Source organism: Streptomyces sp. NPDC048637 (assembly GCF_040650675.1).
GTDB lineage: Bacteria > Actinomycetota > Actinomycetes > Streptomycetales > Streptomycetaceae > Streptomyces.
On sequence record NZ_JBEZHQ010000005.1, the window covers coordinates 230,687 to 343,483 of the forward strand.

A 112,797-nucleotide genomic window follows, 5' to 3' on the forward strand; every position below is an offset into this window, starting at 1 on the left:
CCACACCTCGGGGTTGGAGGTGAGCGCGTCCAGTACCTGCGAGATGTACCAGGCGCCGTAGTTCGCAGGCCAGTTGGGGTGCTCGGAGAAGGCCTCGGGGGCGGCGATCCAGGAGACCTGGGGGAGCTTGTCGGCCTTCACATCGGCCTTGAGCAGGTCGAAGTAGCCGTCGCCCTGCTTGGCGTTGGTGCCGGTGCGGGCCTTGTCGTAGAGCGGGTCGCCGGGCTTGGCGTTGCGGTACTGGTTGAAGAAGAGCAGCGAGTTGTCGCCGTAGTTGCCGCGGTAGGCGTCCTCGATCCAGCCCCACTTGCCGTCCGCGTCCAGGCCGTCACCGATGTCCTGGTACATCTTCCAGGAGATCCCGGCCTTCTCCAGCCGCTCCGGATACGTCGTCCAGCTGTACCCCAGCTCCGCGTTGTCGAGGACCGGGCCGCCACCCGAGCCGTCGTTGCCGACGTGGCCCGAGTACATGTAGTAGCGGTTGGGGTCGGTGGCACCCATGAACGAGCAGTGGTACGAGTCGCAGACGGTGAACGCATCGGCGAGCGCGTAGTGGAACGGGATGTCCTTGCGCGTCAGGTGGGCCATCGTCCCGGCCGTCTTGGCGGGGATCCAGTTGTCGTACTTGCCGTTGTTCCAGGCCTTGTGGCCGCCCGCCCACTCGTGGTCGAGGCCCTCGATGAACTGCATGCCGAGGTCCTCGGCGTCCGGGTGGTACGGCAGCACCTCTTTGTCGCCGTCCGGCTGGTGCCAGACGGACTTACCGCTCTCAAGGGTGACCGGGCGCGGGTCACCGAAGCCGCGGACGCCCTTCATCGAGCCGAAGTAGTGGTCGAAGGAACGATTCTCCTGCATCAGGACGACGATGTGCTCGATGTCGTTGATGGATCCGGAGCGCCGCTTGGCGGGGATGGCTGCGGCACGGGCGATGCTGCTCGACAGGGCCGAGGCGCCCGCGGTGGCGCCGGCGATCTGAAGGAAACGCCGCCGATTCAATTCAGGCATGGGCTGGGGAACCTCTTCGGGGGTGGGGGAGTTGGCGAAATGAAGGGTACTGGTGTGCGGTTGTGTGAGGAGTGGTGCGGAACCACGGTCAGCAGAGTGTTCCAAGAGGAACGAGTGCCAGGGAAGGGGGGGTGTCGCAGATATGACACATCGGGGTACGTGCGCCGAACTCCCTGGTCGGGGATGTCGTACAGCCGCCCGCGGGGGCATTTCGCGCAAGGGGAAAAAATGGGGCAGGGTAACGATCAGGGCGTGGCCGGGGACGGCGGGACACCGGCGCCCGACGAGAGCGCGGCGGGCACCGCCGAACAGGCCGAGGCCTGGAACGAGGCCTGGAACGGGGACGACGGACAGTTCTGGGTCCAGCACCGGGAAAAGCAGGAGGCGAGGTACCGCCGGCTCACCCCGCGGTTAATGGCGGCGGCCGGGATCCAGGCGGACAGCCGGGTGTTGGACATCGGATGCGGCAGCGGCGGCACGAGCCTGGCGGCGGCGCGGGCCGCAGCCAGGGGATCGGTGCTCGGCGTCGATGTGTCGGCCCCGATGCTGGCCGAGGGCCGGAAGCAGGCCGCGGACTCCGGACTGCCGCAGGTCACCTTCGAGCGAGGGGACGCACAGGTCCATCGCTTCGAGGACGGCGCCTTCGACGTCGCGATCAGCCGCTTCGGGGTGATGTTCTTCGCCGACCCGGAGGCGGCGTTCACAAACATCGCCCGAGCGCTGCGTCCGGGCGGACAGCTGGCGTTCCTGTGCTGGCGGAGCGTGCGGGAAAATGCCTATCTGACCGTGCCGATGGGCGCTATCGCCCCGTATGTCCAGCTGCCGGAGCTTGAGGCGCCGGACGCCCCGGGCCCGTTCTCGCTCGCCGACGCCGACCGGATCAAGAAGCTGCTGGACGGCGCCGGATACGACGAGATCACGATCGGCCCCGTCGACGAGCCGATGTGGATGGGGACCGATCCGGACGACGTGGTGGCCTACCAGCTCGGTATGCCGGGGTCGCGCGCGATGCTCGCCGAGGCAAGTGCGGAAGCGCGGGCCAAGACAGCGACCGCATTGCGGGATGCGCTGGCCGAACACCAGGGCCCCGACGGTGTCACGCTCGGCAGCGCCGCGTGGCTGGTGACGGCTCACCGGCGATGACCGGCTCAGCAGGCCGGATCCGGTGGTAGGCCGGATCCGGTGGTTGCCGGACCCGGTGGGAGGCCGGACCCGGGCGGAGGCCGAACCTGGTGGTGGCCGGACCCCGGTGGTGGCCGGACCCAGTGGTAGCCGGGCCCGGTAGTAGCCGAACCCAGTGGCAAGCCGGGAGGTGGCCACCCCGCTCCTCGCGGACGGGGTGGCCACCGGCTCGCTCAGCCCATCGCCGCCGCCGGCCCGGCGGCCGGGGCCAGCCGGCCCGTGCGGTGCAGTCCGTAGAGGGCGGCACTGCAGGCCAGGCCCAGGGCCGGGAGCGCGACCCAGGGCAGGGCGGGCAGTCCGGCCGACCGGGAGGCGTCCAGTGCGGCGCCGGTGAGCAGATTGCCGAGGGTGATGCCGATACCGCAGATGGTGTTGTAGAGCCCATAGTGGGTCGCGACCAGGCGGTTACCGGACAGCCGGACGATGGTGTCCATCTCGAACGGGTAGGTGATCATCGTGCCGATGGCGAGCAGCAGCGCACAGAGCGCCGGCGGGACGGCCGCGAGGGCCCAGCGGCCGGGGCCCTCGGCGGGCACCGGCAGCGCGCTGGCGGCCAGCAGCGGGACGAAGGCCAGCCCCATGGTCAGCAGGCCCCGGGCGAGGGCGCGGCCCGCTGTCATCCGGGCCTTGCACCAGCGGGTCACCCTGGTCTGGCCCAGGATGGTGCTCAGCCCGGACACCGCGAACAGCCCGGCCACCGCCGCGGTGCCGAACTCCCCCTCGCCGCCCAGTCGCCGTACCTCCAGCGGCAGCGCCAGATAGACCTGGAACGACAGCACATAGGAGCCGATCATGGCTCCGGAGAACAGCAGGAACGGGCGATTGGCCAGCACGCCCCGCCACGGGGACGGCAGGCCCGCCCCCCGGCGGACGTCGTCGGCCGGTGCGTCCTCGTCACCGCGGGCCGGCAGCGCCCGGATCTGCACGATGCTCAGCAGCGCGAAGATCCCGGCCGCAACCAGGCAGGTGACCCGGAAGTTGACGCCGGTGAGCACCATCCCCACCAGCGGCCCGAGCAGGATGCCCGCCTGGTAGAAGACGTTGAACAGCGCAAACGCCTCCAGTCTCCGGTCGCCCGCCGCGGCGGCCAGATAGGCCCGGACCGCCGGGTTGAACAGCGCGCCGGCCAGTCCGGTGGCCGCGGACGCCCCCAGCAGCGCGGGCAGCGAGTCCACCAGCCCGAGCGTCGCGAAACCGAGCGTCCGCAGTACACAGCCGGCCACGATCAGCGGCTTGTAGCCGAACCGGTCGGCCAGCGCGCCACCGACCAGGAACATCCCCTGCTGGCTGAAGTTGCGGACGCCCAGGACCAGCCCGACCAGCCAGCCCGCCAGCCCGAGCGTCCCGGACAGATGCGCGGCCAGATACGGCATCAGCATGTAGAAGCCGAGGTTGATGGTGAACTGATTGACCATCAGCAGCCGGGCGCTGCGCTCATAGGAACGGAACTGGGTGAGCATGCCGGTCACCGGGCCTCCTCCGCACCCTGGGCGGACGCCTCGCCGGACCGCCCCGCCGCGCCGGACCGGCCGAGCGGGTCGGCGACCTGCGCGCACCGGCTCCAGACGGTGACCTCCCGCTCCCCCAGCCGGCTCAGGGTCTGCGGCCCGTCCGCCGGCGGGGCGTCGAGCAGGTGGTGGGCGGCGCAGTACTGGTCGTCGTACACCGTGCTCAGATAGCGCTGCGGTCCGTCGGGGAAGACGGCCGCGATACGGGTGCCGGCCGGCTCGGTCCGGCTCAGCCAGCCGGCGACCAGCGCGACCGCTCCGACGCTCCAGCCGCCGGTGGCGTAGTGCGAGGACGCCAGCGTGCGGCAGGCCCACACCGCTTCGGCGGGGGCGACCCAGTGCACCTCGCTGAACTGGTCGTAGGCGACATTGCGCGGGTAGATGCTCGATCCGAGCCCGCGCATCAGCCGGGGACGGGCGGGCTGGCCGAAGATGGTCGAGCCGATGGTGTCGACGCCGACGAGCCGCAGCTGCGGGTAGAGCTGGCGCAGCACCCGGGACACCCCGGCGGAGTGCCCGCCGGTGCCCACACTGCACACCAGGACATCGATATGGCCCAGCTGGGAGGCGAGTTCGAGAGCCAGCGGCAGATAGGCGGTGGTGTTGTCGGGGTTGTTGTACTGGTCCGGGCACCATGCGCCGGGGTGCGCCGCGAGCAGCCCGCGCACCCGGTCGCGGCGGGCCTGCTGCCAGCCGCCGCTGGGGTGCGGCTCGGGGACGATCTCGACCTGTGCGCCGTACGCGGTCAGCAGCCGGGTCATCGAGGACTCCAGGCCGGGGTCGGTGACCAGGCTGACGGGGTGGCCGTGGACCATCCCGGCGAGCGCCAGGCCGAGGCCGAGGGTGCCGCTGGTGGATTCGATGATCCGGGCACCGGGCTGCAACTCACCGCGGGCGCGGGCACGTTCGACCATGTGGAGTCCCGGACGGTCCTTGATGCCGCCCGGATTGCGGCCTTCGAGCTTGGCCCAGAAGCCGCGGCCGGGCGGGGTGAGCGGCTCGGAGATGTGCAGGACGGGGGTGTTGCCGACCAGGCCGGGGATGCCGGAGGCGTGGGCCGGGCCCGGCACCGGGGAGGCGGGGACAGCGGGAGAGGCGGAGCGGGCCGCCGTGGGGAGGGAGTGCATGATTCGCTCTCGTTCGGTGGGTGGGGATGCAGGGGCGCTCATCTCGCGCCGGCCGGGGTGGCCGGACACGACAGCGGGCTCCTATATCCGGCACCTGCAGAGGGCGGCGAGGGTGGACCGGCCGCTGCGTGCCGGTCTGCGGCGGGCGGCCCCGGTCCCCGCGGCCGGGCGCCGGCCGGCCGCGACATACACGGCCCCCGCGAGGAGGGCGGGCACCGCGGCCCCCTCCGCCCCGGTGGCCGTACGGCCCTGCGGGAGATGGCCGGCCGGGCCGGGCACACAGGCGGAGTCATGGTGCCCGGCGGTCGCCCCGGCGGTCGCCTGGGCGGGCGCGGCGGCCACGGGGGCGGACCGGCCCGACGAGACCGCCGCCGGAACGGCCACATCGTGGTGGCCGTCGGCACCGTCGGCACACGGGAGCACCACGGACAGCAGTCCGGCGACCAGAAGCAGCAGGACGGCCGGCCGGCGGTGGCGTAAGCGGGCGCGCCTCAGTGAGCGGGCAGCGCTCCGGAAGTGGGCAGCGCTCCGGAAGCGGGCGCCACTGCGGCAGCGGGCGCCACCAGGGAAGCGGGCGCCACTACGGATGAGAAAACGGAACGGAATGCACAGCGGGACGCGGAACGGCACGGGGCCTCCGTGAGACCGCCGCCGCGCCGGAGCGGAACACGCACACGGGCAGACGGCATCGGCAGGTGATCGGTCCGGAATCGGCCGGAATCTAGACCTGCTGCACGACGGAGCCCGTTGCGCTGCGCAACGGTGGAAGGGCGGTGCGGGCGCCCGCGGACGCCCCGGACCGGCCCGGTGCCGGCGGATGCCAGGAGGAGCCCGTCGAGGGCGTGGGGCAGGGCAGCGACACGGCGGTGCCCTGTTGGGGCTGGCCCGACACACACAGCTCGTCGGAGTGGTGCCCGGGGTGCTCCGGTTGCTGGGAGTGACCGCTGTGTTCGGGGGCGAGCCAGGCGCCGGAGTCCGCGGTGGCGGATGCCGCGACCGGCACGGCGTTCACCAGATGGCCCTCGGCGCTCTCCGCCCGCGCCCCGTGGGCGACCAGCACACTGATCAGCAACGCGGCCAGCCACAGCACACGAAACGGAACCGCTGAACCGCGGTTCCGCATCCTGCTGTTGACCGACCTGACCGTTGCCATACCGCGATCGTAACCGCGGCGGCCGCCCGTGGCCGGAATCCCCACGCCCGGCGGAACGGATATCAGCCGGTGGGCGAGGCGTGACGGGGTGGGCGAGGCGTGACGGGGTGGGCGTCAGCACCTCGCGCCTTCGTTGACGGGGTGTCAGACCAGCGACACGGCGGACGAGGCCGCCGGGGTGGCCTCGACGGCGGTCCCGGCGGCTTCCCGCACGGGCTCGACGAGCGGCTCGGCGGGTACGGCCGGAGGCACCGCCGGCTGCCCCTTCGCATCCGGCACGCTGCGCAACGGGGTGCGGCTGGTCAGCGGCGCCTTGCGGGCCGCCTCGACCCGGCGGGTGAACCAGATGACCTTGCCGTCCGCGGTGCCGCAGGTGCCCCAACTGTCGCTCAGTGCCGCCACTCTGGAGAGCCCGCCGCCGCCGGCGCTGAGCAGCTTCGGCAGGCGTGGCCCCTGGTCGGCGACGGAGGCCGTGAGGTGACGGCCGGTCCAGCGGAGTTCGACGACGCACGGGGCGTCCGGGCCGATATGGCGATGGACGTTGGTCAGGAGTTCCGCCACTCCCCGGCACACGGGCGGGATATGCAGCTCAAGATCCCAGTACCGCAGGTGCGCGGCCAGGATCCGCCGGATCTGCGGCACACGCTCCGCCGAAGCATGCAGTTCGACCGTGTAGTGCCGGTCGCCGGGAAGTGTCATGTCGTGGCTCCTCACCGCGAGGCTCACGCCCTTCACCTCGTTGGACCAACGAACCCCGAAACACGAAGAGTGAGCATTAATCACGTATGGGTCATTTGTCATGGTGACCCGGCGGGGCGGGTTCCGCAACAGATCTTGACTCAGTGGAGCCCGCCGGCACGGGCCTCCCCCGGCCGGTCCGGAAGCCGCTCCAGGACCTTGTCCGGGGTGAGCGGGAGGTCGCGCAGCCGGACTCCGGTGGCGTGCCGTACGGCGTTGGCGAGGGCCGCCGCGGTGCCGACGATGCCGATCTCCCCGATGCCCTTGCTGCCCATGGGGTTGAGGTGCGGGTCCTCCTCCTCCAGCCAGTGCGCCTCGATCAGCGGGACGTCGGCGCAGGCCGGAACGTGATTAGAGGCCAGATCGCACTCGGCGAAGTCGCCGAACGCGGGGTCCAGACCGCTGCCCTCCATGAGCGCCATCCCCAGGCCCATGGTCATACCGCCGATGAACTGGGAGCGTGCCGTACGGGAGTTGAGGATGCGGCCGGCCGCGTAGACACCCAGCAGCCGCCGCACCCGGACCTCTCCGGTGACGGTGTCGACCTGGACCTCGGCAAAGGTGGCGCCGAAGGAGTGCCGGGCGTACGGGGAGCGCACGGATGTCTCCTGCCGGGTGTCGGCGGCGGCCGTCAGCCCGTCGGCCGGGAGCGGTCCGACGTGGTCCCGCAGCCGGTGCCGCAGCTCCGTACAGGCCTTGTGGACGGCCCAGCCCCAGGACCCGGTGCCGGCGGAACCACCGGCCAGCATCGCGGGCGGCAGATCGCTGCTGCCGATATCGATGCGGATCTGCGCTTCCGGTACGGCCAGCACACCGGCGGCGAGCTGCGCGAGGACGGTGCGGGCGCCGGTGCCGATGTCGGTGGCGTTGATCCGGATGCGGTAGGTGCCGTCGGCGGCGGCGTGCGCCTCGGCGGCGGAGGCGACGATGAGGACGGGGTAGGTGGCGGCGGCGACGCCGGTGCCCAGCAGCAGATCGCCCTGGCGCCGGACCCCTGGCCGGGGGTCCCGGGGCAGCCAGCCGAAGCGCTCCGCGCCCTCCCGCAGACAGCCGACCAGATGCCGGCTGCTGAAGGCGCGGTCGCTGTCCGGCTCGGTGTCCGGCTCATTGCGCATCCGCAGGTCGACGGGGTCGATGTCCAGGAGGACGGCGAGTTCGTCGACGGCCGACTCCAGGGCGTACATCCCCGGGGCCTCGCCCGGTGCGCGCATCCAGGAGGGCGTCGGGACGTCGAGCGGGACCACGCGGTGCACGGTGCGGCTGTTCGGCGAGGTGTACATGACGCGCCCCGGGACCGCGGCCTGCTCGACGAACTCCGTGAGGGTGGAGGTGTGGGTGGCGACCTCGTGGGCGAGCGTGGTGAGGACACCGTCGTCGCCCGCGCCGAGGCGCACCCGCTGGACGGTGGGTGCACGATGGCCGACGACCGCCGGCATCTCCCGGCGCGGCAGGGACAGTTTGACCGGGCGCCCGGTGTGGCGGGCGGCCATCGCGGCCAGTACGACCTGGGGGCGGGGCGTCCCCTTGGAGCCGAAGCCGCCGCCGACATGTTCGGAGACGACGGTGATCTCGCTCCGGTCGAGCCGGAACAGCGCGGCGAGGTCCTCGCAGACCCTGGTGGCGCCCTGGCTGGAGTCGTGGACGGTCAGATGGCCGTCGCTCCACCGGGCGGTGGCGGCGTGCGGCTCCATCGGGTGGTTGTGCAGCGGGGGCACGGTGTAGGTGGCGTCGAGGGTGATGGGCGCGGCGGCGAACGCCCCCTCGAAATCGCCGCGTTCGCGGGTGCCCGGATGGCCGCCGTTGGCGGTCTCCGCGTCGTACAGCCGCGGATGCCCCGCGGTCAGCCGTACGTCGTGCAGGGCGGTTTCGTAGCTGACGCGGACCGCCCTGGCGGCGGCGCGGGCGGCTTCGAGGCTGTCGGCGACGGCGAGGGCGACATACCAGCCGCGGTGCGGCACCCGGTCGTCCTGCAGCACCGCCAGCGTCGGGTCGTCGGTGGCCGCGAGGCGGGGCGCGTTCTCATGTGTCAGCACCGCGTGCACCCCCGGCAGGGCGAGCGCCGCCGCGAGGTCCACGGCGGTGACCCGGCCGCGGGCGACGGCTGCGGGCACCGGCCAGGCGTAGGCGCAGCCCGGCGGGGTGTGTTCGGCCGCGTACCGGGCGGTGCCGGTGACCTTCTCCCGGCCTTCCCTGCGGACGAGCGGAGCGCCCAGGGGGTACGGGAGTGGGCCGAGCGGGAACGGGGCGGGGCTCATGGCGCGCGTCCTTGGATCGGGGGCTGGGGCCGGGGCCGGGTCGGCAGTGGCGTCCTGGTGGGTGCGGTGGGGTGGTGGGTGTAGTGGGTGGTGGGTGTCGTCAGCGGTCGTCGGCCGGGGCGGCCAGCCCGGCCAGCACGGCGACGGCCAGGTTGCGGGCGAGCGTGACCTTGAAGCCGTTGTCGCGCAGCGGCCGGGCGGCGGCGAGTTCGGCGTCGGCGGCGCGGGCGAAGGTGTCCTCGGTGGCGGGCGCGCCGTGCAGCACCTCTTCGGCCGCGCGGGCGCGCCACGGCCGGTGCGCGAGCCCGCCGAACGCGAGGGCCGCCCGCCGTACGGTGCCGTCCCGCACCTCCAGTACGGCAGCCACGGAGACCAGGGCGAACGCGAACGAGGCGCGGTCGCGGGCCTTGCGGTAGCGCGAGCGCGCGCCGGGGCCCGCCGGCGGCAGCTGGACGGCGGTGATCAGTTCGCCGGGCCGGATGACGGTGTCCCGCTCCGGGCTGTCGCCGGGCAGCCGGTGGAACTCGGCCACCGGCACGCTGCGCTCGCCGTCGGGGCCGTGCAGGTGAACCTCGGCGTCGAGGGCGGCCAGCGCCACCGACATGTCCGACGGCTGGGTGGCGACACAGTGAGCGGAGTGGCCCAGTACGGCGAGATCGCGGTGCACCCCCTCGCGGGCCGGGCAGCCGGTGCCGGGGGCGCGCTTGTTACAGGGCTTGGTGATGTCCTGGAAGTACAGGCAACGGGTGCGCTGCAGCAGATTGCCGCCGGTGGTCGCGATGTTCCGCAGCTGCCCCGAGGCACCGGCCAGCAGCGCCTGCGACAGGACCGGGTAGCGGTCGCGGACGGGGACCGCCGCGGCGAGATCGCTGTTGCGGACCGTCGCACCGATCCGCAGTCCGCCGTCCGGCAGCTCAACGATTCGGTCGAGCGGCAGCCGGGTGACGTCGATGAGCAGCCCCGGCGTCTCCACGCCCAGTTTCATCAGGTCGACGAGGTTGGTGCCCCCGCCGAGAAAGCGGGCGCCGGACTGCCCGGCCGCGGCCCGTACGGCCTCCTCGACGCTGGTCGCCCGCAGATACCCGAACGGCTTCATGACGCCGCGTCCCGGACCGCTTCGACGATCCGCGGATAGGCGCCGCAGCGGCACAGATTTCCGCTCATCCGCTCACGGATCTCGTCGTCGGTCAGCTCGACCGGGGCACCGGAGTCCGCGGTGGGCGGGGTGACATGGGACGGGAAGCCGTCCGCCGCCTCGGCCAGCACCCCGACGGCCGAACAGATCTGGCCGGGGGTGCAGTAGCCGCACTGCAGGGCGTCCCGCTCCAGGAAGGCCCGCTGCAGGGGGTGCAGCCGCTCCCCCTCGGCCAGGCCCTCGACCGTGGTGATCTGCCGCCCGTCCTGTGCCACGGCCGGCAGCAGACAGCTGTTGGCGCGCCGCCCGTCGACGAGCACGGTGCACGCGCCGCACTGGCCGTGGTCGCAGCCCTTCTTGGCCCCGGTCAGACCGAGGCGCTCGCGGAGCAGGTCCAGGACCGTGGTCCGGTGGTCCACGGTCAGCGTCTGCGCCACTCCGTTGATGTGCAGCACCAGCGAGGAACGCCGGCTGTCCGCCGACGGCGCACCGCCGGCGTCCGCCGGGTGATGGGTGGACTCCACTCGCTCATGCCTTTCCGATCCGGGCCGCGGGGGCGGCTGCCGTGCGCCGGGCCTTGTCTCGCGCCGTGGTCGTGGTGGCCCCGCCGCTTCAGGAGGGCGTGCCCGCTAGCGGGTCTCCAGCCGTAGCTCGACTTCCTTTTCCTGGTCACCGGCGGCCGTACCGAGGACGTGTACGGCGAACGCGGACTCCAGGCCCTTGCACAGCTGGTCGACCGCCCAGTAGCCGCCCTGGAGGCTGACCAGGACCGGCGCGGTCAGCCGACGGGGCTCGGCCGCGGCCTTGCGGTCACTCACGTCGAAGGTCGAGGTCCACACGGTCGAGCCCGCCCCGGCCACCTCTTCGGGCACATCGTCCGCCGCCCGGTCGGAGCTGAAGGAGGTGCGCAGCGCGCTGAAGACGGCGTGCGCGTCCTGCGTCGCACAGCTCTCCAGCTCCACCATCACCTCGGCCGATACATGTTCCGCGTGTGACGCCTGTTTCGCGCTGTTCACTGTGGGGCCTTTCCGCTGTGGGGCCTTCCTCCGGGGGCTGAACGCTTCCAGGCTCGCCCCGCGGCCCGGTGTGTGCGACCGGAGGCACGAACGAGTGGTTTGAACGGGCGGCAACCGCACGGCACCCGACCGGGATATTACGCTGTGTAGTCAGTGCGAGCGTTCTGTGATCGGAGTTGCCTCACGCCCAGCGCTCGGCCCTCGCAGCAGCCATCGTCGACCTCAGCCAGAGGAGCCCTCGTTGACCAGCGCCACGATCGACCAGAAAGCCACCGGCTACACCGTCCGCCATGCGCTCTGTATGGCACGCGCCTCCGAGCTCGCCTACAAGGACGAGCAGACCATCGAAGCCACGGCCCGGCAATGGGGCTTCGACCGGGTGCGCCATCACCACACCACCTTCCGCCCGCCGTTCCCGCTGGAGGACACCCAGGCGTACACCCTCGGCGGCCACAGCATGATCATCACCAGCTTCCGGGGGACGGAGCCGGTGAAACTGCGTGACTGGCTGTCCGACGCCACCACACCGCCGTGGCCCGGCCCCGGCGGCAGGGGGTATGTCCACTACGGCTTCGGCGAGGCGCTGGAGGCCGTCTGGCCGCAGGTCCGCGCCGCCATCGACGCCTTCCGCGACAACCGCCAGACGGTGTGGTTCACCGGCCACAGCCTCGGCGGGGCGCTGGCGATGCTGGCCGGTGCGCGGCTGCATTTCGAAGAGCCGCATGTGACGGCCAACGGCGTCTACACCTTCGGCCAGCCGCGCACCTGCGACCGGCAGCTGTCCAAGGAGTTCAACACGGCCTTCTCCGACCGCATGTACCGCTTCGTCAACAACAACGACATCGTGCCCCAGCTCCCCCCGGAGCCCGCCTTCCATCATGTCTCCGCGCTGCGCTACATCGACACCCAGGGCGCCATCCACCACACCATGCCGTTGATCAGCGGCCTGGTCGACCGTGCCCAGGGCTTCACCGCCGATGTGCTGGCGCCCGCCTCCGACGGTGTCCGGGACCACTTCATGGACGCGTACATCAACGCATTGGAGAAGAACCAGAACTGACCGTCCGGACCGGCCCGGACCGGACCGGCCCGGCGGGCACCGCGCCGGCCGGGACCGGTCGCCGCTTTGGCCGGAGCGGCCACCGTCCCATCCGGACCGCGCCACCGTCCCATCCGGACCGCGCCACCGTCCCGTCCGGAGCGGGCGCCGTCCCATCCGGAGGGGGCGTTGTGCCGGTCAGACCGGCTGGGTGAGGTTGACCGCGTTGCCGTCCGGGTCCTGGATATGGGCGACCCGCTGGCCCCAGGGCATGTCGTTGGCCGGGCCCAGCACCGTGCCGCCGAGCGACCCGACCCGGTCCAGGAGGGCATCGACGTCCTTGACGGCGATGCTGATCACGATCCGGGTCGGGGTGCCGGTCTCGACGTTCCGGTCCGCCACGATGCCCAGCTCCGAGCCGCCGACCCGCAGCCCGACGAAGAAGGCCGGGCCCTCCTCGGGCACCCGGGTGAACTCCTCGGCGCCGACGAGCGCACCGTAGAAGGCCTGCAGTCGGTCAAGGTCAGGGGTGACGATCAGCGGCTGGACGGCGGCAGGGGTGCGGGCAGCGGGTGAGGTGGCAGACATGACGTCCTCCGGGTGCGTGGCCTGTGTGGTCGGTGAGGTAGACCGCGCCCGCAGTGCCGATTCATCGCTCGGGGCGGGAAGAGTTCGCCGGCCGGGGTGGGAGAAGGCGCAATGATCGGGGCGGGAGCGGGTTCGCCTGTCGGGGTGGGAGATGGGTCACCGGTCGAGAGGGGAGCAGGCTCACCGGCCGGGTGGGAGAGGGATACCGGCCGAGAGGGGAGCAGGCTAACCGGCCGGGACGGGAGAAGGGGCACCGACCCAAAGGGGAGCAGGCTCACCGGCCGGGTCGGGCGGCGGTGAACGTGACCTCGGCGGCCTGGGCGACGATCTCGATCTCGTCGCCCAGGGCCCATTCCGCGGCCCGCGAGGACAGCGCCGCGGGCACCCGCTCGCTGATGCCGGGGGCCGCCGGGATGTCGTAGGTGGCGTGGGCGTCGTGCGGCAGGACGACACGGAAGTCGCGGGCCAGGGCCGTACGCGCGGTCGCGCTGACGCACATCTCGGAGAGCACTCCGCAGAGCGCCAGGGCCTCGACCCCGGCGTCGTCGAGCAGCGCACCGAGCGGGGTGTCCTCGAAGCCGTCGTCCTGGCTCTTGCGGATCACCGATTCGCGGGGCCCGGTCTCCACGGGCAGATGGAGCTCCCAGCCCGGGGTGTGGGGCTCATCGACGGTCCCGGGCTCACCGTCGTTCTGCAGATGGACGACCAGTGCCCCAGCGGCGCGGGCCCGGGTGAGCAGTTCACGGCTCCGGTCGAGCACCCGCGCCGCATCGGGCACCGCCTCGTCCCCCGCGACAAAGGCCGACTGGAGGTCGACGAGCAGCAGAGCCTCGACGGGGCGGAGCGGACTCCCGGCCCCGGCCGGCCGCGCGACCTCGCCATCGGTGGCCGCAGTCGTCGCGGCCGCCACGGCAGCCGCGTCCGTTCCGGTCGTCGCGGCCGTTCCAGTCTTCGCGGCCGTTCCGGTCATCGCGGTCGCCACGGCAGTCGCGGTCGCCCCGGTCGTCGCGGCCGTTTCGATCGTCGCAGTCGTCGCGGCAGTCCTGGTCGCCCCGGTCGCCCTGATCGTCGCGGCAGTCGTCATCGCCGCCGCCGTCGCCGCCGTCGTCACGCCCTCCGTCACCCGCACGTCCTCCCTGCCCCGCACGTCCTCCCTCACCCGCACGTCTTCCCTCACCTTCACGCCCGCCGTCGCCGTCACGCTCTCCATCAGCGTCATGAAGACCATGGTGCGGGCCGGACAGGCCTTTGATCGCGGGCCGCAGCGGAATCCAGCCATGCTCCCGCCCTCCCCGGCGCCCTCCCCGGCCGCCTCGGCCCACCCCTCCCCTGCACACCCCCCTCCCCAGCCACCTCGGCCCGCCCCTCCACTGCACAAGCCCCACTCCCCCTGCGCCTCCCCCACCCCTCCCGCACTCGGTCCCACTGGCCACCGGGCGTGCACGGCCCCGTCGCTGAGCTGTCGAAACGAGCCGGGCGCAGCATCCGGCGCGCTGCGAGGGCTCGCGGCCGAGGGCACACCGGGGCGACGGTGCGCCGATGCGCCGACGGCTGTCTCCGGACACGCCGCCGCTGAGCCGTCCGGCCGCACATGGTTGCCATGGGCATCGACCTGGACGGATCATCCGATACGCACGCCGTACGTGCGTACGGAGGAACGGGACGACCGCACCGGGACGACGCGAGGAGAGGCACCGTGGAGCCAGCCACCGTCAACGGCCACTGCGCACCGGGATTCACCGGCGTACGGGACGCGTTCGAGCGGAACTTCAACGAGCACGGTGACATCGGCGCGGCGGTCACGGTGACCGTGGACGGCGAGGCGGTGGTCGATCTGTGGGGCGGCCACGCGGACGCGGCCGGTACCCGCTCCTGGGAGCGCGACACCCTGGTCAATGTCTACTCGACGTCCAAGGGGATGACCGCACTGTGCGCCCATCTCCTCGTGGACCGGGGCGAGTTGGATCTCGATGCGCCGGTGACCCGGTACTGGCCGGAGTTCGGGCAGGCCGGCAAGCAGGACATACCCGTGCGCTGGCTGCTCAGCCACCGCGCCGGTCTGATCGCGCCCCGTGAGCCGCTGCCCGCAGGGCACGCCTATGACTGGGACCGGGTGTGCGCCGTGCTGGCGGCCACCCCGCCGTGGTGGGAGCCGGGCACCGCGCAGGGCTATCACGCGGTGACCTTCGGATACCTCGTGGGCGAGGTCGTACGGCGGATCACCGGGCAGTCCCTCGGCGCGTTCCTGCGCAGCGAGATCACCGGGCCGCTGGGCGCGCGGGCGTTCATCGGCACCCCTGCCGATGAGCACGCCCGCTGTGCCGACATGGTCGGGCAGCTGGACGAGGCGCGTCTCGCCGAGCAGTTCCCCGGCGTGCCGAAGCCGCCGTTCCGGTCGCTCGCCGATCATCCGCTGGCCATCGTGATGCTGGCGCTGACGTACATCCCCACCGGCGATGTCAACAGTGCCGCTTACCGGTCGGCCGAGATCCCGGCGGGCAATGCCCATGCCGGTGCCCATGGGCTGGCGACGGTGTACGGCGCGCTGGCGAGCGGCACGCTCGTGGGGCCCGGCACCCTGGAGGCGATGCGCCGGTCGCAGAGCCTGCCGGGCGAGCGCGATCTGACGATCGATGCGCTCGCCCCGGCCGGGTACGAACACCGCTGGGGCCTGGGCTACATGCTCAACCACCAGGGCCAGGCGGGACCCAATCCGCGGGCGTTCGGACACGGTGGCGCGGGCGGCTCCTTCGCCTTCGCCGACCCGGAGAACCGGCTGTCGTACGCGTACACCATGAACAAGTACGGCGGTGGCACGACGGGCCAGGATCCGCGCAATGCCGGGCTGGTCAGGGCGGTGTACCAGGCGTTGGCGCAGAGCCGGAGCTGATGCCGGGCCGCGCGGACAGTTCCTAGGAGGTGTCTCCCCCTAAGGCGCGGACGGCAATGCCGTTGCTTTTGAGGTTGTCGGCCGGTTGAGCCGGTGTGCTGATATCCCGTCTGGAGCGGCTGGGGCTAGGAGTCTTGACCCGGTCGTGCCCGCCAGAGCTGGTGGACCGGGTGGTCAAGGAGGCCGGCCGCTCGGAGAAGCGCCGGCGTCTGTTGTCCGCCCGATTCACGGTGTACTTCGTACTGGCGATGTGCTTGTTCCCGCAGGCCGACTACCTGGAGGTTCTGCGCCTGGTGAAGACCGGCGATCCGGGCCTTCGGCCCTGGACCGGGGTGAACAAGTCCTCGTTGACCAGGGCCCGGCAGCGGCTGGGGTGGACCGTGATGCGGGAATTGTTCCGGGCTGTGGCCCGGCCTTTGGGCAGGGAAGACGATCTCTTCCGCGGGCTGCGGGTGCTGGCCCTGGACGGGACGCTGCTGGCCGTGCCGGACTCGGCGGCGAACAACGATGCCTTCGGCAAGTCGGGATCACAGCGCAGTCCGATGGGGTATCCGCAGGCCCGCGTGGTCGCGGTGGCCGAGTGTTCCTCCCACGCCGTGCTCGACGCCGTGGTCGGCGGGTTCAAGGAGTCTGAGCGGATCGTCTCCGACGCCCTGGACGCCCACGTCGGAAGCGGGACGCTGTTGCTGGCTGACCGCGGGCTGTGGGGCCTGGCCCGCTGGCACCGGCTGCGGGACCGGGGCACTCACCTGCTGTGGCGGATCGAGCGGCGCAAAGCCCGGCGAGTCCAGGACGTGCTGTCCGACGGCAGTTACCTGGCCCGGATCGAGGCGAACAAGCACAGCAAGGCGGCCGGAACGGTCAAGGCCCCACCGGCCCTGGTCCGGGTCATCGAGTATCGCGTCGACGGCCAGCCGGACATCGTCCGGCTGATCACCAGCCTGACCGATCCCGAGGAGCACCCGGCCGCCGAGCTCGCCGCGCTCTACGCCCGGCGCTGGGAGATCGAGCTGGTCTTCGACGAGATCAAGACCCACCAGCGCGGTCGGCCGGTCCTCAGATCGCAGACCCCGGACGGGGTGCGGCAGGAGATTTATGCGCATCTGATCGTGCACCATGCCACCCGTGATCTGCTGGACGAAGCCGCCCGACTGCACCGCAGTACGGCAGAGCGGACCTCGTTCACCCGGGCCCTGCATGTCGTCCGCCGCACGGTGATCTCGCCGAGCGGCTTTTCCCCCCTCCGCCCGCAGACGGGACCGGCGCCTCGGGCTCGCCGAGATTGGCCGCAGTCTGTTACCTCGCCGCCGGCCCCGTGACTGCCCCCGCAAGATCCGCTCATGCATCACCGGCTACGCCAGCAAGGCCCCCGGAGAACCCGCCAGCCAGCGTCGTGCCCCAGTCGTCGTCACCCTGAACCACCGATGGCACGACCACTAAAGCAACGGCATTGGCGCGGACGGTTCGGGGGGCGGTGCCGGCCGCGGAGCCACGCGCGGCTCGTCCGCCGCGTCGGTGAGGGCGCGCAGCGCCTCGATGAGCCCGGCGCGCTGGGCGACCGGCAGCCGGGACACGAGCGTGGCGATCTCCGCGTGCCGGTCGGCGAGCACCTGCGCGACCAGGCCGCGGCCCGGGTCCGTCAGGCTCAGCACGACCTCGCGGCGGTTGCCGGGTTTGGCCTGCCGGGTGACGCTGCCGGCCGCCTCCAGCCGGTCGACCATCCGCAGCGCGGTGGAGGGATTGACGCCCAGCGCGTCGGCCAGCGTGGCGAGCTTGACCGGGCCCCGGCCGTCCAGCACCACCAGGGCCCGCAGCTGGGGCAGGGTGAGGGAGGGCGCGGTCCGGCCGAGTGCCCGGGCGGAGACCCCGACCAGCATCCGGGAGGCGGTCAGCACCGCGGCGATCACCTCTTCGACGTCCTGGTCGAGTTCGACGTCATGGTCGAGAGCGTCGCCGGCCCCTGCCGCCCCGGCCGGCCGCGGTACGCGGTGCGCGTCGTGCCCCATGGCGCCTTTATACCCGGTGCGGGCATCGTGCCTGGTGGCGAGCCCGGTAGCGGCGCCTCGGCGGTCCGGAAAACTGCCCCGGCCATCGCCGTTGCCGAGCGCAATAATGGGAGGTGCGGCATGCATCCGGACCTGGCGCGCGCGCCGTGGCCCGGGGAAAGGGCGTGATGATCATGGAACGGGACACCGAGACGGTTCACGAGGCGTATGCGTTCGTCTGTCTGCACTGCGGACACGGCTGGGAAGAGGAGTACGAGATCCGGCACACCACGGATCTGGCCGGCCACCGGCGCGCCGACTACTTCACCCGGGGCGTCCGTGTCGCCTCCCCGCTGACCCGCGCCGACTGCCCCTCCTGCAACCTCGGCCCGATCCGAATCCTGCGCCCCGGCCGGGTGAACTCGACCCGCCCCTACCTCGCCTGACCCCCTTCCCGGACAGACTCCTGAAGCACCGTCACTATCCGGTGTGTGGAGGGGGGTTGAGCAGTCGCGTGAGCATGCCTGGGCGGTCGGCCATGCCCGTCGCCGGGCGGTGGGCAGCAGAGCGCAGGCACCCCCTGGCAGTAGCGCTCGGCCAGCAGGCGGCTCCCCTCCCACCAGGAGAAACCGGCAAGTGTGCGTGAGCGTGGCCGGACAGGCTGCCGCGCCCTCTGGCGGGCCTGATCGCCCGCTGGATACGGTCCTTGCATGTCTGACTCCGCCGAGGTCACGAGCAAACGCAACGCCGAGGTCGTGCGACGCTACCTCCACGTCTTCGAGACACAGCAGGTCGCCGATCTCAAAGAACTCGTTGCTGAGGACGTGCTCGTGCACGGCGCCGGCCGGCACGGCCAGGGGCGGCACCACCCCGAGGGAGCGGCGCTGACTCCTGGCCTGTCCCACTGCCGCGTCCAGGTGGACGACCTCTTCGCGGCGGGTGACCGGGTCACCGTTGCCTTCAAGCTCACCTACACCCACGACCGCAGCGGCCGGGACCTCACCATGACGGGAATCAAGTCCTACCGTCTTCGCGACGGGCGGATCGTCGAGTTCTGGGGCGAGACCGATCTGTACGGCCTCCTCCGCCAAGCCGGACTCGTACCCGAGCAGATCCCGCCCCTCTGACCGGACCACACCAGAGCCGGTCGGCCTGATCCTCCGGCCAGGCAATCGCAGGGCAGGGCGGTTGGTTGGCCTGCCATTCGGGATGGTGGCTATGTCTGCTGACCCGGAGGCGGTCCGGCGACCGCCGGGTCCACATAGGCGGGGCCGGGCAGGCCTTTGCGGCGCATGGCGATCCCGGTCAGCGCCTCGAAGATGGCCCGGCGGGCATTCATCGTCGTGGTGTAACCGGGATCGAGGTGGGGTGCGACCTCGACGACTTCCATGCCCACGACTGGTGTCTCATGGCAGATCCGGCGGACTGCGGGGAGCAGTTCACGGTTCGTCAGGCCGGGCGGCTCCGGTGTGCCGGTGCCGGGTGCGAAGGCCGGGTCCAGCACGTCGATGTCCAGCGACAGGAACAGATACTCCGGCCCGTCCAGCGCCTCGTCGATGGCCTGTTGGAGGACCACGTCGAATCCGCGCCGGTCGATCTCAGCCATGAAGTGCGCGCGCAGTCCGTGCTCGCGCATCCAGTCGAACAGGGCGTCGTCGGGCGTGATCGCGCTGCGCAGACCGATCTGGATGAAGTTGCGCCCGGGGACGTGCTCGTCCTCGATCAACCGGCGGATCGGTGTGGCGTGCGAGGCGAGATGACCGAACAGGTCGTGGGAGCAGTCCGGATGCGCATCGAAGTGGATCACCCCGACCTTGCCGGCTCCATACACATCGGCCACCGCTGCGGCGTCCGGCCACAGGATCGAGTGGTCCCCGCCGAGCACGATCGGGATCGCGCCCGTTTCCGCGACCTCACGGACCAACGTGCGGATCGGTTCCATGGAGTTGTCGATGCTGAACGGGTCCACCGCGGCATCGCCGTAGTCGACCACCGTCAGCTCCTCGAAGGGCTTGATACGGGTGCTGGGATTGACGAGCATCTGCGGGGTGTTGGGCAGGATCCGCTCGTCGGCCCGGATCGCACGCGGCCCGTAGGCCGCCCCCCGGTGCCCGGTGGACATGTCCACCGGCGCGCCAAGGACTGCCACATCGACGTGGCCCGCACGGAGGTCGTCGGGGTTGAGGCACAGCGGCAGACCGAAGAATGTGGCGATCCCGGCGTAGGCCGGTACGAACGCGTTCCGCTGCAGGTTGATCGGTCCGGGCTCGCGCCTGGGGTCGGGCGTACGGTCGACTCCCCATTTCCAGGCATCCGGGGGTACACCTTCCACAAGCGGCTCCTTTCGGTCCCGTCCGGACAGCCGCCTGGTACGGATGGCGCCCGGCCCGCCACACAGCCGTCACTCAACCCGACCTGCGGTGCTTCGCCGGGCACCGCGTCGGGACAGGCCGCAACAGTCAGTCGTTCGGGCTGGTCGGCGGGGAGGGCGGCCCACTCTTCGGTGGGGGGACCGCCGGTGGCCGACGAGTTCGGCGGTGCGGGCGGGGAGGGCGTGCGGGCCACTGTCGGGCGGGCGAGGACGGCGTGCGGCCACTGCGGTGTGGGTGAGGAAGGCGAGGAAGCCACTGCGATTCGGTAACAGCGCGCATTCGAGGTATTTCGGTACGGCATATGTTGCATATGCTCAGGTCGGGGGCCAGGGGGCCGCTTTCGGACACTCCGACGGCCGACGGTCCTCTTGACCGATCCCTTCACCTGACACCGTCGGAGAACACCTTGGCCGTGGAGAACGAGGAGCAGCGCACCGGCTCCCGTGTGCTGGCCGTGCTCCCGTACGCGGTCATGGCCGTGGTCACCACGGTCGATCTCACCGCGGGTCCGGGGGTCGGGTTCCTGCCCCTGGTGTCGCTGGGGCCGGCGTTCGCGGGGCTGGTCGGCGGCTGGCGGCGGACGGCCGTGGTCGGACTGGCGGCGTCCATGCTCTGCGTCGGCCTGGGCTTCTACGACGGGCTGTTCGACAGCCGGCGCGGGCTGACCGCCCTGCTGTCGGTGGCCGGGGTGACCGCGGCCGGGGTGGTCGCCGCGGTGATGCGGCAGCGGCGGGAGGCGGAGCTGGCCAGTGTCCGCTCGATCGCCGAGGTCGCCCAGCGGGTGCTGCTGCGCCCGGTGCCACGCGGTGCGGGCCGGCTGCGGATCGCCGTCTCGTACACCTCGGCGGTGGCCGAGGCCCGGATAGGCGGTGATCTGTACGAGGTGGTGACCTCGCCCGCCGGGGTGCGGATCATCGTCGGCGATGTGCAGGGCAAGGGCCTGGAGGCCGTGGAGAGCGCGGCGGTGGTGCTGGGTGCGTTCCGGGAGGCGGCGCACGACGAACCGGATCTGCCGGCCGTCGGCGAGCGGGTCGAGCGGGCGCTGAACCGCCATCTGTCGGGCGAACGGTTCGTCACGGCGGTGCTCGCCGAGATCGGTGACGGTCCGCATGCCACCCTGCTCAACTTCGGCCATCCGGCGCCGCTGGTGGTGCGCCCCGACGGCACGGTCGGCTTCGCCGCACCGCCCGACCGCGCCCTGCCGCTCGGCCTCACCCTGCACGGCACCGCGGCCCCGGTCCCCCACCAGGTGCCGTTCACACCCGGCGACCAGCTGCTCTTCTACACCGACGGCGTCACCGAGGCCCGCGACGCGGCGGACCGCTTCTACCCCCTCGACGAACGCGCCGCGCTGCTCAAGGACCCCGACCCGGAGGCCGCGCTGCGCTCGGTGCGCGAGGACCTGGTCGAGCATGTCGAGGGGCCGCTGCACGATGACGCGGCGATGCTGCTGGTCCGCTATCGGCAGAGCCGCTGAACGGGTCTCACGTCAGCGGCGGCCCGTGCAGTCCTCCGTCGGCTCGGCGGCGGCGTGCGGCGAACCGGCGCTCCGGTCGACGGGGCGAACTGCAGGCGTGGCGGGGGTGCGTCACTGTGCCGGTCCTTCCGCGGGGTGCGGTGTCGGTGTACCGAGGCCGGGGGCCGCCGCCACGGGGCCGTCGTCCGGGTGTGCGGCGAGGTGGCGGAGGAGGGCGGCCAGCACCGGGGCGGGGCGTTCCACGTTGGCGAGATGGGCAGCGCCGGACAGTTCGAGCAGGTCGGCGTCCGCAATGCCGGCGGCGAGTTCGCGGGCGTGAGCGGGCGGGGTGGCCGGGTCGGCGAGGCCCGCGACGACGAGCGTGGGGGCGGTGATCCGGGCCAGGCCGGCGCGCAGATCGAAGGCGGCGAGGGCGTCGCAGCAGGCCGCATAGCCCGCGGGCGCCACCGAACGGCGCAGCGCCTCGATGAGCGCCGCGGCCTGCGGGGAGCCGGCGAAGGCCGGGGTGAACCAGCGGCTCACGGCGGCCTCGGCGATCGGGCCGATGCCCGCTTCCCGTACCAGCGCGGCCCGGTCCTGCCAGCCCGCCGGCTCGCCGAACCGTGCGGAGGAGCAGATCAGGGCGAGCGAGGCGATCCGCTCGGGGTGGTGGGCGGCGAGCCAGGACCCGACGGCGCCGCCGAGCGAGATCCCGGCGTAGGCGAACCGGTCGACACCGAGGGAGTCGGCGAGGGCGAGAACCAGCCGGGCCAGGCCGGGAACGGTGGTGGTGGGGGTGGGCCCGGCATCCAGTACCCCGGTGGGGGTGCCGCCATGGCCGGGGAGGTCCCAGCGGATGACGCGGTGGTGCTGTGCCAGGGAGGGGAGTTGGGGTTCCCAGACGGCGAGCGAGGCGCCGAGCGAGGGGCCCAGGAGGAGCGGCGGGGCGTCTTCGGGACCGTCCACGATGTAGTGCGGGAGCGGGATCGCGGGCGGGTGGGCCATGGGGACTCCTGTGGGTGGTGCTCGGTGCGTTTTTCCAGTGCGCGGTCCACGAGGGCGCCGGCGGAGTCCAAGTATCCGGTGGGGGGAGAGGAGTTGATGTCAGGCCCCACAGCTGGACGTTGCCGGCCTGGTCGGCCTGCTGCGCGTGGACGACCGTGACATCCGGAGGGAGAGGGAGAGCTATTCAGAGCCGTTCGCATAATGAACTTAAGTTCATTATGCTGCCCTCTTGAGTTTGGCCCGGCCCCCGGCCCTTGTCAACGGTCCGCCGGGTACGGTTCCGACGAGATCGACGCACCAGGGAGAGGCCATGACCCACCCCGCCGCCACCGCCCCGTCAGCGCCTCCGCCGCCACCGGAGGCGGTGGGTCCGCTGATGCGCAGCCTGTCCGTGCTGCGGGAGCTGGCGACCGGTGGCGGCCGGCGGTCCGTCGGCGATCTGGTGCGTGGCACCGGCCTCGCCCGCTCGACCGTGGACCGGGTGCTGAGCACCCTCGCGCGGCTCGGCTACGTACGGACCGAGGGCCGGGACGCGGTGCTCGCCCCGCGCCTGCTGGAGCTCGGCAACGCCTACCTCGCCGCCTCCGAACTCCCCGACCGGCTGGGCCCGCTCGCCGACCGGCTGGCCGATGAGCTGGACGAGTCGGTCTCGCTGGCGGTGCCGGACGGCGACGGGGTGCGCTTCGTCCACCAGGCGACCCGCCGCCGCGCCATGTCACTGGCCTTCCGCATCGGCGATCTGCTGCCGGCCGAGCGGGGCGCGCCGGGCGCGCTGTTCGCGGACCGGTGGGAGGAGGCGGACTGGCAGCGCTGGCGGGCGCGCCGGGCGGCCGACCCGGCGGACGCGGGCTTCCCGGCCGTACCGCCGCGGCGCGCCGAGGACACCTCGGCGGACGACTTCGCCTCCCGAGTGGCCGCCGCACGCACCGCCGGATGGTCGCTGGACGACCAGCTCCTCGAACCGGGGCTGGTGGCCGTGGCGATGCCCGTCCGGGACGCCGCCGGCCGCCCGGTCTGTGCGCTCAGCGTCGTCAGCCACACCAGCCGGCTGAGCGCGGACGCGCTGCCCGACGCGGTCCTGCCCCGCCTGCGCGAGACGGTCGCCGCCATGGAGGGCGCCCTGCGCGCGCCCCAGGCCGGCCCGCCCGCCGGCCCCGCCGCCGAAACGGCCGCGGGCCCGTCCCACGCCGGCTGGATGCGCGCGTCCAAGCGGGAACTGGGCCCGGAATTCGTCGAATCGATGGCCCGCGGGCTGATCACCCTCACCGCCTTCGGCGCCGGCCGCGCCGCACTCCCGCTCACCACCGTGGCGGAGGCCACCGGCCTGGCCCGCGCCACCGCCCGCCGGGCCCTGATCACCCTGGAGCACCTCGGCTACATCGCCACCGACGGCAAGCTCTTCCGCCCCACACCCAAGGTGCTGGAGCTGGGCTTCGCCCATCTCTCGGGCCTCACCCTGCCCGACATCGCCCAGCCCCACCTCGCCGCACTGGTCGAGCGGGTGCACGACTCCGCCTCGATGGCGGTCCTCTCCGGGGACGACATCCAGTACGTCGCCCGGGTCCCCACCGTGCGCATCATGAGCGTCAACATCACGCTGGGCACCCGTTTTCCGGCGTATGCGACCTCCATGGGCCGCGTGCTGCTCGCCGGTCTGCCCCCGGCCGAGCGCTCCGCGCGACTGGCCCAGGCGCGCCCGGAACCGCTCACCCGCCACACCGTGACCGACCCGGAACGGCTCCTCGCCCTCCTGGACGAGGTCCGCTCCACCGGTTACGCCCTGGTCGACGAGGAACTGGAAGAGGGCCTCCGCTCCCTCGCCGTCCCCGTCCACGACCGCACCGGCCGGGTCGTCGCCGCCGTCAACGTCTCCACCCACGCGGCCCGTTGCACCCCCGGCGAGGCCCGCGAGGCGCTCCTCCCCGCGCTGCGCACCGCCGCCGCCGGCATCGAGGCCGACCTGAGTGTGGCGGGGCGGTACGCACGGATTCCGGTGCGGTGACCGGGCGGACCACCCGAGGTCAGCCCAGGTCGTAGCGGAAGGTGTAGGGGAAGGACGATGCGCCGGGACGGGTGGTGAAACTGCCGGTTCCGCGCAGCCCGGTCAGCTCTCCGGTGCCGGTTCCGGGCACGACCTCGAAGGTGCAGTGCACGGTGCCGTCGGCGCCGAACGAACCGCGTTCCTCGACGACGAAGGCGCCGTCACGCCCGTCGAGCCGCCCGGCCAGCACCTCCATGCCGGTGAAGGTGCCGGTCTTCTCCGTGACGTAGACGATGCTGTATTCGCAGGTGGTGTCGGTGGCCTCGATGCCGCCGGAGTAGGTGTTGGTGACGGAGGCGTGGGCGAGCTTCGGGCTCTCTCCGCTCGAACCGACCGCGCGCTCCTCCCAGTTGGCGAAGGTGAAATGGCCGGTGGTCTGCACGGGCATGGCTGTCCTCTCGATCGGCCGCACGGGGTTCGGCGTGCGGTGTGTGACCAGTCTGAGGGCCGTACCTGACATCTCCTGTCAGGTACGCGGGACAATCTCCGTATGCGTGCCGACCGGCTTCTCTCCCTGCTTCTGCTGCTCCAGAACCGCGGGCGGATGACCGCTCCCGAACTCGCCGCCGAACTGGAGGTGTCGGTCCGTACCGTCCACCGGGACATCGAGGCGCTCCTCGCGTCGGGAGTCCCGGTCCGTGCCGACCGCGGGCCCGCCGGCGGCTACCGCCTGATGGACGGATACCGCACACGGCTGACCGGGCTCACCGACACCGAGGCCGCCGCGCTCTTCTTCGCCGGAGCTCCCGGACCGGCGCGGGAGCTGGGTCTGGGCGCGGTGCTGGCAACCGCACAGCTGAAGCTGCAGGCCGCGCTCCCGGCCGGACCGGCCGAGCGCACCCGCCGCGTTCAGGACCGGTTCCACCTGGATGTGCCGGCATGGTTCCGGGACGCCGACCCGGCGCCGTATCTGGCGGTGGTCGCGCAAGCGGTGTGGGAGCAGCGGAAGCTCCGTGTGCACTACCGCCGTTGGAGCGGTGAAATCCACCGGGAACTCCACCCGCTCGGCCTCGTCCTCAAAGGCGGCCTCTGGTACCTGGTGGCGCTCGCGGACGGGGCCGCACGGACCTATCGGATGGCGCGGTTCCTGGCCGTGGACCGCACGGAGGAGACCTTCGAGCGACCGGCCGGATTCGCCCTGGCCGCCTATTGGGAGGAGGCTTCCCGCCGTCTGGAGGCCACGCTCCGGCAGGGAACCGCGCAACTGCGGATCTCGCCCCTGGCACAGCGGCTGCTGCCGGTGCAGTTCGGTGCCGCGGGCGCACGAGCCCTGGAGGGCGCCGGGCCGCCGGACCACGAGGGCTGGGTGCAGGTCGAGATGGCGGTCGAGGCGCAGGCCGTGGCGGTCAGTGACCTGCTCAGGCTCGGCACGGAGGCCGAGGTGCTCGGCCCCTCCGCGCTGCGGCAAGCCGTCGCCCGGACCGTGGCCGTACTCGCCGACCGCTACGCGGCGGCACCCTGAACCCGGCCCGGGCGCTGCCCCCTTGGCCAGGTCAGCGGCCAAGGGGCAGCGCCCGGACCGAGGCCGCCCCACCGGCACGCGGATGTGGGCCCACCTGTCCGCTCACGGCTCCACACCGGCTGCCGCCTCCGGTGCCGGTGCCGAGGCAGCTGCGGAGGCAGATGCCGACCGGCGGCCGAAGCGCCGGGCGAGCGGCACCGAACCGATGGCGAGCGCGCCCAGCAGGCCGGCCAACGCGAAGGCGGTGAAGCCGAGTTGGTCGTTTCCGGTCGCGGCGAGGGTGCCGCCGAGCCAGGGTCCGGCCACCGCGCCCGTGCGGCCGATGCCGGTGACCCAGCCGATGCCGGTGGCCCGTTCGGCGGCCGGGTAGACACGGTTGGCCGCCGCGTACACCATCACCTGCGCGCTGAAGAGCCAGACACCGGTGACGGCGACGACCGCATAAGTGACGCCGAGCGGCAGCTGCGCCCCGAGGAGCAGGGCGCCGACGGCGGTCAGCAGGAACCAGAGGGCGGAGACCCTGACCGGGCCGTAACGGTCGGCGATGCGGCCCGCGAGCAGCATGCCGGCGATCCCGCCCGCGTTGATGATGAGCAGGAAGCTGACCGAGGACGTGAGGCCGTACCCGGAGGCGCGCATCATCTGCGGCAGCCAGGTGCTGACGCCGTAGACCAGGAGCAGTCCGCAGAACGAGGCGAGCCACAGCAGCGGGGTGGCCAGGCGGACGCCGGGGCGGAAGAGGGCGAGGACCGCGTCGAGCCGGCCCTTGGCCCCCTGGGCCGGTGCGTCGGCGGGGGCCGGACGGGCCATGCCGTAGCGGTCGGCGACCGCCTCGGCCTCGGTGGTGCGGCCCTTGGCGAGCAGCACACCGGGCGACTCGGGGAGCAGGCGCAGCAGCAGCGGGGCGGCCACGACCGCGGGCAGGACACCGGCCCAGAACACCCAGCGCCAGCCCAGCGCGGGGGCCAGTGTCAGGCCCAGGCCCGTCGCGAACATGCCGCCCGCGTGGTACGAGGTCATCAGCAGGCCGGTGGCGAGGGCGGCCCGGCGGGGCGGCGCGAACTCCATCACCATCGAGAGGCAGAGGGGCATCAGGCCGCCGAGTCCCAGACCGGCGAAGAAGCGTCCGGCGCCGAACGGTCCGGGCGAGCCGGCGAGCGCGCAGACCGCCGACCCGGCGGAGAACACCAGCACGCTGGCGACGAGGACGGGGCGGCGGCCGAGCCAGTCGGTGAGGGTGCCGGTGCCGAGCGCGCCGATCAGCATGCCGAACGTGGTCCAGCTGCCGATCGCACCGGCCACTCCGGGGGTGAGGCCGAGCCCGGGGTCGTCGAGCATGTGCGGCATGACGGCGCCGTAGACGTTGACGTCCATCCCGTCGAAGAAGACGGCGAGCCAGCACAGCGCCAGGACGGGCGCGACGGAACGGAAGGTGTGGCGGCGGCCGGTGGAGAGCGGAGGACCGGTGGGAGACATGCCGGTGGGAGACATGGGGACCTCGGATTCACGGATCACGGTGCACGGATCACGGTGCGCGGTGCGCGGTGCGCGGTGCGGCATCACTGGTGAGGTTCGCCTGGCGAAGCGCGACTGAGTTCGCCTGGTGAACTTTCGTTCGCGGAGCGATGGCAAGGATCATCTGCCCGGGTTCCATGGCTGTCAATGGCTCGTGCACGACTTCTCGTAGCGCCGCGCGCGGCGGTATCCGGGCCGTACGAGGCCGGACGGGGTGCGCCGCGCCGGCTCAGTCGTCGCGGGTGCCGTCGGTGCCGCGCCCCTCGCCCCGGCCCTCGCCGCCGTGGCCATCGCCGCCCCGGCCCTCGCCGCCCCGGCCCTCGTCACCGTGGTCATCGCCACCGCGGTTCTCGCCCTCCGCTGCGGCACCGCCTGCGTCGCCAGACTCCCACCCCGCCCCGGTCCGCGCGGCCGCCCGCCGGGCGATCTCCTCGCGTGCCGCGGCCGTGGCGACCGAGGGCCACACCCGGTCGAGTGAGGCGTTCATCGCGGCCCCGACCAGCACCGCGAAGGCGGACACCCCGATCCACAGCAGCACGGCGACCGGTGCGGCCAAGGAGCCGTAGATCGTGGGTCCCTCGACCGTCGAGGTGAGATACAGCCGCAGCAGGAAGCTGCCGAGCAGCCACATGCCGAGCGCGACCACCGCACCGGGAATGTCCTCCGGCCAGGGCGAACGGACCGGTACGGAGGCGTGGTACAGGGTGGTCAGGAAGGCGACCGACAGGAGCAGGACGACCGGCCAGTACAGCGCCCGGATGATGTGCTCGCTGGCCGGCAGCCAGCTCACGACGGTGTCGGGACCGGCGACCATCAGTGGCAGCGCGATGGCGCCGACCACGAGCGCGGCGAGGTACAGGGCGAACGCCAGCAGCCGGGTCTTGACGATGCCGCGCCGCCCGTCGAGCCCGTACATGATGGTGATGGTGTCGACAAAGACATTCATCGCCCGGGAGCCGGACCACAGGGCGATGGCGAAGCCGAAGGAGATGACATCCGGGCGGCGGCCGGTGAAGACATCGTGGAGCAGCGGCCGGGCGATCTCGTTCACGCCCTTGTCGGACAGCACGGTGCCGGCGCCGTCGAGGATGCGCTGCCGGACGCCCTCGATGGTGTCGTGGCCGATCCACGCGTCCGTATAGCCGAGCACACCCAGGAGCCCGAGGATCAGTGGCGGCAGCGACAGCAGACTCCAGAACGCGGCCTCGGCGGCCAGCCCGGTGACCCGGTACTTCATGCAGGAGTTGACGGTGTCCTTGAGCAGGAGCCAGGCCAGCCGGCGCTTGGAAACGTTGCGGTACAGCGCGCGGGCCTTGGTCAGACGGCCCGCGGGCCGCTCGGTTGGTTCGTTTGCCGGCTGCACCTCCTTACCGTATCTGGCATGGCAGCCACCACTCACACGGTCACGAACCAGCCTCCGCCGCTGGTCGGCTACGACGTCTTCGCGAACGACCCGGCCCTCACCGAGGGCGTCACCCGGTACATCGCCGCCGAGCGGCTCCACGCGGTGCGTGAAGAACTGGGCAGGCTGGGCAAGGCGGCCGGCTCCGCGCACGCCCAGCACTGGGGCGAACAGGCCAACACCCATCCACCGGTGCTGCGCACCCATGACCGCTACGGCCACCGCACCGACGAGGTGGAGTTCCACCCGGCGTGGCACCGGCTGCTCGGCCACGCCGTCACGGCCGGTCTGACCGACGCCTGGTCCCGGCCGGACGGCCATCTCCGCCGCACCGCCGGCTTCATCGTGTGGACACAGGCCGAGGCGGGGCACGGCTGCCCGCTGTCGATGACCCATGCGGCGGTGCCCGCGCTGCGCGCCGAGCCGGAGCTGGCGGCCGAGTGGGAGCCGCTGCTGACCTCACGGGTGTACGAGCGGGAGCTGCGGCCGGTCGCCGAGAAGGGCGGCGCGCTGGCCGGGATGGCCATGACGGAGAAGCAGGGCGGCAGCGACGTACGGGCCAACACCACCCGCGCCGAGCCGCTGGCCGCACCCGGCGAGTACGTCCTGACCGGACACAAGTGGTTCTGTTCGGCGCCGATGTCGGACGCCTTCCTGGTGCTGGCCCAGGCGCCCGGCGGGCTCACCTGCTTTCTGCTGCCACGGGTGCTGCCGGACGGCAGCCGTAACGCCTTCCGCATCCAGCGGCTCAAGGACAAGCTCGGCAACCGCTCCAACGCCTCGGCGGAGGTCGAGTTCGACGGGCGGACCTGGGCGCGCCGGGTCGGCGAGGAGGGGCGCGGGGTGGCGACGATCATCGAGATGGTCGCGGCGACCCGGCTGGACTGTGTCAGCGCGTCCGCGGCGGTGATGCGGCAGGCCGTGGCGCAGGCGCTGCACCACAGCGCCCACCGGGAGGCGTTCGGCGGCCGGCTGATCGACAAGCCGCTGATGCGCAATGTGCTGGCCGATCTGGCGCTGGAGTCGGAGGCGGCGACCACGCTGGCGCTGCGCCTGGCGGCGGCCTACGACGGCGGCACCGAGCAGGACCGGCACTTTCTGCGGCTGGCGGTCCCCACGGCGAAGTACTGGGTGACCAAGCGGTGCACGCCGATGGTGGCCGAGGCGCTGGAGTGCCTCGGCGGCAACGGCTACGTCGAGGATTCGGGACTGCCACGGCTGCTGCGCGAGGCGCCGCTCAACTCGATCTGGGAGGGCGCCGGCAATGTCCAGGCGCTGGACGTGCTGCGGGCCCTGCGGCGCGAACCCGAGGCACTCAACGCGTTCCTGACCGAGATCGGGGCGGCGCGGGGCGCGGACCACCGGCTGGACCGGGCGATCAAGGGGATGCTCACCGAACTCGCCGACCTGGAGGGCATCGAGGCGCGGGCCCGACGGCTGGTGGAGCGGATGGCGCTGGTGCTCCAGGGGTCGCTGCTGGTGCGCCATGCGCCGTCCGAGGTCGCGGATGCGTTCTGCGCCTCCCGGCTCGGCGGCGACGCGGGCGCGGCGTTCGGCACCCTGCCGCACACGCTGGATCTTGCGGCGGTGGTGGAGCGGGCGCGTCCGGTGGTCGACGGCTGAGACCCGGCAGCCCGGCCGGTGCACGACGCGGCAGCCCGGCCGGTGCGCGACCCGGCAGCCCGGCCGGTGTGCGACCCGGCGGCCCGGCCGGTGTGCGACGCGGCGGCGGCTCCCCGTCCCGCCGGCCGTTTCGCACGGAGGGACGGGGACAGGGGGTTACCGCCGCCGCGCCGGTCAGGGAGCGGTGCCGCGCCGACCCGGCACCGCTCCCCGGTCTCAGGGTCGGCCGGGGCGTTCCGGCGGGTCCGCGAGGCGACCGCGCAGCGCCGCATCGATGGCCACGACGATGTCGTCGTCCGGTGCGTCCGGAGGGAAGGCGAGCAGCACACCGCGCGCCTCGTAGTAGCGCAGCACGCGGCAGGCCTCGTCCGCGCCGCTCCGCTCCGCACCGTGCAGCAGGACGACGAGGTCCGCGAAGGCCAGCGCGGGCAGCAGACCGCCGGTGCCGGCCACCCGGTCGAGGAGCTGCGGGGCGCCGTCGACGACATAGCCGTCGGCGGGCAGCGGCTGACGCCTGGTCAGCAGGTCGACCGCGGGCAGCCGGGGAATCCCGTAGTGGCCCGCCAGCCGGGCGGCACGCGCGATACGTCCCCCCTCGTCCGCTCCGATCACCACGACGCGCGGGGCAGCGGCCATCATCGTGAGCCCCCTCCCCCGCACTGCCGACATCACACACGCGGCGGCCGATGGCATCCCCGGCGACAACCGGCGGGTTCCCCGACGGGTGACCGGCGAACCCGCGGTGGCGGGGCACCATCGGCCGCTCGGCCCAGATTCCCGGGAACGCGTCATAGGCCACAACGGTTGCAGTCCGTTGCAGTGCGCCGGGACGGACCTGGACAATGGCCTTTCCAGGACTGCCTGGTGACGGCACGAGGGGCCCGGGCCCAAGGACAGTGCACATCGGAGAGCAGCGTGAGCGACAGACCGATCGAGAGTGCCATCGGGTCGGCCCAGGACATCCGTGTGACCGCGCACCGCCTCGCCACGGTCCGGGAGGCCACGCTCGCGGGCGGGACACCGTCCGACGCCCCGTCGGATGCGCCCCGCCCGGTGATCGGCGAATCCTGGCGCCGGGTGCGGGTCTCGGGCGTGGACCCGGACCGGGACCAGCCGCAACACCCACTGTCTGTCGCGGAGTTGGAGCACCGGCGGCAGATGTCCCGGCTGTCCCCGGTGCTGCCGGTGCTCAACGAGGGGCTGCTGGCGGCGGCCGACGCGGCGCAGCAGATCATGGTCGTCACCGATGCCGAGGGGCGGGTGCTGTGGCGGGAGGGCAGCGCGCCGGTCCGCCGGATGGCCGACCGGCTGGGCTTCGACAAGGGTGCCGACTGGACGGAGGACGTCGTCGGCACCAACGCCATCGGCACCGCGCTGGTGGCCCGCCGCCCGGTGCTGGTGCACTCCGCGGAGCACTTCGTCCGCAGCCACCACCAGTGGACCTGTGCCGCGGCGCCGCTCCACGACCCGCGCGACGGGCGGCTGTTGGGCACGGTGAACGTCAGCGGTCCGGCACCCGGCTTCCACCCCACGACGCTCTCGCTGGTGTCCTCGGTCGCCCGGCTCGCCGAGGGCGAGCTGCGCACCCGCCATCACCTCTCCCTGGAGCGGCTGCGGTCGAGCGCGGCGCCGATGCTGGCGCGGATCGGCGGCCGGGCGCTGGTCGTCGACCCGAACGGCTGGGTCGTGGGGGTGACGGGCCTGACCCCGCCGGACCGGGTGGCGCTGCCCAAGTCGCCCGAGGCCGGGCCGCTGTGGCTGCCGCGCTACGGGATGTGCACCCTGGAACCGTTGCCCGGCGGCTGGCTGATCCGTATCGGGCAGCAGGAGCGGGACATCGGGCCGAGCCGGGTGGTGCTGGACGTCAGCGGCCGGGACGGCTCGACGGTCACCGTCAGCGGACCGGCCGGCAGTTGGTCGCACGAGCTGACCCCGCGCCATGCCGAGCTGCTGTTCGTGCTCGCCGCGCATCCGCAGGGGCGCAGCGCCGCCGAACTCGCCCGGGACCTCTTCGGTGACGACAGCCGTACGGTCACGGTGCGCGCGGAGCTGTCCCGGCTGCGCCGCCATCTCGCGAGTGTGCTGGCGCACCGGCCCTACCGCTTCGCAGACGGGGTGGAGGTGGAACTCCGGCTGCCGCCGCAGCCCGTGCATCTGCTGCCGCAGTCGCTGGCGCCCGCGGTGACGGCGGCACGCCGGGGCTGAGGGCGGGGCGGCGGGGCTGCGGTGCGGAGAGAGCGACCCGGCGGGCTGAGGGACGGGTCGGCGGGCCGAGGGACGAGCCGGCCGGGCCGGGGCGGAAAACCGGATGCGGTGCCTCGCTGCCGTCTCGTATGGTGGCGGCGCTCTGAATCAGCTCTCCAGAAGGCCGTCGCAGAACGGGAGCAGCCCGCGCGTACAGCACGCGCGGAGCCGAACGAGCGGGCGACACGACAATCCGTGATCACGCATGCCCGCATGCCCTTCTGGAGGACACCCACCATGTCCGTAGGCCTTGGCCTTCCCATCGGCGACCCCGCACAGCTGCTGAGCTGGGCCCGGCGCGCCGAAGCCACCCCGTTCAGCACCGTCGCCCTCCTCGACCGGCTGGTGTTCGGCAACCCCGAGCCCCTGATCACGCTGGCCACCCTGGCCGGCGCCACCTCCCGGATCCGGCTGCAGACCGAGGTGCTGCTCGCCCCGCTGCACCGCACGGCGCTGCTCGCCAAGCAGGCCGCCACGCTCGATGTGCTGTCCGGCTCCCGTTTCACCCTCGGCATCGGTATCGGCGGCCGCGACGACGACTACCTGGCCACCGGCGTCGACCTCCGCACCCGCGGCCGGCGGCTCGATACGCAGATGGCGGCCCTGCGGCGCCTCTGGTCCGGTGAGCCGCTCTCCGCGGACGTCGGCCCGATCGGCCCCGTCCCGGCGCGGCCCGGTGGACCCGAGGTGCTGTTCGGTGGGTTCGTGCCCGCCGCGCTGGAGCGGGTGGCCCGCTGGGGCGACGGATTTCTGGGCGCCGCACTGCCGCCAGGGCCGATGGACACACTGTTCCGTCAGGTCGAGGACGCCTGGGACCGGGCCGGGCGTACGGGCCGGCCGCGGCTGCTGGCCCAGGTCAATGCCGCGCTCGGCCCGCAGCCGACCCTCGACCGCGCCCGCGCGGAACTGCGCGCCTACTACGCACCGCACAGCTACACCGACCACGTGGTGAACGGTCTGCTCACCTCGGGGGACCAGATCCGCGAAGCCGTGGCCGCGTTCCGGGCGATCGGCGCGGACGAGGTGATGCTCTATTGCTGGTCCCCGGACCCGGACCAGGTCGAGCGGCTGGCCGGGGCGGTGTTCCACGGCGAGTAGCCGGCCGGGCGCCGCTCTTTCGACGAGCGGCGCCCTCCAGGGGACGGCCGCCCGGCGGCGGTACGGCGGAAACCGGGCGGGGGCACCCGGGCGGGGCGAGCGGGCGGACCCGGGCGGGGGCGAGTGAGCGGACCCGGGCACGAGTGATCGGGCGGGCGCCGCGGCCTCCGGCGCCCGCCACCCGTTCAGCCGGCTGCTGTCGCTGCCGGCGCGGGGCGCGCCTAGCGTGCCGACTGCGGACCGTGTGCCTCCGGGCGCGCGGCCACGGGAGGTGAGTGATGAGCCCGACAGGCCCGCCGGAAGCGGCGCCCGGGGAGCCGGCGGCCCCGCGTCGGCCCAGGTGGGGCGTGCTGGCCCTGCTCGGTCTCGTCGGCCTCGGCCTGGTGCGTCAGGGCCTGTCCGGTGAGGCGGACGGGCCGCCGCAGCCCGGCGCGGGTTCGGCGCTCTTCCCCGGCGACCTCCCGCCCGACGGCCCCGCACCGCCACCGCTGCCCCGCTCCGCCCCCGCCCTGGTGGCGATTCCGTCGATCGAGGTGTCGGCTCCGCTGATGCCGCTGGGCCTGGACCGGGACGGCGGGATCGCGGCCCCGCCGGCCGAGGACCCCGGACTGGCGGGCTGGTACGAGAACGCGCCGACCCCAGGGGAGAACGGCACCGCCGTCCTCGTCGGTCATGTCGACAGCCGCAGCGGACCAGCGGTCTTCTACGGGCTGGGTGCCCTGGAGAAGGGCCGGACGATCCGGGTGACCCGCGAGGACGGGCGGACCGCGGTCTTCGAGGTCTACGGCATCCAGGTCTTCGACAAGCGGAAGTTCCCCTCCCGGAAGGTCTACGGCACCACCGGACGCCCCGAACTGCGCGTCCTGACCTGCGGCGGCGACTACGCGGCGGGCTCCGGCTACGCGGGCAATGTGGTGGCCTTCGCCCGGATGACGGGATCCAGCCAGGGAGACCCGCCCAGCCGGTGACCCCGGGGCGGCCGAGAAGACCCAGGAGGGTCGGGAGGGTCGGGAGGCTCGGGAGAGCCGGGAGGGTCGGACGACCCGGAAGGGCCGGAAGAGCCGGAGACCCCACCACCAAGTGAACCGATGTCTCACGATTCGGGACGATGCACTGCCGCCCGTTCGGCGCCTGCCCCCTCTCCCGCATCGGGCCGCCCCTCCTCCCACATCGGAGTGCCCCCTCCTCCCTCGTCAGGCCGACCCCGCACCCCGGTCCCGCGCTGTGACGCGGCTCACCCCGTGACCCAGGTCCCGTTGTGATGTGCTGGCCACATGAGCCTCTCGGTCACCACCTGGCACCTGGAACAGACTTCGCCCGCCGACCTGTCCCCCGCCCAGGCGCCGCCGGCCGAACAGGGCGTCCGGATCGTCCGCTCCGAGGTGCCGTCGCCCGAGTTCAGCCGCTTCCTCTACACGGCGGTCGGCGGGGACGTCATCTGGACCGACCGGCTGACCTGGCCGTACGCGCAGTGGGCGGAGTTCCTCGGGCGGCCGGGGGTGGAGACGTGGGTGGCGTACGAGCGCGGTACGCCCGCCGGGTTCATCGAGCTGGCGGCGGAGGCGGACGGCTCCGCGGAGATCACCTACTTCGGGCTCATCCCGGCGTTCCGGGGACGCCGGATAGGCGGCCATCTGCTCGCGTACGGGATCGAGCGGGCCTGGGACCTGGCCGAACGGTGGCCGGGGCAGGCGCCGTCCAAGCGGGTGTGGCTGCACACCTGCAGCAAGGACGGCCCGCACGCGATGGCCAACTACCAGCGGCGCGGCTTCCGGCTGTACGACACCACGGTCGCCGAGGAGTCCGAGATACCGGCCCCCGGCCCCTGGCCCGGCGCGGGTCCGCTCACGGCCGGTAGCTCCTCCGGAGAGTGACCGAGAGCACACTGTCTCGCGATGCGGGACAGAGGTGTCCAAATCCTGGATAACGGTGGACTGGCCGGAGAACGGCGTGCCAGGCTTCCGTCATGTCTCGAGCTGGAATTGCCTTGGTGAGTCGGCGGCACGTCGACCTCGGCCGCATGTCCAGCGCCATTTGTCGGGCGGGCTGAGGCTGTATTCACCAGGGGCCTTCGGCCCCGGGCAGCACCCAGCAGCACCGCATTTCACGCCGTCCCCATCGTCGCGGACGCGCTGACACCCCTTGACCCGCAGACCTCCCCGACGCGTTGCCACGCGCCGCCTTTCGTTATGTCTGCGCAGGTCACCGTGGTGCCCGGCGCCGATTCCGGACCCCTTGAGCCCGCCCAGAAGGACGTACACCCATGGCCGCCTCCTCCGAAGTCCCCGCAGCTGCCACGCCTCGCCGCAAGGCCGGACGCCACCGCGGTGAGGGCCAATGGGCCGTTGGCCACTTCACGCCGCTCAACGGCAATGAGCAGTTCAAGAAGGATGACGACGGTCTCAATGTGCGGACACGCATTGAGACGATCTACTCCAAGGCCGGTTTCGACTCGATCGACCCCAACGACCTGCGCGGGCGGATGCGTTGGTGGGGCCTGTACACCCAGCGCAAGCCCGGGATCGACGGCGGCAAGACCGCGATCCTGGAGCCGGAGGAGCTGGACGACAAGTACTTCATGCTGCGGGTCCGCATCGACGGCGGACGGCTGACCACCGACCAGCTGCGGGTGATCGGCGAGATCTCGCAGGAGTTCGCCCGCGGCACCGCGGACATCACCGACCGGCAGAACGTCCAGTACCACTGGATCCGTATCGAGGACGTCCCGGAGATCTGGCAGCGGCTGGAGGCGGTCGGCCTGTCCACCACCGAGGCGTGCGGTGACACTCCGCGCGTGATCCTCGGCTCCCCGGTCGCCGGTATCGCCGAGAACGAGATCATCGACGGCACGCCGGTCATCGAGGAGATCCAGCGCCGGATCATCGGCAACCCGGAGTTCTCCAACCTGCCGCGCAAGTTCAAGTCCGCGGTCTCCGGTTCGCCCCTGCTCGACGTCGCGCACGAGATCAACGACATCTCCTTCGTCGGTGTCGAACACCCCGAGCACGGCCCCGGCTTCGACGTGTGGGTCGGCGGCGGGCTCTCCACCAACCCCAAGCTCGGCGTCCGGCTGGGCGCCTGGGTCCCCCGTGACGAGGCCGCCGACGTCTACGAAGGCGTCATCTCGATCTTCCGCGACTACGGCTACCGCAGGCTGCGCACCCGCGCCCGGCTGAAGTTCCTGGTCGCCGACTGGGGCCCGGAGAAGTTCCGTCAGGTGCTGGAGGACGAGTACCTCCACCGCAAGCTCACCGACGGCCCCGCGCCGGCCCAGCCCGACCAGCGGTGGCGCGACCACGTCGGCGTGCACAAGCAGAACGACGGCCGCTACTACGTGGGCTTCGCCCCGCGCGTGGGCCGGGTGGACGGCGCCACCCTCACCAAGATCGCCGAACTGGCGGCGGTGCACGGCTCGGGCCGGCTGCGCACCACGGCCGAGCAGAAAATGATCGTGCTGGACATCGACGAGTCGCAGGTGAACTCGCTGGTCTCCGGGCTGGAGGCGCTCGACCTCCGGGTCCAGCCGTCCCCGTTCCGGCGCGGCACGATGGCCTGCACCGGCATCGAGTTCTGCAAGCTGGCGATCGTCGAGACGAAGGGCCGCGGTGCCTCGCTGATCGACGAGCTGGAGCGCCGGCTGCCGGAGTTCGACGAGCCGGTCACCATCAACATCAATGGCTGCCCGAACGCCTGCGCCCGTATCCAGGTCGCGGACATCGGCCTCAAGGGCCAGCTGGTCCTGGACGACGACGGCAACCAGGTCGAGGGCTACCAGGTGCACCTGGGCGGCGCGCTGGGTCTGGAGGCCGGTTTCGGCCGCAAGGTCCGCGGTCTGAAGGTCACGGCCGATGAACTCCCGGACTACGTCGAGCGGGTGCTGCGCAACTTCGACGCCCAGCGCGAGGAGGGCGAGCGGTTCGCCACCTGGGCGGCGCGTGCGGAAGAGGGTGCGCTGAAGTGAGTGAGCGTGCGGCGCCGTTCTACTGCCCGTACTGCGGGGACGAGGACCTGCGGCCCTCTGAAGAGGGCCACGGTGCCTGGGAATGCCGGTCCTGCAGCCGGGCGTTCCGGCTGAAGTTCCTGGGCCTGCTGGCGCCGGGCAGCACCGGCCGGCCCCCTTCCGCTTCCGACGGAGGTACCTCGTGACCACCGCTACCGATCTTCCGCAACTGGCCGAGCAGGCGGGCCGCGACCTGGAGGACGCGCCCGCCCTGGAGATCCTCACGTGGGCCGCCGAGACCTTCGGCCCGCGCTTCTGCGTCACCTCCTCGATGGAGGACGCGGTCGTCGCGCATCTGGCCTCGCGGACGTTTCCCGGCGTGGACGTGGTCTTCCTGGACACCGGCTACCACTTCCCGGAGACCCTCGGGACCCGCGATGCGGTGGCCGAGGTGATGGACGTCAACGTCATCACCCTGACGCCCCGTCAAACCGTCGCCGAGCAGGACGCCGAGCACGGCCCGGAGCTGCACGACCGCAACCCCGACCTGTGCTGCGCGCTGCGGAAGGTCAAGCCCCTCGAAGAGGGCCTGGCCCGGTACGACGCCTGGGCGACGGGGCTGCGCCGGGACGAGTCGCCGACCCGGGCGAACACCCCGGTCGTCGGCTGGGACCCGAAGCGGCAGAAGGTGAAGGTCTCGCCGATCGCCCGCTGGACGCAGGCCGATGTGGACGCGTACGTGGACGGGCACGGGGTGCTCACCAACCCGCTGCTGATGGACGGCTACGCCTCCGTCGGCTGCGCGCCCTGCACCCGCCGGGTGCTGGAGGGCGAGGACGCCAGGGCCGGCCGCTGGGCCGGCAGCAACAAGACCGAGTGCGGGCTGCACGGATGACCGAGCATCAGGAGATATCCATGACGGGCGCCACGATCTGGCTGACCGGTCTGCCGAGCGCGGGCAAGACGACCCTCGCGCACGAGCTGGCCGGCCGGCTGCGCGGCGAGGGCCACCGGGTCGAGGTGCTCGACGGCGACGAGATCCGCGAGTTCCTGTCCGCGGGCCTGGGTTTCAGCCGCGAGGACCGGCACACCAACGTCCAGCGCATCGGCTTCGTGGCCGAACTGCTGGCGAGCAACGGCGTCAAGGCGCTGGTGCCGGTGATCGCGCCGTACGCGGACAGCCGCGAGACGGTGCGCAAGCGCCACCAGACCGAGGGCACCCCCTACCTGGAGGTGCATGTGGCCACGCCCGTCGAGGTGTGCTCCGAGCGGGATGTGAAGGGCCTGTACGCCAAGCAGGCGGCGGGCGAGATCTCCGGGCTCACCGGCGTGGACGACCCGTACGAGGCTCCCGAGTCGCCCGATCTGCGCCTGGAGTCGCACACCCAGACCGTGCAGGAGTCCGCGGCGGCGCTGCACACGCTGCTCACCGAGAGGGGACTGGCATGACCGCCACCGCTGCCGTGACCGAGGACCTCGACAACCCCTACGCGCTGTCGCACCTGGACGCCCTGGAGTCCGAGGCGGTGCACATCTTCCGTGAGGTGGCGGGCGAGTTCGAGCGGCCGGTGATCCTGTTCTCCGGTGGCAAGGACTCCATCGTCATGCTGCACCTCGCGCTGAAGGCGTTCGCCCCGGCCGCGGTGCCGTTCTCGCTGCTGCACGTCGACACCGGGCACAACTTCCCCGAGGTGCTCGACTACCGCGACCGCACAGTGGAGCGGCACGGTCTGCGGCTGCATGTCGCCTCCGTGCAGGACTTCATCGACCGTGGTGAGCTGCGCGAGCGCCCCGACGGGACCCGTAACCCCCTGCAGACCGTCCCGCTGCTGGACGCCATCGACAAGGGCCGCTTCGACGCGGTCTTCGGCGGCGGGCGCCGGGACGAGGAGAAGGCGCGCGCCAAGGAGCGGGTGTTCTCGCTGCGCGACGAGTTCGGCGGCTGGGACCCGCGCCGCCAGCGCCCCGAGCTGTGGCAGCTCTACAACGGCAAGCACTCCCCCGGTGAGCATGTCCGGGTCTTCCCGCTGTCCAACTGGACCGAGCTGGACGTGTGGCAGTACATAGCCCGCGAGAAGATCGAACTGCCCGCCATCTACTACGCCCACGAGCGCGAGGTCTTCGCCCGCAACGGCATGTGGCTGGCGCCCGGTGAGTGGGGCGGCCCCAAGGACGGCGAGAGCCTGGAGACCCGGCAGGTGCGCTACCGCACCGTCGGCGACATGTCCTGCACCGGCGCCGTCGACTCCGACGCGGACACCATCGAGGCCGTGATCACGGAGATCGCCGCGTCCCGGCTCACCGAACGGGGCGCAACGAGGGCCGACGACAAGATGTCCGAGGCCGCCATGGAGGACCGCAAGCGCGAGGGGTACTTCTAACCATGAGCACGACCACGAGCGCGATCGACGCCGTTGACGCGGGTGCCACCTCGCTGCTGCGTTTCGCCACCGCCGGATCCGTCGACGACGGCAAGTCGACCCTGGTGGGCCGGCTGCTGCACGACTCCAAGTCGGTGCTCGCCGACCAGCTGGAGGCCGTCGAGCACGCCTCCCGCAACCGCGGGCAGGAGGCGCCCGACCTGGCGCTGCTGACCGACGGGCTGCGCGCCGAGCGCGAGCAGGGCATCACCATCGATGTCGCCTACCGCTACTTCGCCACCCCGCGGCGCCGCTTCATCCTGGCGGACACCCCCGGGCATGTGCAGTACACCCGCAACATGGTCACCGGCGCCTCCACCGCCGAGCTGGCCGTGGTGCTGGTCGACGCCCGCAACGGCGTCGTCGAGCAGACCCGCCGGCACGCCGCGGTCGCCGCCCTGCTGCGGGTCCCGCATGTCGTCCTGGCCGTCAACAAGATGGACCTGGTCGACTATGCCGAGCCCGTCTTCGCCGCCATCGCCGAGGAGTTCACGACGTACGCGGCCTCGCTGGGCGTCCCGGAGATCACCGCGATCCCGATCTCGGCGCTGGCCGGCGACAACGTCGTGTCCCCGTCCGCCCACATGGACTGGTACGGCGGCCCGACCGTGCTGGAGCACCTGGAGACCGTGGCCGTCGTCGCCGACCCCTCGGACGACCCCGGCCGCTTCCCGGTCCAGTACGTGATCCGTCCGCAGACCGCCGAACACCCCGACTACCGCGGCTACGCGGGCCAGATCGCCTCCGGTGTGCTGCGCGTCGGCGACGCCGTCACCGTGCTGCCCTCGGGCCGTACGAGCACCATCGAGGCGATCGACGCGCTCGGCCAGGCCGTGGACGTTGCCTGGGCACCGCAGTCGGTGACCGTCCGGCTCGCCGATGACCTGGACATCTCGCGCGGCGACCTGATCGCCCCGACGGCCACCGCGCCGGGCGTCTCACAGGACATCGAGGCGACCGTCTGCCATGTGGCGGACCGTCCGCTGACCGTCGGCCAGCGCGTGCTGCTCAAGCACACCACCCGCACGGTCAAGGCGATCGTCAAGGACATCCCGTCCCGGCTGACCCTCGACGACCTCTCCCAGCACCCGGCGCCCGGTGAGCTGGCCGCCAATGACATCGGGCGGATCGTCCTGCGCACGGCCGAGCCGCTGGCGCTGGACGCCTACGCCGACTCCCGCCGCACCGGCTCCTTCCTGCTGATCGACCCGGCGGACGGGACGACGCTGACCGCGGGTATGGCGGGCACCGCCTTCGCGGAGGCCGCCGAAGAGGCCGCACCGTCCGCCGCGGCGGACGACGACGGATGGGACTTCTGAGCATGCTCCAGGACGTGTTCTCGACCTTCGCGAAGGAGGGCGGCCGCATCGGCAGCGGCGCCCTGGGCAGCGGGCAGGGCGGAGTCGGCCGATGTGTGCGCTGACGATGCCCGGCTCCGTATCCCCCACGCCCCCCTTCCGAAGATCCACACCTCCGCCGGGCGCGCCTTAGAGGGCGCGCACCGCCCGGCCCTCCGAGAGGAACTCCTCCCGTGTCTGCCGTTCGTCACCGCCTGCTGGCGGCCGCCGTCACCGTCCCGCTCCTGATAGGGGCGCTGGGCGCCTGCGGCTACGGCTCCGAGGCCAAGAAGGACACCGCGGCCGGTGTCGCCCCCAAGGGCGCCAAGACCGACGGGCTCGATCACCTGACGATCGGGTACTTCGGCAACACCACGCACGCGACCCCCCTGGTCGGCCTCCAGAACGGCCGGTTTCAGAAGGAACTGGGCGGCACCGAGGTGAAGTCCTCCGTGTTCAACGCGGGCCCCGCCGAGATCGAGGCGCTCAACTCGGGCGCCATCGACATCGGCTGGATCGGCCCCTCCCCCGCGATCAACGGCTACGCCAAGTCGCACGGCAAGAGCCTGAAGATCATCTCGGGCTCGGCCTCCGGCGGTGTCTCGCTGGTGGTCAACCCCAAGAAGGTCAAGGGCCTGGGCGACCTCAAGGGCAAGACCATCGCGACCCCGCAGCTGGGCAACACCCAGGACGTCGCGCTGCTCAACTACCTGGCCGGGAAGGGCTACAAGGTCGACGCCACCACCGGCAAGGGCGATGTCACCGTCCAGCGCACCGACAACAAGGTGACGCCCACGGTCTTCCAGCAGGGCGGTATCGACGGAGCCTGGGTGCCCGAGCCCACCGCTTCCAAGCTCGTCGCCGAGGGCGGCAGGACGATCCTGGACGAGAAGAAGCTGTGGAAGGACGGGAAGTTCGTCATCACGAACATGATCGTCTCGCAGAAGTTCCTCAAGGAGCACCCGAAGGCCGTCGAGGCGGTGCTGCGTGCCTCGGTGAAGACCAACGCCTGGATCCGCTCCCACCCGGCCGAGGCGAAGAAGACCCTCAACGACAAGCTCGCCTCCTCGGACGTCGCCGGCAAGGCACTGCCGCAGCAGGTCATCGACTCGGCGTTCAGGAACGTCGAGGTCACCGATGACCCGCTGGCCGCCACCCTCCAGCAGGAGGCCGACCACGCCGTCAAGGCGGGCCTGCTCAAGAAGCCCGACCTCAAGGGCATCTACGACCTCACCCTGCTGAACAAGGTGCTCAGGTCCCAGGGCAAGCCGCCGGTCGACAACGCCGGACTCGGCAGCAAGTAGCACCCGTCCGCAGCACCGCACTCCCCCAGGAGGTGACACCGATGACGACCACCACGCTCACCAAGCAGCAGCCCGCCACGGCGGACACGGGCACCACCGTGCCGTACGCGGCTCGCATCGACCATGTCTCGAAGTCGTTCGGCCGCACCGGCGCACAGCAGCATGTCCTGGACGACATCACCCTTGATGTGGCGCCCGGCGAATTCGTCTGCCTCCTGGGGGCATCGGGCTGCGGCAAGTCCACCCTCCTCAACCTCGTGGCCGGCCTCGACGCGCCGTCTGCCGGCGCCATCGAGACGCCGGGCGCCCGGCCGGCCCTGATGTTCCAGGAACATGCGCTGTTCCCGTGGCTGACCGCGGGCCGCAACATCGAACTGGCGCTGCGGCTGCGCGGGGTGCCGCGCGCGGAGCGCCGCGACGAGGCCGAGCGGCTGCTCGAACTCGTCCGGCTCAAGGGCGCCCACGGCAAGCGGGTGCACGAGCTGTCGGGCGGGATGCGCCAGCGGGTCGCGATGGCCCGGGCGCTCGCCCAGGACAGCCAACTGCTGCTGATGGACGAGCCGTTCGCGGCACTCGACGCGATCACCCGTGATGTGCTGCACGACGAGCTGACCCGTATCTGGCGCGAGACGAACCTCTCGGTCCTCTTCGTCACCCACAACGTCCGGGAGGCCGTGCGGCTCGCCGAGCGGGTGGTCCTGCTGTCCTCCCGTCCGGGGCGGATCGCCCACGAGTGGCGGGTGGACATCCCGCAGCCGCGCCGCATCGAGGACTCCGCGGTCGCCGACCTTTCCATCGAGATCACCGAACAGCTCCGTGGGGAGATCCGCCGCCATGGCCAGCACTGAGACCAAGGCCCCGGCCACCGCCGCCGGGGCCGGTGACACCGCCGGCGACATCGCCGGTCTGGAAGCCGGGCTCGACGCCCTGGAATCCAGGGTCGTCGACCGGCAGCCGTGGCTGCGCACCGCCACCTCGAAGGCGCTCCCTCCGCTGATCGCCATCGCGATCGTGCTCGCCCTGTGGCAGCTCGCCTACCACTTCGAGCTCAAGCCGCACTACCTGCTGCCGAGCCCCGTCGAGGTCGGCAACTCGCTGCAGCAGAAGTGGCTGGAGGGCACCCTGCTGAGCTTTGTGTGGACCAGCGTCTCCCGCGGCGCCCTCGGCTTTCTGGCCTCGGTGGCCATCGGCACGGTGCTCGGGCTGATCGTCGCCCGGGTCAAGGCCGTACGGGCCGCGATCGGGCCGATCCTGAGCGGGCTGCAGTCCCTGCCGTCGGTGGCCTGGGTCCCGGCCGCGATCATCTGGTTCGGGCTGAGCGACGCCACCATCTACACGGTGGTGCTGCTCGGCGCGGTCCCCTCCATCGCCAACGGACTGGTGGCCGGTGTCGACCAGATCTCCCCGCTCTACCTGCGGGCGGGCCGCACGATCGGTGCCACGGGCCTCGCCGGGGTACGGCATGTGCTGCTGCCGGCCGCGCTGCCGGGCTATATCGCCGGGCTCAAGCAGGGCTGGGCGTTCTCCTGGCGTTCCCTGATGGCCGCCGAACTCATCGTGAACGCGCCCGATCTGGGCACCGGTCTGGGCCAGCTGCTGGAGCAGGGCCGTGAGCTCCAGGACATGTCCTGGGTGCTGTCCGCGATCCTCCTCATCCTCATCGTCGGCATCGGCATCGAGCTGCTGATCTTCGCCCCCGTCGAACGCCGGGTGCTGCGCAGCCGCGGCCTCCTCGTGAAGAGCTGATCCATGGACACCCGCCCCACTCTTCTCGTCATCGCCCACGGCAGCCGTGACCCGAGGCACGCGGCGACCGTCGCCGCGCTCTGCGCGCGGGTGCGGGCGCTGCGGCCGGGGCTGCGGGTCGAGGTCGGCCATCTCGACTTCAACGCCCCCCGGGTGCCGCGGGTGCTGGAGCGCCTGTCGGCCGAAGGAGTACGGGACGTGGTGGCGCTGCCGCTGCTGCTGACCCGGGCCTTCCACGCCAAGTCCGACATCCCGGCGGTACTGCGGGAGGCGGCGGCCCGGCTGCCCCTGCTGACCATCCGCCAGGCCGACGTGCTGGGCCCGTCGTCCCTGCTGACCGCCGCGCTGGAGCGCCGGCTGGCGGAAGCCGGGCTGCGGCCCGGTGACCGTCGCTCGACCGGGGTCGTACTGGCCTCGGCGGGCTCCTCGGACCCGGAGGCGAGCGCAGTGATCGCTGAAATCGCGCGGGAGTGGTGGCACACCGCTGGCTGGTGTGCCGTGCGACCTGCGTTCGCCTCCGCATCTCTTCCCCGCACCGCGGACGCCGTACGGGCGCTGCGTGCCGAGGGCGTCCGCCGGGTGGCCGTCGCCCCGTACGTCATCGCCCCCGGGTTCCTCCCGGACCGGATCGCCGCCGGCGCCCGCGAGGCCCGCGCCGACCTGCTCGCCCCCGTTCTCGGCCCGGCGCCCGAGCTGGCCCGTCTGCTGCTGCGGCGCTACGACGGGGCGGTCCTGGCGCACGCCCGTGGGGACCTGGCGGCGCTGAGCGCCTGACAGGTCCCCGGGGTGCGGCGGTTCAGCGCGTGGTGCGCAGCCAGACCGTGGTCCACGGCGGCAGCTCGTCGCCGGTGACCGGTGCGGAGCTCAGCAGCAGCTCACCGGCCGGCAGCGGCCGGGGCCCGTCCGACAGGTTGGCCACGCACTCCCAGCCGCCCGAGCGGCGGAAGTGCAGAGTGCCCCGCTCGGTCGCCGATGAGTCGCCGGCCCATTCCAGCGCCTCGTCGGCCACCAGCCGGCGGCGGGTGGCCAGTGCCGTGCGGTAGAGCTCCAGGGGTGCGGACGCCACGCCCTGCTGTGCCTCGACGGACAGCGTGCCCCAGCCCGGGGGCTGCGGCAGCCAGGAGCCGCCGCTGCCGAATCCGTACGAGCTGCCCTCGCGCCGCCACGGCAGCGGCACCCGGCAGCCGTCCCGCCCCTTGAGCGCACCGCCGCTCCGGGTCCACACCGGGTCCTGCAGGCTGTCGCGGGTGAGGTCGGCGACTTCGGGCAGGCCCAGTTCCTCGCCCTGGTACACATAGGCCGAGCCGGGCAGCGCCAGCATCAGCAGGGTCGCGGCCAGCGCCCGGCGCAGGCCGAACTCCCGGTCCAGGGCGGGGTCCTGGCCGTCGGAGAGCAGCCAGGCCTCTTCGTCGCGGCCGTCCGGGAGGCCGTACCGGGAGGCATGCCGGATCACATCGTGGTTGGAGAGCACCCAGGTCGCGGTCGCCCCGGCCGCCCGCGCGTCGGCGAGCGCGGTGTCGATGGCGGCGCGCAGCTCCGCCGCGTCCAGCGAGGCCCTGAGGAAGTCGAAGTTGAAGGCCTGGCCGAGCTCCTGCGGCGTGGCATAGGCGGTGCGGCGGGAGCTGCGCACCCAGGCCTCGGCGACGGCGACCCGGGGCGGGTCGTACTCGTTGAAGACCTTGCGCCACTCCCGGAAGATGTCATGGACCTCGTCGCGGTCCCAGAACGGGTGGCTGCCGTCCTCGGGCAGGTCGCCCGGCGTGTAGCCCTCGACGGTGCCGATGTCGCGGAGCGGCGCGGCCAGATCCTTCGCCAGGCCGTGTGCCACATCGACCCGGAAGCCGTCGACGCCGCGGTCGGACCAGAAGCGCAGGGTGCGCCGGAAGTCCGCGCGGACCTCGGGGTTGTCCCAGTTGAAGTCGGGCTGCTCGGGGGCGAAGAGGTGGAGGTACCACCAGCCGTCGGGCAGCCGGGTCCAGGCGGGGCCGCCGAAGCAGGAGATCCAGTCGGTGGGCGGCAGTTCACCGTGTTCACCCTTGCCCTCGCGGAAGACATAGCGCTCCCGTGCGGCGGACCCGGGCCCGGCGCGCAGTGCTTCCTGGAACCACACGTGCTGGTGGGAAGAGTGGTTGGGCACGATGTCCACCATCACCTTGAGGCCCAGGCGGTGTGCCTCGGCGACCATGGCGTCGAAGTCGTCGAGGGTGCCCAGCCGGGGGTCGACATCGCGGTAGTCGGCGACGTCGTAGCCGCCGTCGGCCAGTTCCGAGGGGTAGAAGGGGCACAGCCAGACGGCGTCCACGCCCAGGCTCGCGAGGTAGGGCAGCCGGGAGGTCACCCCGGGGAGGTCACCGATGCCGTCGCCGTCGGAGTCGGCGAAGCTGCGCGGATACACCTGGTAGACGACGGCCTGGCGCCACCAGTCGGTGGTCTCGCGGGCGGGGTCGGGGTGCGGTGCGGTCACGTGGAGGCCTTTCGGGGCGGGAGCGGACGCATGGGGGCACCTCCCAGCAGTAGCTGGGGGAAGGGTGCGGCGCGGTGCGGCGCCGGGTCGGGTGCGGCGGGGTAGCCGGCCCGGGGGCCGGGGTCATCCCTTCACCGCCCCTGAGGTCATGCCCGAGACGATCGAGCGGCGGAAGATCATGACCAGCACGCCGATCGGCACGGTGGCGGCCACGGCCCCCGCGAAGAGCGTCCCGTAGGGGACCGTGTACTGGCTGGTGAACAGGGCGATGCCGACCGGAACGGTGCGGTGGCCGTCCTCGCTGTTGAAGGTCAGCGCCAGCAGGAACTCCGCCCAGGTCGCGGTGAAGGTGAAGATGCCCGCGGTGAACAGTCCCGGCCGGGCCAGCGGCGCGATGACGGTCAGGACGGTGCGCAGCGGGCCGGCGCCGTCGACGGTGGCCGCCTCCTCCAGTTCACGGGGGATACCGACCAGGTAGTTCCGCATGATCCAGATGGCGAACGGCAGATTGAGCGCGACATAGGGCACGATCAGGCCCGCGTAGCTGTTGAGCAGCCCCAGTTGGCGCTCCAGCAGGAACAGCGGAACGACCAGCGCGATCGGCGGGAAGACGGACAGCATCAGCAGCGCGGTCATGATGGCGCCGCCGCCGCGCAGCGGGGTGCGGGCCAGGGCGTACCCCGCGAAGAAGGACAGCCCGAGCACGGCAGCCGTGGAAATCGAGGCCACCAGCACGCTGTTGAGCAGATAGCGGCCGATGCCGTTGCGGACGAAGGCCTCCGCGTAGTTGCCGAGCGTCGCCGCTTCCGGTACCAGGCTGGGCGGGGCGGCGCTGATCTCGCCCGGTCCCTTGAAGGACGAGGCGATCATCCAGTACAGCGGCAGGGTCGACAGCACGACGATCGCCAGACCGCCGAGGTTGACGGCGTTGAGGTACCGGCGGATGCCGGAGGCCGGTGCACGGCGGTTCATGCCCGCCCTCCTTCGTCGGCCTGCGTCTTGAAGACCCGCAGGAAGAGCAGACAGCAACTGATCACGATGACGGCGGTGGTGGTGGCCACCGCGGCGCCCCGGCCGATGTCGAGGTTCTGGAAGAGCGTTTTGTAGCCGAGCATCGCCAGGGATTCGGTGGCGGTGCCCGGTCCGCCCTGGGTCAGCACGAACGGCAGGTCGAAGATGCCGAAGGCCTGCAGGATGCGGAAGAGGACGGCGATGGCCATGATCGGCCGCAGCTGCGGCAGGGTCACCTTCCAGAACGTCGTCCAGGCGCCGGCGCCGTCGATCTCCGCCGCCTCGTAGACATCACCGGGAATCAGCATCAGCCCGGCAAGGACGACAATCGCGACAAAGGGTGTGGTCTTCCAGACATCGACCACCACCATGGCCCCCATAGCGGAGGCGGGCTGCCCGAGAATATCCGGCTGACGGCCGAGGATCTGCTCGAAGAGCCAGGTCAGCCCACCGTAGGTCCCATTGAAGAGGTAGCCCCACAACTGGGCGGCGACGACATTGATCAGGGCCCAGGGCAGCAGCAGAACCGCCAGCACCCAGCCGCGGGCGGCCCCCAGCCGTTCCAGTACGAGCGCCGCCGCGGTGCCGAGCACCAGCTCCAGCAGGACGGTGACGGCGGTGAAGCCAAAGGTGAAGACGAGCGCGTAACGCCATTCCGGGCTGCTCAGCACGGCGGCGTAATGGTCGCCCGTCAGGGACAGCAGACGGAACCCGCCGTATTCCAGGCGGACATCGGCGAAGCTGAGCAGCAGCGAGAAGAGCACCGGGAACACCGTCACGGCAGCGATGACGAGCAGCGCCGGCGAGGCGAAGAACCAGCCGGTGCGGGCCCGTCGGCGCCGGCTCACCCGGGCCGGGGCGCCACCGCGCGGTACGGGTCCGGCCGGCGGCCCGGCCGGCTGCGGGGCCGCGCCCTTCGAGACGGTCGCGGAGGAGGTCATGGCATTCACAGCGCTCTGCCCTCCAGCGCGGCCCGGATGTCGGCGCGGGCCGCGCGCACGGCCCGGGCGGGCGTGACCCGGCCGCCGATCACGGCGTTGGCCTGGGTGTAGAGCGCCTTGCTGACCTGGGGGTAGTACGGGGTCTGCACCGGCCGGGCGACCAGCTGCAGTTCATGTGCCCGGGTGAGCGTCGGATCACCGACCCGGCGGGCCTCCGGCCGGGTCAGTACCTCTTCGAGTGCCGGAATCACCCCGGCGTGCTTCAACAGGATCATCTGCGCCTCCTCTCCGGCGCAGAAGCGGGCGAAGGCGACCGCGGCCCCGAGGTGATGAGAGTTGGGATTGACGAAATTGCTCCAGCCGCCGGCGCAGCTCACCCCGCGCGGACCGTCGCCGGCGAAGCCGGGGCGGGGGACGACACCGACCCGGCCGGCCACCTTGGAGAGCGACCGGTTGGCCGCGTTGCCCCAGGCGTAGGACCAGTTGCGCAGAAAGACACCGCGGCCGCCGACGAACGCGTCCTGGGAGTCCGCTTCCGCGTAGGTGGTGACCGTGCGGGGCGTGACACCGGTCTCGGTGAACTCCCGCATCAGTGCGAAGGCCCGCTCCGCGCCCGGTCCGTTCAGCGCCACACGGCCCGCCTCGTCCAGTACGGGAGCCTCGGCGTCGGCCAGGAACTCGGCGACATTGCAGGTCAGCGACTCCGATACGGAGCCCTGCCAGAGGAATCCGTAGGCGGCGTCCCCGGCCCGTTGGATCCTGCGGGCGGTGCGCAGCAGCTCCTCCCAGGTGCGGGGCACCGGCAGGCCGTGCTTGGCCAGCAGGTCCTTCCGATAGAAGAGGAAGGCGTTGTCGGTGTAGAAGGGCAGCGCATACACGGCTCCGCGGTACTCGCTGACCCGTCGCAGGGCCGCCGGATAGTCCGCCCAGAAGTCCTTGGGCAGCAGCTTCTGCACCGGCAGGGCAAGGGAGTTGGCGCCGAACTGGGCCGGCCAGGTGGTGTCGCCCAGGTAGACATCGGGGGCGGGTGAGGCCCCCGCGAGCTGGGTGGTGACCGCGGCGCGGTTGCCGTCGGTGGAACTGAGGGCGTTCGACTTCCGGACATGCAGGTGCGGATGGCGGCGCTCGAAGGCGCGGATGATCAGGTCGGCCACCACCGGACCGTTCCGGGAGGGGATTTCGGACACCCACCAGACGAGGGTGGCCGGGGTACGCGGGACGTGGGCTGCCTGGGTCAGCAGGGTGTCCAAGGGCTTGCCCGCGCAACCGCTGGTGAGCCCCGCTCCGGCGGCGAGACCGCCCGCGAGCAGAGTTCTGCGGCTCAAGGCCATGAGTGCTCCTCACGTCTTGGCTGCCTTCGATGACAGCGCTTGCAGGCTAGAAGTGCCCTAGTCGCCAGGTCAACGGTTCGTGAACAACAGATTCCGCTTCGAATTCTGCTGGCAACGCTGTCATCGCCTATTTGTGCTAGCGTCCCGGCATGTCCTCAGCTCAGAGCGAGGCCACGATGGCCGATGTGGCCCATCGGGCGGGGGTTTCGGTATCCACGGTTTCGCGCACACTGCGCGGACTGTCGACGGTCTCGGACACCACACGCGCCCGTGTGGAGGCGGCGGCCCGCGAGCTCTCGTTCGCGATCACCCGCAGCGCCTCCAGTCTCGTGACCGGCCGCACCGGACGGGTCGCCGTACTCACCCCGCACCTGGAGTCGTGGTTCCTGAGCGCGGCGCTGGCCGGTATGGCGCCCGCGCTGCGCGAGGCGGGTCTCGACCTGCTGGTCTACAGCGTGGCCGATGTGCGCGAACGCGCCGATTTCTTCGACCGGTTGCCCGCCCGCCGCAACGCCGATGCCCTGCTCGTGGTGAGCTTCGCCCTCTCCCCCGCCGAGCGTGCCCGCCTCGACGACCTGGGCATGCCCCTCGTCTTCGTCAGCCAGCACGCCCCGGGGCGCCCCAGCGTCTACGTGGACGACGCGGACGCCGCGCTGCGGGGCACCCGCCATCTGATCAACCTCGGGCACCGGCGGATCGCTTTTCTCCAGACGTCCGACAAGACCGGCTTCGCCTGGAGCAGCAAGAACCGGCTCGCCGGGCATCTGCAGGCCCTTGGCGAGGCGGGTCTGGAGCGGGACGACGCGCTCATCATGAGCGTGCCGGGCTGGAAGGGCAGCGGGATGGGCGCGGCGGTGGGCCGGCTGCTGAGCCTCCAGGACCCGCCGACCGCACTGTTCGCCGAGACCGACGATTTCGCGTTCCGTCTGCTGGCGGCGCTGCGGGAGGCCAACGTCCCGGTCCCCGGGCGGGTTTCGGTCATGGGCTTCGACGACCATGTCATGGCCGGGGTGCTGGGTCTGACGACGCTGGCCCAGCCCGCCGCCGAGATAGGGCGCACCGCCGTACGCCTGGCCCGGTCCGTGATCGACGACTCCGACGGCGCCCACCAGCGCCATATCGTCCTGCCGACCGAACTCGTCCCCCGCGGCAGCACCGCGCCGCCGCCTCCGCCGGCGAGTTAGTCAGTTCGTTGGGAGCAGGCGGTCGTTGGTTCGGGCGTGCCGTCAACTGACGTGCAGGGAGCGCGACCCCAGGAGTACGGCGAGCAGCGCGAGCAGCGCGAGCAGCGCGTAACGGCGCGTAACGGCGGAAGGGCGGAAGGGCGGAAGGGCCGGGAGATCTCCTGCCTGCGCGGGCGGACGGGCTGACCCAGCAGAGCCGAGCCGCCGCGGGTGTTGAGCAGTGCCACATAACCGACGCCGAGCGCCCCGAAAGCCGCCGGGGGCCAGCTGGTCGCCGGAAGACCAGCCCTGGACCGTCCCCCGGACCGTGCCGGAAGCGTGCACCCGGCGAAAACACCTCGTGGCGGACCGGCCCGGCGCCCCGCACGGCGGGAAGCTGACCTAACTGACCCAACTGACCTAACTGACCTTGCTGACCACCCCTGACCCTTCACCGGCAGCCGCCCGTCGACTGTCATAGGACCGCACCTCTCCGATGCACCAGAGACGTTCTGGGGGAACTGATGCTGGACAAGAGTTACGTGGTGCCCTGGGGGAAGCGGGGCAGCCTGTCGACCGACGCCGAGGCTGCCGTACTGGCCGAGCTGGTCCACGAGAGCACACCGCTGCCGACGGGTGCCCGGCGCGAACGGTTCGAGCGCTCCTTCGCCGAGTCGGTCGGCAGCCGGCACGCGATCTCGGTGAACAGCGGAGCGGTCGCCCTGCACATGGCGATCCGGATGCTCGACCTGGCCCCCGGCGACGAGGTGATCGCCACCCCGCAGACCCACCGGACCACCGTCCAGCCGCTGCTCGACTACGACGTACAGGTCCGGTTCTGCGACGTCGACCCCACGACCCTCAACCTCGACCCGGCCGCGCTGGAGGCGCTGATCACCCCGCGCACCAGGGCCCTGCTGCTGGTGCACTACGGCGGCTGCCCCGCCGAGATGGACACGGTCATGGCACTGGCCCGGCGCCACGGCTTCCTGGTGCTGGAGGACTGCATGCATGCGCTGGGCGCCCGCTACCGCGGCCGGAGCCCCGGCTCCCTGGCGGACATCGCCACCTTCAGCCTCCGGAACGCCAAGGCCGGCACCATGCTCGGCGAGGGTGGTCTGATCACCTGCGACCGGGACGACTGGGCGGAGCGTCTGCGCCGGCTGCGCGCCCACGACAGGGACACCCGGACCGCGCGGCCCCGGCCGGACCGGGCGACGGAGCCGGCCGTGCCGCCGGGGGCCTCATACGCCACACCCCTCCAGCGCGGCTGCGTACGGCGGCCCGGCAGTGACGCGACGATGCCGGAGGCGGTCGCGGCCCTCGGACAGGCCCAGCTCGCCGGGGTCGAGGCCGCCGGGGCGAAACGGCGCGCGCTCGCCGGGCGGCTGGACGAGGTGCTCACCCGCTACCCGTTCCTCACCCCGCAGTCGGCGCCCGCGCACCACACACACGCCTACCACCTCTACACCTGCTTCGCCGGCCACCAGGAGCTGCGCGACCGGCTCGTCCTGGCCCTGGACCGCAGGGGGGTGGAGATCCAGCTGCGGTACTTCCCCCAGCATCTGCTGCCGCAATGGCGCCACCGCGGGCATCTGCGCGGCGAGTGCCCGGTCGCCGAACGCAGTTGGTTCGAGCAGCACCTGAACCTCCCCTGCCACGCCCTGCTGACGCCCTCTCAACAGGACTACCTCATCGAGGCGTTGGACGGATCGCTGGCGGAGCTGAACGGCGGGGCGCCGGCCCCGGCGGGGGTGCCCGCGACGGTCTGCGGACAGAGCTGAGGTGTGCTCCGCCGGGGACGGACGGGCACGAGGCCGAGGACGAGGGTGAGGACAAGGACGAGGACGCCGCCCTTGTCATGGACGGAGCCCCTGTCATGGACGCCGCCCCTGTCATGGACGCCGCCCTTGTCATGGACGGCGGCCGCCACATGGCGGCCGAAACCCCGGCGTGCGAGGGCGCACCCCGCCGTCCGTCGAAGTCATCGCCCGGGAGCTCACCCGCCAGGGCAACTCCGCCGTATGCCAGGGAAGATGGTCCTCCGCGCACCTGCCCGCGCCGGCGCCCCGACCCCGGGCGAGCGGTCCGCGGGCCGCTTCGCCCAGGAAGGCCCGAGGAACGGCATGACGGACAACGCTCAGCAGCTCCACACCTCGACCCGTGCCCAGGACGGCACCGTCCTGGCCTATCAACGGCACGGCTCCGGACGCCCTTTGGTGCTCCTCGCGGGGCAGGCGAACAACCACCACTGGTGGGACGGTGTGCGCGAGGACTTCCACGCCACACACAGCACGGTCACCATGGACTACCGCGGCACCGGAGCAAGCGGCAAACCCGGCGGGCACTACTCCACCCAGCTCTTCGCCGGCGACTTGCTCGCGGTCCTGGACGACCTGGAGGTCGAGCGGGCCGATGTGTACGGGACCTCCATGGGCGGCCGCGTCGCCCAGTGGCTCGCCGCCCGCCACCCGGACCGGGTCCGCCACCTCGTCCTGGGGTGCACCTCACCCGGCGGACCGCATGCACAGGAGCGGGACGCCTCGGTACGGCGCGCCCTGGCCCAGGCCGATCCGACGGCGTCGCGGCAGGCCCTCCTCGACCTGATGTACTCCCCTGCCTGGCTGGCGGATCATCCCGGCCCGTACACCACGCTCGGTGACGCCGGGATGCCCCCGCAGGCCCGCCGGGGTCACCTGGTGGCCAGCAACGAACACGACGCCTGGGACGCGCTCCCCCGGATCAGTGCCCCCACGCTGGTGCTGCACGGCGATCAGGACCGGCTCACGCCCGCGGCCAACGCCTCGCTGCTCGCTGCCCGTATCCCCCGGGCCCGGATGCACCTCTTCACGGGCGCCCGCCACGCCTACTTCCAGGAGTGCCGCCCCCAGGCCGGCCGCCTGGTCAGGGCTTTCCTGACCGGCCCGCAGGACCTTCCGCTCCCGGAGGCCGGACACAGCTGACCGCGCCGGTCACCGAACACCCGCTGCCGCCGCCGGGCCGCCGCCTTCGCCGAAATGCTCCCTCGCCAGGAGGATTCGAAGCGGCCCGGCCCCGGCACCACTCGGAACTCCCCTCGACAAGCGGCGTCGTCGAAGAACAGGAAAGACATCGGCTACCGATCGGGGCGCGGTTCCTGCCGGCCCACCCCCATGGGGTCCCGGTGCTGTGCGAGCAAGCGCGTACGGAAAAGGTCGAGCACCTCGTCCAGCGCCGCGCGGGTCGGCTCGCCCGGTGCGTCGATGAGGTGCCCGGTCAGTACGGCGTGCGGCGACGGCACCGCTTCGGGATTCGCGGCGGAGTCGTCCAGTTCCACGGCGGTGAAGGCATCGCCGAGTTCACGCCGCAGAAAGGCGAACCGGTCGCCCGGTACCAGCCGGTCCCCGCGGAACCGGAGCCCGATGACCCGAAGGCCCTCGCGCTCGCAGCGCCCCCGGACGGTGGCGAGGTCCGCGGCGGAAATATCGATGCCACCGGCCCGGCTCTTGGTGAGGGCCAGCGGCAGGGACGGCTGGGACAGGACGGGGGCGAGAAGGCGCTCGTCGGCGGCCATGGCCAGGGCGAAGCCACCGGTGAGACACATACCGACAGCCCCGACGCCGGGACCGCCACAGCGCTGGTGCTCGTGCGCGGCCAGGGCCCGCAGCCAGGTCACCACGGGGGAGGACTTCCCGGTGGCCAGCACGGTGAACTCCCGGCTCACGCACACCTTCCCCATGGAGGACGCCATATAGATTCCGGCCTTCAGCCGGCCGACGTTCGCGGGATCGGCATCGCGGCCGGGCGTACCGAAGAGCACCGGGAGCACTGCGGTGCAGCCGAGGTCCGCCACACGTTCCGCGAACTCCAGCACCTTGGGCGTGATCCCCGGTATTTCCGCCAGCACGATCACGGCGGGCCCCGTGCCACGCCGCAGTATCCGGCGGGTGGTGCCGTCGTGGCTGAAGGTGCCACGGTCGAAACCCGTCAGGTCATGATCTGCCATGGATACCACCGTTTTGGTCGGTCGCTGCGCGGGGCTGGTCGGTGCTGCTCTCCGGCCGGGGCACCTCGCCCACGTCCGGCGCCGCTCCAGCGCGAGACTACCCAGCGGATGCCTTGCGTCGCGCCCCCATCCGCTCACCGCCCGCTGCCAACTGGGCTGCGGGCGACGGCCATACGGACTTCCTCTTCGGATTCGGATGGGTTCGGTACGGACCGGGGTGCCGCCGATCCCGAACGCCGGCACCGCGATTCCGGCGACGGCATAGCCACGGCAGATCCGGTACAGGAGGGCGGCGATCCCGGCGCCACGTCCCCCCTCGTCCTCGCCGCCGGACGCCGCCGGACGCCGCCCGCCGCCCGCCGCCCGCCATGCGTAGTGGGGGAACAGCGAGGCGGCCACGGCGACGGTCCGAGGACGAGGATCGCCGCGGCCGGTGCGGTGTCGCGTTCCCCGTTCCGGGAGCCGGGAGCCGGGAGCCGGGAGCCGGGCCGAGTATTGCCTACGCGGCTCGCCAGACGGTGCCGCGGCGTTCGTACTCCAGCACCTCTTCGGCCAGGAGAGCGGCGCGCGAGCCGTAGTGGCGCTCGACGAGCCACAGGGCAAGATCGATCCCGGAGGTGACACCCCCGCAGGTGACCAGGTCGCCATCGTCGACCACCCGGCCGGCAACCACCTTCCCGCCCGCAGCCGCCAGATCCTTCTTGGCGATGTGGTGCGTGGTGCAGGGCCGTCCCCCGGTGACGCCGGCGGCGGAGAGCAGCAGCGTCCCGGTGCACACCCCCGCCAGGGTCAGACCGGGCCGGCGCGCGGCGGCCAGCGCCTTGGGCAGGGTGCCGAGCGCGATCTGCTTGCTCACTCCCGCCCCCTCCCCGTAGCCGCCTCCGGGCACCACGATCAGGTCAGCGGAGTGCGGCGACCACGGTGCCCGGATCACGATCTCCATGCCGGACGACGTCGTCACCGTCCCCGGGCCGCCGGCGGTGACGAAGGTCTGCTTGACCTGGTGCGAATCCTGGATGCCGAAGACCTCCACCGGGCCGGCGAAGTCCTGCTCCTCCACTCCGTCGTAGAGCACCGTGTGCACCCGCAGCGGCCCGCGCCGTGGCTCAGCGGGTGACGCCGGGCCGGTCGCGACCGCCCCGATGCCGAGGCCGGCCGTGGCGACCACGCCGGAGCGAAGAAGGTTCCGTCTGCGCATATCGTGCTCCAGAAAGTTCTTGGTGAAGGTGCTTGGCAAAGGTGCTTGGCGAAGATGCTTGGCGAAGTTGCTTGCGGAAAGCGATGTGACGCCAAGTCTGTTCACGCCGACGGCCGTCGACCAGTGGCATGACTGCCCATGGTCCGTAAGATCCGGCCACCTTCCGGCGGCTTCGGAGCCGGCGCCCTTGCCACGCGGGGCCGGGACCGCGCCGGGCGCAGACCGTCGCCCTCAGCCCTTGAACGTCGCGCGGTAGGAGGTGGGGGTGGTGCCGACATGCCGGGAGAAGTGGTGCCGGAGCGTTTCGGCCGACCCGAACCCTGCCGCCCGAGCGATCCCGTCGATGGTGAGGTCAGTGGTCTCCAGCAGCTCTCTCGCCCGCTGCAGACGCCGGTTGAGCAGCCATTGCAGCGGCGTGGTCCCCATCTGTGCGCGAAACCGCCGGGACAGGCTGCGGCTGCTCATGGCGGCCCGGCGGGCGATGTCCGCGACGGTCAGCGGCTGGTCGAGGTTCTCCTGCATCCACTGCAGGGTCGGCCCGAGGTGGTCGGTGTGGCCGAGGGGGTCGCGGTGGTCGATGAACTGCGCCTGGCCGCCGGCTCGCTGTGGCGCCATGACGATCATGCGGGCGGTACGGGCCGCCGCGGCCGCTCCCAGGTCCCGGCGCACCATGTGCAGGCACAGATCAAGCCCCGCGGCGACGCCTGCGGAGGTCAGGATCTGACCGTTGTCGACGAACAGGACCGAGGGGTCCACCTCCACGTCCGGGAAGCTCTGCGCCAGCTGGTCGGCGAACATCCAGTGTGTGGTCGCCCGGCGCCCGTCGAGCAGGCCGGCCTTCGCGAGTACGAAGGCCCCGGTGCAGATCGACGCCACGCGTCCGCCCCGGGCGGCCACCTCGCGTATCAGCCGCATGGTTCGCGCCGACGGCTCCCGGTCCGGGGGGATACCGGGCACGATCACCGTGTCGGCGTCGCGGACGTCGTCCAGTCCGTACGGCGAGGAGATCCGGAAGGACAGCTGCTCGCCGGCGGTCGCGGTGACCGCCCGCCCGGCGCACACCCGCAACTCGTAAGCCGGGGTGCCGTCCGGGCCGTGCGCCATGGCGAACACCTGGCAGGGGATGGTCAGATCGAAGGCCGCCACGTCCTCGAGGGCCAGGATGGCAACTATGTGCATGTGTCCGTAGCTTAGAGTCTGTGGCGAAGTTGGATCTCAAGTGGATCTTGAGTCATGCATCTGACGAACGGCCAGTGGGCGCTGCCCGACGGCCCGGCCTCGCGCCTCTCACCGCGACAGAAGCACGGCGGCTGCTGGCCACCGCCCTCCCCAGGACCGCGCGCGAAACCGGCCTCGTCGGCGATCTGCCGAGCCGGACAGCGACGGCGACGGCGACGGCGACGACATCAGGCCGATCGCACGCCGTTGTCACCACCACCGCCGGACCGGCCCCGTCGGCTCCCGTCGGGCGCGGCCCAAGCACTCCTCGCCGCTGGCGGGGTGGTGACATGCTGTGCCGTTTGGTGGCACGCTCGACTGCCGACTTGCAGCGCGTGATGGACCGAATGGTGGGATTCGATGGCATCGTGCGGGCCTCGACGGCGATCACGTTGGAGAATCCGGTGCCGCTCCGGATCACTCCACCGGTGCGCCAGGCGTCGTGGCAGGCGCCGCATGGACCGCTGACCGCTGGAGAACCGGCCTTGAGGGAGGGACCGAGAAGTGATCTTCTGGGAGTACCTGGGCACCCGCTGCCAGCAGCAACAGGTACGGACGGCCGTCGCGGGCGCGGGCGCCCTGCTGCTCGCGGCCGCAGGGCTGAGCGGCTGCGGACTGACCAGCGGCAGTCCGCTGGCCGACTCGGTGCAGCCCGGCTCCATCGGGAAGGGGCGGCCGCTGGAGGGCGCCCAACTGACCGTGACCTCAAAGGAGTTCACCGAGCAGATCATCCTGGGTCAGATCATGGGGCTGGTCTTCAAAGCGGCCGGCGCGGAAGTCCTGGACCGGACGAACATCCAGGGCTCGATCGGCGCCCGCGAGGCGGTCAAGTCCGGTGCGGCGGACGGGATGTACGAGTACACCGGCACGGCCTGGATCACCTACCTCGGTCACACCAAGCGGGTCGTCGACCCGCACGAGCAGTGGGAGGCCGTACGCGAGGAGGACCGCCGCAACGGCATCACCTGGCTGCCCCCCGCCCCGCTCAACAACACCTACGCGCTGGTCGCGAACCAGGCGAATGCGCAGAAGTACCGGCTGCGCACACTCTCCGACGTGGCACGTCTGACGAAGAAAGACCCGGGCGCGGCGACGATCTGCGGCGGAAGCGAGTTCTCGGTGCGCGAGGACGGCCTGCCGGGCGTGGCGAAGACGTACGGATTCGCCCTCCGGCGCGGGAACTTCAAAAAGATGGACGACGGCGTCGTCTACACCCAGGTCGCCGAGGGCGCGGCCTGCGCCCTCGGCGTGGCGGCCACCACCGACGGCCGCATCCCCGAACTCAAGCTGAAGGTGCTGGAGGACGACCGGCACTTCTTCCCCAACTACAACGCGGCACCCGAGATGAACAGCGCCACATTGAGGAAGTACCCCGCCATCACCGACCTCCTCACCCCGATCACCAAGCGGCTGACGGGGGCGGAGGCCCAGCGGCTGAACGCGCGGGTGGACGTGGACGGGGAGGACCCGCACGAGGTGGCGAAGGACTGGCTGGTGCGGGAGGGTTTCATCCGGGAAGGCTGACAGACGGATTCGCACGAGCGTCCGACGAGCAGGAGGAGAGCGCCCTGCCGCTCGCGTAGACGCTGCCGTCCGGAGGGCGGGGACACCATGATCCGAACGACGCCCCCTAGTCCAGGGCCTTGCGGACGGCGGTCAGGATGGCTTCGGGGTCGGCGCCCAGAGCGCGGGCGGCCGCGGTGAAGTCGTCGGCCAGCTTGTCGAGTTGGGCCGGATCCGGGTGTTTCCGTGCGGGCGGGGGCGCCGCGACCCGGGTGCCTGCGCCACGGCGGGTGCGGATCAGCTTGGCGGTCTCCAGCTCACGGTAGGCGCGGGCCACGGTGCCCGGTGCCAGTCCCAGGTCGATGGCGAGCTGACGCACGGTCGGCAGGCGTTCGTCCTCGGCCAGTCGGCCGGTGGCGATCAGCGCGGCGAGCTGGGCGCGGACCTGCTCGTACGGCGGTGTCGGGCTGGTGGTGTCGACGCGGACGGCGAGTGCGGTCATCGTCGGGCCGCCCGGGGCACCACCACGGTGCACAGGGACCAGGCCAGGGTGAACAGGGCCGGCAGGCCCAGGGCGTAGACCGCCGAGGAGGTGACGGCGCCCATCATGTCGGCGCAGTTCCGCTGTGCCAGCCAGGTGGCGATCATCGAAACGACGAGCAACAGCTGGGTCGAGACCAGCACCCCCCCCAGGCTGCGATGATCGCCCATGAGCGGTCGCGGCGCTGCTGGTCGCCGCCCGCACGACGGGCGACACGGCGCAGGGCCCAGGCGCAGGCGACTGTGCCGAGGGCGAGAGAGCCGAGGATCTGGCGGCCGTGGAGGATGCCGGGCCAGAGGATGACAGGTGGCTCGTTCCCGTCACAGCCGTACGTCATCACCCCGAGCGCCCGGTCCATGGCTTCTTGGGTGGCCGTGGCGTCCCCGATGCCCACCAGCGCGACGAGGAGCAGCGCCTGGAGGAGAAGGAGAGAGGTGAGACGGAGCGGCACATGGTCTCGGACCCGGCGCGGAGTGAGGCTGGCGGTGCGTACCGCGTCCCGGGGGCGGGGAGTGAGGGTGTCGCCGAGCAGGACGCCGCCCACCGCGCACAGGCCGAAAGCGGTGACGAAGCTGACCAGGGGCACGCCGGCGTCGAAGCTCCTGAGGGGGTAGTGGGTGAGGTCTATGGTGGCCCACAGCGGTGCGGCCACGACGCCCACGGCCAGACCGGCCCAGCGGGCGAATCGCTCTCCCGGACCGCCGCCGGTCAGGCCGTCGGCCCCTCCCCCCTGCGGACCAGCCGCCAGGCCTCGGTGAACAGCTCGGGGAGCGTGCCCGGGAGCAGCTCGAAGGTGCTCACCTCGCTTCCGTCGGCGCTCAACTGCGCGCCGATCAGGGGCGCTTTCCAGGACTCCATCGGCGGCAGCGGCTTCTTGGCGTGCGCCCACGGGCCAGGCAGGAAATGCCTGCGTCCCGCACGGGCCCGGCGGTCCTCCACCACCAGGCCGCGCGCCACCAGCTCCGCCGCGGCCGCCTTGTGGCGGGCCGGGGCCCAGGCGTTCCAGCGCCGCACGTTGCGGTCCGACGGCACGGGGAGCAGCAGGATCTGGAGGTAGAGGGCGGCGGCGTCCTCGGGCAGGTCGAGGGTGGCGGCGACATCGGCGACCAGGTCGGGGGCGCAGGCGCGCGGGTCGGACTCGTAGCGGCCCGGGGGCAGGTCATCGCCGGTGATGCGGGCCATGACGCGGTCGCAGGTGCCGTCCGCCAGCCAGTCCCAGCGCCGGCTCCCCCGGTTGCCGCGGATCAGGCCCGAGTGGAGGACCCGGGCCGGTGAGTCGCGGCCGGCCAGCACCTTGCGCAGGTGGCGGACGACCTCCGGCGCCCCGGTGCGTACAGGGTCCCCGGCGGGCAGGTCCGCGTACGCCCACGGCAGGCCGGCGAAGACGGCGTCCACGACGGTCTCGGAGTCGCGGTCGCCCATGACGTCCCACGCGGTGGGCAGGTGGCGGTGCTCGGACGGGCAGGGCCAGAGCCGCAGGTAGCAGCTCGGCGGCAGGGACGCGGTCGCCGGGTCGAGGAACAGGTGGCACAGGTGGGTCGCCGGCATCCGGGTCTCCAGGGCGACCGCGGCCTGCCAGGTGCTCCACGGCGCGTGCGGGCGGGCGCCGTGCTGATCTGCCCAGGCCGCGGCGGTGCGCTCCGCGACGCGGGCGAGGCCGCCCGGCCGCCACAGGTCCTCGGGGTCCGCGGGCAGCACGCCGGCGAGCAGGGCGAGCCGTTCCTCCTTGTGCAGCATCGACAACTCTTGGCGCGCCGCTTCGAGTTCGCGGGTCTTGAATCCGAGCACGGCGCGCTCGTGCTCGTCGAGGTAGGGCGGGTGGTAGCCGCCCTCGCCGGGGTTGCCGGCCAGGGCGAGGGCAGCAGCGGGGCGGCTCAGGCCGGTCGCCTCGCTCAGGGCGAGGACCGCGTCCACGTCCCAGGCGACCGGCCCGCGCTCCCATACGAGCTCCACCAGGCGCAGCAGCTGCTCCGGGGTGCCCCAGCCGCGCGGGCAGTCCACGACGTAGAGCGGTTCTTCGGGGCGCGGGGCGGTCTCGCCGCCGGGGAGCACGGCCTCGAAGTAGCGCGTCTCGCGCGCGGCCGGCAGGTGCAGGCCGAAGGAGGCGCCCTGGTGGTCGCGGACGGTGAACGAGGTCGTTCCGGCGAGCCGGCCGAGGCGGAAGTGGTAGGCCGGGTCGGCGAACGGCGTCCGCGCCCACATCTCCAGAAAGTCGAGCAGCACCTCGCGGCGCTCCGGCCTGGTCGCCGGGGCGGCCGCGCGCAGCGCAAGTGCGCCCGTGCGCCCTATGAACTCCGTCCAGCTGCCCGCCGCGGGCGGGCGGACCTCGGGTTCGCCGGGCTCGGGCGCCCAACTTCCCTCGATGTAGCGGCCGATGCTCCGGATGTCGTCGAAGGAGTCCTCGTTCCAGCATCCCGGGGCCTCAACGAGACCCTGCAGGGCGAGGGATGCGGCGAACCTGCTCCATCTGCGGGAGGTGCGGGGTGCGGCCATGTCGCGCTCGTTCATGCATCCGATCATGACGGACGGCACTGACAACGGGGTGCGCCGTCCCACGGGCCGCTGCGCCCCGCCGCTTCGCGCCGAAAATCTCGTCGCCTCCAACCGGCGCGAGGGCACCCGACCGCCTCATGGGGACACCGGCTGACCGCAACGGTTCCTACCGTGCTCCGCATGGATCAGAGCACCGCAATCCTCCCCTTCCACCTCGATGTCCCGCAGGCCGATCTCGACGAGCTGCGGCACCGGCTCGCCAGGACCCGCTGGCCCGACGAGCTTCCCGCGGCGGGCTGGGACTACGGCGTCGCCCTCCCGTACCTCAAGGAGCTCGTCGCGTACTGGGCCGACGCATACGACTGGCGGGTACACGAGGCCCGGCTCAACGCCCTTCCGCAGTTCACCACCGTCATCGACGGGCAGAACGTGCACTTCCTGCACGTCCGATCCCCCGAACCGGAGGCCACCCCGCTGATCGTCACCCACGGCTGGCCCAGCACGGTCAACGACTTCCTGGGCATCCTCGGTCCGCTCACCGATCCGCGGTCACACGGAGCGGACCCGGCCGACGCCTTTCATGTCGTCGCGCCTTCCGTCCCCGGGTTCGCCTTCTCCGGGCCCACCCAGGACAAGGGCTGGGGAACCCGCCGCATCGCCCGCGCCTGGGCCGAACTGATGCGACGCCTCGGCTACGACCGGTACGGCGCGCAGGGCGGCGACTTCGGCGCCCTGGTCTCCCCCGAACTCGGCCGGGTCGCCCCCGGCAACGTCCTCGGCGTCCATGTCAACGCGCTGGTCAACGCCGCGACAGCGGTCAGCCCGGACGAGCTGGACAACCTTTCCGGGGCCGAACGTGAGCGAGCGCGGGAAAACGAGCTGTGGTGGTACGGACACTCCGGTTACGCCACCCAGATGGCCACCCGTCCGCAGACGGTGGCGTATGCGCTCAATGACTCACCCGCAGGGCAACTGGCCTGGAACCTGGAATGGTTCGTCGACCATGATCCGACCCGAACCCGGCAGACACCGGTCGACCGGGACGCCGTGCTGACCAATGTCAGCGCCCTCTGGCTCACCTCCACCGCCGGGTCGGCCGCCCGGCTCTACCTCGAAGCCGGTGCGGACGGCTGGGGTGAACGCCCGGCGCCCTCAGGCGTTCCCACCGGGGTGGCCAACTTCCTCGGCGACCACGCCCTCCGCGGACTGGCGTCGCTCTCGCACCACCTCACCCACTGGGCGGAGTACGCCACCGGCGGCCACTTCGCCGCACTTCAGGCCCCGGACACACTCGTCGCCGACATCCGATCCTTCTTCCGTACCCTGCGCTGAGCACCGCGCGGCGTCCCACTCCCCCGGCGGAGGGGACGCCGCGGGGCCGAACCCTATGGGCAGGCCGCGGCGAGGAGGGATTCCGCGACGGAGGTGCGGGCGTACCACACGGAGCGGCCGGCTCGGTGGGCGCTGACCAGGCCCGCGGCGCGCAGCGCGGTGAGGTACGGGGAGAACCGGCCGGGGAGAGCCTCGTGCGGTCTGCCAGTTCGGTGGTGGAGGCCGGGGTTTCCAGTTCGGTCGGCAGCCGGGTCCGCGAACGGCCGAGTACGGCGGCGAGGGCCGCGGTCCCGGCCACGGGGCGGGGTCCCGGCCACGGGGCGGGGTTCCCACAGTGCGCCGACGCCGCGTGCCGGGTAGGCGAGTTGGGGCGGCTCCGGCAGCGCCACCCGGGTGAGCAGGCCGGGTCCCGTGAAGGCCGACGGAATCAGCAGCAGTCCTGCACTTGCCGTCCTCCGGGACAGGGTCTGCGACCGGCGGCCCAGACGGAGCGCGTTGTCGTCCCAGCCCATCCAGGGGTGCAGAGCGTTGAAGCGCAGGGGCGGCGGCCGCCCCTTCCCGATGAGGCGCTCAGCGGAAGGCGGCGGCATGCTCCGCGGCCCATTGGGGGAAGGGGGTGGCGGAGCGGCCTGTTATCCGCGGGACGGTGTCGTGCACCTTCAGCAGTTCGTCGTTGATGTCCCCGCCCATGAGGTCGAGCACCGCGTTCGCGGTCTCGTCCCCCAGGAAGGAAACCATCTGCCGGTGGGCCTGCTCCCGGCTGATCCCGACCAGGGACACCTCTTCTCCCAGAGCCGCAGCGAGGGCCGCTACCTGCTGCCGTGCCGTGACGCGTTCCGGTCCGGTCAGCGGGTACGTCCGCCCCCGGTGGCCCGGCTCGACGAGCACCGCTCGGGCCACTGCCGCGATGTCCGCGGGATGGATGGTGGGAAGTCCCAGGTCCGCGTACGGCACCTGGACCGTCCGGTGCTCGCGGATCGACGTCGCCCACCACAAGGTGTTGGAAGCGAACTGCGTCGGCCGCAGGATCGTCCAGGCCATCCCGGTGTCCTTCAGCAACCTCTCGACGGCCGCGTTCACCCCGGCAGCGGGCAGGTGTGGGTGGGTCTGCACCGTGATCGACGACACGAGGACCACATGCTCCACACCTGCCTCCCGAGCGGCCTCAAGGACCTCGCCCTCTGCCCCCATGCCCTGCACCAGGAACAGTGAACGCACGCCGTCGAGGGCCGAGTTGAGGGTTTCCACGCGCGCGAGATCTCCCTCAACGGCGTCGACCCCCTCGGGGAACGCGGCCCGAGCGGCGTCCCGGGTGAGACCTCTCACCGGACCGGCGCCGCACGCACGCAACTCCGTCAGCAGAGCACGTCCTATGTTTCCGGTGGCTCCTGTCACGAGGATCACGGGTGCCTTCTCCTGCCGTCCGACGATGATCAACTCGCGGACACGCTAGAACCTCAATCGCACTTCAGGTCAAGGGGATTCGCGGCAGGTGGGGCGCCAGAACCTCGCCCCGTACTCATACATACGCCCATACATGAGCGTGCGGGCACGGGGCAGGGTCAGGCGTCAGCGTGTACGTGCCGGGGCGAAGGGGATCCCCGAAGTCATGCCGCGGCGGCCGATCATGAGGGACTCGCCGAGGAAGCTCACGCCGATGGAGAGCTGGAGGGGGCGCGCGTCCTCGTGCATGCCCATCTTCGCCGCCAGGAAACTGAAGCCGGCCATGACCGCCAGGGTGCCGATCACGGCGAGGAAGGTGCGGCCGGTGTATCGCTGCCACAGGACACCTCCCTTGTCGACGAGCTGAACGCTGGCGCCACGGAGTGCGCCGAGTGCCGCACCGAGGACGGCGCCCGCGATGACCCAGGTGAGGTCGGTGCCGGTCAGATCCGTTTTCTTGAGGAGGGTCAGGACACCGATCCCGGTCAGGACCGCCGGGGCCACGAAGAGGTCCCGCGCGTTGACCGGTTCACCGATCATCCGCTTGATCACGACCGCGATCACGACCACCGCGATGATCGCAGCGAGCAGCCAGGGGTTCACGTAGACACCATCCATTTTCGTAGCACGATTGAGCTAAAAAAGGATGTTAGCCCGGTCGTGCTATAAAGGCAATGTGCCAAAGATCGTCGATCCCGCAGCCCGCCGCAGGGCGGTGGCGCAGGCCGTCCTGTCCGTCGCCGCCCGCCATGGGCTGGAGCATGCGTCGCTGCGCAATGTCGCCGAGGAAGCCGGACTCGCCATCGGCTCGGTCCGCCACTACTTCGCCGACCACGACGAGTTGATGACCTTCACGATGCGGGAGCTGAGCCGGCGCATCGGCGACCGCATCGGCGCCCACGCCGAGCGGCTCCTGGCTCCCGACGCCGGCACCGACCGCCGGGCCGGAACGGAGGAGCTGCTGGCCGAGTTCCTCCCCCTGGACGAGGCCCGCCGTCAGGAGTCCGCGCTCTGGCTCGCCTTCGCCGCCGCGGCGCTCACCCGCCCCGAACTGCGGCCCTGCGCCGCCGAAATGCAGGCCGACCTGCACGCCCTGATGTCGCGCGTGCTGCACGAAGTCCAATCCGCCGGTGGGCTGCCGGACGGCATGGATGCCGAACTGGAAAGCACGCGACTGGCCGCCCTCCTCGACGGCCTCACCCTCCAGGCAACTCTGCTGCCGGACCGCTATCCGCCGAAGCTGCTCCGGCAGGTACTGCGACGGCACCTGGAAGCCCTCAGAGCCGGGAGCTGACCTCCGGCCCTGCGCGGGGCGGGCGAGGAGCCGTCACCTACTCCCGGTGGGCCCCGCGCCGCGATATCCGGCACCGGAGGGAAGCACGGGAACACCCCTCAGCCAGCAGCTGCCTGATACACGTGAACGGCCTGCTGGGCGGGACGCCGCGGAGGCCGCCGCGGCCGCCGCGCCGCGCCGTGCTGCGGCGCGCCGGTCGGAATTCCGGCGCGCTGGGGCCGGTGCGGGGGAATCGTGCGCACTCCCCCGCACCCGCGTCCCGCACCCGCGTCCCGCACCCGCGTCCCGCTGCCGCGTGCGGATCCGCCTACGCGAGGTAGTCGAGCAGGGCCCGCACCTCGGCCCGGCGGCGCTTCGCGGTCTCGTCGGTCCCGCTGCTGTCATCGGTCCCGCTGCCGTCGTCGTCACCGTAGTCGTCCAGGACGGCACGGGCGCGGGTGCCGGCGGCGGAGCCGCGACCGAGGTGGGCCTCCAGCCAAGCGGCCATCAACTGGGCGCCGGTGCGGTCGTGGCGTGCCGTCTCGCCGAGCGAGGCGAAGACGGCGATCGCCTTCTCCGCGCAGTCGAGGGCGTCCTCGTAGGCGCGCCGTGCCGTGCCGTCGTCGTCCTCGTCGCCGGGCTCGGAGTCGCAGCCACGGACCAGCAGTTCGCCGGTCTGGCGGTAGGTGCCGGCGAGTTCGGCCCGCAGCATGGCGTGGCTGTCGTCGTCCGCCGGCTCGGCGACGGCCTCGGTGAGCAACTGCTCGGCGGTGGCCATCAGGTCGCGGGCGACCGGCAGGCCGCGCCCGGCGTCGCGCAGCGCGAGCCAGGCCTGGGCACGCACGGCGCGGGCCGCGTTGTGCGGCCGGCCGAGCGCACGCCAGAGTTCCTCGGCGCGGGCGTAGGCAGCGGCGGCCTGCTCGTTCAGCCCGGCGCCGTTGAGGGCGTCACCGGCGAGGTGGGCGAGGACGGCGTGGTCGCGCTGTCCGTCCCAGCCCTTGGCGATGTCGGCCGCGAGCAGGAAGTGTTCGCCGGCCTGCCGGGGGGCGCCGAGCGCGTCCAGGCATTCGCCGAGCCACCAGCGGGCCTGCACGACCTGTCGTTCATGGTGGTGCTCCGCGAGGTCCGGCAGCGCGCTTTCCAGGACGGACGCCGCCTCGTCGAAGCGCCGGAGGCGGAGCAGGGCGCCGCCGAGCACCAGCTGCGCCCAGGCACCGAGCCCTTCGCTGCCGGCCACCTCGTCGGCCCAGTGCGTGGCTTCGAGGGCATGGTCGGCCACCTCGTTGTCGTCCTGACCGGTGGCGGCCAGGGCCTCCGCGACGATGAGGTGGAGGTGGGCGCGGCCGACCGGTTCGAGCAGCTCGGCGCCGTGGTCGAGGGCGGCGCGGGCGGCCTGCTCGGCCTGTTGCGGACGGCCCAGCGAGAGGGAGAGTTCGGCGAGCCGGGCCTCGGCCTCCGCGGCGAACCAGGGGACGGCGGCCTCGTGGTACAGCTCCACCGCCCGGCCGAACAGCTCCGCGGCCTGCGGGGCGTCGCCGCGCCCGGCGAGCAGGCCGCCCAGCAGGCAGGAGGTGTCGGCGATGCGGGACAGCATCCGCTGGTCCTCGGTGCGGTACTGCTCGGCGAGGCCGAGCGCCGCACGGAGCTCATCGGTGAGGGCTTCCGCGGCCGCTGCGGGGTCCGGCGCCGCCTGGATCATGACCAGCCGGACGCGGGCCGCGGACAGGAGCGCCCCGGTCAGCTGCCGGGCAGTGGCCCGGCCGTCGGCGTGCAGGGTGCGCAACTGTCCGCAGAGCGCGTCGAGTTCGGCGAGCCCCTCCTCCATGCGGCCGGAGACCGCCATGGTGTAAGCGGCCCGGGCCCGGCCGGCCGCGCCCTCGCCGGGGTCACCGGCGGCCTCGAACTGCTCGGCGGCCCGGCGGAACAGCGCGATGGCCGTGTCCGGGTCGTCGAGTGCGTCGATGGCGGCGTGGTAGGTCACGTCGGCGCGGGCGGACGCGTCCAGTGCGGTGCCGGTCCGTTCGGCGGTTCCGGCGACCGTCCGCCACGCGGCGCGTGCGTCCGGGTGCTGGGCCAGGGTGAGGCGCCGGGCCTCGGCCAGCTGTGCGGTGAGGTCTTCGGAGCCGGCCTCCACCGCCGCCGGAGCGGGTTCCGGTGCGGACTGCGGACGGGCGGGGGAGCCGGCGGCGAGCCGGGCGCCGCGGACACCGAGGGGGAGCCGGTCGGTGAACGGCGTGCCGGCGATCCGCGCGGCCACCCAGGTGCCGACCCGGTCGGTGCCGTTGCGCGCGTCGAAGCGGCGGGCCAGGCCGTCGGCGGCTTCCTGCGTACGGGCCAGGAGCCGTTCCGTGGTGACGGTGGTGCCGCCCGGCAGGGGCACGGGCCGGTCGGCGTGGCCGAGTTCCACGAGACGGCGCAGCAGCAAGGCCGCGGCGCTCAGTATCTGCAGCCGGGAGAGCGGTTCTCCGTCGTTGTCGAGATACGCCGCATGTTCGGCGAGGATCTCCAGGCCACGCGCTTCGTTGCCGGTCAGTGCGCAGAATTCGATGTGGCGGGCGATGGCCGGTACGAGGCTGCCGTTGCCCCGGGCCAGGCGATAGCCCCGGAGATGATTGCGGCGGGCCTCCTCGACTCGCCCGAGGCGCAGCAGCGGCACCAGGGACAGGGCGAGGATGTGGTGCGGCTGCTCCGCACAGGACTGTTCACCGTTCAGTACGGGTGCCCAGGTGGCGATGGCGCGCTCGTCGTCCGCGCGGGCCGCGTGCCATTCGCCCTGGTCGTTGAGTTCGCAGGCCAGGCAGTCGCTCATACCGTCGCGGTCGGCGGCCCTCCACTCCGCCAGGAGCCGGGCGGCCAGGGCGTCGTCTCCGATGTGCTGGGCGAGGTAGAACTCGGCCGCGCGGACCGGGCGCAGGGAATACCCGGCAATGCGGTAGTGGCGCTCCATGTCCGGGAGCCAGCGGCGGACGGCGTCCAGCGGGATGTCGGGGTTACCGGTGAGGCTGTAGATGATCCATTTGAACCGCCAGTGGAGCCGGTGGAGGGCCGGGCCGCTGAAGTCCTCCGGGTTCTCGTCCCACATGCGCAGCAGCCGGGAGAACGGCACCAGCGTCCTGCCGCTCTCCGAGCTGAACTGGTACGAGCTGATCAGGTCCAGGAGTGCGTCGAGGAGCAGTTGCCGGTCGCCGGTCGTCTCGGCGAGGGCGACGAGTTCCTCGGCGCGGTGGTTGCGGGACGGCCCCTTGGGCTCGGCGTCGTTCTCCCACAGGGCGCGGCGGATCGACTCGACGGTGTGCGGCGTGGTGTTCTCGTGCGTCATCGGCTTTCCTCCTGGCCGTCCGAGTGCGTGGCCCGGCCCAGCAGGTCCAGGAACGCACGGTTGAGCAGTGCCGAGTCGGCGGGCCGCAGCGGGCGCGGGGCCATCAGCAGGGCCTGGCCGTAGAGCGCCTCGGCGGCGGTCCCGGCGAGTTCCGGGTCGTCGATCCGGGCGATCCGGCGGACCAGCGGGTTGTGGTGGTTGAGGACGAGCCGGGCGCGCGGTGCGCTGCCGCGCAGGCTGCCGAGGATGCCGGCCCACAACTCATCTGCCTGGGTCTCTTCCTCGGCGCGGGCCCGTTCCTGGCGGGCCGAGCGGTCGTCCAGGTGAAGGGCGGGGACGGACACCGGGTGGAAGGTGCGCAGCACCACGTCGCAGCCGAGCGGGTCGAGTTTGCTCCGGGCGGCGGCGAGGAAACCGGACAGGGCCAGTTCCTCGGCGGGGTCGACCGGGTCGAGGTGGGCGGTGACGGTGTCGGCGTCGAGTTCGGCGACGCCGGTGCCGGGCCGTACCGACGGCAGCAGCTCGACGAGCTCGGCGTCGTACGTGTAGCCGCCGTTGACGACGCCGATGCCCTGCGCGGCGGCGATCGCGGCGACCTGCCGGTACTCCTCGACGGTCCGCGTGAAGTGCACGACAGGGTGCCGGCGGGCGAACTCCGCCAAGGACAGCTGCCCGTCCGTGGTCTCGAACGGCAGCCAGGGCAGCATGGTGGTCAGCACCTCCCGGTCGTGCCTGGCCAGGGACTTCACGCCCAGGTGGTGCACGGACAGGAACTGTGCGAGCCGCTCGGGTTCTCCGGCGGCGAGTCCGGTGAACCAGTCCTTGACGCGCGCGCCGAGGGCCTCACGGACCGCGGCGAGGGTCTCGTCGGCGTACAGGCTCTCGCGGGAGGCGGTGGGGCGCAGGCTGTCGGTGTCGATGACGCAGCGGACGAAGAACGCCCAGTCGGGGAGCAGTTCGTCGGCCCGTTCCGTCAGCAGCATGCCCTTGAGGTGGACCCGGTGCCCGGCGCGCTGGGCGGGGCTGACGGCGGACGGCAGGACGTAGGCGACCCCGCGTACGCCCGCGACCGGCACCTCCAGGTCGATGGAGTCGAGCGGGGTGAAGCCGAATTGCTGATGACAGTGGCGGGCGAGGGCGACACGCCGTGCGGCGGGGTTCGGGTAGCGGCGCTCCCAGACGGCCGGGCGGTCGGTGACCGGCTCCTCCCCCACCCGTACGTCGTAGGGCAGGAGCGATCCGAAGTCCTTGGCGAGACCCCGCACTTTGTCCTCGGCGAGCCATTCGGCGGCGCCGGGCCGGGCCGTGAGGTGCACCGTGGTGCCGGGCTCGGGGTGCGCGTCTGCGGGCAGCGTGCGCACCGTGTACGAGCCGTCGTCGCGGGCCGTCCATTCGACGGGCGGGGCAGTGGTGTCCCGCGCGGAGCGGCTGACGACGCGTATCTCCTCCGCGACGACGAAGCACGCCAGCAGACCGATGCCGAACTGACCGAGAAATTCGGAGCGGGCCGACTCCAGGCCGTCGCGCTTGGAGCTGCGGCCGATGGTGGCCAGCAGGTTGTGCACATCGGCCTCGGTCAGGCCGATCCCGGTGTCCGTCACGCGCAGCCCATCGGCGTCCGCGTGCAGGCGCACCCGGGCGGGGCAGTCGGGCTGCTCGGCGCGGCGTGCGGTGAGGGCGTCCACGGCGTTCTGCAGCAGTTCGCGCAGATAGACCCTGGGGCTGGAGTAGAGGTGGTGGGAGAGCAGATCCACCAGGCCCCGGAGGTCGACCTGGAAGGTGTGCGGTATGTGATCAGAAGTCATTTATGGGTGCGTCGGCGGACATTCACTGCCCTGCGGCGCGGATCGTGCGGCCGTGGCCGCCAGCGGTCAGGGCTGGCCATCATAGGAGCCGCAGCAGGCAGCCGACCATGGGATTCTGCTCCGTCACCTGCCCGGCGGGCGGCGGGCCGGGAGCGTCAGACCGCCTGACTGGACGCCTCGACCTCGCGCCGCTCGATGGCCTGCTGGTAAAGGCGGCCGGCGCGGTAGGAGGAGCGGACCAGCGGGCCGGACATGACACCCGCGTAGCCGATCTCCTCGGCCTCTTCCTTCAGCTCCACGAACTCGGCGGGCTTGACCCAGCGCTCGATGGGGTGGTGGCGCACGGTCGGGCGCAGGTACTGGGTGATCGTGATCAGCTCGCATCCCGCGTCGTGGAGGTCCTGCAGCGCCTGGCTGATCTCCTCGCGCTCCTCGCCCATGCCCAGGATGAGGTTCGACTTGGTGACCAGACCGGCCTCGCGGGACTTGGAGATGACCTCCAGCGAGCGCTCGTAGCGGAAGCCGGGGCGGATCCGCTTGAAGATCCGCGGCACCGTCTCGACATTGTGCGCGAACACTTCGGGACGACACGAGAAGACCTCGTCCAGTGCCTCCGGCGCACCGTTGAAGTCGGGTGCGAGCAGCTCCACTTTGGTACGCCCGGCCTCGCGTGCCGCTGTCATCGCGTGGATCCGGCGCACGGTCTCCGCGTACAGCCAGGCACCGCCGTCCGCCAGGTCGTCGCGCGCGACGCCGGTGATCGTCGCGTAGTTGAGGTCCATCGTGACGACGGACTCGCCCACCCGGCGCGGCTCGTCGCGGTCCAGCTCCTGCGGCTTGCCCGTGTCGATCAGGCAGAAGTCGCACCGCCGGGTGCACTGGTCACCACCGACGAGGAAGGTGGCCTCCCGGTCCTCCCAGCATTCGAAGATGTTGGGACAGCCGGCCTCCTGGCAGACCGTGTGCAGATCCTCGCTCTTCACCAGGTTCCGGAGGTGGTTGTACTCGGGACCCATTGTCGCCCGGGTCTTGATCCACTCGGGCTTGTGCTCAATGGGCGTCCGGCTGTTCCGGACCTCCAGGCGCAACATCTTGCGTCCGTCGGGTGCGACAGCGGGCACGTTCGGTACCTCTCTTTGCACAAGGGTGAGCCAGCAACACTTCGGCGGGATCAGGCTAGGCCGGGCGGTAACCGCACCCGCTCGGATTCGGCCCGGCCTGACGGCCTGCCAGAGCACGAGAAGAGCGGCTCTCCCGGCGAACCCGGCCGCTGCCCTTCCTGCCGACCGTGGACACGGTGACCTGAAACCGATGCTATGAGGGCCGCCGGCCGTACCGGCCGTACGGAAGGCGGCCGCCCCTAGGTGAGTAAGCCCGGCCCCTCACCCCGCCCCTGCGGGAGCTGCCTGTGCCGTCCGGTGATCGGCGCGTCCCTTCTCGTAGACGGTCAGCCCCCGCGAGAGGCGGAGGGGGACCAGCAGCAGCTCGACGACGAGGGCCTTCCAGGCGTAGACGAGGTTGACGGCCTTGGTGGCGTAGACACACGGGATGTTCAACAGGACGCCAGGAAGCGGGAGTTTGCGCCGATGGGCGGCGTAGAGCAGAGGTGGGAGGGTCAGGAGGATCTCGGCTCCGGCCCACCAGAGGAAGGCGAGTGCGGGTGGCTGGTCCGTGGTCGCGGCGATCACGAAGGGTGTCGCCCACCAGAGCGGTGCGGTGAGAATCTCCAGCAGCGCCAGCAGCACCCAGACCGCCAGCAAGGGTTTGTGGACGATCAGCCGCCCGAGGTGGAGCCGGACGTTCTGGCAGAAGCCGGCCATCCAGCGCCAGACCTGTTTGCGGAGGTAGGTGAGGTCTTCAGGGTCGGCCGCGAGGGCTACCGCGTCGGAGACGTAGACCGCGCGTCTGCCCGCGATCTGCTGGGACCACGTGAAATCCATGTCCTCGACGATGGTGCGTTCCGGGAAGCCGCCGAAGGCCATCAGGTCGTCACGGCGGAAGACCGAGCAGCAACCCGAGCAGACCATGGGGCTGTTGGCCAGGGCCTGGATCGGACGGTGCCAGTGGAAGCCGCACATGCACCAGATCAGCGTTCTTGCTGGTCACGGCGCCTTAAAGCCATCTGGGGTCAGCAAAGCGTCAGCATCAGTCGAGACCCCGTCCGGTGGCCGACATGTCAGCCCCCTCTACGCAACGAGGTCGTGGTCCAAGATCTTTGCGGCAGCAGCGATCGACCCCGGCATCAGATGCCGGTAGGTACGGTAAGTGATTTGGATGTTTCTGTGGCCCATCCACTCCGCGACATCCGTGATTGGGATCCCGTGGCTCAAGCAGTTCGATGCGAAGTAGTGGCGAAATCCGTACAACGTCATACCCTCTGGAGGCGGCGCCTTCTTGAAAAGGTTCCTGACCCGCCGAGACTCCATGGAGTACGTGAAGTATCCCGTCGGACCGCGAAGCAGGTACCCGTCCTCCGAGACACCATACCTCTCCGCGAATCGTTCAACGGCTTCCTTGACCGATCGCGGCAGCGGCACCTCGCGAAAATCGCCAGCCTCTCGATGTTTCAATGGAGCAGGCCGGTAGGTATTGTGATGTATTTGCTCCGTCACTCGATATACATCGTCAGCAACGATGTTGTTGATGTTGACGGCGCGAGCTTCACCACTCCTCAGGCCACACCCATACATCATCCGCATCTGCATGGTCAGCTGGAAGTCAGCGTTCTTTGCCGCCTCTTGCACGTAGCCCTTTGTGGGGATCACTGCCCGGTCAGGTACATATTTCGGCGGTATGACCCCCAGCGTAGGATCCTCCCCGATTGCCCCTTTGCGAAAGGCATCCGTCAGGATCGCACGAAGGATGCCGTACGCGTTCCTCTGCGTCCCGAGCTGCACACCGTTCCGCTCCATGGTCGCAATGAAGCGTTCCAGGATCATCGGAGCGAACGTTTCCATTTTCCTGGAAGAAAACTCCGGGTACAAATGCGCCCGCAGATACGTCTCGTGAGCAGGGCCCGTGGCATATTCAACGATGTCGCGCCGACGGGTACGCCAATCCTCTGCATACTCCTTGAAGGTCATTCGACCCAGCTGAGCCCTGACCTCAGCGACAGAAATGGGAGTGTTGCGCTTATCGTTATAGATTGCCGTTAGTCGATCTTTGGCAGCGTCTTGCGTCGGGTAGCCAGTTTCTTCGCGTTGCTTTCCCGCAGGGTCGCGGTAGCGGATTGTGTACGTGTGAGGGCACCGCGTGGGCTTCGAGCAAGAACAGTTCTTCAGGAAGCTCCCCATCCCTCGGGCAAGCTTGACGGGAATCAATACAGCCACTCCTCAGTCGCGCCGTTTGCGTGTTAGTGAATCTTCTGCTGCTCAAGCCATTTGATTACTTCGCTGTACTTAAATCGAAGTTTGGCATTCCTCCCACGGCCGAATTTGTATCCAGTTAGCCCAAGCTTTGGCGCATCTCGATACATCCAGGTCAGGGACACGTTCAGGAAATCTGCCGCCTCTTTTGCGGTCAGCATGCTTTGTAGAGTCATAATCGTCAGTTCCGAGTCGGGCGAAGTGACGGCACGCGCCCACACAGACGGCTGAGCGATCGAATCAAGGCAGGGGGGATCGCGGATCGGCACATCAGATGGTCTTCCTTGCGAAGGAGGGCGGAGCGACAGGGCGGGATCCACAAGGCCGGGAGCCCACGCCAGCTCGGCGAGGGTGTCGCTGTCTGTCAGCGAATAGGCACTGCGGATTTCAGGGCAGCAGCAGGTGGGAGCCGCTCGTTGCCTCCTTGAATCTTTGCAGCACCGCCTACTGCGTTCGCCACGGCTCCACCGCCAAGCACAGCCGAGAATGAACAGCCTCTATCGTCCCCACGATCCCCGGTTTCGGTAACCGGGGATCGTGGCGTATATTCCGCGCGCATTCGCAGGCTACGAGGCAAGTCGGTATGACCTGAGCGCGGGGTGGGCGTCGTCCTCGACCAGGACCACGAGCCCTTGCTCAGTGAGTCGGCTGAGGTTTCGAGTCACGACGCGTTCGGGGGCACCGACGGCTCGGGCAATGACACGGATCTCACTACCGGGGTGAGCCGCTACGTGTGCGAGCACCACTACGTCCTGGCGGTGCTCGCGCTGCACCAAGTCCTCGCCGAAAAGCCCGGCTGCGCAGACACAGAGGCACAGGGCCGTGGAGAGCGCGGCGTAGTCTCCAGTCGCCTGGGCGGTCCACGCGTTCAGGGAGCCGAGCGCCAGCAGGACGGGGGCGGTGAAACGGATGGAGCGTATTGCGGGACTCGACAGGTTGCCCTCCTGGAATAGGTCTCATCGAGGAGACCGACCAGATCAGCGACGAGTTGTGTTGCTGGCCGCAGTGCCATTCAGCGCCGCAAGCAAGCCACACACCGTCACTGACCTGGTGTTTTACGCGACGTTGTACGTTGACATAGTCCCGGAGGAGCTTCCAGTCCCTTGGGGTACTTTCTCGTCTGCCGTGGGCGGATTTCTTGGTGGCCCCTGGGGCGCCCTGCCGATTCCTTCAGGACGGCAATCGCCGAAGCGGTGCCCCATGATCACGAGCCCGCCGCGCCGACCTGGGGTCGTCACTGGCCGGCCCCGGCCTCGCAGGCGGGAGGGCCGGCGACTGTCCATCGACCGCGCAGCAGTGCGGCGTTTGAGGAGCCCGCGGCCCCTCGAACGCCGCTTGATCTACTGGCCAGCTTCGGCAGCCAAGCGGGGGCGATCCGTGCGCAGCGAGCAGCGTACTCCTGAAGGTGGAGGACCTTGAACTGCTGGGCGTCCCAGTTCTCGTCACGGACATCGCCCTCCGGCCAGAGATAAGCGAGTCCGCGCCCGCCTGATGTCAGCTCCACGTCACCCAGGTCGTAGCGGTCGTCTTCGAAGGCGTCGAAGATCCCCCACTCCCTTCGGCTGAGGTCGGTGAGCCGCAAGCCGGGAGCCGCAGAACCGGGAGCTGCTACGAGCCCGGGGTAGACGCGCCCTTCCAATGCCTGTCCGCCCTGGCGCGCGGTCACTGTCTCGAAGCCTTCACTGCTGAGCCAAAGTGGCGGCGCATGCAACGTGGGATCGAGTAGGCGGTGTGGCAGTCACCGTCGAGCGCTCCGAGAACGTCCCGCGATCCGCAACAGGCGCTGCGTAGAGAAGTCCGGGGGCATGCGCGGCCGGCGGCTTGAGAAGCGGGCAGTGAGACGCGCCGACGGCAACAAAAGCGTCCGATTGCCCTCAGCCGATGCGAAGTCCTCCAGAACCCGGTACGCCGTCGATGGACGCAAGAATGTAGATGCCGTACGTGCCAGTGGACTGCTAGTGAGCGCTCACTGTCGAAGTGGATAGAGACACGGACTTGGCCATAGCGCGATTCACGCTTGAGTCTCTACCTGGAACGTACGACGGGCAGGGTTGATATCCGCAGCTTCGATACAAGGCGAGCGCCGCGTCGTTCCGAACTCCCGTTTCTAGGACCATCCGGATCACGCCACGAGAAACCGCCTGCGACTCCAGATGCTCCAGAATCTGCCGTCCTATTCCTCTGCCCCTGCCCTCTTGTGTCACGTACATACGTTTAATCTCTGCGGTACCCGGCGACAGCAACCGCCAGCCTCCGCAACCGACTGCCTCTGGAGAATCGTCACACCTGGCGATGACGAAGAGGCCCTGAGGCAACACATAGTGACTCGCCGGAGTGCCATCAGGGTCATCAGCGAATCCGTAGACAGCAACCTGCTCGGCGTGGAGCGCTCGTGTGAGGCGCCGGGCTTCGGGATCACCGTAGGAAGTGACTGTCAGGGACGGGTGGCCCGTCTGGCACGGCCGAGCGGCACTGAGGAACGTCATGCAGCCGATAGTGCCCTGTCCACCGCTAGGAGCGCATCAGCACATGTCCCTGACTGGACGCGGTTACCGACCTGGCGTCGAATTCGACTCAGCAGATTGCGGCAACGGATCGACTGCACGTCGGGGACACGACCCGCCAGGTGAAGGAGTGTGCCGACACTGGTCTCCGAGTCCCGGCGGAGAAGGTGGGCTCGGGCCAGGTGTATCCCGTGCAGCAACGCAGAGCGGGGGTACCCGCTGTTCGCGCCGTGGTCCGTCAAGGGTGTGAGTAGGTCTGTGGCCTCGGCGAGGAGGCGTCGCGCCTGGGCAGGGTTTGCAGCAGCCAGTTCCACCAGGGCATGCCCTGACTCAGCTGCCACCTGCTCTGCTGTGAAGTAGTACAACGATGGAGGATCATCGTCTCTACGGTGGTCCAGCAGTACACGACACTGGTCAGTGGCATTGCGGAAGGCGTCAATATCGCCCGCAGCAGCATGAGCAGTGGCTAGGCGACCGAGGGCTCGGGCGCGCACGGTGGGGGCGCTTCGAGCAGTGTGCTCAACTGCCGCCTCCGCAAAACGCAGTGCGGAGGAAGGCTTGCCAGCGGCCGCATGCTGATAGGCCAGCATGCCCAGCACATTGGCGGCTCCGTTGCTGTCGTTAGCTGCGCGAGCAAGACGGATGGCGAATAGCTGATAGCGCTGCGCGGGGGCAGCTAGGTCGGCGTCGAAAGCCATCCAACCGGCAAGTTGCGACAAACCACTGGCCGTGATGAGCAGGCGCAGGCGAATCTCAGGAGAGTAACGACAGTTACGCAACAGGTCCAGGACACCGAGCAGTTCGGTTCGCACGTAACGCTGAGGAAGGGCTCCACCACCCGCCGTGTCATCAAGGCGGCGCAGCCCCCGAAGATGGGCTTCAAGAACATCCATCACCGGAGGAAGGACCTGGTCCGTTCCCGGGCCGAGGCTCGGCTGAGAAGCAGCTTGGTGGGTTGCGTCCCAGACCGCGCCGAAGAGCTGCTCCTCGCTAGCCGGCTTGGTAGTGGCCTGGTCGCGCGGGTCTGCTGCGGTCCAGGCCACGGCGGAAGCCAGAACGTCGCCTAGCGAGCGACGCCCGAGCAGGTCGTCGGTGGCCCCTCTCTCAGCTTCCTTGCCGTTGCGCTGATCGCCCCAGAGACCAGCGACGGTGTACGGGATGCCCGTAGCTTCACTGAGCGCGGTGGCGGTCAGCCGTCGCACCGTCTGAGATCGCGGTCGCCCGCCCGCCAACCAGCCGTGTGGCGCTGTGAGGTGCAAGGCATGTTCACCGACCGCTGTCAGACGCGGGTTGAGCACACGCATCAGCTCTCGCGGCGACCAACCGGCCTGACAAAGCGCCTCCGCCAAGGCCCGATTGGGGCCCGGTTTACCCGAGTTGGAGTGCTCACCTGGTGCAGTGCGAACGGTCCTCACATATGGACGGTAAGTCATAACGGCGCCTCCGAGCGCGAATTCGCGGATTTTCGCACTCGCTCCGAGAAGTTCGCGATATTCACGCCTCCCCCCACTGCTGGCATGGCGCGTCTCGCTGTGTGCTGGTTCCGCATCCGGCCTCCGAGTGGATGGGCTCCTCGCATGGGGTGCCCGCCCCGAGGGGTTGGCCCGTCAGCTGCTTCGAACTTCGACCTACGGAGGCGACTTCGTGCTGACCGTCCACAACCCAAACGGTCAAAGGATCTACGAGTACGTTCCGATCCCGACTCGGGATGAGCGCTGGCTCTACGAGTGGGAGTCGAAGCCCACGCTCACACAGCCATTCGTGGATCTTTCGTCGCTGCGCAGCATTGTGTGCCGGCTCACAATGCTGGCCCAGTTCGGCACAGTCGTGACCGCGGCTCCGCATACAGTCTTTACCCCTTCCCCGGAGGTGCCGGGGAGGGTCAGGCCCCTTAGGGGATCGCTGACAGTCGCCCGCTGCCACTCAGCGGATGTGAGCGAATCAATTTATACGCTCACTGGCGAGTGTCCAGTACTGGGCAAGCATTTCGCTGGGCCATTCCGGCTGGCGCACTCGGCCGCGGGGTCCCATTTCTTGAAACCAGGGGGCGATGTCGATAATTGGGGTGCCGTCAACGGCGTCCAGGTCCGTCACGACCAAGTCATGGCCGTCCACACTCAGCAGGCGTGGGTAGGACGTTGCCAACTGGTTGGGACGCCGGTGATTGCGGTGAACGAATGTCCCAGTGGCTGGCCACCTCGTGTTCCCCCGAGGGCTACGTGCGTGAAGCTCGACGTCAGCTGGCGAGGCCAGGCTAAATCGCCAGATAACGGCGAGGTGGGAAAATTCTTCGATGCCCTGGAGCGTTTCGAGGGGGAATTCCTCGCTGACCCGGATGATCGACTCCACGCCGCCCTGGAAATCGTCGGCAGGCACCATGTGCCCGCCAACCACTGTCGCGATGGGCTTGACCTCGAACGCCCCAGACATCAATGTCCTCATTCCTGCGAGTCCCAACCAACGAGGACACGGCAGTCTCAACAGGTCCCCGCTGTAACGGCTCGGTCAGCCTATGCCGCGCAGCATGGCGCGAGCACGCCGATCCAGTTCCGCCGCCGCGGATCCGCCTCGTCCCCGCACCGGGGAGAGCGCTTGGCGCATCCGCACGACCACCTCTCGTGCGCGACCGGACTGGATACCGCTCATGGTGTCCAGTGCTTGCTGCCATGTAGCGCAGGCCGCGTCGATCTGCCCCTGCCTGACCTGGACGTCACCGAGGTATCCAAGCGTGACGGCGTGTGTGCGGGCCGCGAGGGGAAGCGCGCGGGTGCGGACGCTGCGCTTGAACTCGGACTCCGCACCTTTCAGATCGCCGAGGTCTCGCAATGTGGCGGCTGTTTCGTGTGCAAGGGATGCTTCGGCGAAGAAGAAGACCCTGGCTGGCTCCTCACCGCCTCCTTTCGCCTTGCTGAGATCGGACTCGGCAAGGCGAAGTGCCGCAAGCGCTTCGGTCTTCCGCCTGGCCGCCGCCAGGGCACGGGCGTGGACCACGCCGAGCAGTGCTCGCTCCCGTGGGCTCGCGAGGTGATACCGGGAGCGATCGACGGACCCTTCTGCGAGTTCGAGGGCGCGTTGCGGATGACCAAGATCGACCGCCTGATGGGCTGCCGCTCGAAGAATGTGGCCGGCGAGTGGCGCGTCGTCTGCCTCGGCCGCCAGGTGGAAGGCAACGCGGAACGCCTTCTGCGCCTTGTTGTGGTTCGACGAGTCGAATGCCGTCCATCCGGCAAGGTAGGTCAGTTCAGAGGCGGCGGAAGCGAACTCACGGCGTACCTGCTCCGAGGTGAAGCGGCTGCTGAGGTAGTCGGTGACGTCGGATTTGAGGTATGCGATCAGGGCAGAGCGGCCGGCTTGCCCGCCGAGGCGCTGATCTTGACGGGAGTAGAAGGCCATTGCTTCGCGCACTGCATTGACGTGTGCGGAGGAGACGATGAAGGGAGTAAGCGGGCGCCTTGTACGTGCCTGCTCTGCAGCCCTCTCCCACCATCCGGAGGGCGGGAGCGCAGTGCCAACCGCAGAGTAGGCGGTGGCCGCCAGCACCTGCCGACGGTTCATGTCCATGTTGTCTTCGTCTCCGAGGTTCACCAGAGCGGTCACCGTGTCGAGGTCCCACTTCGAGGGCATCGCCGGCGCTGGCTCAGCGGGGGCGAGCCCGATCTGTGCCGGCGTGATGACGCGCCCGAGTCTGCGCGAGAGCGTTTCGCAGAGGATATGGGTCGCCACCCCCTCGGGGCGCGTCCCGCTGATCCACATCGCAATGTGCGAGCGCGACACCGAGCACAGTTCGTCTGCACCGTTCTCGGCGGCAACCCTCACTACGTTTGCGGCTACCTGAGTCTGTGGCCAGCCGGTTTCCTTGATGACCGACGCCAGCAGGATGTTGCGTGTGCGCGCCATGGTGCGCCCCTCGGTCTGCAAATGATCTTTGACGGCTTTGACGGCATCCACGCAAGCAACGGGGTACCTCTGAGCCGCGATTCACGGTTCTCTCATCACGACGATATTCCTCCATGGCCCAACCTCGCACCGCATAGCCATAGTTCGCTCTCCCAGGGCGCGTCGGTCTTCGCGCTGCCCAGGGAGCAGAGGAGTCGTCCCCCTTCACGTTCCTCAACGCCTGGAGGCGACGCCATGCCAGCCACACCGTTCGCAAACGGCCTCGTCCGGTCTCTTCGCGGTACTGCACTCGCTGGGGCCGAGCACGCTCTCGGTGGCTCGCTCGGTAGGAACAGCAGGTTCCAGGCGTCCAACTGGCTCGTGGACAGAGCCCTCAAGGGCCGCTCATCCAGGTGGTTCAGCCGACGCCGGAGGCCCGTGCTGAGCATGCAAGCTGCAATTCCTGCACGGCTCTCGGAAGTCGCCGGCGTTCGTCACCGGCTACGCGAGCAGCTCCACGACTGGAAGCTGGATCCAGTCATGGACGAGGCGGTCATCGCGACGAGCGAGCTGGTGGCGAACGCTGTCGTTCACGGCTGCCACGGGGCGAACGACGTGGTGACAATGACGGCGCGCTGCTCCGGAGAACAGCTTCTGATCACCGTCGAAGATTCGTCACAGCAACGCCCCCAACTCCGCCGCGTCCCCTGCGAAGCCGAGTCCGGTCGCGGCCTGGAACTCGTCAGGGCGCTAGCTGACGGATGGGGCGTGATGCCCGCGCAAGAAGGCATCGGCAAGCGGGTCTGGCTGGCCTTCGACCTCCACCCCCAGACGGGAAGGACTGCTCCGTGACTCGCCTGGCTAAGGGCATGGGTGACGCGCTGCGACGATCGATCAAGGTTCGTCGTCGGGTTATCCAGTCGGCAACAACCGCTACGTCAGAGACGGTTGCACTCGTCCTCGATGATTCCGTGCCGCTCCCGTCCTGTCAGGCGGATGTCGACGACCTGGCGGAACGACTGCGCGAGCACATCGTGGCCCTGGCCGGCCTGCGGACTGCGCGGCGGTTGGATGAGGCACCCGAGCAGCTTCGACGGTCCGTGGTCCAGGCCCGCGCCCTGCACCGAAGGGAGGTGCCCCCGGACTACGTCGGTTCCCGTATCCATCTCGTGCACCTGGCAGAGAGCACCCAACGCCTTCTGACTTGGGCGGCCGACGCCGAGCCCGGCGCCGCCGCGCAGGCTGCCTGTCCTCCCCCGAACCCAAGCCATTCCGAGACACACGGCAGGGCCGCTCTCCCCGTGGTCGGCCGGTGGGCGAGCCTTCGCGGAAGCGCTTCACGGCGGGGGGCGTGAGGTGCCGTGTCGTCGACAATCACATCTCTCGCGGCCCCCCCTCAGCCCGTGCGCGCCAACCCGGTCACGAAGTATCCGTGGTGGTTCCAGCTGGCCGAGAAGCCGCTCCCCGAGCCACTGCCTCAGCGCGAATGGGCCGTCCTACCCCTTCGCTTCCACCCTGGTCTGGCGGAACTGGAAGCTCTCCTTCACGACGGTGTGGCAGTGGGCCCGGTCCTGTGCTGTCCGCGACACCGCTGGCTCTACGTGCCAGTGGCCCCGGAGTGTTGGCACAGCCCGGTGGGCAAGCGGCTCGGCGTACGGGGGCAGGACCTCTCCTGCCCGTTCGACACTCGGCACCGCGCAGGCTGCGATGACCGGCTGTGGCTGCTCCCGGCCGATCCTCGCTACCTCACCGACTTGCCGGCGCTGGCCGACCGCATGTATCGGGTGCGGTCTGCTCCTCCCAGGCTGGCGGCGGCAGCATGCGCCTGACCGTTCCTGCAGTGATGGTTCTGGGAGTCCTGACTGCTCTGCTGATCCGCAGCCAGAGGCTGCGCGCCGGACCAGCCACGGTAGCCGTGGCGCTCGGCTTCGAGCTGGCGCACTCCCAGGCCGCCCCGGTCATCGCAGAGACATGCCGCTGCGTCGCACAGCTGATCAGCCGACTTCACCTCTAGTGCCAGCGCGAGCGTGCTCGTGCCCTTCAGCCTCCCTTCTCTTCGAGGACCTTGTGACCGCAATACCTCCCCTGGACCTGGCCAGCCGGCCGCGACACCGTCGTGCGTCGGAGATGACGTTGGGACGCAGCATGCTGGTGGTTGCGCTGGTCGCTGCTGCGTCTGCCGCCGCCGTGATCCTGTCGTCTCCGACAGGCCGTACATCTGTTGCCTGGTGCACCGCAGTCTCCACCGTGCTGGTAACAGCGGGGCTGGCCGAGGCGCAGCAGCGGCTCCGCTCACTCGGCCGGGAGCGTCATGCGGCTTGGGAGCGAGTGCGTCGCGCGGAGGCCGGCCGGGAGCAATCGCGAGGTGAGCTTCGTCGACTCCGGAACGACGTCGAGTCGGTAGCGGAGGTGCTCCCTTCAGCGGTTGAGCAGCTGCGCGAGCGGGCTTCAGCCGCCACTGTTCTGGCGCAGTTGGGCGAGCAGGGCCTTCTGCCGTCAGACGGCACGCTCCGGGGTGTCGTCCACAAGACGGTGCACACGCTCCACCAGGAGCACCGGCGGCTGACGTCCGCGATGGTCATGGTGCAGAGCTGTGCGCAGCGCCTTCATGCCGCGCTCACCGACCACCTTCGGGAGGTCGATGAGCGGAAGAGGCCCTACTGGGACAGCAGTTCCGCGCTGATTCGCCGGGAGGACGTACGCGCGGATTTCGAGGCGCTTGATGCGGGGCTGTCGAGTACGGGGCTGCTGACCCAGCGGCTGCTGGCTCTGTCCGGAGCCCGCCGAGCGGGACGGCCGTGGGCGAAGCCGGTCTCGCTGGAGCGCGTCGTGCGGGCAGCGATAGGTGCCTGCGAACACCACCCACGAGTTGAGCTGGCCCTGCCTCAGGTGCCCGTCGCGGTCGCCGGGCCGGCCGTCACTGCCACGATCCACGGACTGGCGGAACTGGTCGACAACGCGCTGCGGTTCAGCCCACCGACGACGCGGGTGCGGTTGTCGGGCGAGGATGCCGCCTCCGCGATGGTCCTGCACGTAGACGACAGCGGCCTGACCATGGGCGAAGAGACCCTGCGCCGTGCACGCGAGACCGTCGACTTCGAGCAGCCGCTGGACATCACCAGGCTCTCCGGAAGTCGGCTGGGCCTTGCCGCCGCACGCCTCTCCGCCGAACGCTTCGGCTTGAGGATCGCCTTCTGCCACTCGGCCACTGGCGGTACCCGAGCCAGCATCGTCCTACCTCGCCAGTGGCTCACCCACGACACGCCAACACCCCCCGCAGCCGGCCGTGCTCCGGCCCTTCTGCAGGGCGGCGGGCCGCCACCGGCCCGTGAGGTGCAGCCACCACCGGACCACTCGGCCGCCGCAACGCAGGCGCCACGGAGCACTGCGCATCTGCCGCGCCGGATCCCCGGCGCCACGCGGTCGAGCCCGGCCGAGCATCCAGCCGAGCCCGCACCACCGCCGACGCGAAGCGCACTGGAGACCGGCAAGCGCCTGTCCGCCTTCCGCCGAGCCACCCGCCCCGCTGACGCCCCCCGCACCGACCCTGGAGGATCACGGTGAGTACTGACCTTTCCTGGCTGCTCGACCAGCTCTGCCGCGACACCGCCGGCGTTCGCCACGCCCTGCTCCTGTCCAGCGACGGCCTGAAACTCGCCTACGACAAGAGCCTCGATCTCGACTCCGCCGACATTCTCTCCGCGATGTGCTCCAGTCTGCGCGCCATCTCCACTGAGCTGGACAAGGCGTTCAAGGCCGGGGGCCCAGCGTTGACGATCACCATCGACACACCCCGCGCCCAGCTTCTGGTAGTCGGCGCCGGGACAGGCGGCGTCCTCGCCACTGTGGCCGAGAGTGAGGCTGACCCCGGCATTGTCGGCACCGCGATGGCCCAGCTGGTGGAGCGCGTCGCGGACCACCTGAGCGTCCCACCGCGGTCACCCCGGGCTCCGTCATGAGCCCCGAGTGGGATGCGGATGTACCGGACCGGTCCTTCGTCGCTCTGGGCGGACGTACTGTCGCCGACCGCGATCTCGACGCGGTCTCCCTGATCGTCACCGAGCGCGACGACACCGCCGGCCTCGGGCTGGAGGAGGCCGCCATCGTGCGGATGTGCGCCTCGCCGACCGGGGTCGTGGAAATAGCAAGCCGCCTGCGGCTGCCCGTAGGGATGGCCCAGGTCCTCATCTCTGGCCTCCTCGACCAGAACCGCGTCACCGCCCGACACCCACACGCCACCTCAGCCTCGCCACACGATGCTGCTCTTTTGAGGAAGGTCCTCGTTGGACTCAACCACCTGTGAAGCCGCGCCGGTGCCGCTCCCGCAGACGGCCAGCCGCGGGGTGAAGATCGCCGTGGCCGGCGGCTTCGGAGTCGGGAAGACAACCTTCGTCGGCGCCGTCAGCGAGATCGCTCCGATGCGCACCGAGGCGGAGATGACCGCCGCGAGCATCGGCACCGACGACCTGTCCGCCACACCGTCGAAGCGGACCACGACGGTCTCCTTCGACTTCGGCCGGGCCGCGCTCAGCCAGTCCACGGTGCTGTATCTCTTCGGCACTCCCGGCCAGGACCGCTTCAAGTTCATGTGGGACACGGTGCTCAACGGTGCCCTGGGCGCGGTGGTACTGGTCGACACCCGCCGGGTGGAGGACTCCTTCCCGTCCCTGGACAGGGTCGAGGACCAGCACCTGCCCTACGTGGTGGCCCACAACGTCTTCGGCCACGAAGACCAGCAGCACACCCTGGACGACATCCGCGACGCGCTGCAAATGGCCCCTGGAGTGCCGGTGATGCGCTGCGACGCCCGCGACCGGCAATCGGTACGCCGCGTATTGATCGCCCTCGTCGAGCACGTGCTGCAGCTGGCCGACCTGCGGGTGGTAGGGGCATGAGCAGTCCGCAGAAGGGGCTCGTGGAGCTGCCCGACAGTCACCAGCGTGCGGTCATGCTGGGTGACCCGGGCTATCACCGCGACCCCGCCGAGGTCTTCTCCCATCTCAGGCGCACCTACGGGCCGGTGGCACCGGTGCTGCTGGACGGGCAAGTGCCGGCCTGGCTGGTGCTCGGGCACCGCGAGCTGACCCAAGTCACGACCGACACGCGGCTGTTCGCACGCAACGTCGGGCGGTGGCGGCTGCGCGATCAGATCCCGGCCGACTGGCCGGTTTGGCCGATGGTCGGCGGCGGCCCGGCAGGTGAGTCTCTCCTCTATACCGAAGGGGCTGAGCACCGGCAGCGCGCCGGGGCGGTCAGCCGTGCTCTCGCCGGGATCGACCCGGTCGAGTTCCGGGCCCAGTGCGAGTCGCACGCCGAGGACCTCGTTGAGTCCGTCGCGCACAGCGGGCGTGCCGAGCTGATGGCCCAATACGCCTTGCTGTTGCCGGTGATGGTGATGGGCTGGGCCCTGGGCGTTCCGGCCAAGGAGAACAGGGACCTGGTGGCGGCGTTCACCGACCAGGTCGCCGGCGGCGACCGCGCTCTGGCTGGACACCAGCACATCCGCCGCACCATGCAAGCCCTCGTCCAGCGCGTGCGCGAGCGTCCCAGTGCCGATGCCGCTTCGAGACTGGCAGCTGACCCCGTCGGGCTGAACGATGAGCAGCTGTGCCAGGACCTGATCGTCACCATCCTGGCCGGTCACCAGACCACCGCGTACTGGATGGGCAATGCCATCTACCGGATGGTGACCGACCCCCGTCACACCGACGCCTTCATCCGTGGCCGACTCGCCGTAAGCCAGGCCCTGCGCGAAGTCCTCTGGGACGACACCCCCACGCAGATTTTCGCCGGACGCTGGACCAGCCGCCCCGCGCACCTCGGCCACGTCACCATCCCGGCCGGCGACCTGGTCATGCTCGGGCTGGCCGCAGCCAACACCGACCCCCACCTCCGGCCCGAACCGGGCGTCGGCGTGCGCGGCAGTCGGGCCTACCTGTCCTACTCCCATGGCCCGCACAGCTGCCCCGACCCGGCCCGGGACCTCGCCGAGGCGATCGTCACCGCCGGAATCGAGGTTCTCCTGGACCGGCTCCCCGACCTGCATCTGGCCTGCTCGCCCGAACAGGTCCGCTGGCAACGGTCGGTGTGGATGCGCGGCCTTGAATGCCTCCCCGTCAACTTCACCCCCACCCCGCCGACCACCCGCTACGCCGGAGGCACTCCATGGATCTGACCCACCCGACCCCTGTCGCCGAGCCTTCGTTGCCGGAGCTGTCGCTGTCGCGTCCGGTGCACCGGCTCGACCCGCACAGCCTCGACCTTCACTACGACGCCGCCGTCATGCGCAAGGCCGGCGCGGTCGTGCCGGTCCAGCTACCCGGCGGTGTGCCGGTGTGGGCAGTTACACGTGACGCCACCGCCCGTGCCGTACTGCGCAACACCGATATCTTCCGCAAGGCCCCCCGGCACTGGGATGCCCTCCAGCGCGGACAGGTCCCTTCCGACTGGCCTCTGATCGGTCTTGCCGCACCGGCCGGGCGCAGCATGGTGACCACCGACGGAGTCGACCACTGGCGCCTACGCGGCCCGATCTCGACCACTTTCACCGAAACGCGAGTACGGGGTCTGCGGACGAGCATCGACATCATCGCTCAGAAGCTGCTGGCCGATCTCGCCGACGCCGCCACCGTCGCCGACGACGGGATCGTCGACTTCCGCCAGCTCGTGGCCTGGCCCCTGCCGATGACCGTCATCAGCCTCCTGCTGGGCCTGCCGGAGTCCGAACACGACACCCTGCGCAGCAATTACGACATCTTCTTCGACGACACCCGTGATCCGACGGCCGCGCTCGCGGCCATCGAGGACATCATCACCCGCCACCTCGATGCCAAGCGACGTCATCCCGGGGACGACCTCACCAGCGCCCTGCTCCAGCTCCCTGACGGCGAGCAGCTGACGACGGACGAACTGGTCGCAACTGTGCAGGTCCTCATCGCCGCCGGCCACGAGACCACCGTCCACCTCCTCGTCAACGGGGTCCTGGCTCTCACGAGCCACCGCGACCAGCTCGACCTGCTCCTCCAGGGCGAGGTCGCCTGGGAGCGTGCGGTCGAGGAGATCCTGCGGTGGCAGCCCCCCACCATGAACTTCCTGATGCGCTTCGCCACCCGGGACAGCGTCCTCGGCGACACGCTCATCCGCCGGGGCGAGCCGGTAATGATCGCCTATGGCGCCATGGGCCGTGATCCCGACCGCTACGGCCCCACCGCAGACGACTTCGACATCACCCGCGCCGCCGGCCACACCTCCTTCGGCCACGGGCCGCACGCCTGCATCGGCGCCCCCCTCGCCCGCCTCGAAGGACGGATTGCGCTCAAAGCCCTCTTCAGCCGGTGGCCCGACCTCGCCCCGGCCGCGCCGGCACCGCGCGCCCCCTCGGTCCTGATGAACGCCCACGCCAGCCTCCCCCTCCGCCTGCGCCCCTCCCACCAGCGGCACGAGGCCGGAGCGGCAAAGTGACCACCGAGACCACCGACGACGCCGCGGCCCGCACGCTGGACCCCCGTCAACTTCGGGACGATCTCCTCGTCCTGCACCGTGTCAGCAGGAACAGGATGCAAGCGGCTCCTGCGTCTGTTGCCCGCAACTGCGACATGGTCCGGCGCATCGCCCGCCACTGGGCTCCCTTCGGCCACACCCGTCGCGCCGCCGCCAAGGGCTCCGCTGCCGAGGAACGGCGGTGGGACATCCTGCTGGCGCGTGCCGACGCCGAGCGGTCCGTGGAGCAGTGCTACGCCGACGTGGTGGCGTATGCGTACGCCGTCCGGGAGTTCGTGCAAGCGCTGCACGACGCCACCCGGCCGGGCACGACCGTGCCCGAGGTCGCCCGGGCGATCACGGCAGCGGTGGCCAAGGGTGACTTCCCTGTTGGATTTGAACTGCGGGTGAAACAGGTGGCCGCTGCGCTGCGGGCACCTGCTGAGATGGTCCGCGCCGCGATGAGCAGTCTCGTCGACAGCAACCGCCTGGAGAGGCGAAGCCGACGGATCTTCCCGGCAGGGAGTCTTCAGATGCACGACGCGCTGGCCACCCACATTGCCGACCGGCTGCGCGCCCAGATCTCCGCCGGCGTCTACGCCCGCGGCAGCCGGCTGCCCAGCGCGAAGTTCCTGGCCACCACGGTGTGCAGCGACTCCGCGCCCGTAGGGCGCGCGCTGCGGATCCTGGACGCCGAAGGCACGGTGCACATCGGACCGCGCGGCACCAAGGTGTCGCAACCCGCCCGTCTCCTTCCCCACCCCGCTCCCACCGCGCCCCATCACGACGAGAAGAAGCCCCGTTTCAGCCGGGACACGATCGTGGCTACCTGCCGTGCTGCTCATGAGCAGTGGCGCCGTCGCGGCCCGGCTCCGGCCGAGGTGCTGCACGGACGGTGGCAGGACCTGCGCTCCATGGCCGGCCAACTGCTGGGGGCAGCCCCAGCTCCGGCCCCTGACGTCACACAGGAGCTGGCATCCGTTGCCCGAGCCGCGGAGCTTGCGTCCGCCCCTTTGCCGGACGAGCCCTGGCTCCAGCAGTGGCACACCGCCTGCCTGGCCAAGTCCATCAGCGACATCCTCCCCCTGATCCCCAAGGACCCTCGATGACAGCCGACGAGATCCAGCCCGACGCCTATCCGCCTCCCACCGCTGCCGGGCCGTCGTCAGAGACGGCCGAGGTGATGCGCGACCTGGACTATCGCTGCGTCGAGGTGCCTCACACCATTGACCCCTTTGCGCACTACTTCGGCGATCTCCTGCACTGAGCGACGACCTCCGCACTTCGGCGCACCCACGCGTGTCCCCCAACACGTTCGCCGCCCGCACACAGCCTCAAAGGGACGACTGTGACCACCTACCGGTACACCGCAGCGACAGCACCCCCCACCCACCACGACCCGACACAGATCGAGACCGTCCTGGCCAGAGTGGTCCCCGGCTGCATCCGTCCTCAGAAGACCATCGCCGAGCTCCAGGCGATACGCGAAGCCGGCGTTGCCGCGGCCATCAGCCGTACGCCGCGCCCTCGCATCGTCATCTACGCCCTGGTGCAGGCGCACCAGGACCCTGCCGTGCGGTTGGCCGTAGCCCGCGGCATGGCCGTTCGGAACGGCTGGCTCCTGGAGCGGGCTCCGGCCGTGGACTTCACGGGGATGACCGACCCGGTCACTCGACCTCAGCTGGCCCGCCTGCTGGATGCCCTCGACCACGACGACATAGATGGCATCGCCGCGATGTCCCGGACCGACTTCTCCGACCTCAACAGCGATTACGAGGACGTCCTCCGGCGGATCCACGCCCGCCGCGGCTTCCTCGCCCTCGCCACCACCGAGACGGACGTCTAACTCATCTGCCCAAATCCACGAAAGGATCACTGATCGTATGGGCCGGACCATCACCCTGCTCTGCTGGAACTTCGAGGCCAACGGCGGCGCTGACTCCAACAAGCGTAAGGAGGCCAACCGGCTGCTCGCCTCCCTCCGTCCGGACCTGCTCTTTCGGCAGGAGATGTGGGGAGCCAATGCCAAGGGCAAGGCCGTGATGGAGTCCATGGAGGAGGTCTTGTCCCTGCGTGGCTGGCTGGGGCCCTCCTCCCATACCGCCGTCTTCGCCGCCACGTCTCTGTTCACCCCCGTGTGCGGGTGGCCGGACAGGGATGAAGAGACCATCTGGAAGATGCCACCGACCGTTCGGGGGCTGCGATTCCGTCCCGCAGGTCCTGGCGCGGTGCCCCTGGTCTGCGCCTCCTACCACCACAACTATGCCTCTTCGACGCAACGGCACGCCGAAGCGGAGTGGGCGACCACCTTCGCCGACAAGACGTTGACCACCCCTACCGGGATGGACGTCAAACTGCCCGTGCTGATGGGCGGAGACCACAACTCCTACCCCGTACCCGGCGCGGACGGGGACCTTCCGCTGCCGGTCCTGGAGGAGATCCGCGACCGGCGACACCGGGTTCATCGCTCCTGTATGGGTCCCGACGGGACCAGGCGGATGTGCACCTGCCCGGACGAGACCCTGCGCGCCGCGGGGCTGGAAGACGTGGCACGCCACATCGCCTCTCGAAGCGGCAACACCCGCGCGCTGGCGCGAACGGTCACCGGCTGTGAGACGCACGGGCCGGACTCGCGTATCGACCGCATCTACACCTCGGATGTTCTGCTGCCCGCGGTGTCTGATGTTGACGTGATCGAGGTTCCGCTGGACATGTCGGATCACCACATCGTCCGTGCCCGACTCGACGGAGACCGGCTCGCGGACATCCTCCGCCAGGAGGCGCACACCCCCCAGGACGCGGGCGTCGCATGACGACGGTCAGAGGCCCGTCGTCGCCGCCGGCGGAATCGACGCCTCGACTCCTCCGCGTGCCGTCGAATGGCCGGCACTCGCGAGGGACCAGACCGGCACCCCCACCCCTGGGTGCCCGGCGCTGCTGGTCGGCCCGCCACTCCCTGCCCTGAAGCGGGTCGGCCGGTAGCGACAACCCTGCACACCCCGACGGCGTAGCCACACCCCCGATTCGGAGTTCTCCATGTGCCAGCATCAGCCCCCGTGCCCGCCGCCCGACGCTTCCGATCGGGAGGCCGCGTACCCAGTGGCTCACCACCCGGAGCAGGGCTGGAGCCTGCTGTGCAACGGCGTCCTGCTCTTCGACGTTATGTCGATCTCTCAGTCACAAGGACTGGTCTGACGTGCTGCTTTGCGAGATGGACATGTCTTCTAAGCGGCTCGGGACGAGGGGCTGCGTGAGCTTAGGAGGTGGCCGCCAGCAGTTCGGGCAGGTTGCGCATGTCGTCGAACACGACGGTGCCTGGCCCTTCCAGCCGCGAGGCCGGGGTGAGGCCACCGCAGTATCCGAAGGCCCGCATGCCAGCGGCCCGGGCTGCCTGCACCCCGTATGCGCTGTCCTCGATCACCGCGCACCGCTCGGGTTGTACCCCCATGGAACGTGCAGCGTGCTGGAAGAGGTCGGGAGCGGGCTTGCCTCGGCGAACGTCGGCCGCGCTGAAGATGCGGTTCTCGAAGTGGTTCGTCAGATCGGCGATCTCCAGGCTTCGCCGGATGCCGGCGTGATCGCCATTCGATGCGACGCAGACGGCTGCAGTGAGGCGGTTCAGGGCCTCTGCAATGCCGTCGACAGCGGTCAGTTCGGCCTCGAAGGCCTCCTCGTACAGATGCTCGTACCGCTGCTGCCAGCCCTTCTCCAGGCGCCGCCCGAGTCGCTCCTCGACAGCTGCGGTGTAGACCTCGGTGGACGAGCCAACGAACCGCTCGATGATCTCAGCGTCAGTGAACGTGCACCCCAGGTCAGCCATGATCATCGCGTCTACCTTGACGCATATCTTCTCGCTGTCCACCAGTACGCCGTCACAGTCGAAGATCACCAGTTCAACAGGGGTCTGCGTCATGATCGACAGCGTAGTGGGGTGCTGGTGCCTGCCCCGCACCGCGTAGGGCTGTCGCCGGTTTTGCCGGTGTCTCATCCCGAGCTGCTCACTCCCGAAAGGGTGCGGAGGCGTCGGATTTCGCCGTGGGCGGCCTCCAGTTTCCGGGTGAGATCAGCGACCTGGTCGCGAAGTTGCCGGTTGCGGTCGAGAGCGATCTCCAGCCTGCGTTGCAGGGAGGCGTCCGAGGCCGCATGTCGTGGGTTTCGGTGTGGGGCAGGGGCTCGCTGTTGGAGCTGGTTGATCGCGGTGATGAGGTCGGTCTGCGTGTATAGCCAGGACCGGGAGACACCGGCGGCGCTCGCGATGCCGACGACCGTGGGTCGCTCGCTGCGGCGGGCGGCGGCCTTGACCGCTTCCTCGGCACACTCGCGCGCCTGCTTACTGCGTGCTTTCGAGGCTTCGATGAGGAAGCGGGCATTGTCAGCCGGCGGCATCGAGATCGGTCACCTTCCCGCCGGCCACGATCTGCTGCGGTCCGGCCTGTTCCAGGGCATCGATGATGGTGTCGAGCTTGCCGAGCGTGCGGGTGTTCTTCTCGGCGATCCGCGAGAGCCCGCCCCTCTCGGCATCGCCGATGAGCTTGCGGGTCTCATCGCGCTGGCGTCGGTGCTGGTCGAGGAAGTCGCCGGTGGTGATGAAGAACCGGCAGTCCAGACACGGGTTGGCGTACTCGCAGTCGGTCTGGATGGGGGCCCCGCAGTACCCGTTGGGGAGACTGACCTTGGCGCGAACCAAGGACAGACGCATCCAGGCGGCGTCGGCGAGTGGATGGTCGGTGGGCAGTTCGACAGGTTCGCCGTCGGCGTCGACCTTGAGGGCCCTCTCCCAGTGCTCGCGCAGGGTCTTCTGGTGGAGCCGCGCGTAGACGGCCGTCATTTCCGGCGACATGTGGTCAAGCAGCTGCTGGACGATGTATTGCGGGACGTTGGCGTTGATCAGTCTGGTGCCCAGCGTGTGTCGGAACTGGTGAAAGGTGACCCGCGCGGAGCGTCCGTGCTCGTCGAGGAGACGGATGCGCTGCCAGCCAGTTCTCCATGAGGCTGCGGCACCAGGTGTCCGAGATGGGTTTGCTGCCGTTGAGGTTTGCCTGCCCGCTGGGGAACAGGAAGCGGCTCCCGCCCGGGAATCTCGACCCGACCCGACGTTGCTGTTCTGCGATCTCATCTGCCAGGTCCTGGCTGATCGGGAAGAACGCGGCCCGTCCGTGCATCTTGTGGTTGATCCACGCCAGGTAGGGGGCGCCCGTGTCGTCGTGTGTGACGCAGTCGAATCGCAGGCGCCGGGCGTCCTTCATGCGCAGGCCGCAGGAGATCAGCAGGGGAATCATGAGGCGGAGGTCATCACTGGGGATCAGTGCCAGGTTGGAGGGATTTTCCAGCTGGCGCATGAGGTGCTCGGAGATCCAGCGCGGCTTGGCCGGCGGCAAGGCCGGGGCGTCGTTGTAGACGACGGCGTTGCGCGGAAGGTCCGGCTGCCAGTCGTGCGCCCGGGTGTCTGTGAGCAACCGGCTCAGAGCGTTGACCGCGGTCCGGCGGGTGTAGACGTCCGGGTAGTCGATGCTCAGGACGGCGATCCATGTCTCGATCCGTGCGCGTGTCAGGTCGGCGGGCGCTGCGTTCGGCGGGAGATGCCGGGCGAAGTGGACCAGGGAGCGGAGGTTGTTCGCCACCGTGTTGACGCTGATGCCCGTACTGATCCTCCACCGGCACCACCGTTTGGTCAGCTCGCGAAGCCAGGGCTGGGGGATGCTCCCAAAGCGCAGGTAGCGCGACTCGCCCTCTGCCAGGGCGAGATGGCGCAGGTCCCAGGTCTCGCGCGGGTACTGGTCGGCCCACGGGTCATCGGCGATGAGCAGGTGTTCCAGTGCGAAGCGGGTGTCCGCGATGAAGCGGAAGGCCACCACGTTGTGGGTCGAACGCTGGCCGTCGGGGTTGGCGGGGGCGACGTAGTCCCGCCAGTGGGCTTCGCTCCAGTCGACGAGGCTGGTGACCGGTGCCTGGGACGCCCAGGTGACCGCGCGGCGCACGTCTCGGGCGGGGGTGAAACGGAGCCCTTCATCAAGGCGGTGCTGGAGTCCGAACTGGAACTCCAGGCGGAGTCCGGGGGCGAGCTGGCCGAGGCGGATCTTCGGGTCGCCGCGGTGGGCGAGGTCGTCGTACCAACCGCTGAGATCAGGGCGACCGTGCTTGCGCCACCGGCTGTGGTGCGTGTGACACAGCGATGCGTTGGTGCTGTCGGTCCAGCGCGGGCAGTCGGGGAACTCGCAGGACCGTTCCACGGCCTGGGGCCCCTGCGGCGGCTGGTAGATGGTCCGTCCGACCCAGTCCGCGAGGTCCGGCCGTCCAGCATGGTTCCAGCGCGAGGCATGTCGGTGGCACAGGGTATTGGCGGCTCTGGCCCGGTTGCATCCGGGGAGCACGCAGTCCAGCACCTGATTGCGCTGCCGCAGCCGCGCGTCGACCTGCACGGACCAGCTGTCCAGGTCGGCCGGTCGGTCGGCTGCCACCCAGTGGTGATGGTGGGTGCGACAGAGCAGCAGCCGGCCCATGGTCAGCGTGGTCGGGCAGGACGGGATGCGGCACTCCCCCGGGAAGAACGTCGGGCTGTCACGAGGGGGACGGAACACGTCGGCCCGGAATTCCGGCCGGACCGTCTCCATCAGCTTCGCCAGAAGCCCAGCCGGGCCCCGCTGTATCTGGGGTGTGTTCACCGCTCTGGCATCCCGTCCTTGATGACCCCAGCCGAGAAGAGCACCCTGCGATGATCTTCGACACTGAGGTGGCTGTAGATCTCCGCGGTCGTCTGCGAACTGGCGTGGCCGAGGAGCTCGGCCACGACCTCGATCGGAACCTTGGCCCGCAGCAGTCGCGTGGCGTAGGAGTGCCGGCACGCGTGCGGCGAGAAATGAGCGATGCCGGTCCACTTCTTCAGGCGCCCCACGAGCTCGTTGACGTTCGCCCGGGTCATCGGGGAGCCGATCGGGGCACGGAAGAGGTTGACGAACACGAAGTCGCAGTCAAGAGCCCCGTACTCGCTCTCCATGTAGGAGGCGTAGCGGTCGAACAGCTCCGGACTCACCGGAACGGTTCGACCCTTCATCCCCTTGACCCGAGCGCGGTTCAGATTGTTCTCCCGCGGAACGATGTAGATCTCGCCCTTGCGGAGGTTGAGGTCGCTATGCCGCAGGCCCAGGGCCTCGCTGATCCGCAGGCCCGAGTCGTCCAGGAGGGCGATAAGGAACTGGTCCCGCTGCCGACTGCAGGCTCGCATCAGCCGCTGTACCTCGTCGCCGGTGAGGGTCTTGGGCGGCTTGCGGTGGGCGTGGATGCGGATCGGGCTGTGCTCGACTTCCCCGCCGCGCTGGGTGTGCACCAGCATCGGCATGTAGGTGCCGGTGGGCTGCCTGGCCAGCAGGTTTCCCAGCAGCGCGGGAACACTCTCATCCCGCCGGGAGTGGAACCGGTAGAAGGACGCGAGCGCCGCCCGTTTCCGCTGCAGCGTGGTGTTCTCCAGCGCCGGACCGACATCCGGCAGCACGAACACACCGGCCGCTCGCGCCGGCTTCGGCCGGCGCAGCCAGTCGAAGAACTGGGCAAGGACCTCCAACCGCACCCGCCGGAAGTCCAGACATACCTGCTCCAGCCAGACGAAGAAGTCTCTCAGGTCGTAGGCGTAGCCCTGGACCGTGTTCGGCGACGCGCCCGTCGCGGACAGGTACGCAAGGAAGTCCTCCACGGCATCGACGGGCAATCCGTCGTCTCCCACCACGGTGTACGAGAGCGGACCGTCATCGGACAGCCGCAGCCTCTGCACTGCGAACGACACACCACACCCCAGGCCGATATGGACAGGCGAACGGAACCCGTCCATGAAGCACTGAAAGGCCCTTGGATGGCAGCGAGTTGGACGTCAAAGACACTCGGAAGACTGATCGACATAGTCGAGGACACCGGCGAACTGCTGCCTGACGGACAGATCATCGACCCGGTGATGCGCCGTGCGCAGGGGGCGGCGGCCTGATGAGCACGACCGTTGCGAAGGTCATCCTCGCGCCTAGGGAGCGGCAGGTCCTCGAGGGCCTGGCCGACGGCAGCGTGCTCGCCGCGGTTGCGCTGAGCCTCACGATCCGGGAGGGCACAGCTGCGGGCTACCTCAAGCTCGCAAAGCGGAAGTTGTACGGCGTGAGCGAGACGGCTGCCGCACTCGCCGTCGCCTACGCCACCAAGGCCATCGACCGCCCGAAGCTGTTAGATCCCGAGTTGCTGAACCTGTCCCGTGAACAGCGTGACCTCGTGCCCCTCATCGCCCAGGAGATGACGGCGGCGCAGATGGCCATAGCTTTGAAGCGGGAGGTCGACATCATCCGCCGGGATGGCCGCGATCTGCTGATGAACCTGCGCGCTCGAAACCGCGCTCACGCCATCACGCGGGCGTGGCAGTACCAACTCCTCACCGCTGGCCAGGTGATCGAATGGCTGCGTTGACATCAGTGCTAGGCCGCCATTTCCTGCCGTATCCGGTCGAGCGCCTGAACCGCCTGGCCACGCACGTCGGGAAGCCGGTCGCCGGCGGTCCGTACGATCCGCTGCAACTGGTGCGGCAGCCGCTGAACTACCGCCTCAGTCATCGCGGTGTTCAGCGATTCCGTCGCCCCGCCCCGGTCGTCCGCAAGGAGCCGTACGCGGGCGACAGTGATCAGTTCGATCACTCTCCATTGCGGTGCGACGGAGGTCGTCGAGCCAGGTCCATGGTCGACCAGCCGTATGGCGACGTCCGCACGCCCCGTGCTGACGAAGCCGCGCAGGCGGATCTCGTGCAGCGCGTAGGGGTTGAAGAGCGACGTGTGCTCTGCGGTTTCGATCAGTTCGTCGGCCTCTTGCATCACGCTGTCGAAGAGCTGGGCATCGCCGAGTTCGCCTGCGGCTCGGGCGTACAGCGGCAGTACCGCCGCACGGGTCTCGCGGTCCGGTGCCAGGCCCGCTGCGTGGCGCAGCCGGTCCACCGCGGCGCCCCGGATGTGGGCCTTGCGCAGTTCGTTTCCGTGCATGCGCAGGGCGTAGCTGGTGAAGGCGGGATCGTTGAAGTGGGCGGCGATGCTCAGGCTCTTGGCGGTCCAGTGGGCGGCGGTGGCCAGTCGCTCCTCGGGAAGAATGTTTCCGAGCGCGACGCCGAGGCCGACCCGGGCGTGGGCGAGGAGACGCAGGACCTCGCGTTCGGCGTGCCCGTCTTCGAGGCGCGCTTCGAGGCGGGCGACCAGCGGCCACAGTTCGGCGACGGCTTCGGAGGCGTGACCGCTCTGGCGGGCGATCTCGGCGAGGCGGACCGTGGACTGTCCGAACTGGACCATGGCCCGGTGATCGGTGTCAGCCGGATCGGTGACGCCCAGGATGTGCGGGGGCAGTCGCAGCTGCTCGGCAACGCGGCGCAGGGAGCCCACATCGCCCAGGGTCTTCTTCCGGAGTTCGAGGGCCGAGATGTAGGTCTTGTCGTAGCCGAGAAGGTTTCCCAGCTCGGTCTGGTTCAGGCCGTGGACAGTTCGGTGGAAGCGCAGGATCGCGCCGAGATCGCCGCTGTTCAGGATGGTGCGGGCCTGCGGGGTGGCCCAGTGCCACACCACATGCTGGGCCGAGGGACGGGACACCGGCAGACGCTCGGGGGCGGCCACGGCCTGCTACATCCGCCCGTACCAGGTAGCGATGGACTGCTTGTAGCCCTCGGGCATGGTGAGTCCAGGGACCTCCGCCGCGGTGAACAGGCCGATCTGCTTGTGCTCGTGGCTGAGCACCGGGTCCACTTCCGGCGTGAGGACCGTGCAGCCGTAGGTGATGATCACAACGCGTCGTTCGGGGCGGGTCTGCGGAAGCGGCTGGTAGATCCAGGTGTCCAGCAGCGGCCCCGCCTTGACCATCCAGCCGGACTCTTCCTGCAGTTCGCGCTCGACCGTGCACTCGGGGCTTGGGTCTGCTGCCTCCAGCCGGCCGCCGGGCAGCTCCCACTCCTCACGCTCATTCTTCAGCAGCAGCACCCGGCCGCGCACATCCAGGGCGACACCTTTGACGGAAACGGGCCAGGTGGGGGGCGTGTACGTCATGAGCTTCCTCGCAGTGCAGGGCAGTGCCGGAGTGTTCGGACCGTAGCACGGTGCGTTCAACGCTCACTGCTCTTGGGTGATTTGCCGGAGTCGACAATCAGTCGCTTTACCTTCTGCGCCTCCGATCTCGACAGTGAAGCCACTGACCGCCGACGAAGGAGTCACACGATGCGACCCGGTGATCTGTTTGCAGCGCACTTCCTCAATCACAAAGCCCCGGGCGCATCGGCCCAGATCGCCGAGCAACTGAGCAAGGATGGCCTGGTCACTGTCGCCGGGCTCGCCACCCGCGACGCCGTACGGGCCTTCGCCTCCCGCATCATGACCATCTCCGCGCACCGCGACAGTGACTCCGATGGGCTGACCACCATCCGCGACACCCCGCGCCACGCCGGCCGGCCCGGGTTCGCCGGCCTTAGCAACGGAGAGCTCGACCCACATACGGAACGGTCCGGCCTCCCTCATCCTCCGCGTCTGATGCTGCTGGTCTGCTCCCAGCCCGCCGACCGAGGAGGCGAATGCCTGCTCACCGACGGACGTAGCGTGCACGCCGACTTGCTGCATCACAAAGGTGGTGAAGCCGCTGATGCCCTGTCCCTGCCGAGAACGGCGTACTTCGGCGCCGGAGACGGACATGCCGCCCAGGTCCTCAGCCCTCACAGCGGCGGACGGATGGCCATACGGCTGCGGTTCGATGCTCTCGCCCGATGGAGCCCCATGGTCCAGCCGCACCTGCCCGACCTCAAGGCGGCAGCTCTTCGCTACCAACAGTCCCTTCCCTTGAAGCCGGGCCAGGGATATCTCCTCGACAACGAGCGATGGCTGCACGCCCGTACAGCATTTGTCGGTGACCGCGTGCACTGGCGGGCCCTGGGCAACCCGCGCTTCGACCTCGATCACGGTTTCGCGCCTGCCCTGTACGCACCCCAGCCCCCCGCGCGCGTGGAGGCTATGTCATGAGCGTGACGCTGTCGGGGACTCAAGTCCCGAGGAATGCCGTGGGGGCTGCCCTGACCCGGGTGGTCCCCGACAAGGCCGCGATGCTGCCGCTCGTCGAGACGGTCCTCAGTTGGGACCTGAACCGCGGAAGCCTGCCGGAGGTCGACGTCAGCCTGGACCTGGTGAAGGCGTTCACCGCCTATGGGCGAGTCCTCGAAGGCGAGCTCGCCGCTGTGTGCCGCCGGTTGCCGGCCGACTCGGATCTCCGCTGCGGGCCGGAGGCGACGCTCAGCGAAGCCGCCCGGCGTCTCTACATGCCGCCTCCTGGCTGTTCGGAGCGCGGGGCCGCCCACAGAGCGCAGAACCTCGCGCGCCTGATCCAAGCCCTGCTCCGTGGCACCGGCAGCGCCGCCCCTGCCCCAGCCGACGAGGGCACCGTATGAACGCGAAGCAAGAGACGCCTCAGCGCAAGGGCCTGCCCGAAGACTGGTTCCGCCGCCCCACCGAGGCCCTGTCCGTAGGCCCGTGACCACAGACCGCCCGCCCGCCGTCGGTGCGTGACGGTCCGATTGGTGGGCGGGTGCACCACCTGGCAGCCGGACCCGCGCCAGGGCTCGGTGCCGGACGAAGCGTGCGGGGAGGAGTTCCCCTCCACTGGCTCCTCCCCAGAAGCCTGGCCTGAAGAGAGGAAAGAGCAGCAGTGACTTCCGGGACTGTCCTTCAGCCGAACTCCGAAGGCCGTCCTGCCGGTTCGCGCAGTTGTGCGCCAAGGCTCCTGGGCCCGGTCGGGTCCAGGCACATTGCACATTCAGCCACTACCAAGGAGGCAAGCATGACCGCCGTTCACACGGAGAAGCCGGTCGCTCCCGTGCAGCCGACCCTCGACATCCTCGACGATGTCGACCCGTTCGGGCTCGACATCTCCTTCATCGAGGGCACGCCGGCGACCGAGACGGTCCTGATGTGCACCACGGGCGACACCTGCGGCAGCTCCTGTCCCAGCGCCTGCACCACCTCGTAAGCCGGGACAGCTCGGCAGTGCTGGCCGGACTGGACTGCCCGTCCGGCCAGCACCCCGCCTACCAAGAACGGAGTGGTGATGACACGCGTACGACACAGCCTGTACCAGTGTGCCGGGCAAGGGATGCTGCGCGCTGCGGTGAACCTCGCCGCCCCGGCCATGCCGTCCTGGCCGGGGCGAGCGGCCCCGCTTGAAGAGTGGCGTTCATGGCTGAGCACAGTGTGGGGCGACGGCCCCTTCCGACAGGCGGTGTCCAGCGCCAGCCCGGATCTGGCCCTCCAGGTGCAGGGGATCCTAGACGGCCGGTTCCCGAAGCTGCGCCGTGTGCGCCGAGCGGCACTGGCCACGGCCCGATACGCGATCCGGTACGAGCGCCGCTCCACCCCGTACGGCTACTTCGCCGGCGTCACGCTGATCGAGTTCGGCGACACGGCGAAGGTCCACTTCGGCCACCACCACCAGGCCATCACCCGTCTCGACCCGGTGGCGCTCGATGAGGCGATCAGTGCATGGGAGACGGACGGCACGCGGATGGCCGACGTCGACGTACGCGTCAATACCCTTGCACAGCAGCGCGAGGGACACATCTACGTGCCGTCCGAGGGCGAGGCCGAGTTCCGCCTCGCGCTGAGCAGCCCCGCGCTCAGGTTCGTCCTCGACGCAGCGCGCTCCCCCATCCGCTACTCGCTCCTGGCGGACAAGCTCGCCGCCGAGTTCCCGGCCACCTCCGAACGCAACCGCGTCAAGCTGCTCGGAGAGCTGCTTCGGGTGCGGCTGCTGCGCTCGTCGCTGCGCGCACCCGCCACCGTCATCGACCCCACCGACCCGTTACCGCCCGCTCTGCTCGCGCAGGTGCGCGACCGCTCGGCGGCCACCGATTTGCGGCTGGACGCCACGGTGGTGCTGCCGCGGGAAGTCGTGACCGAGGCGGAGGCTGCTGCGACCGTCCTTGCCCGGCTCGCCACGCACCCGAACGGCACTCCGGCCTGGCGCCGCTGGGTCGAACGGTTCACGGAGCGCTACGGCGAGCACACCGCGGTGCCGGTGGAGGTGGCGACAGACCCCGAGAGAGGCGTGGGCTTCCCCGACGGGTTCGTCAAGGTGGTCGAGCCTCCCCGCCCGATGTCCCGACGCGACCGGCTCTTGCTGGAGCTGGCCGGAACCGCAGCGGTCGAAGGCACCCGCTCCGTGGCCCTGACCGGCGCGGTGATCGAGGAGCTGGAAGCGGCCGGTGAAAAGCCCAACCTCACCGCGCCTCACCTCGAATTGGCCGCTCAGGTACATGCCCGCTCGGTCCAGGTTCTGGAGCGAGGAAACTTTCGGCTCCGCGTGGTCACCGTCTCCCGCTCGGCCGGCTCGATGTCGGGACGGTTCTGGCACCTGCTCCCGGATACGGGGGAGATGTACACGGATCTGCCCACGGTCGAGCGCGGCGCCGAGTTGGCCCAGCTTTCCTTCCACGCCGGGCGCGTCCCGGCCGACCTCCTCACCCGCGCCCCGTGCGTGCTGCCCCGGGTCGTCAGCGTCGGTGAGTTCCGCCACCCTGGCGACGGTGTGCTGTTCTCCTCCGACCTGGCTGTCAGCGTCCGCGACGGCCGCCCCTGCCTGGTTGAGATCGCCACCGGCACGCACCTGGAACTACTGGCTCCGACCGCGATCAACTTCCTCTGGAACAACTACACGCCGCCGATGGCTCGGTTCCTGGGCGAGATCAGCCGGGCCACAGCACCGCAGGTGACCTGGTTCGACTGGGGCGCGGCATGGACGCTGCCCTTCACTCCGGCACTCACCTACCGGCGCTCCATCCTCGCGGTCGCGCGGTGGAAGGTGCGGACTCGGGATCTGCCCGGCCGTACCGCACCTATCGAGGAATGGGCCGAGCAACTGCATGCCTGGCGAGGCCGTTTCCGGGTGCCGGAACGCGTGCTGCTGGCTGAGGACGATCAGCAACTCCCTCTCGATCTGAGCCAGGACATGCACCTGGACCTGCTGCGCGCTCACCTGGACGCCAGCCCCATCGGCGTCGCAACCCTGCACGAGGCACCGCCGCCCGACGGCGATGGCTGGATCGGTGGCCGGGCCCACAGCCTCGTCCTTCCCCTGGCGGCACGCTCATGACGAGCACAACGTTCCCACCCCGTACGCAGGATCTCTCCGAGGGCGCTCTTGGGATGGCGTTGTTGGACATCGAGCTCGGCGACCTGTCCACTGCGCGGCGCCACCTCACGCAAGCCGTCGCACACGGCGTGAGCTCCGGAGGCAACGCGTCTCTGTTCCACGGAGCCCCCGCGCTGGAGTTCGTACTTGCCCGCACCGGACATGCCGGCCGCCACGTCCGCGGAGTCGTCGACCGCGTCGTGGATGCCCGGCTGGCCGCAGCACGGCGACGGCGGGCGTCCGGGGCTCTGCCCAACCTCGCGGAATGGGACCTCATCCGCGGCCTGGCCGGTCTGGGCGCGCTTCTCCTGACCCGCGGAGCACCCTCCGCCCGGCTGACGGACGTGCTGGCTTACCTCGTTTCCCTGTCACGGCCGGTCCGCATCGCGGGCCGGGAGCTGCCGGGATGGTGGTCCGCGGTTGGGCCCACAGGTGAGGAGATGGCCGGCGGGCACGGCAATAACGGCATGGCGCACGGCGTCGCCGGTCCCCTGACGGTGCTCTCTCTCGCTGCCCGACGCGACGTCCAGGTGCCGGGGCAGCCCGAGGCGATCGAGGTGTTCGCGCGCTGGCTGGACAGGTTCGGCGGGTGCTACTGGACTACCCGCGCCCAACTGGACGCTGCCGAGCCGCCCGAGCTGGAGACCGCCCGCCAGTCATGGTGCTACGGCCAGCCCGGCATCGCCCGCGCCCAACAGCTCGCCGCGCTTGCCCTGGGCGACCCGGCCCGACGCCAGGCTGCAGAGGACACCGTCGCACGCACGCTGTCCGACCGCTTCCACCTCGCTCGGATCACCGACGCCACGCTGTGCCACGGCTGGGCCGGTCTGGTAACGCTCGCCCGCGCCGTTGCCGCTGACAGCCCCGTCCCCGAACGTTTCACCCCCGCGATCGGCGACCTGCAACAGCGCCTGGCCGCAGACCTCGACCGGCTGGCCAAGCCCGGCTTCATGGAGGGCCGCAGCGGCGCGCAGCTCGCCCTCACCGGCACGAACGCCACGGACTGGACCAGCGCTCTGCTGATCACCTGACCTGCACCGATCCCACCGACAAGGAGCGCCCACGCGTATGGACTTCGACGACGAGAACCTTCCGATCACCCTGGACACGACCTGGTGGCACGCCAGTGTGGCCTTCCCCGGCGGCTCGGTGAGCCCCGAAGCCGCCCAGGTCCTGTCGGCCGCGCTGCACGACCAGCGCTTCCACTTCCTGCGCAAGGACTCAGGGCTGCGGCTGCGCACCGAGCGCCCCTGTGCCGCAGTGCTGGACCGCCTTGTCGCCGAACAGCAGGCCACCGGTTGGGTCGGCGGCGTCTACGAGCCGGAGACCGATGTTTTCGGCGGGCCCGAGGGCATGGACGTGGCGCACGACGTGTTCTGCGCCGACAGCCGCAGCGCCCTGCCCGAGACCGGAAGCCCCGGCACCCGCGAGCGCTGCGTGATGTTGCTGTCAGCCATGATTCGCGAAGCCGGCCTGGACCCGTTCGAGGCCGGAGACGTCTGGTCCCAGTTCGCGGCCGTGCGGCCCCCCGTCACTCCGCCCAACGGGGCCGCGCTCGACCGCTCGGTCTCGGCGATGCGGCGTCTGATGAACGCGGACGCCGGCCGTCGGCCGGACGCTGAACCGGGCTGGGCTGAGCGCGTCACGGCCTTCGAGGACGCAGGCCGTCGCCTGCGTCAGCTCGCCGCTGATGGACGACTGATACGTGGTCTGCGCGCCGTCCTCGCCCATCACGCGATCTTCGCGTTCAACCGCGCCGGCGTGCCTGCCGCCGAGCAGGCCGCCACTGCGTGGTTGGGCCGCCAAGTCGCCTTCTACACAGGGGAAGACGCTGTCGTGTCTACCCGCCGGTCCACTTTTGCGGACCCTAACGTCGCTCGAATGGAGACCACCGTGACAGCCGTCACTGACCCCGCCGAACTGCGCGAATCCCTGGCGAACCGCCTCGTCGACAGCGGCCACCTGCGCACCCCCGCCACCATCGATGCCTTCCGTACCACCGACCGCCACCAGTTCCTGCCCGGCGTCGACATCGAGTCGGCGTACAAGGAGGACGCGGTCCCCATCAAGCACGACGAGCACGGCGAGATGATCTCCTGCATCTCCGCGCCCTCCATCGTCGCCACCCAGCTCGAACAGTTGGGCGCCCAGCCCGGCCACAAGGTCCTGGAGGCCGGAGCCGCTACCGGCTACAACGCCCGCCTGCTGGGCAAGCTCGTCGGCCCGAGCGGGCACGTGTGGACCCTGGACGTCGACCAGGACCTCGTCGCAGGTGCCCAGAAGAACCTCGCCCAGGCCGGGGCTACCAACGTCACCGCCATGCTGGCCGACGGCGCCGCCGGACTTCCCGAGCACGCCCCGTACGACCGCATCCAGTTCACCGTCGGTGCGGGCGACGTCCCCGTGAAGATCCTCGACCAGCTCGCCCCCGGCGGACGCCTGGTCCTGCCCATGCGGATTCGCGGCAGCATCAGCCGGAGCTTTGCCTTCGAGCGGGACGGCGACAACTGGAAGACCGTCTCCTGCGAGATGGCCACCTTCATTCCCCTGCGCAAGGGCGTCTGCGACGACATCTACACCCTCGTGCCCATGGCCGGCGAGGGCAACGTCCGGCTGGAGACCTTCAGCGAGCAGAACGTGGACCACGACGCGATCCGCACCGTCCTGGACCAGCCGCAGACCAAGATCTACACCGGCGTCAAGTTCCGCCAGGGCGACCCGTGGGAGTGGCTGTACCTGTACCTGGCCTGTGTGCTGCCCAATGGCCTGTCGCGCCTGCCCGGAGCACGCCCCGGCTTCACCCCGCACTTCGGCTGGGGATCCATGGCCGCGCTCGACGGCGACTCCCTGGCCTACCTGACCATCCGCGAAGGGGAGGACGACGAGGGCCGGTTCTGGGAGATCGGCGTCATCGGCCACGGCTCCCGAGGCGACGCGCTCGCCGAACAAGTCGTGCGCGAGATCCGCGACTGGGATGCAGGCTGGGGCAACACCGGGCCGGAGCCCGCCTTCCGCATGGCGGTCGGGGACGCCCGCGACAAGCTCACGGCGGCCGACCCGCGCTTCATCATCGACAAGACGTACGGCCGTCTCGTCGTCGACTGGCCGCGCAAGGGCTGAGCCGATGATCCCCGCGATGGCCAGCCGCATCCCTCTGGTCTGCCGCTCGAAGGCGCCGGCGCTCCCGCTGGACGACCGCATCACCCACCTCAACGCGCTGTCCATTGCACCCGCAGGCGCGAGCCACCGCGACCTGGTGGCACGTGTCTGCGGGGTCCTCAACTATGCCGCGCTGATCGCCTCCGACGTAGGGATGCCCGCCCTGGCAGCCGACCTGTGCTGGAGACAGCACCAAGTCTTCGCGGCCGCCGGGCGCCTGACGGGCGATGTCGCTGTGATGTCGTTGATGCCCCTTATCAATGTCTCCCGGTTGCTGACCCGCGAGGGCGACGGCGAAGCCGCCTACAACGTCCTTGCCCGCCTCTACCGCGCCGCTCAGAAGCGCGGGGCAGCCGAGATCCACGGACGCACCGTCGACCTGTGGGCACTGACCGACACGGACGCGAACCACCGCAAGGTCTGCCAAGAACTGTGGGTCACCGTGCTCGTTGACGGCGCCCGCGCCCTGGCACGGATCGGCCGCTGGGCCGAGGCCGCCGACATCATGGCCAAGCACCGCGGCATCGGTAACCGCCTTCTCGACGGCCGCCAACTCCAGATCATGGCGCTGATGGAACGCGGCCTCGACCAGCAGGCTCGCAACACGATCGACACCACAGTCCCCACGGAACCGTGGGAGAACGCCATCGCGGCCCTCCTGCGTCTCCACTGCCGACCCGCGGTCTCGCCCGCGCCGCAGCAGGAGTTGGACCTCGCTCTGCAAGGGGCAGCCGCGCTGATAGCTACACCCGAACCCTCGACAGCAGCGTTCCAGACCAGAGCCGGACTGACCGCGCTCGATCTGGCCCATGACCGAACCAGCCCCCACACGCCCCCGCTACAGGATGCCGTGGCGAACGTGGCCATTCTCGACGCCTACGCCGCTCGCGACGTCCTGAACCACTCCGTGACCCGTCCCGACCTGACCACCGCGCAGATACAGAAACTCGACGCCGTGCTCACCGCCTCAGGACTCGGCACAGGGCATCTCTCAACAACCCACATGCAGACCCTCACTGAGGCCGTAGACAAAGCGGAGGTCGCCCTCCGCGGGCTTCTGTGACCGTTCCGCAGACGATCCGTCCGGCCGACACTGCGCCAAGCGATCAACGCCCACCTGCGCCGCACACCCGCCGCCTACGAAGCATCCGCATCCGAAGGGCCGGCACCGCCCAACGGACTGCCCCATGACGACTCCAGCCTGAGATCAACCCACGACCGCCACCCAGGAGCATGACGTGAAGCGCCCCGCCTGCCAGGGCGGCGGCACGCCAGCGCCACTGCCCTCCGGGCGATGCCCGCACGCCCCTCCCGGACTTGCATCGACCAAGGCGACGCAAGCCCACGAGGAGTGAAACGCACCGTTCGAGTGCCGGCCTGCATCCACAACCAAAGCCGCGCCCACCTTCCGCCACCGAATAGAACGTGCATCCACTAACTGCCCCCTCTTCACCCGTTACGGGGAGCGGGATGGGCCGTTCTTTAGAGCACCTGTGCCCACCAACGCTCGTTCCGGAGGAGCCATGAACCCTGTGCAGGTCGACGCACATCAGCCCATTCGATTCGAACGGTGGCGGCCCGCGGCCGTAGCGGCGGGCCTCCCCAGGCACGTGATTGACGCCTCTGCCCGGCCTTTTCTCCCCTCATCCCGTCCGGATACGTGGTGGTGGGCATGAAGCTGCGGAGCACTGTGACCCGCTTGGTCCGGGCCGTGAGGCGCGACGGCGAAGGGGGAACCCACATGAAGCGCCAACAGACAGAAGCGGACGGCGTCTCAGCGGCGGAACGCGAGCTGTTCGGGGGACGGCTGCGCTGGGACCAGTCGTACATCGGGCACGAAGATGTGGTCGCCCGTATGGGGTTCGGGCAGATGGCCGCCGCGCTGCCGCGCATGGTGGGTGTGGTCTTACGTGCCGGGTGGACCGCAGACCGACGGGCCCTGACCGGCCTGGTGGTCTCGCAGATCGCACAAGGTGTGACGGCCGCGCTCGGCCTGGTGGCCGTCAATGGTGTGCTCAACCAGTTGTTCGCGGACGGCCCGACCGGAGACAAGCTGCGACAGTCACTGTCTGCGCTGCTGGTGCTGGCGGTCGTCTCCGTGGGGGCGGCGCTGCTGTCGGCCTGGTCGACAGCGATGTCCGGTCGGCTGGAACCGCAGGTCGAGCGGGCCGTCTCCACCCAGTACTACCGAGCCGTGACACGGGTGGAGGTCGAGGCTACAGAACGGCCCGACGTGCAGCGGGACTTGGAGGCAGGGAAGTTCGGCACCGATTCCGCCAGGCGGATGCTCGGCCTGTCCGTGGGCGTCTCCGGCGTCGTGATCGGCATGGTGGCTGCGGCCGTGGTCCTGGCCTCGCTGCACTGGGCTCTTCTTCCGATGTTGCTGGCCATCGCTCTGCCCAAGGGCTGGGGGGCCGTGCGCTCCGCCCGCCGCGAATACATTTCGCGCCTGCACTGGGTCGACCACCGCCGGGCAGTGGCCAGTCTGTTGCAGTACCTGACGATGCCGCACGCGGCGGGCGAGATCCGGGTGCACGCGGCCTCCGCGCTGCTGCTGCGCGGGTACGGGGAGATGTCGGGGCTGATGGAGACCGAGCAGCGGCGCCTGGCCCGGGCCCAGGCTCGCACGGACCTCGTCGCCGGCGCGTTCTCCGGTCTGGCGTCTCTGGGTTGCTACGGATGTTGTGGTGGCTGCTGACCAGCGGCGGGCTGCCGCTGGCGGTCGGTGGCACCGCGGTGGTCGCGATCCGCAACTCCACCGCCCGGCTCACCTCCCTCGTGCAGCAGGTCAACCGTATGTACGAGGAGATGTTGCAGCTCGGCGACACCGAGGCGGCCACTGAGCTGGCGGCGAAGCACGCCATCCCGGCGACGGGTGCGCCGCTCCCCTCCCCGGTGCGGGCCATTGAGGTCCAGGACGTCTCCTTCATCTACCCGGGGTCGACGACGTCCTCGCTGCGCGAGGTGAGCGTCACCGTGCGCCGGGGCGAGGTGACGGCGCTGGTGGGCGCGAACGGCTCCGGCAAGACCACGCTGGCCAAGCTCCTGGCCGGACTGCTGCTGCCCAACAACGGAGAAGTGTGGTGGGAGGGGGCTAACGGGGAACGGGTGGAGGTACGCGAGGCCGACAGGGCCCAGGTCTTCAGCTCCATCGGGCTGCTGGCGCAGGACTTCCCGCACTGGCAGATGACGGCCGCTGCGAACATCGCCGTCGGTGCTGGTGACCGCCCGCGGGACATGCCCCAGGTCAAGGCCGCCGCACAAGCCGCCGACGTGGGAGACCTGATCGAGGGCTTGGAGCACGGATGGGACTCCATCGTCTTCAAGGGCTATGAACGCGGCGTGGAGCTTTCAGGCGGGCAGTGGCAGAAGCTGGGCAACGCCCGCAGCCGCTACCGCGACGCGCCGTTCCTCCTGGTGGATGAACCCACCTCCGCCCTCGACCCGCACGCCGAGATCGAAGCGTTCGAGCGCCTGCGGTCCATGGCCGGCAACGGCACCGGGGTCGTGCTGATCACCCACCGTCTCGCCGCGACCGCCACCGCCGACCACATCTACGTCCTCGATGACGGGCGCATCGCCGAACACGGCACGCACGACCAGCTCATGACCGCCGGTGGCCTTTACCACGGCATGTTCCAAGCGCAGGCCGCCCAGTACGGAATCGCCCTTCCCCCGGCAGACGGACTCCCCGCACCTCGGCGCGAAGACACGCGTGAGCACAAGAGAGCCCGGTGAGCACTGCTCACAGAACCCCGCCGAACACCCTCCCCAGGCGGCGCTCCGGCGCCGACCCCCCTGTCGATTCCGAGGTGATGACATGCCGCCCAGCCGCTCCCTCATCCGCAGCACCGTCGAGGCGTATCTCGAACGCCACCCGGACGAGCGTTCCGGCCTTGACGCTCTCCTGACGGCTCTCGACTGCCCTGCCGACCCGACCAGTCGCACTACCCTCCCCGGCCACGTGACCTGTGGCGCCATCCTGATCGACGACACCGGCCGGGTGCTGCACATCCATCACCGTGCCAGCGGGAAGGTCCTCGCCCCTGGCGGCCACACCGAGCCCGGCGATGAGACGCTCGCCGCGGCGGCCCTGCGCGAACTGCACGAAGAGGCCGGCATCCCACCACACGCCGTATCCGCCTGGCCCGGGTACGCCAGTGTGCCCTTGGACATCGATGTGCACGACATCGACGCCAGTCCGGCGAAGAACGAATCGGCCCACCAGCACTACGACCTGCGCTTCCCCTTCCGCCTCGTCGAGCGCGAGGCGGCCATCACCCTCCAAGCCGAAGAAGTCTCCGGGTGGGAGTGGCGCCCCCTGGACCGTGTCACCTCGCCCACGCTGCGCGAAAAGCTGCTCAAGCTCGGCTCCTCCGCCGCCGTAGCCGAGCCAGTGAATGCCTCGGCCCTGATCCACAACGACGCCGGACAGTACCTCCTTCACCTGCGTGATGACGTTCCCGGCATCTGGGAACCGGGAGCCTGGTCGCTCCTGGGAGGCGGCCGTGAAGCGCAGGACCGGTCGCTGGAAGAGACCGTCCGCAGGGAACTGCGGGAAGAAGCCAGCCTCGATCTGCCGGACTTGGAGCCGTTCGCCGTCGAGGAAGCACGCAGCGACGACGGCGCAACGATCTCCATCGCCATCTACTCGGGCCGCTGGAACGGCGCCCCTGCCGACCTCACCCTGACCGAAGGCGTGATGCTGGCGTGGTTCGACCCGGAGGTCCTCCCCCGGCTGCGGATCAGCCCCTCAACCGTCGACCTGGTGAAGCGCCACGCTGCACGTGCAGGCGGGTCCGGGCTCGCGGGGACGCCCCGTCCGCCGACCACGCAGGTACCCGCGCCGAGCGTGGCCGTTCTGAACGTCATCGGCGTCCACCTCTACCTGGAGGACACCGAAGGGCGAGTGCTGCTCGGGCTGCGCCACCCCGACTCGGCCTACGCCGCCTCCATGCACCACTTCCTCGCGGGCCACTGCGAGCGCGAAAGCGCCGTGACCTGCCTCGTGCGGGAGGCGCAGGAGGAAGCCGGGCTGGTGATCGACCCCGGAGACGTCGAACTCGCCCACGTGGTCCACCTCGTGGACGCCTCCGGCTACACCCCGCGGATGGGATTGGTCTTCCGTGCCCGGTCCTGGTCCGGGAGTCCCGAGATCCGGGAGCCCGACAAATGCATCGGCTGGCGCTTCTGGAATCCCGAAGAGCTCCCCGAGCCGGTCGTTCCGTATACCCGGGCCGCCATCGAAGGCATCCGTGCAGGCCGCCTCTATACGGAGATGGGCTGGTCATGACCGCTGAGGAGAGCCGAGGAACGGACCGAACCAGCACGCAAGGCGGCGTGCCACCCCGGCGGGGCAGGGACCGGCCGACAGGGGCGGGCGGCCCAGGAGCCGCCCGCGCAGGTGAAGCCGCATCCGCGCGGGCACAGATGGTCGCCCGACTGGAGGCGGCCGGTGCCCTCGTCCCCGGCCTGGTGCGTGAGGCCCTGCTCGCGCTGCCTCGCGAGGTGCTGATGCCGCAGGCGTACGTCCGCCGCAGCGCGCTCGATGAACGTCCGCCGCGCTGGGACCTGCTGGACTGGTCGGAAGCGGGTGACCGCGAGGAGCTGCTGGCGGTGCTCTATGGCGGCGAGAGCGTGCTCATCCAGCACGACGGGGAGCCGCTCCTGGACCGGCCGAGAGGTGCTCGCTCGGACGGGGCGATCACGTCCATGTCGACCGTGATGAGCCTGACCTCCTCCTTACTGGAGGAGCTGGATCTGCACCCCGGGCAGCGGGTGCTCGACATCGGCACCGGCGCCGCGGTGACCGCGGCGGTGGCCTGCCACATCTGCGGGCCCACCGCGGTGGTCACCCTCGACCGCGACCGGAACATCGCGACGGCCGCCCAAGCGCGACTGAAGGCACTCGGGTACCGGCCCGCCGTGGTGAGCCGGTACGGACAGGACGGCTGGGCCAAGGGCGCCCCGTACGACCGGATATTCGTCTCCTTCGCCCTCCCGCGCGTGCCGGAAGCGTTGGTCAGCCAACTCGCGCCCGGAGGCAGGCTATTGGTCCACATCACGACGGCGTCGCCGTCGTGGCCCGCACTGGCCGTGGTCTCCCGGCATCCGGAGGGGCGGATCGTCTCGCAACTGCGGGCGGTGGAGTTCGCCCACCGCGCGGGGCACGGCCGCAAGCAGCTCTTCCTGTCCCGGCAGCTCCGCGAGCGCACCGAGACCCGGCACGCCGACGGTGCAGAGGTCCGGCCCTTCCGCTCGTCTGCGGTGCCGCCGCCGGAGGAGGCCCGCGGCTTCTGGCTCGCGCTGGACGCGCTGCACCCGGGCCTGGTGCGGCACCGGGGAGTCGGAGACCTGGCGATCGGCGCGCCCGACTGCGGCTCCTGGATGGTCGCCCACCCGGACAGGACCGGCACATGGGAGGTCACCGCCAGTGGACCACGGGACATCTGGGCCGAGATCCACGAAACGGCCCTCCGCTGGCGGGCCGCCGGCGAGCCGGAAAGCTACCGGCTCGACCTGGAGCCCGATGGCGAACAGCGGGTGAGCGCCGGCCACGGACCGGGCGCCTTGACCTGGCGACTCCCCGCGCCCGACACAGAAACCGAGGAGGCAGCGCGATGAAGCACACCACCACCGGAATTGAGC

Annotated in this window: 108 protein-coding genes and 3 pseudogenes (2 of these 111 only partly in view); 60 read left to right on the top strand and 51 right to left on the bottom strand. The window is 70.6% G+C overall.

The genetic code is table 11. The annotated features are described in order from the left end of the window. On the bottom strand, positions 1–1,005 hold the 5' end (the start) of the coding sequence (locus AB0C46_RS10270) for a phosphocholine-specific phospholipase C (protein WP_362827266.1). Its footprint begins 1,053 nt before the window's first position; only the first 1,005 of its 2,058 coding nucleotides appear in the window; the start codon lies at positions 1,003–1,005; its stop codon lies off the left edge, out of view. Positions 1,006–1,233: 228 nt separating this feature from the next. Between AB0C46_RS10270 and AB0C46_RS10275 the strand changes: the two genes are divergently transcribed. Next, positions 1,234–2,148: a class I SAM-dependent methyltransferase gene (locus AB0C46_RS10275; RefSeq protein WP_362827268.1), complete on the top strand. Its 915-nt coding sequence runs from the start codon at positions 1,234–1,236 to the stop codon at positions 2,146–2,148. Between the two features lie 212 nt (positions 2,149–2,360). Here the strand turns inward: AB0C46_RS10275 and AB0C46_RS10280 are convergent, their stop codons facing one another. The 9 genes from AB0C46_RS10280 to AB0C46_RS10320 all read right to left on the bottom strand — a co-directional run bounded on the left by AB0C46_RS10280 (position 2,361) and on the right by AB0C46_RS10320 (position 11,119). Further along, positions 2,361–3,656: an MFS transporter gene (locus AB0C46_RS10280; RefSeq protein ID WP_362827269.1), complete on the bottom strand. Its 1,296-nt coding sequence runs from the start codon at positions 3,654–3,656 to the stop codon at positions 2,361–2,363. Further along, the gene (locus tag AB0C46_RS10285) at positions 3,653–4,822 is read right to left on the bottom strand and encodes a PLP-dependent cysteine synthase family protein (protein WP_362827270.1); all 1,170 of its coding nucleotides are present in this window, start codon (positions 4,820–4,822) and stop codon (positions 3,653–3,655) included. Before AB0C46_RS10285 ends, AB0C46_RS10280 begins: the two co-directional genes overlap by 4 nt. Before the next feature lie 81 nt (positions 4,823–4,903). After that, complete coding sequence (locus tag AB0C46_RS10290; protein ID WP_362827271.1) at positions 4,904–5,452, bottom strand: hypothetical protein; 549 nt, start codon at positions 5,450–5,452, stop codon at positions 4,904–4,906. Positions 5,453–5,543: 91 nt separating this feature from the next. Then, positions 5,544–5,975 (bottom strand): hypothetical protein, encoded by a 432-nt coding sequence (locus tag AB0C46_RS10295; protein ID WP_362827272.1) that lies wholly within the window; start codon positions 5,973–5,975, stop codon positions 5,544–5,546. A gap of 144 nt (positions 5,976–6,119) precedes the next feature. Beyond that, on the bottom strand, positions 6,120–6,674 hold the full coding sequence (locus tag AB0C46_RS10300; RefSeq protein WP_362827273.1) for an ATP-binding protein: 555 nt from the start codon (positions 6,672–6,674) through the stop codon (positions 6,120–6,122). Positions 6,675–6,814: 140 nt separating this feature from the next. Continuing rightward, positions 6,815–8,968, bottom strand: a complete 2,154-nt coding sequence (locus tag AB0C46_RS10305) for a xanthine dehydrogenase family protein molybdopterin-binding subunit (RefSeq protein ID WP_362827274.1) — start codon at positions 8,966–8,968, stop codon at positions 6,815–6,817. 100 nt (positions 8,969–9,068) lie between these two features. Beyond that, positions 9,069–10,064 carry a xanthine dehydrogenase family protein subunit M gene (locus tag AB0C46_RS10310; protein WP_362827275.1) on the bottom strand — a complete coding sequence of 332 codons (996 nt, stop codon included), beginning with the start codon at positions 10,062–10,064 and terminating at the stop codon, positions 9,069–9,071. After that, entirely contained in the window at positions 10,061–10,627 is a 567-nt protein-coding gene (locus tag AB0C46_RS10315; protein WP_362827277.1) for a 2Fe-2S iron-sulfur cluster-binding protein, read from the bottom strand. Before AB0C46_RS10315 ends, AB0C46_RS10310 begins: the two co-directional genes overlap by 4 nt. A gap of 105 nt (positions 10,628–10,732) precedes the next feature. After that, the gene (locus tag AB0C46_RS10320; protein WP_362827279.1) at positions 10,733–11,119 is read right to left on the bottom strand and encodes a hypothetical protein; all 387 of its coding nucleotides are present in this window, start codon (positions 11,117–11,119) and stop codon (positions 10,733–10,735) included. 241 nt (positions 11,120–11,360) lie between these two features. Here AB0C46_RS10320 and AB0C46_RS10325 point away from each other — a divergent pair, with 241 nt between their 5' ends. Then, complete coding sequence (locus AB0C46_RS10325) at positions 11,361–12,179, top strand: lipase family protein (RefSeq protein WP_362827281.1); 819 nt, start codon at positions 11,361–11,363, stop codon at positions 12,177–12,179. A 177-nt stretch (positions 12,180–12,356) separates the two neighbouring features. On the opposite strand, the gene AB0C46_RS10330 is transcribed toward AB0C46_RS10325, so the two are convergent. Both AB0C46_RS10330 and AB0C46_RS10335 read right to left on the bottom strand, forming a co-directional pair. Further along, positions 12,357–12,746 carry a VOC family protein gene (locus tag AB0C46_RS10330; protein WP_362827282.1) on the bottom strand — a complete coding sequence of 130 codons (390 nt, stop codon included), beginning with the start codon at positions 12,744–12,746 and terminating at the stop codon, positions 12,357–12,359. 274 nt (positions 12,747–13,020) lie between these two features. After that, entirely contained in the window at positions 13,021–13,716 is a 696-nt protein-coding gene (locus tag AB0C46_RS10335; RefSeq protein WP_362827446.1) for an isochorismatase family protein, read from the bottom strand. A 726-nt stretch (positions 13,717–14,442) separates the two neighbouring features. On the opposite strand from AB0C46_RS10335, the gene AB0C46_RS10340 reads away from it, so the two are divergent. Both AB0C46_RS10340 and AB0C46_RS10345 read left to right on the top strand, forming a co-directional pair. Then, complete coding sequence (locus tag AB0C46_RS10340; RefSeq protein ID WP_362827284.1) at positions 14,443–15,636, top strand: serine hydrolase domain-containing protein; 1,194 nt, start codon at positions 14,443–14,445, stop codon at positions 15,634–15,636. Positions 15,637–15,770: 134 nt separating this feature from the next. Beyond that, positions 15,771–16,955 carry an IS4 family transposase gene (locus tag AB0C46_RS10345; protein ID WP_362827285.1) on the top strand — a complete coding sequence of 395 codons (1,185 nt, stop codon included), beginning with the start codon at positions 15,771–15,773 and terminating at the stop codon, positions 16,953–16,955. A 117-nt stretch (positions 16,956–17,072) separates the two neighbouring features. Here the strand turns inward: AB0C46_RS10345 and AB0C46_RS10350 are convergent, their stop codons facing one another. Next, entirely contained in the window at positions 17,073–17,642 is a 570-nt protein-coding gene (locus AB0C46_RS10350; RefSeq protein ID WP_362827286.1) for a MarR family transcriptional regulator, read from the bottom strand. Between the two features lie 167 nt (positions 17,643–17,809). On the opposite strand from AB0C46_RS10350, the gene AB0C46_RS10355 reads away from it, so the two are divergent. Together AB0C46_RS10355 and AB0C46_RS10360 are read left to right on the top strand one after the other, a co-directional pair. After that, positions 17,810–18,067, top strand: coding sequence for a hypothetical protein (locus AB0C46_RS10355; RefSeq protein ID WP_362827288.1), 258 nt, complete (start codon positions 17,810–17,812; stop codon positions 18,065–18,067). A gap of 264 nt (positions 18,068–18,331) precedes the next feature. Beyond that, a complete protein-coding gene (locus AB0C46_RS10360) occupies positions 18,332–18,748 on the top strand; it encodes an ester cyclase (RefSeq protein ID WP_362827290.1) in 417 nt (138 codons plus the stop codon). Between the two features lie 89 nt (positions 18,749–18,837). Here AB0C46_RS10360 and AB0C46_RS10365 read toward each other — a convergent pair whose 3' ends face one another. Then, positions 18,838–19,953, bottom strand: a complete 1,116-nt coding sequence (locus AB0C46_RS10365; RefSeq protein WP_362827292.1) for an agmatinase family protein — start codon at positions 19,951–19,953, stop codon at positions 18,838–18,840. Positions 19,954–20,465: 512 nt separating this feature from the next. Here AB0C46_RS10365 and AB0C46_RS10370 point away from each other — a divergent pair. Next, a complete protein-coding gene (locus tag AB0C46_RS10370; protein ID WP_362827448.1) occupies positions 20,466–21,470 on the top strand; it encodes a PP2C family protein-serine/threonine phosphatase in 1,005 nt (334 codons plus the stop codon). Positions 21,471–21,581: 111 nt separating this feature from the next. Here AB0C46_RS10370 and pcaD read toward each other — a convergent pair whose 3' ends face one another. After that, entirely contained in the window at positions 21,582–22,454 is an 873-nt protein-coding gene (gene pcaD, locus AB0C46_RS10375) for a 3-oxoadipate enol-lactonase (protein ID WP_362827293.1), read from the bottom strand. 310 nt (positions 22,455–22,764) lie between these two features. On the opposite strand from pcaD, the gene AB0C46_RS10380 reads away from it, so the two are divergent. Next, positions 22,765–24,456 (top strand): IclR family transcriptional regulator C-terminal domain-containing protein, encoded by a 1,692-nt coding sequence (locus tag AB0C46_RS10380; RefSeq protein WP_362827294.1) that lies wholly within the window; start codon positions 22,765–22,767, stop codon positions 24,454–24,456. A gap of 19 nt (positions 24,457–24,475) precedes the next feature. Here AB0C46_RS10380 and AB0C46_RS10385 read toward each other — a convergent pair whose 3' ends face one another. Then, positions 24,476–24,883, bottom strand: coding sequence for a DUF3224 domain-containing protein (locus AB0C46_RS10385; protein WP_362827296.1), 408 nt, complete (start codon positions 24,881–24,883; stop codon positions 24,476–24,478). 102 nt (positions 24,884–24,985) lie between these two features. On the opposite strand from AB0C46_RS10385, the gene AB0C46_RS10390 reads away from it, so the two are divergent. Further along, positions 24,986–25,957 (top strand): WYL domain-containing protein, encoded by a 972-nt coding sequence (locus AB0C46_RS10390; protein WP_362827297.1) that lies wholly within the window; start codon positions 24,986–24,988, stop codon positions 25,955–25,957. A gap of 102 nt (positions 25,958–26,059) precedes the next feature. Here AB0C46_RS10390 and AB0C46_RS10395 read toward each other — a convergent pair whose 3' ends face one another. Continuing rightward, on the bottom strand, positions 26,060–27,433 hold the full coding sequence (locus AB0C46_RS10395) for an MFS transporter (RefSeq protein WP_362827299.1): 1,374 nt from the start codon (positions 27,431–27,433) through the stop codon (positions 26,060–26,062). 268 nt (positions 27,434–27,701) lie between these two features. Next, positions 27,702–28,835 (bottom strand): YihY/virulence factor BrkB family protein, encoded by a 1,134-nt coding sequence (locus AB0C46_RS10400; protein WP_362827300.1) that lies wholly within the window; start codon positions 28,833–28,835, stop codon positions 27,702–27,704. A gap of 18 nt (positions 28,836–28,853) precedes the next feature. Between AB0C46_RS10400 and AB0C46_RS10405 the strand changes: the two genes are divergently transcribed. Beyond that, positions 28,854–30,497 (top strand): acyl-CoA dehydrogenase family protein, encoded by a 1,644-nt coding sequence (locus AB0C46_RS10405; protein WP_362827301.1) that lies wholly within the window; start codon positions 28,854–28,856, stop codon positions 30,495–30,497. Positions 30,498–30,713: 216 nt separating this feature from the next. Here AB0C46_RS10405 and AB0C46_RS10410 read toward each other — a convergent pair whose 3' ends face one another. Beyond that, on the bottom strand, positions 30,714–31,136 hold the full coding sequence (locus tag AB0C46_RS10410) for a hypothetical protein (RefSeq protein WP_362827302.1): 423 nt from the start codon (positions 31,134–31,136) through the stop codon (positions 30,714–30,716). A gap of 276 nt (positions 31,137–31,412) precedes the next feature. On the opposite strand from AB0C46_RS10410, the gene AB0C46_RS10415 reads away from it, so the two are divergent. From AB0C46_RS10415 to AB0C46_RS10485, 15 genes are all read left to right on the top strand, one after another. Then, positions 31,413–32,702: a GAF domain-containing protein gene (locus tag AB0C46_RS10415; RefSeq protein WP_362827304.1), complete on the top strand. Its 1,290-nt coding sequence runs from the start codon at positions 31,413–31,415 to the stop codon at positions 32,700–32,702. Positions 32,703–32,978: 276 nt separating this feature from the next. Next, the gene (locus tag AB0C46_RS10420; RefSeq protein WP_362827306.1) at positions 32,979–33,839 is read left to right on the top strand and encodes an LLM class flavin-dependent oxidoreductase; all 861 of its coding nucleotides are present in this window, start codon (positions 32,979–32,981) and stop codon (positions 33,837–33,839) included. A 278-nt stretch (positions 33,840–34,117) separates the two neighbouring features. Beyond that, entirely contained in the window at positions 34,118–34,807 is a 690-nt protein-coding gene (locus tag AB0C46_RS10425; RefSeq protein WP_362827307.1) for a class F sortase, read from the top strand. A 306-nt stretch (positions 34,808–35,113) separates the two neighbouring features. Beyond that, positions 35,114–35,713, top strand: a complete 600-nt coding sequence (locus AB0C46_RS10430) for a GNAT family N-acetyltransferase (RefSeq protein WP_362827309.1) — start codon at positions 35,114–35,116, stop codon at positions 35,711–35,713. A 92-nt stretch (positions 35,714–35,805) separates the two neighbouring features. After that, complete coding sequence (locus tag AB0C46_RS10435; protein WP_350257049.1) at positions 35,806–35,889, top strand: putative leader peptide; 84 nt, start codon at positions 35,806–35,808, stop codon at positions 35,887–35,889. 213 nt (positions 35,890–36,102) lie between these two features. Further along, positions 36,103–37,800, top strand: a complete 1,698-nt coding sequence (locus AB0C46_RS10440; RefSeq protein ID WP_362827311.1) for a nitrite/sulfite reductase — start codon at positions 36,103–36,105, stop codon at positions 37,798–37,800. Continuing rightward, the gene (locus tag AB0C46_RS10445; RefSeq protein ID WP_362827313.1) at positions 37,797–37,985 is read left to right on the top strand and encodes a hypothetical protein; all 189 of its coding nucleotides are present in this window, start codon (positions 37,797–37,799) and stop codon (positions 37,983–37,985) included. The genes AB0C46_RS10440 and AB0C46_RS10445 overlap by 4 nt, the downstream gene beginning before the upstream one ends. Continuing rightward, on the top strand, positions 37,982–38,674 hold the full coding sequence (locus tag AB0C46_RS10450; RefSeq protein ID WP_362827315.1) for a phosphoadenylyl-sulfate reductase: 693 nt from the start codon (positions 37,982–37,984) through the stop codon (positions 38,672–38,674). The genes AB0C46_RS10445 and AB0C46_RS10450 overlap by 4 nt, the downstream gene beginning before the upstream one ends. A 20-nt stretch (positions 38,675–38,694) precedes the next feature. Beyond that, positions 38,695–39,228, top strand: a complete 534-nt coding sequence (gene cysC, locus AB0C46_RS10455; protein ID WP_362827316.1) for an adenylyl-sulfate kinase — start codon at positions 38,695–38,697, stop codon at positions 39,226–39,228. Continuing rightward, complete coding sequence (gene cysD, locus AB0C46_RS10460) at positions 39,225–40,160, top strand: sulfate adenylyltransferase subunit CysD (RefSeq protein WP_362827317.1); 936 nt, start codon at positions 39,225–39,227, stop codon at positions 40,158–40,160. The genes cysC and cysD overlap by 4 nt, the downstream gene beginning before the upstream one ends. Positions 40,161–40,162: 2 nt before the next feature. Then, positions 40,163–41,518, top strand: coding sequence for a GTP-binding protein (locus AB0C46_RS10465; RefSeq protein ID WP_362827318.1), 1,356 nt, complete (start codon positions 40,163–40,165; stop codon positions 41,516–41,518). Between the two features lie 212 nt (positions 41,519–41,730). Beyond that, entirely contained in the window at positions 41,731–42,840 is a 1,110-nt protein-coding gene (locus tag AB0C46_RS10470) for an aliphatic sulfonate ABC transporter substrate-binding protein (RefSeq protein WP_362827319.1), read from the top strand. A 41-nt stretch (positions 42,841–42,881) separates the two neighbouring features. Further along, positions 42,882–43,688 (top strand): ABC transporter ATP-binding protein, encoded by an 807-nt coding sequence (locus tag AB0C46_RS10475; protein WP_362827321.1) that lies wholly within the window; start codon positions 42,882–42,884, stop codon positions 43,686–43,688. Next, positions 43,675–44,586, top strand: coding sequence for an ABC transporter permease (locus tag AB0C46_RS10480; RefSeq protein ID WP_362827322.1), 912 nt, complete (start codon positions 43,675–43,677; stop codon positions 44,584–44,586). Before AB0C46_RS10475 ends, AB0C46_RS10480 begins: the two co-directional genes overlap by 14 nt. A 3-nt stretch (positions 44,587–44,589) precedes the next feature. After that, complete coding sequence (locus AB0C46_RS10485) at positions 44,590–45,360, top strand: sirohydrochlorin chelatase (RefSeq protein WP_362827324.1); 771 nt, start codon at positions 44,590–44,592, stop codon at positions 45,358–45,360. Between the two features lie 22 nt (positions 45,361–45,382). On the opposite strand, the gene AB0C46_RS10490 is transcribed toward AB0C46_RS10485, so the two are convergent. The 4 genes from AB0C46_RS10490 to AB0C46_RS10505 form a co-directional block, all read right to left on the bottom strand. Further along, the gene (locus tag AB0C46_RS10490; protein WP_362827325.1) at positions 45,383–47,050 is read right to left on the bottom strand and encodes a glycoside hydrolase family 13 protein; all 1,668 of its coding nucleotides are present in this window, start codon (positions 47,048–47,050) and stop codon (positions 45,383–45,385) included. A gap of 123 nt (positions 47,051–47,173) precedes the next feature. Beyond that, positions 47,174–48,022, bottom strand: a complete 849-nt coding sequence (locus AB0C46_RS10495) for a carbohydrate ABC transporter permease (RefSeq protein WP_362827326.1) — start codon at positions 48,020–48,022, stop codon at positions 47,174–47,176. Next, on the bottom strand, positions 48,019–49,002 hold the full coding sequence (locus tag AB0C46_RS10500) for a sugar ABC transporter permease (protein WP_362827449.1): 984 nt from the start codon (positions 49,000–49,002) through the stop codon (positions 48,019–48,021). The genes AB0C46_RS10495 and AB0C46_RS10500 overlap by 4 nt, the downstream gene beginning before the upstream one ends. A 5-nt stretch (positions 49,003–49,007) precedes the next feature. After that, positions 49,008–50,333: an extracellular solute-binding protein gene (locus tag AB0C46_RS10505; protein WP_362827328.1), complete on the bottom strand. Its 1,326-nt coding sequence runs from the start codon at positions 50,331–50,333 to the stop codon at positions 49,008–49,010. 149 nt (positions 50,334–50,482) lie between these two features. On the opposite strand from AB0C46_RS10505, the gene AB0C46_RS10510 reads away from it, so the two are divergent. The 3 genes from AB0C46_RS10510 to AB0C46_RS10520 all read left to right on the top strand — a co-directional run bounded on the left by AB0C46_RS10510 (position 50,483) and on the right by AB0C46_RS10520 (position 54,459). Next, positions 50,483–51,517 (top strand): LacI family DNA-binding transcriptional regulator, encoded by a 1,035-nt coding sequence (locus AB0C46_RS10510; RefSeq protein WP_362827330.1) that lies wholly within the window; start codon positions 50,483–50,485, stop codon positions 51,515–51,517. A gap of 503 nt (positions 51,518–52,020) precedes the next feature. Beyond that, positions 52,021–53,280: a DegT/DnrJ/EryC1/StrS family aminotransferase gene (locus tag AB0C46_RS10515; protein WP_362827331.1), complete on the top strand. Its 1,260-nt coding sequence runs from the start codon at positions 52,021–52,023 to the stop codon at positions 53,278–53,280. Positions 53,281–53,622: 342 nt separating this feature from the next. Beyond that, positions 53,623–54,459 carry an alpha/beta fold hydrolase gene (locus AB0C46_RS10520; RefSeq protein WP_362827333.1) on the top strand — a complete coding sequence of 279 codons (837 nt, stop codon included), beginning with the start codon at positions 53,623–53,625 and terminating at the stop codon, positions 54,457–54,459. Between the two features lie 152 nt (positions 54,460–54,611). On the opposite strand, the gene AB0C46_RS10525 is transcribed toward AB0C46_RS10520, so the two are convergent. The 3 genes from AB0C46_RS10525 to AB0C46_RS10535 all read right to left on the bottom strand — a co-directional run bounded on the left by AB0C46_RS10525 (position 54,612) and on the right by AB0C46_RS10535 (position 57,858). Beyond that, on the bottom strand, positions 54,612–55,481 hold the full coding sequence (locus AB0C46_RS10525; protein WP_362827334.1) for a dienelactone hydrolase family protein: 870 nt from the start codon (positions 55,479–55,481) through the stop codon (positions 54,612–54,614). A 499-nt stretch (positions 55,482–55,980) separates the two neighbouring features. After that, entirely contained in the window at positions 55,981–56,679 is a 699-nt protein-coding gene (locus AB0C46_RS10530) for a DJ-1/PfpI family protein (protein WP_362827336.1), read from the bottom strand. Positions 56,680–56,910: 231 nt separating this feature from the next. After that, positions 56,911–57,858 (bottom strand): helix-turn-helix domain-containing protein, encoded by a 948-nt coding sequence (locus AB0C46_RS10535; protein ID WP_362827338.1) that lies wholly within the window; start codon positions 57,856–57,858, stop codon positions 56,911–56,913. 323 nt (positions 57,859–58,181) lie between these two features. Here AB0C46_RS10535 and AB0C46_RS10540 point away from each other — a divergent pair. Together AB0C46_RS10540 and AB0C46_RS10545 are read left to right on the top strand one after the other, a co-directional pair. Beyond that, positions 58,182–58,340 (top strand): annotated as a pseudogene (locus AB0C46_RS10540) (Lrp/AsnC family transcriptional regulator); the annotation flags it as partial. Positions 58,341–58,419: 79 nt separating this feature from the next. Next, a complete protein-coding gene (locus AB0C46_RS10545; RefSeq protein WP_362827451.1) occupies positions 58,420–59,421 on the top strand; it encodes a glycine betaine ABC transporter substrate-binding protein in 1,002 nt (333 codons plus the stop codon). 106 nt (positions 59,422–59,527) lie between these two features. On the opposite strand, the gene AB0C46_RS10550 is transcribed toward AB0C46_RS10545, so the two are convergent. The 4 genes from AB0C46_RS10550 to AB0C46_RS10565 are packed head-to-tail and all read right to left on the bottom strand — an operon-like array spanning position 59,528 to position 62,449. Beyond that, positions 59,528–59,902: a GntR family transcriptional regulator gene (locus tag AB0C46_RS10550; RefSeq protein ID WP_362827340.1), complete on the bottom strand. Its 375-nt coding sequence runs from the start codon at positions 59,900–59,902 to the stop codon at positions 59,528–59,530. Next, a complete protein-coding gene (locus tag AB0C46_RS10555; RefSeq protein WP_362827341.1) occupies positions 59,899–60,084 on the bottom strand; it encodes a hypothetical protein in 186 nt (61 codons plus the stop codon). Before AB0C46_RS10555 ends, AB0C46_RS10550 begins: the two co-directional genes overlap by 4 nt. Then, complete coding sequence (locus AB0C46_RS10560) at positions 60,045–60,593, bottom strand: hypothetical protein (protein ID WP_362827343.1); 549 nt, start codon at positions 60,591–60,593, stop codon at positions 60,045–60,047. Before AB0C46_RS10560 ends, AB0C46_RS10555 begins: the two co-directional genes overlap by 40 nt. Before the next feature lie 56 nt (positions 60,594–60,649). Continuing rightward, positions 60,650–62,449 (bottom strand): hypothetical protein, encoded by a 1,800-nt coding sequence (locus tag AB0C46_RS10565; protein ID WP_362827345.1) that lies wholly within the window; start codon positions 62,447–62,449, stop codon positions 60,650–60,652. Positions 62,450–62,614: 165 nt separating this feature from the next. Between AB0C46_RS10565 and AB0C46_RS10570 the strand changes: the two genes are divergently transcribed. After that, positions 62,615–63,766: an epoxide hydrolase family protein gene (locus AB0C46_RS10570; protein ID WP_362827346.1), complete on the top strand. Its 1,152-nt coding sequence runs from the start codon at positions 62,615–62,617 to the stop codon at positions 63,764–63,766. 53 nt (positions 63,767–63,819) lie between these two features. Here AB0C46_RS10570 and AB0C46_RS10575 read toward each other — a convergent pair whose 3' ends face one another. From AB0C46_RS10575 to AB0C46_RS10585, 3 genes are all read right to left on the bottom strand, one after another. Then, positions 63,820–64,356, bottom strand: coding sequence for a hypothetical protein (locus AB0C46_RS10575; protein ID WP_362827347.1), 537 nt, complete (start codon positions 64,354–64,356; stop codon positions 63,820–63,822). Further along, positions 64,337–65,170 (bottom strand): NAD(P)H-binding protein, encoded by an 834-nt coding sequence (locus AB0C46_RS10580; RefSeq protein WP_362827348.1) that lies wholly within the window; start codon positions 65,168–65,170, stop codon positions 64,337–64,339. Before AB0C46_RS10580 ends, AB0C46_RS10575 begins: the two co-directional genes overlap by 20 nt. A 165-nt stretch (positions 65,171–65,335) precedes the next feature. Further along, on the bottom strand, positions 65,336–65,827 hold the full coding sequence (locus AB0C46_RS10585; protein WP_362827349.1) for a DUF1453 domain-containing protein: 492 nt from the start codon (positions 65,825–65,827) through the stop codon (positions 65,336–65,338). Positions 65,828–65,885: 58 nt separating this feature from the next. Between AB0C46_RS10585 and AB0C46_RS10590 the strand changes: the two genes are divergently transcribed. Further along, a complete protein-coding gene (locus tag AB0C46_RS10590; protein WP_362827351.1) occupies positions 65,886–66,503 on the top strand; it encodes a TetR/AcrR family transcriptional regulator in 618 nt (205 codons plus the stop codon). Positions 66,504–66,810: 307 nt separating this feature from the next. Here the strand turns inward: AB0C46_RS10590 and AB0C46_RS10595 are convergent, their stop codons facing one another. The 11 genes from AB0C46_RS10595 to AB0C46_RS10645 form a co-directional block, all read right to left on the bottom strand. After that, the gene (locus tag AB0C46_RS10595) at positions 66,811–69,801 is read right to left on the bottom strand and encodes a tetratricopeptide repeat protein (RefSeq protein ID WP_362827353.1); all 2,991 of its coding nucleotides are present in this window, start codon (positions 69,799–69,801) and stop codon (positions 66,811–66,813) included. After that, the gene (locus AB0C46_RS10600) at positions 69,798–71,606 is read right to left on the bottom strand and encodes an HSP90 family protein (protein WP_362827354.1); all 1,809 of its coding nucleotides are present in this window, start codon (positions 71,604–71,606) and stop codon (positions 69,798–69,800) included. Before AB0C46_RS10600 ends, AB0C46_RS10595 begins: the two co-directional genes overlap by 4 nt. 155 nt (positions 71,607–71,761) lie before the next feature. After that, positions 71,762–72,727 (bottom strand): lipoyl synthase, encoded by a 966-nt coding sequence (gene lipA, locus AB0C46_RS10605; protein ID WP_362827356.1) that lies wholly within the window; start codon positions 72,725–72,727, stop codon positions 71,762–71,764. Between the two features lie 261 nt (positions 72,728–72,988). After that, the gene (locus AB0C46_RS10610; protein WP_362827357.1) at positions 72,989–73,684 is read right to left on the bottom strand and encodes a glycosyltransferase family 2 protein; all 696 of its coding nucleotides are present in this window, start codon (positions 73,682–73,684) and stop codon (positions 72,989–72,991) included. Positions 73,685–73,792: 108 nt separating this feature from the next. After that, a complete protein-coding gene (locus AB0C46_RS10615) occupies positions 73,793–74,689 on the bottom strand; it encodes a tyrosine-type recombinase/integrase (RefSeq protein ID WP_362827359.1) in 897 nt (298 codons plus the stop codon). Between the two features lie 269 nt (positions 74,690–74,958). Then, on the bottom strand, positions 74,959–75,240 hold the full coding sequence (locus AB0C46_RS10620) for a helix-turn-helix domain-containing protein (RefSeq protein WP_362827361.1): 282 nt from the start codon (positions 75,238–75,240) through the stop codon (positions 74,959–74,961). A 965-nt stretch (positions 75,241–76,205) separates the two neighbouring features. After that, on the bottom strand, positions 76,206–76,553 hold the full coding sequence (locus AB0C46_RS10625; protein ID WP_362827362.1) for a hypothetical protein: 348 nt from the start codon (positions 76,551–76,553) through the stop codon (positions 76,206–76,208). A 373-nt stretch (positions 76,554–76,926) separates the two neighbouring features. Next, positions 76,927–77,457, bottom strand: a complete 531-nt coding sequence (locus AB0C46_RS10630) for a GNAT family N-acetyltransferase (RefSeq protein ID WP_362827364.1) — start codon at positions 77,455–77,457, stop codon at positions 76,927–76,929. Further along, positions 77,454–78,824, bottom strand: coding sequence for a hypothetical protein (locus tag AB0C46_RS10635; RefSeq protein ID WP_362827366.1), 1,371 nt, complete (start codon positions 78,822–78,824; stop codon positions 77,454–77,456). Before AB0C46_RS10635 ends, AB0C46_RS10630 begins: the two co-directional genes overlap by 4 nt. Positions 78,825–79,416: 592 nt before the next feature. Next, positions 79,417–79,905: an SAM-dependent methyltransferase gene (locus AB0C46_RS10640; RefSeq protein WP_362827368.1), complete on the bottom strand. Its 489-nt coding sequence runs from the start codon at positions 79,903–79,905 to the stop codon at positions 79,417–79,419. A 75-nt stretch (positions 79,906–79,980) separates the two neighbouring features. Then, entirely contained in the window at positions 79,981–81,423 is a 1,443-nt protein-coding gene (locus AB0C46_RS10645) for a Tat pathway signal protein (RefSeq protein ID WP_362827369.1), read from the bottom strand. Positions 81,424–81,798: 375 nt separating this feature from the next. Between AB0C46_RS10645 and AB0C46_RS10650 the strand changes: the two genes are divergently transcribed. The 14 genes and pseudogenes from AB0C46_RS10650 to AB0C46_RS10715 all read left to right on the top strand — a co-directional run. Then, entirely contained in the window at positions 81,799–82,203 is a 405-nt protein-coding gene (locus tag AB0C46_RS10650; protein ID WP_362827453.1) for an ATP-binding protein, read from the top strand. A 17-nt stretch (positions 82,204–82,220) separates the two neighbouring features. Further along, the gene (locus AB0C46_RS10655) at positions 82,221–82,706 is read left to right on the top strand and encodes a DUF6415 family natural product biosynthesis protein (protein WP_362827370.1); all 486 of its coding nucleotides are present in this window, start codon (positions 82,221–82,223) and stop codon (positions 82,704–82,706) included. 485 nt (positions 82,707–83,191) lie between these two features. Then, complete coding sequence (locus tag AB0C46_RS10660; protein ID WP_362827371.1) at positions 83,192–83,365, top strand: hypothetical protein; 174 nt, start codon at positions 83,192–83,194, stop codon at positions 83,363–83,365. A 395-nt stretch (positions 83,366–83,760) separates the two neighbouring features. Then, positions 83,761–84,915, top strand: a complete 1,155-nt coding sequence (locus AB0C46_RS10665) for an ATP-binding protein (RefSeq protein WP_362827373.1) — start codon at positions 83,761–83,763, stop codon at positions 84,913–84,915. Further along, on the top strand, positions 84,912–85,310 hold the full coding sequence (locus AB0C46_RS10670; RefSeq protein WP_362827375.1) for a roadblock/LC7 domain-containing protein: 399 nt from the start codon (positions 84,912–84,914) through the stop codon (positions 85,308–85,310). The genes AB0C46_RS10665 and AB0C46_RS10670 overlap by 4 nt, the downstream gene beginning before the upstream one ends. Further along, complete coding sequence (locus AB0C46_RS10675; protein ID WP_362827376.1) at positions 85,307–85,654, top strand: DUF742 domain-containing protein; 348 nt, start codon at positions 85,307–85,309, stop codon at positions 85,652–85,654. The genes AB0C46_RS10670 and AB0C46_RS10675 overlap by 4 nt, the downstream gene beginning before the upstream one ends. A 10-nt stretch (positions 85,655–85,664) precedes the next feature. Beyond that, positions 85,665–86,246 carry an ATP/GTP-binding protein gene (locus AB0C46_RS10680; protein WP_362827454.1) on the top strand — a complete coding sequence of 194 codons (582 nt, stop codon included), beginning with the start codon at positions 85,665–85,667 and terminating at the stop codon, positions 86,244–86,246. Then, a complete protein-coding gene (locus tag AB0C46_RS10685) occupies positions 86,243–87,526 on the top strand; it encodes a cytochrome P450 (RefSeq protein ID WP_362827378.1) in 1,284 nt (427 codons plus the stop codon). Before AB0C46_RS10680 ends, AB0C46_RS10685 begins: the two co-directional genes overlap by 4 nt. Further along, positions 87,517–88,812 carry a cytochrome P450 gene (locus AB0C46_RS10690; RefSeq protein WP_362827379.1) on the top strand — a complete coding sequence of 432 codons (1,296 nt, stop codon included), beginning with the start codon at positions 87,517–87,519 and terminating at the stop codon, positions 88,810–88,812. Before AB0C46_RS10685 ends, AB0C46_RS10690 begins: the two co-directional genes overlap by 10 nt. Then, on the top strand, positions 88,809–89,939 hold the full coding sequence (locus tag AB0C46_RS10695; protein ID WP_362827380.1) for a GntR family transcriptional regulator: 1,131 nt from the start codon (positions 88,809–88,811) through the stop codon (positions 89,937–89,939). The genes AB0C46_RS10690 and AB0C46_RS10695 overlap by 4 nt, the downstream gene beginning before the upstream one ends. Further along, complete coding sequence (locus AB0C46_RS10700; RefSeq protein ID WP_362827381.1) at positions 89,936–90,097, top strand: hypothetical protein; 162 nt, start codon at positions 89,936–89,938, stop codon at positions 90,095–90,097. The genes AB0C46_RS10695 and AB0C46_RS10700 overlap by 4 nt, the downstream gene beginning before the upstream one ends. Before the next feature lie 81 nt (positions 90,098–90,178). Continuing rightward, entirely contained in the window at positions 90,179–90,676 is a 498-nt protein-coding gene (locus AB0C46_RS10705) for a hypothetical protein (RefSeq protein WP_362827383.1), read from the top strand. 37 nt (positions 90,677–90,713) lie between these two features. After that, positions 90,714–91,643 carry an endonuclease/exonuclease/phosphatase family protein gene (locus AB0C46_RS10710; RefSeq protein WP_362827384.1) on the top strand — a complete coding sequence of 310 codons (930 nt, stop codon included), beginning with the start codon at positions 90,714–90,716 and terminating at the stop codon, positions 91,641–91,643. Between the two features lie 223 nt (positions 91,644–91,866). After that, positions 91,867–91,989, top strand: a pseudogene (locus AB0C46_RS10715) (DUF5999 family protein); the annotation flags it as partial. Between the two features lie 97 nt (positions 91,990–92,086). Here AB0C46_RS10715 and AB0C46_RS10720 read toward each other — a convergent pair. The 5 genes and pseudogenes from AB0C46_RS10720 to AB0C46_RS10740 form a co-directional block, all read right to left on the bottom strand. Continuing rightward, on the bottom strand, positions 92,087–92,743 hold the full coding sequence (locus AB0C46_RS10720; RefSeq protein ID WP_362827386.1) for an HAD family hydrolase: 657 nt from the start codon (positions 92,741–92,743) through the stop codon (positions 92,087–92,089). A 71-nt stretch (positions 92,744–92,814) separates the two neighbouring features. Continuing rightward, positions 92,815–93,216, bottom strand: a complete 402-nt coding sequence (locus AB0C46_RS10725) for a DUF6262 family protein (protein WP_362827387.1) — start codon at positions 93,214–93,216, stop codon at positions 92,815–92,817. Then, on the bottom strand, positions 93,203–93,670 hold the full coding sequence (locus tag AB0C46_RS10730; RefSeq protein ID WP_362827460.1) for a hypothetical protein: 468 nt from the start codon (positions 93,668–93,670) through the stop codon (positions 93,203–93,205). The genes AB0C46_RS10725 and AB0C46_RS10730 overlap by 14 nt, the downstream gene beginning before the upstream one ends. A gap of 21 nt (positions 93,671–93,691) precedes the next feature. Beyond that, positions 93,692–93,946: pseudogene (locus AB0C46_RS10735) on the bottom strand (hypothetical protein); the annotation flags it as partial. A 1,542-nt stretch (positions 93,947–95,488) separates the two neighbouring features. Further along, on the bottom strand, positions 95,489–96,607 hold the full coding sequence (locus AB0C46_RS10740; RefSeq protein ID WP_362827388.1) for a tyrosine-type recombinase/integrase: 1,119 nt from the start codon (positions 96,605–96,607) through the stop codon (positions 95,489–95,491). A 66-nt stretch (positions 96,608–96,673) separates the two neighbouring features. On the opposite strand from AB0C46_RS10740, the gene AB0C46_RS10745 reads away from it, so the two are divergent. Both AB0C46_RS10745 and AB0C46_RS10750 read left to right on the top strand, forming a co-directional pair. Then, positions 96,674–96,802, top strand: a complete 129-nt coding sequence (locus AB0C46_RS10745; RefSeq protein ID WP_362827390.1) for a hypothetical protein — start codon at positions 96,674–96,676, stop codon at positions 96,800–96,802. After that, a complete protein-coding gene (locus AB0C46_RS10750; protein WP_362827391.1) occupies positions 96,802–97,266 on the top strand; it encodes a hypothetical protein in 465 nt (154 codons plus the stop codon). The genes AB0C46_RS10745 and AB0C46_RS10750 overlap by 1 nt, the downstream gene beginning before the upstream one ends. Positions 97,267–97,274: 8 nt before the next feature. On the opposite strand, the gene AB0C46_RS10755 is transcribed toward AB0C46_RS10750, so the two are convergent. Both AB0C46_RS10755 and AB0C46_RS10760 read right to left on the bottom strand, forming a co-directional pair. Next, positions 97,275–98,423 (bottom strand): helix-turn-helix transcriptional regulator, encoded by a 1,149-nt coding sequence (locus AB0C46_RS10755; RefSeq protein ID WP_362827392.1) that lies wholly within the window; start codon positions 98,421–98,423, stop codon positions 97,275–97,277. Positions 98,424–98,453: 30 nt separating this feature from the next. Then, positions 98,454–98,873 (bottom strand): NUDIX hydrolase, encoded by a 420-nt coding sequence (locus tag AB0C46_RS10760; RefSeq protein WP_362827394.1) that lies wholly within the window; start codon positions 98,871–98,873, stop codon positions 98,454–98,456. 168 nt (positions 98,874–99,041) lie between these two features. Here AB0C46_RS10760 and AB0C46_RS10765 point away from each other — a divergent pair, with 168 nt between their 5' ends. The 12 genes from AB0C46_RS10765 to AB0C46_RS10820 all read left to right on the top strand — a co-directional run. Then, entirely contained in the window at positions 99,042–99,833 is a 792-nt protein-coding gene (locus tag AB0C46_RS10765; protein WP_362827455.1) for a TauD/TfdA family dioxygenase, read from the top strand. After that, positions 99,830–100,255 (top strand): DUF6415 family natural product biosynthesis protein, encoded by a 426-nt coding sequence (locus AB0C46_RS10770; RefSeq protein ID WP_168482894.1) that lies wholly within the window; start codon positions 99,830–99,832, stop codon positions 100,253–100,255. The genes AB0C46_RS10765 and AB0C46_RS10770 overlap by 4 nt, the downstream gene beginning before the upstream one ends. Positions 100,256–100,644: 389 nt before the next feature. Continuing rightward, entirely contained in the window at positions 100,645–100,833 is a 189-nt protein-coding gene (locus tag AB0C46_RS10775; RefSeq protein WP_362827396.1) for an FxLD family lanthipeptide, read from the top strand. A gap of 159 nt (positions 100,834–100,992) precedes the next feature. After that, positions 100,993–102,951 carry a lantibiotic dehydratase family protein gene (locus AB0C46_RS10780; protein WP_362827456.1) on the top strand — a complete coding sequence of 653 codons (1,959 nt, stop codon included), beginning with the start codon at positions 100,993–100,995 and terminating at the stop codon, positions 102,949–102,951. Then, positions 102,948–104,021, top strand: coding sequence for a lanthionine synthetase LanC family protein (locus tag AB0C46_RS10785; protein WP_362827397.1), 1,074 nt, complete (start codon positions 102,948–102,950; stop codon positions 104,019–104,021). Before AB0C46_RS10780 ends, AB0C46_RS10785 begins: the two co-directional genes overlap by 4 nt. 37 nt (positions 104,022–104,058) lie before the next feature. Continuing rightward, positions 104,059–106,110 (top strand): methyltransferase, FxLD system, encoded by a 2,052-nt coding sequence (gene fxlM, locus AB0C46_RS10790; RefSeq protein ID WP_362827398.1) that lies wholly within the window; start codon positions 104,059–104,061, stop codon positions 106,108–106,110. A 16-nt stretch (positions 106,111–106,126) separates the two neighbouring features. Beyond that, a complete protein-coding gene (locus AB0C46_RS10795) occupies positions 106,127–107,212 on the top strand; it encodes a hypothetical protein (RefSeq protein WP_362827400.1) in 1,086 nt (361 codons plus the stop codon). Between the two features lie 678 nt (positions 107,213–107,890). Continuing rightward, positions 107,891–108,847 (top strand): hypothetical protein, encoded by a 957-nt coding sequence (locus AB0C46_RS10800; protein WP_362827402.1) that lies wholly within the window; start codon positions 107,891–107,893, stop codon positions 108,845–108,847. Further along, positions 108,829–109,887 (top strand): ABC transporter ATP-binding protein, encoded by a 1,059-nt coding sequence (locus AB0C46_RS10805; RefSeq protein WP_362827403.1) that lies wholly within the window; start codon positions 108,829–108,831, stop codon positions 109,885–109,887. Before AB0C46_RS10800 ends, AB0C46_RS10805 begins: the two co-directional genes overlap by 19 nt. Positions 109,888–109,969: 82 nt before the next feature. Further along, a complete protein-coding gene (locus AB0C46_RS10810) occupies positions 109,970–111,442 on the top strand; it encodes an NUDIX domain-containing protein (RefSeq protein ID WP_362827404.1) in 1,473 nt (490 codons plus the stop codon). Between the two features lie 137 nt (positions 111,443–111,579). Beyond that, positions 111,580–112,773: a protein-L-isoaspartate O-methyltransferase gene (locus AB0C46_RS10815; protein ID WP_362827405.1), complete on the top strand. Its 1,194-nt coding sequence runs from the start codon at positions 111,580–111,582 to the stop codon at positions 112,771–112,773. Continuing rightward, on the top strand, positions 112,770–112,797 hold the start of the coding sequence (locus tag AB0C46_RS10820; RefSeq protein WP_362827407.1) for a GFA family protein. It continues 416 nt past the right edge of the window; 28 of the gene's 444 nt are visible here — the first part of the coding sequence; the start codon lies at positions 112,770–112,772; the stop codon falls past the right edge of the window. Before AB0C46_RS10815 ends, AB0C46_RS10820 begins: the two co-directional genes overlap by 4 nt.

Excerpts from the sequence above, each read along its gene's own strand:
- AB0C46_RS10275 (WP_362827268.1), top strand. The coding sequence starts at position 1,234 with ATGGGGCAGGGTAACGATCAGGGCGTGGCCGGGGACGGCGGGACACCG.
- AB0C46_RS10285 (WP_362827270.1), bottom strand. The coding sequence starts at position 4,822 with ATGCACTCCCTCCCCACGGCGGCCCGCTCCGCCTCTCCCGCTGTCCCC.
- AB0C46_RS10295 (WP_362827272.1), bottom strand. The coding sequence starts at position 5,975 with ATGGCAACGGTCAGGTCGGTCAACAGCAGGATGCGGAACCGCGGTTCA.
- AB0C46_RS10300 (WP_362827273.1), bottom strand. The coding sequence starts at position 6,674 with ATGACACTTCCCGGCGACCGGCACTACACGGTCGAACTGCATGCTTCG.
- AB0C46_RS10305 (WP_362827274.1), bottom strand. The coding sequence starts at position 8,968 with ATGAGCCCCGCCCCGTTCCCGCTCGGCCCACTCCCGTACCCCCTGGGC.
- AB0C46_RS10310 (WP_362827275.1), bottom strand. The coding sequence starts at position 10,064 with ATGAAGCCGTTCGGGTATCTGCGGGCGACCAGCGTCGAGGAGGCCGTA.
- AB0C46_RS10330 (WP_362827282.1), bottom strand. The coding sequence starts at position 12,746 with ATGTCTGCCACCTCACCCGCTGCCCGCACCCCTGCCGCCGTCCAGCCG.
- AB0C46_RS10335 (WP_362827446.1), bottom strand. The coding sequence starts at position 13,716 with ATGACCGGAACGGCCGCGAAGACTGGAACGGCCGCGACGACCGGAACG.
- AB0C46_RS10350 (WP_362827286.1), bottom strand. The coding sequence starts at position 17,642 with ATGGGGCACGACGCGCACCGCGTACCGCGGCCGGCCGGGGCGGCAGGG.
- AB0C46_RS10355 (WP_362827288.1), top strand. The coding sequence starts at position 17,810 with ATGATCATGGAACGGGACACCGAGACGGTTCACGAGGCGTATGCGTTC.
- AB0C46_RS10360 (WP_362827290.1), top strand. The coding sequence starts at position 18,332 with ATGTCTGACTCCGCCGAGGTCACGAGCAAACGCAACGCCGAGGTCGTG.
- AB0C46_RS10370 (WP_362827448.1), top strand. The coding sequence starts at position 20,466 with ATGGCCGTGGTCACCACGGTCGATCTCACCGCGGGTCCGGGGGTCGGG.
- pcaD (WP_362827293.1), bottom strand. The coding sequence starts at position 22,454 with ATGGCCCACCCGCCCGCGATCCCGCTCCCGCACTACATCGTGGACGGT.
- AB0C46_RS10380 (WP_362827294.1), top strand. The coding sequence starts at position 22,765 with ATGACCCACCCCGCCGCCACCGCCCCGTCAGCGCCTCCGCCGCCACCG.
- AB0C46_RS10385 (WP_362827296.1), bottom strand. The coding sequence starts at position 24,883 with ATGCCCGTGCAGACCACCGGCCATTTCACCTTCGCCAACTGGGAGGAG.
- AB0C46_RS10390 (WP_362827297.1), top strand. The coding sequence starts at position 24,986 with ATGCGTGCCGACCGGCTTCTCTCCCTGCTTCTGCTGCTCCAGAACCGC.
- AB0C46_RS10395 (WP_362827299.1), bottom strand. The coding sequence starts at position 27,433 with ATGTCTCCCACCGGTCCTCCGCTCTCCACCGGCCGCCGCCACACCTTC.
- AB0C46_RS10405 (WP_362827301.1), top strand. The coding sequence starts at position 28,854 with ATGGCAGCCACCACTCACACGGTCACGAACCAGCCTCCGCCGCTGGTC.
- AB0C46_RS10410 (WP_362827302.1), bottom strand. The coding sequence starts at position 31,136 with ATGATGGCCGCTGCCCCGCGCGTCGTGGTGATCGGAGCGGACGAGGGG.
- AB0C46_RS10420 (WP_362827306.1), top strand. The coding sequence starts at position 32,979 with ATGTCCGTAGGCCTTGGCCTTCCCATCGGCGACCCCGCACAGCTGCTG.
- AB0C46_RS10425 (WP_362827307.1), top strand. The coding sequence starts at position 34,118 with ATGAGCCCGACAGGCCCGCCGGAAGCGGCGCCCGGGGAGCCGGCGGCC.
- AB0C46_RS10430 (WP_362827309.1), top strand. The coding sequence starts at position 35,114 with ATGAGCCTCTCGGTCACCACCTGGCACCTGGAACAGACTTCGCCCGCC.
- AB0C46_RS10435 (WP_350257049.1), top strand. The coding sequence starts at position 35,806 with ATGTCTCGAGCTGGAATTGCCTTGGTGAGTCGGCGGCACGTCGACCTC.
- AB0C46_RS10440 (WP_362827311.1), top strand. The coding sequence starts at position 36,103 with ATGGCCGCCTCCTCCGAAGTCCCCGCAGCTGCCACGCCTCGCCGCAAG.
- cysC (WP_362827316.1), top strand. The coding sequence starts at position 38,695 with ATGACGGGCGCCACGATCTGGCTGACCGGTCTGCCGAGCGCGGGCAAG.
- cysD (WP_362827317.1), top strand. The coding sequence starts at position 39,225 with ATGACCGCCACCGCTGCCGTGACCGAGGACCTCGACAACCCCTACGCG.
- AB0C46_RS10465 (WP_362827318.1), top strand. The coding sequence starts at position 40,163 with ATGAGCACGACCACGAGCGCGATCGACGCCGTTGACGCGGGTGCCACC.
- AB0C46_RS10475 (WP_362827321.1), top strand. The coding sequence starts at position 42,882 with ATGACGACCACCACGCTCACCAAGCAGCAGCCCGCCACGGCGGACACG.
- AB0C46_RS10480 (WP_362827322.1), top strand. The coding sequence starts at position 43,675 with ATGGCCAGCACTGAGACCAAGGCCCCGGCCACCGCCGCCGGGGCCGGT.
- AB0C46_RS10485 (WP_362827324.1), top strand. The coding sequence starts at position 44,590 with ATGGACACCCGCCCCACTCTTCTCGTCATCGCCCACGGCAGCCGTGAC.
- AB0C46_RS10495 (WP_362827326.1), bottom strand. The coding sequence starts at position 48,022 with ATGAACCGCCGTGCACCGGCCTCCGGCATCCGCCGGTACCTCAACGCC.
- AB0C46_RS10500 (WP_362827449.1), bottom strand. The coding sequence starts at position 49,002 with ATGACCTCCTCCGCGACCGTCTCGAAGGGCGCGGCCCCGCAGCCGGCC.
- AB0C46_RS10505 (WP_362827328.1), bottom strand. The coding sequence starts at position 50,333 with ATGGCCTTGAGCCGCAGAACTCTGCTCGCGGGCGGTCTCGCCGCCGGA.
- AB0C46_RS10510 (WP_362827330.1), top strand. The coding sequence starts at position 50,483 with ATGTCCTCAGCTCAGAGCGAGGCCACGATGGCCGATGTGGCCCATCGG.
- AB0C46_RS10515 (WP_362827331.1), top strand. The coding sequence starts at position 52,021 with ATGCTGGACAAGAGTTACGTGGTGCCCTGGGGGAAGCGGGGCAGCCTG.
- AB0C46_RS10520 (WP_362827333.1), top strand. The coding sequence starts at position 53,623 with ATGACGGACAACGCTCAGCAGCTCCACACCTCGACCCGTGCCCAGGAC.
- AB0C46_RS10525 (WP_362827334.1), bottom strand. The coding sequence starts at position 55,481 with ATGGCAGATCATGACCTGACGGGTTTCGACCGTGGCACCTTCAGCCAC.
- AB0C46_RS10530 (WP_362827336.1), bottom strand. The coding sequence starts at position 56,679 with ATGCGCAGACGGAACCTTCTTCGCTCCGGCGTGGTCGCCACGGCCGGC.
- AB0C46_RS10535 (WP_362827338.1), bottom strand. The coding sequence starts at position 57,858 with ATGCACATAGTTGCCATCCTGGCCCTCGAGGACGTGGCGGCCTTCGAT.
- AB0C46_RS10550 (WP_362827340.1), bottom strand. The coding sequence starts at position 59,902 with ATGACCGCACTCGCCGTCCGCGTCGACACCACCAGCCCGACACCGCCG.
- AB0C46_RS10565 (WP_362827345.1), bottom strand. The coding sequence starts at position 62,449 with ATGAACGAGCGCGACATGGCCGCACCCCGCACCTCCCGCAGATGGAGC.
- AB0C46_RS10570 (WP_362827346.1), top strand. The coding sequence starts at position 62,615 with ATGGATCAGAGCACCGCAATCCTCCCCTTCCACCTCGATGTCCCGCAG.
- AB0C46_RS10575 (WP_362827347.1), bottom strand. The coding sequence starts at position 64,356 with ATGCCGCCGCCTTCCGCTGAGCGCCTCATCGGGAAGGGGCGGCCGCCG.
- AB0C46_RS10585 (WP_362827349.1), bottom strand. The coding sequence starts at position 65,827 with ATGGATGGTGTCTACGTGAACCCCTGGCTGCTCGCTGCGATCATCGCG.
- AB0C46_RS10595 (WP_362827353.1), bottom strand. The coding sequence starts at position 69,801 with ATGACGCACGAGAACACCACGCCGCACACCGTCGAGTCGATCCGCCGC.
- AB0C46_RS10600 (WP_362827354.1), bottom strand. The coding sequence starts at position 71,606 with ATGACTTCTGATCACATACCGCACACCTTCCAGGTCGACCTCCGGGGC.
- AB0C46_RS10610 (WP_362827357.1), bottom strand. The coding sequence starts at position 73,684 with ATGTGCGGCTTCCACTGGCACCGTCCGATCCAGGCCCTGGCCAACAGC.
- AB0C46_RS10615 (WP_362827359.1), bottom strand. The coding sequence starts at position 74,689 with ATGACCTTCAAGGAGTATGCAGAGGATTGGCGTACCCGTCGGCGCGAC.
- AB0C46_RS10630 (WP_362827364.1), bottom strand. The coding sequence starts at position 77,457 with ATGACGTTCCTCAGTGCCGCTCGGCCGTGCCAGACGGGCCACCCGTCC.
- AB0C46_RS10640 (WP_362827368.1), bottom strand. The coding sequence starts at position 79,905 with ATGTCTGGGGCGTTCGAGGTCAAGCCCATCGCGACAGTGGTTGGCGGG.
- AB0C46_RS10650 (WP_362827453.1), top strand. The coding sequence starts at position 81,799 with ATGCAAGCTGCAATTCCTGCACGGCTCTCGGAAGTCGCCGGCGTTCGT.
- AB0C46_RS10655 (WP_362827370.1), top strand. The coding sequence starts at position 82,221 with ATGGGTGACGCGCTGCGACGATCGATCAAGGTTCGTCGTCGGGTTATC.
- AB0C46_RS10675 (WP_362827376.1), top strand. The coding sequence starts at position 85,307 with ATGAGCCCCGAGTGGGATGCGGATGTACCGGACCGGTCCTTCGTCGCT.
- AB0C46_RS10685 (WP_362827378.1), top strand. The coding sequence starts at position 86,243 with ATGAGCAGTCCGCAGAAGGGGCTCGTGGAGCTGCCCGACAGTCACCAG.
- AB0C46_RS10690 (WP_362827379.1), top strand. The coding sequence starts at position 87,517 with ATGGATCTGACCCACCCGACCCCTGTCGCCGAGCCTTCGTTGCCGGAG.
- AB0C46_RS10700 (WP_362827381.1), top strand. The coding sequence starts at position 89,936 with ATGACAGCCGACGAGATCCAGCCCGACGCCTATCCGCCTCCCACCGCT.
- AB0C46_RS10710 (WP_362827384.1), top strand. The coding sequence starts at position 90,714 with ATGGGCCGGACCATCACCCTGCTCTGCTGGAACTTCGAGGCCAACGGC.
- AB0C46_RS10720 (WP_362827386.1), bottom strand. The coding sequence starts at position 92,743 with ATGACGCAGACCCCTGTTGAACTGGTGATCTTCGACTGTGACGGCGTA.
- AB0C46_RS10725 (WP_362827387.1), bottom strand. The coding sequence starts at position 93,216 with ATGCCGCCGGCTGACAATGCCCGCTTCCTCATCGAAGCCTCGAAAGCA.
- AB0C46_RS10730 (WP_362827460.1), bottom strand. The coding sequence starts at position 93,670 with ATGTCGCCGGAAATGACGGCCGTCTACGCGCGGCTCCACCAGAAGACC.
- AB0C46_RS10745 (WP_362827390.1), top strand. The coding sequence starts at position 96,674 with ATGGCAGCGAGTTGGACGTCAAAGACACTCGGAAGACTGATCGACATA.
- AB0C46_RS10750 (WP_362827391.1), top strand. The coding sequence starts at position 96,802 with ATGAGCACGACCGTTGCGAAGGTCATCCTCGCGCCTAGGGAGCGGCAG.
- AB0C46_RS10760 (WP_362827394.1), bottom strand. The coding sequence starts at position 98,873 with ATGACGTACACGCCCCCCACCTGGCCCGTTTCCGTCAAAGGTGTCGCC.
- AB0C46_RS10765 (WP_362827455.1), top strand. The coding sequence starts at position 99,042 with ATGCGACCCGGTGATCTGTTTGCAGCGCACTTCCTCAATCACAAAGCC.
- AB0C46_RS10770 (WP_168482894.1), top strand. The coding sequence starts at position 99,830 with ATGAGCGTGACGCTGTCGGGGACTCAAGTCCCGAGGAATGCCGTGGGG.
- AB0C46_RS10775 (WP_362827396.1), top strand. The coding sequence starts at position 100,645 with ATGACCGCCGTTCACACGGAGAAGCCGGTCGCTCCCGTGCAGCCGACC.
- AB0C46_RS10780 (WP_362827456.1), top strand. The coding sequence starts at position 100,993 with ATGCCGTCCTGGCCGGGGCGAGCGGCCCCGCTTGAAGAGTGGCGTTCA.
- AB0C46_RS10785 (WP_362827397.1), top strand. The coding sequence starts at position 102,948 with ATGACGAGCACAACGTTCCCACCCCGTACGCAGGATCTCTCCGAGGGC.
- fxlM (WP_362827398.1), top strand. The coding sequence starts at position 104,059 with ATGGACTTCGACGACGAGAACCTTCCGATCACCCTGGACACGACCTGG.
- AB0C46_RS10795 (WP_362827400.1), top strand. The coding sequence starts at position 106,127 with ATGGCCAGCCGCATCCCTCTGGTCTGCCGCTCGAAGGCGCCGGCGCTC.
- AB0C46_RS10800 (WP_362827402.1), top strand. The coding sequence starts at position 107,891 with ATGAAGCGCCAACAGACAGAAGCGGACGGCGTCTCAGCGGCGGAACGC.
- AB0C46_RS10805 (WP_362827403.1), top strand. The coding sequence starts at position 108,829 with ATGTTGTGGTGGCTGCTGACCAGCGGCGGGCTGCCGCTGGCGGTCGGT.
- AB0C46_RS10810 (WP_362827404.1), top strand. The coding sequence starts at position 109,970 with ATGCCGCCCAGCCGCTCCCTCATCCGCAGCACCGTCGAGGCGTATCTC.
- AB0C46_RS10815 (WP_362827405.1), top strand. The coding sequence starts at position 111,580 with ATGGTCGCCCGACTGGAGGCGGCCGGTGCCCTCGTCCCCGGCCTGGTG.